General features: G+C 64.3%; 112 protein-coding genes and 2 pseudogenes (2 of these 114 cut by a window edge). 61 read left to right on the top strand and 53 right to left on the bottom strand.

All coding sequences use genetic code 11. The features are described from left to right. Positions 1–940, top strand: partial view of a glycosyltransferase family 39 protein gene (locus tag X268_RS20215; protein WP_164938164.1) — the 3' portion only. Its footprint begins 656 nt before the window's first position; the window shows 940 of its 1596 coding nt (coding positions 657–1596); its start codon lies beyond the left edge, outside the window; its stop codon occupies positions 938–940. 109 nt (positions 941–1049) lie between these two features. Here the strand turns inward: X268_RS20215 and X268_RS39565 are convergent, their stop codons facing one another. The 3 genes from X268_RS39565 to X268_RS20205 form a co-directional block, all read right to left on the bottom strand. Next, positions 1050–1190: a hypothetical protein gene (locus X268_RS39565; RefSeq protein WP_164937831.1), complete on the bottom strand. Its 141-nt coding sequence runs from the start codon at positions 1188–1190 to the stop codon at positions 1050–1052. Between the two features lie 54 nt (positions 1191–1244). Beyond that, the gene (locus X268_RS20210; RefSeq protein ID WP_128926535.1) at positions 1245–2495 is read right to left on the bottom strand and encodes a multidrug effflux MFS transporter; all 1251 of its coding nucleotides are present in this window, start codon (positions 2493–2495) and stop codon (positions 1245–1247) included. A 115-nt stretch (positions 2496–2610) separates the two neighbouring features. Further along, complete coding sequence (locus tag X268_RS20205) at positions 2611–3192, bottom strand: TetR/AcrR family transcriptional regulator (RefSeq protein ID WP_128926534.1); 582 nt, start codon at positions 3190–3192, stop codon at positions 2611–2613. 86 nt (positions 3193–3278) lie between these two features. On the opposite strand from X268_RS20205, the gene X268_RS20200 reads away from it, so the two are divergent. From X268_RS20200 to X268_RS20190, 3 genes are all read left to right on the top strand, one after another. Continuing rightward, positions 3279–4058: a crotonase/enoyl-CoA hydratase family protein gene (locus tag X268_RS20200; RefSeq protein WP_128926533.1), complete on the top strand. Its 780-nt coding sequence runs from the start codon at positions 3279–3281 to the stop codon at positions 4056–4058. A gap of 612 nt (positions 4059–4670) precedes the next feature. Continuing rightward, on the top strand, positions 4671–5720 hold the full coding sequence (locus X268_RS20195) for an acyltransferase family protein (RefSeq protein ID WP_164937830.1): 1050 nt from the start codon (positions 4671–4673) through the stop codon (positions 5718–5720). A 724-nt stretch (positions 5721–6444) separates the two neighbouring features. Further along, the gene (locus tag X268_RS20190) at positions 6445–6867 is read left to right on the top strand and encodes a twin-arginine translocation pathway signal (protein ID WP_128926531.1); all 423 of its coding nucleotides are present in this window, start codon (positions 6445–6447) and stop codon (positions 6865–6867) included. Between the two features lie 25 nt (positions 6868–6892). Here X268_RS20190 and X268_RS20185 read toward each other — a convergent pair whose 3' ends face one another. After that, on the bottom strand, positions 6893–8095 hold the full coding sequence (locus X268_RS20185; protein WP_128926530.1) for an FAD-dependent monooxygenase: 1203 nt from the start codon (positions 8093–8095) through the stop codon (positions 6893–6895). Positions 8096–8113: 18 nt separating this feature from the next. Beyond that, positions 8114–8359: a zinc-finger domain-containing protein gene (locus tag X268_RS20180; protein WP_007602543.1), complete on the bottom strand. Its 246-nt coding sequence runs from the start codon at positions 8357–8359 to the stop codon at positions 8114–8116. Between the two features lie 308 nt (positions 8360–8667). Between X268_RS20180 and X268_RS20175 the strand changes: the two genes are divergently transcribed. Together X268_RS20175 and X268_RS20170 are read left to right on the top strand one after the other, a co-directional pair. Continuing rightward, the gene (locus X268_RS20175) at positions 8668–9804 is read left to right on the top strand and encodes a hypothetical protein (RefSeq protein WP_128926529.1); all 1137 of its coding nucleotides are present in this window, start codon (positions 8668–8670) and stop codon (positions 9802–9804) included. 116 nt (positions 9805–9920) lie between these two features. Next, positions 9921–10676 (top strand): alpha/beta fold hydrolase, encoded by a 756-nt coding sequence (locus X268_RS20170; protein ID WP_128926528.1) that lies wholly within the window; start codon positions 9921–9923, stop codon positions 10674–10676. Positions 10677–10758: 82 nt separating this feature from the next. On the opposite strand, the gene X268_RS20165 is transcribed toward X268_RS20170, so the two are convergent. After that, positions 10759–11694 (bottom strand): LysR family transcriptional regulator, encoded by a 936-nt coding sequence (locus X268_RS20165; RefSeq protein WP_128926527.1) that lies wholly within the window; start codon positions 11692–11694, stop codon positions 10759–10761. 107 nt (positions 11695–11801) lie between these two features. On the opposite strand from X268_RS20165, the gene X268_RS20160 reads away from it, so the two are divergent. Further along, positions 11802–12215 carry a hypothetical protein gene (locus X268_RS20160; RefSeq protein ID WP_128926526.1) on the top strand — a complete coding sequence of 138 codons (414 nt, stop codon included), beginning with the start codon at positions 11802–11804 and terminating at the stop codon, positions 12213–12215. A 139-nt stretch (positions 12216–12354) separates the two neighbouring features. Here X268_RS20160 and X268_RS20155 read toward each other — a convergent pair whose 3' ends face one another. Continuing rightward, positions 12355–13710, bottom strand: coding sequence for a hypothetical protein (locus X268_RS20155; protein WP_164937829.1), 1356 nt, complete (start codon positions 13708–13710; stop codon positions 12355–12357). A 291-nt stretch (positions 13711–14001) separates the two neighbouring features. Between X268_RS20155 and cysE the strand changes: the two genes are divergently transcribed. Both cysE and X268_RS20145 read left to right on the top strand, forming a co-directional pair. Next, positions 14002–14826: a serine O-acetyltransferase gene (gene cysE, locus X268_RS20150; RefSeq protein WP_128926525.1), complete on the top strand. Its 825-nt coding sequence runs from the start codon at positions 14002–14004 to the stop codon at positions 14824–14826. A gap of 131 nt (positions 14827–14957) precedes the next feature. Then, positions 14958–15176 (top strand): DUF3126 family protein, encoded by a 219-nt coding sequence (locus tag X268_RS20145; RefSeq protein ID WP_007602550.1) that lies wholly within the window; start codon positions 14958–14960, stop codon positions 15174–15176. Between the two features lie 278 nt (positions 15177–15454). On the opposite strand, the gene X268_RS20140 is transcribed toward X268_RS20145, so the two are convergent. Then, positions 15455–16162 (bottom strand): hypothetical protein, encoded by a 708-nt coding sequence (locus tag X268_RS20140; protein ID WP_128926524.1) that lies wholly within the window; start codon positions 16160–16162, stop codon positions 15455–15457. Positions 16163–16383: 221 nt separating this feature from the next. Between X268_RS20140 and X268_RS20135 the strand changes: the two genes are divergently transcribed. The 3 genes from X268_RS20135 (at position 16384) to X268_RS39875 (ending at position 19144) form a co-directional block, all read left to right on the top strand. Further along, positions 16384–16713 carry a DUF6949 family protein gene (locus tag X268_RS20135; protein ID WP_128926523.1) on the top strand — a complete coding sequence of 110 codons (330 nt, stop codon included), beginning with the start codon at positions 16384–16386 and terminating at the stop codon, positions 16711–16713. An 87-nt stretch (positions 16714–16800) separates the two neighbouring features. Beyond that, positions 16801–17331 (top strand): gamma carbonic anhydrase family protein, encoded by a 531-nt coding sequence (locus X268_RS20130; RefSeq protein WP_128926522.1) that lies wholly within the window; start codon positions 16801–16803, stop codon positions 17329–17331. Positions 17332–17449: 118 nt separating this feature from the next. Next, positions 17450–19144 carry a PAS-domain containing protein gene (locus tag X268_RS39875; RefSeq protein ID WP_128926521.1) on the top strand — a complete coding sequence of 565 codons (1695 nt, stop codon included), beginning with the start codon at positions 17450–17452 and terminating at the stop codon, positions 19142–19144. Positions 19145–19173: 29 nt separating this feature from the next. Here X268_RS39875 and X268_RS39555 read toward each other — a convergent pair whose 3' ends face one another. After that, positions 19174–19338, bottom strand: a complete 165-nt coding sequence (locus X268_RS39555) for a hypothetical protein (RefSeq protein WP_164937828.1) — start codon at positions 19336–19338, stop codon at positions 19174–19176. A gap of 96 nt (positions 19339–19434) precedes the next feature. Between X268_RS39555 and X268_RS20120 the strand changes: the two genes are divergently transcribed. Continuing rightward, positions 19435–19752: a hypothetical protein gene (locus X268_RS20120; RefSeq protein WP_128926520.1), complete on the top strand. Its 318-nt coding sequence runs from the start codon at positions 19435–19437 to the stop codon at positions 19750–19752. Positions 19753–19856: 104 nt separating this feature from the next. Beyond that, positions 19857–20252, top strand: a complete 396-nt coding sequence (locus X268_RS20115) for a hypothetical protein (RefSeq protein ID WP_128926519.1) — start codon at positions 19857–19859, stop codon at positions 20250–20252. A gap of 190 nt (positions 20253–20442) precedes the next feature. On the opposite strand, the gene X268_RS20110 is transcribed toward X268_RS20115, so the two are convergent. Continuing rightward, positions 20443–20937, bottom strand: coding sequence for a hypothetical protein (locus tag X268_RS20110; RefSeq protein ID WP_128926518.1), 495 nt, complete (start codon positions 20935–20937; stop codon positions 20443–20445). Positions 20938–21346: 409 nt separating this feature from the next. Between X268_RS20110 and X268_RS20105 the strand changes: the two genes are divergently transcribed. Beyond that, positions 21347–22618, top strand: a complete 1272-nt coding sequence (locus X268_RS20105) for a DUF892 family protein (protein ID WP_128926517.1) — start codon at positions 21347–21349, stop codon at positions 22616–22618. A 90-nt stretch (positions 22619–22708) separates the two neighbouring features. Further along, a complete protein-coding gene (locus X268_RS20100; protein WP_245477578.1) occupies positions 22709–23665 on the top strand; it encodes an arginase family protein in 957 nt (318 codons plus the stop codon). Here X268_RS20100 and X268_RS20095 read toward each other — a convergent pair whose 3' ends face one another. Genes X268_RS20095 through X268_RS20075 form a run of 5 tightly spaced genes read right to left on the bottom strand, consistent with a single transcriptional unit; the run spans position 23666 to position 28602 of the window. Continuing rightward, positions 23666–24403, bottom strand: a complete 738-nt coding sequence (locus X268_RS20095; protein ID WP_128929326.1) for an aspartate/glutamate racemase family protein — start codon at positions 24401–24403, stop codon at positions 23666–23668. A 37-nt stretch (positions 24404–24440) separates the two neighbouring features. After that, positions 24441–25319, bottom strand: a complete 879-nt coding sequence (locus X268_RS20090; RefSeq protein WP_128926516.1) for an ABC transporter permease — start codon at positions 25317–25319, stop codon at positions 24441–24443. A 3-nt stretch (positions 25320–25322) separates the two neighbouring features. Beyond that, the gene (locus tag X268_RS20085) at positions 25323–26282 is read right to left on the bottom strand and encodes an ABC transporter permease (RefSeq protein WP_128926515.1); all 960 of its coding nucleotides are present in this window, start codon (positions 26280–26282) and stop codon (positions 25323–25325) included. After that, on the bottom strand, positions 26282–27571 hold the full coding sequence (locus X268_RS20080) for an ABC transporter substrate-binding protein (RefSeq protein WP_128926514.1): 1290 nt from the start codon (positions 27569–27571) through the stop codon (positions 26282–26284). The genes X268_RS20085 and X268_RS20080 overlap by 1 nt, the downstream gene beginning before the upstream one ends. 44 nt (positions 27572–27615) lie before the next feature. Continuing rightward, on the bottom strand, positions 27616–28602 hold the full coding sequence (locus X268_RS20075) for an ABC transporter ATP-binding protein (protein WP_128926513.1): 987 nt from the start codon (positions 28600–28602) through the stop codon (positions 27616–27618). 266 nt (positions 28603–28868) lie between these two features. Here X268_RS20075 and X268_RS20070 point away from each other — a divergent pair, with 266 nt between their 5' ends. Both X268_RS20070 and X268_RS20060 read left to right on the top strand, forming a co-directional pair. Further along, positions 28869–29576 (top strand): GntR family transcriptional regulator, encoded by a 708-nt coding sequence (locus X268_RS20070; protein WP_128926512.1) that lies wholly within the window; start codon positions 28869–28871, stop codon positions 29574–29576. A 405-nt stretch (positions 29577–29981) separates the two neighbouring features. After that, a complete protein-coding gene (locus tag X268_RS20060; protein ID WP_164937827.1) occupies positions 29982–31529 on the top strand; it encodes an FAD-dependent oxidoreductase in 1548 nt (515 codons plus the stop codon). 119 nt (positions 31530–31648) lie between these two features. Here the strand turns inward: X268_RS20060 and X268_RS20055 are convergent, their stop codons facing one another. From X268_RS20055 to X268_RS20040, 4 genes are all read right to left on the bottom strand, one after another. Next, positions 31649–32275 carry a transglutaminase-like cysteine peptidase gene (locus tag X268_RS20055; RefSeq protein WP_164937826.1) on the bottom strand — a complete coding sequence of 209 codons (627 nt, stop codon included), beginning with the start codon at positions 32273–32275 and terminating at the stop codon, positions 31649–31651. Between the two features lie 331 nt (positions 32276–32606). After that, on the bottom strand, positions 32607–33218 hold the full coding sequence (locus X268_RS20050) for a PilZ domain-containing protein (protein ID WP_128926509.1): 612 nt from the start codon (positions 33216–33218) through the stop codon (positions 32607–32609). Positions 33219–33364: 146 nt separating this feature from the next. Beyond that, positions 33365–34606 carry an MFS transporter gene (locus X268_RS20045; protein ID WP_283818271.1) on the bottom strand — a complete coding sequence of 414 codons (1242 nt, stop codon included), beginning with the start codon at positions 34604–34606 and terminating at the stop codon, positions 33365–33367. Positions 34607–34947: 341 nt separating this feature from the next. Then, positions 34948–35433 carry a GNAT family N-acetyltransferase gene (locus X268_RS20040; RefSeq protein WP_245477574.1) on the bottom strand — a complete coding sequence of 162 codons (486 nt, stop codon included), beginning with the start codon at positions 35431–35433 and terminating at the stop codon, positions 34948–34950. Positions 35434–35605: 172 nt separating this feature from the next. Here X268_RS20040 and X268_RS20035 point away from each other — a divergent pair, with 172 nt between their 5' ends. From X268_RS20035 to X268_RS20010, 6 genes and pseudogenes are all read left to right on the top strand, one after another. Further along, positions 35606–36757 carry a zinc-binding dehydrogenase gene (locus tag X268_RS20035; protein ID WP_128926507.1) on the top strand — a complete coding sequence of 384 codons (1152 nt, stop codon included), beginning with the start codon at positions 35606–35608 and terminating at the stop codon, positions 36755–36757. Between the two features lie 3 nt (positions 36758–36760). Continuing rightward, a complete protein-coding gene (locus tag X268_RS20030) occupies positions 36761–37243 on the top strand; it encodes a DUF5680 domain-containing protein (RefSeq protein WP_128926506.1) in 483 nt (160 codons plus the stop codon). Between the two features lie 114 nt (positions 37244–37357). Continuing rightward, positions 37358–39103, top strand: coding sequence for a serine hydrolase (locus X268_RS20025; RefSeq protein ID WP_208764384.1), 1746 nt, complete (start codon positions 37358–37360; stop codon positions 39101–39103). An 8-nt stretch (positions 39104–39111) separates the two neighbouring features. Next, positions 39112–39524: pseudogene (locus tag X268_RS20020) on the top strand (VOC family protein). 103 nt (positions 39525–39627) lie between these two features. Next, complete coding sequence (locus tag X268_RS20015) at positions 39628–40140, top strand: hypothetical protein (RefSeq protein ID WP_128926505.1); 513 nt, start codon at positions 39628–39630, stop codon at positions 40138–40140. A gap of 110 nt (positions 40141–40250) precedes the next feature. Then, positions 40251–40676 carry a GFA family protein gene (locus tag X268_RS20010; protein WP_128926504.1) on the top strand — a complete coding sequence of 142 codons (426 nt, stop codon included), beginning with the start codon at positions 40251–40253 and terminating at the stop codon, positions 40674–40676. Between the two features lie 24 nt (positions 40677–40700). Here X268_RS20010 and X268_RS20005 read toward each other — a convergent pair whose 3' ends face one another. The 4 genes from X268_RS20005 to X268_RS40060 all read right to left on the bottom strand — a co-directional run bounded on the left by X268_RS20005 (position 40701) and on the right by X268_RS40060 (position 42507). After that, the gene (locus X268_RS20005) at positions 40701–41054 is read right to left on the bottom strand and encodes a cupin domain-containing protein (RefSeq protein ID WP_128926503.1); all 354 of its coding nucleotides are present in this window, start codon (positions 41052–41054) and stop codon (positions 40701–40703) included. A 124-nt stretch (positions 41055–41178) separates the two neighbouring features. After that, complete coding sequence (locus X268_RS20000; RefSeq protein ID WP_128926502.1) at positions 41179–41919, bottom strand: metallophosphoesterase family protein; 741 nt, start codon at positions 41917–41919, stop codon at positions 41179–41181. A gap of 74 nt (positions 41920–41993) precedes the next feature. Further along, positions 41994–42158 (bottom strand): hypothetical protein, encoded by a 165-nt coding sequence (locus X268_RS40065; protein WP_245477571.1) that lies wholly within the window; start codon positions 42156–42158, stop codon positions 41994–41996. Positions 42159–42357: 199 nt separating this feature from the next. Continuing rightward, positions 42358–42507 carry a hypothetical protein gene (locus X268_RS40060; RefSeq protein WP_245477569.1) on the bottom strand — a complete coding sequence of 50 codons (150 nt, stop codon included), beginning with the start codon at positions 42505–42507 and terminating at the stop codon, positions 42358–42360. 247 nt (positions 42508–42754) lie between these two features. Between X268_RS40060 and X268_RS19990 the strand changes: the two genes are divergently transcribed. Then, entirely contained in the window at positions 42755–44692 is a 1938-nt protein-coding gene (locus X268_RS19990; RefSeq protein WP_128926501.1) for a DEAD/DEAH box helicase, read from the top strand. Between the two features lie 78 nt (positions 44693–44770). Here the strand turns inward: X268_RS19990 and X268_RS19985 are convergent, their stop codons facing one another. Further along, positions 44771–45082, bottom strand: a complete 312-nt coding sequence (locus X268_RS19985; RefSeq protein WP_128926500.1) for a hypothetical protein — start codon at positions 45080–45082, stop codon at positions 44771–44773. A 125-nt stretch (positions 45083–45207) separates the two neighbouring features. After that, positions 45208–45714 (bottom strand): GNAT family N-acetyltransferase, encoded by a 507-nt coding sequence (locus X268_RS19980; protein WP_128926499.1) that lies wholly within the window; start codon positions 45712–45714, stop codon positions 45208–45210. A gap of 146 nt (positions 45715–45860) precedes the next feature. Here X268_RS19980 and X268_RS19975 point away from each other — a divergent pair, with 146 nt between their 5' ends. Further along, positions 45861–46247 carry a COG4315 family predicted lipoprotein gene (locus tag X268_RS19975; RefSeq protein ID WP_208764383.1) on the top strand — a complete coding sequence of 129 codons (387 nt, stop codon included), beginning with the start codon at positions 45861–45863 and terminating at the stop codon, positions 46245–46247. A gap of 64 nt (positions 46248–46311) precedes the next feature. On the opposite strand, the gene X268_RS19970 is transcribed toward X268_RS19975, so the two are convergent. Both X268_RS19970 and X268_RS19965 read right to left on the bottom strand, forming a co-directional pair. Then, positions 46312–47445 carry a DJ-1/PfpI family protein gene (locus X268_RS19970; RefSeq protein ID WP_128926497.1) on the bottom strand — a complete coding sequence of 378 codons (1134 nt, stop codon included), beginning with the start codon at positions 47443–47445 and terminating at the stop codon, positions 46312–46314. A 128-nt stretch (positions 47446–47573) separates the two neighbouring features. Next, positions 47574–48128 (bottom strand): PAS domain-containing protein, encoded by a 555-nt coding sequence (locus X268_RS19965; protein ID WP_128926496.1) that lies wholly within the window; start codon positions 48126–48128, stop codon positions 47574–47576. Between the two features lie 617 nt (positions 48129–48745). Here X268_RS19965 and X268_RS19960 point away from each other — a divergent pair. Together X268_RS19960 and X268_RS19955 are read left to right on the top strand one after the other, a co-directional pair. After that, positions 48746–49522 (top strand): rhomboid family intramembrane serine protease, encoded by a 777-nt coding sequence (locus X268_RS19960; RefSeq protein WP_208764467.1) that lies wholly within the window; start codon positions 48746–48748, stop codon positions 49520–49522. Between the two features lie 190 nt (positions 49523–49712). After that, a complete protein-coding gene (locus X268_RS19955; RefSeq protein WP_128926494.1) occupies positions 49713–50141 on the top strand; it encodes a CBS domain-containing protein in 429 nt (142 codons plus the stop codon). Here the strand turns inward: X268_RS19955 and X268_RS19950 are convergent, their stop codons facing one another. Beyond that, the gene (locus X268_RS19950) at positions 50142–51176 is read right to left on the bottom strand and encodes a patatin-like phospholipase family protein (RefSeq protein ID WP_128926493.1); all 1035 of its coding nucleotides are present in this window, start codon (positions 51174–51176) and stop codon (positions 50142–50144) included. A gap of 248 nt (positions 51177–51424) precedes the next feature. On the opposite strand from X268_RS19950, the gene X268_RS19945 reads away from it, so the two are divergent. After that, on the top strand, positions 51425–52498 hold the full coding sequence (locus X268_RS19945) for a hypothetical protein (protein ID WP_128926492.1): 1074 nt from the start codon (positions 51425–51427) through the stop codon (positions 52496–52498). A 438-nt stretch (positions 52499–52936) separates the two neighbouring features. Beyond that, on the top strand, positions 52937–53179 hold the full coding sequence (locus X268_RS39550; protein WP_245477567.1) for a hypothetical protein: 243 nt from the start codon (positions 52937–52939) through the stop codon (positions 53177–53179). A gap of 28 nt (positions 53180–53207) precedes the next feature. Here the strand turns inward: X268_RS39550 and X268_RS19935 are convergent, their stop codons facing one another. Then, positions 53208–54200, bottom strand: a complete 993-nt coding sequence (locus X268_RS19935) for a zinc-dependent alcohol dehydrogenase family protein (RefSeq protein WP_430648232.1) — start codon at positions 54198–54200, stop codon at positions 53208–53210. A gap of 105 nt (positions 54201–54305) precedes the next feature. Between X268_RS19935 and X268_RS19930 the strand changes: the two genes are divergently transcribed. Both X268_RS19930 and X268_RS19920 read left to right on the top strand, forming a co-directional pair. Then, positions 54306–55157, top strand: coding sequence for a LysR family transcriptional regulator (locus tag X268_RS19930; protein ID WP_128926491.1), 852 nt, complete (start codon positions 54306–54308; stop codon positions 55155–55157). A 952-nt stretch (positions 55158–56109) separates the two neighbouring features. Then, the gene (locus tag X268_RS19920; protein WP_128926490.1) at positions 56110–58572 is read left to right on the top strand and encodes a putative bifunctional diguanylate cyclase/phosphodiesterase; all 2463 of its coding nucleotides are present in this window, start codon (positions 56110–56112) and stop codon (positions 58570–58572) included. Here X268_RS19920 and X268_RS19915 read toward each other — a convergent pair. The 3 genes from X268_RS19915 to thrS form a co-directional block, all read right to left on the bottom strand. Continuing rightward, entirely contained in the window at positions 58558–59826 is a 1269-nt protein-coding gene (locus X268_RS19915) for a serine hydrolase domain-containing protein (protein ID WP_128926489.1), read from the bottom strand. The two genes, X268_RS19920 and X268_RS19915, sit on opposite strands and share 15 nt — an antisense overlap. A gap of 63 nt (positions 59827–59889) precedes the next feature. Continuing rightward, the gene (locus X268_RS19910) at positions 59890–60453 is read right to left on the bottom strand and encodes a nitroreductase family protein (RefSeq protein ID WP_164937825.1); all 564 of its coding nucleotides are present in this window, start codon (positions 60451–60453) and stop codon (positions 59890–59892) included. Positions 60454–60546: 93 nt separating this feature from the next. Continuing rightward, complete coding sequence (gene thrS, locus X268_RS19905; protein WP_164937824.1) at positions 60547–62589, bottom strand: threonine--tRNA ligase; 2043 nt, start codon at positions 62587–62589, stop codon at positions 60547–60549. Between the two features lie 185 nt (positions 62590–62774). On the opposite strand from thrS, the gene X268_RS19900 reads away from it, so the two are divergent. Together X268_RS19900 and X268_RS19895 are read left to right on the top strand one after the other, a co-directional pair. Continuing rightward, positions 62775–63947: an MFS transporter gene (locus X268_RS19900; RefSeq protein WP_128926486.1), complete on the top strand. Its 1173-nt coding sequence runs from the start codon at positions 62775–62777 to the stop codon at positions 63945–63947. A gap of 92 nt (positions 63948–64039) precedes the next feature. Continuing rightward, positions 64040–64417: a hypothetical protein gene (locus tag X268_RS19895; protein ID WP_128926485.1), complete on the top strand. Its 378-nt coding sequence runs from the start codon at positions 64040–64042 to the stop codon at positions 64415–64417. 90 nt (positions 64418–64507) lie between these two features. On the opposite strand, the gene X268_RS19890 is transcribed toward X268_RS19895, so the two are convergent. Further along, on the bottom strand, positions 64508–65842 hold the full coding sequence (locus X268_RS19890) for an alpha/beta hydrolase (RefSeq protein WP_128926484.1): 1335 nt from the start codon (positions 65840–65842) through the stop codon (positions 64508–64510). 333 nt (positions 65843–66175) lie between these two features. On the opposite strand from X268_RS19890, the gene X268_RS19885 reads away from it, so the two are divergent. Next, positions 66176–67543 (top strand): APC family permease, encoded by a 1368-nt coding sequence (locus X268_RS19885; protein WP_128926483.1) that lies wholly within the window; start codon positions 66176–66178, stop codon positions 67541–67543. A gap of 2 nt (positions 67544–67545) precedes the next feature. Beyond that, positions 67546–68763, top strand: a complete 1218-nt coding sequence (locus X268_RS19880) for a hypothetical protein (protein ID WP_128926482.1) — start codon at positions 67546–67548, stop codon at positions 68761–68763. 20 nt (positions 68764–68783) lie between these two features. On the opposite strand, the gene X268_RS19875 is transcribed toward X268_RS19880, so the two are convergent. Next, positions 68784–69341 (bottom strand): helix-turn-helix domain-containing protein, encoded by a 558-nt coding sequence (locus X268_RS19875; protein ID WP_128926481.1) that lies wholly within the window; start codon positions 69339–69341, stop codon positions 68784–68786. A gap of 356 nt (positions 69342–69697) precedes the next feature. Between X268_RS19875 and X268_RS19870 the strand changes: the two genes are divergently transcribed. From X268_RS19870 to X268_RS19860, 3 genes are read left to right on the top strand one after another with little or no spacing between them, the layout of a single operon-like run. Next, positions 69698–71011: an MFS transporter gene (locus X268_RS19870; RefSeq protein WP_128926480.1), complete on the top strand. Its 1314-nt coding sequence runs from the start codon at positions 69698–69700 to the stop codon at positions 71009–71011. A 55-nt stretch (positions 71012–71066) separates the two neighbouring features. Then, a complete protein-coding gene (locus X268_RS19865; RefSeq protein ID WP_128926479.1) occupies positions 71067–71588 on the top strand; it encodes an MOSC domain-containing protein in 522 nt (173 codons plus the stop codon). Further along, on the top strand, positions 71585–72541 hold the full coding sequence (locus tag X268_RS19860) for a PDR/VanB family oxidoreductase (protein WP_128926478.1): 957 nt from the start codon (positions 71585–71587) through the stop codon (positions 72539–72541). The genes X268_RS19865 and X268_RS19860 overlap by 4 nt, the downstream gene beginning before the upstream one ends. A gap of 1 nt (position 72542) precedes the next feature. On the opposite strand, the gene X268_RS40720 is transcribed toward X268_RS19860, so the two are convergent. Together X268_RS40720 and yidD are read right to left on the bottom strand one after the other, a co-directional pair. Then, on the bottom strand, positions 72543–72749 hold the full coding sequence (locus X268_RS40720) for a hypothetical protein (protein ID WP_128926477.1): 207 nt from the start codon (positions 72747–72749) through the stop codon (positions 72543–72545). A 91-nt stretch (positions 72750–72840) separates the two neighbouring features. Next, positions 72841–73179 (bottom strand): membrane protein insertion efficiency factor YidD, encoded by a 339-nt coding sequence (yidD, locus tag X268_RS19850; RefSeq protein ID WP_128926476.1) that lies wholly within the window; start codon positions 73177–73179, stop codon positions 72841–72843. Positions 73180–73419: 240 nt separating this feature from the next. On the opposite strand from yidD, the gene X268_RS19845 reads away from it, so the two are divergent. Further along, positions 73420–74313 (top strand): COG3904 family protein, encoded by an 894-nt coding sequence (locus tag X268_RS19845; protein ID WP_164937823.1) that lies wholly within the window; start codon positions 73420–73422, stop codon positions 74311–74313. 157 nt (positions 74314–74470) lie between these two features. On the opposite strand, the gene X268_RS19840 is transcribed toward X268_RS19845, so the two are convergent. Beyond that, positions 74471–74926: an iron-sulfur cluster assembly scaffold protein gene (locus X268_RS19840; RefSeq protein WP_128926475.1), complete on the bottom strand. Its 456-nt coding sequence runs from the start codon at positions 74924–74926 to the stop codon at positions 74471–74473. A 243-nt stretch (positions 74927–75169) separates the two neighbouring features. Here X268_RS19840 and folE point away from each other — a divergent pair, with 243 nt between their 5' ends. The 4 genes and pseudogenes from folE (at position 75170) to X268_RS19820 (ending at position 78911) form a co-directional block, all read left to right on the top strand. Beyond that, complete coding sequence (gene folE / locus X268_RS19835; protein WP_128926474.1) at positions 75170–75847, top strand: GTP cyclohydrolase I FolE; 678 nt, start codon at positions 75170–75172, stop codon at positions 75845–75847. A gap of 83 nt (positions 75848–75930) precedes the next feature. After that, positions 75931–76353, top strand: a complete 423-nt coding sequence (hisI, locus tag X268_RS19830) for a phosphoribosyl-AMP cyclohydrolase (RefSeq protein WP_128926473.1) — start codon at positions 75931–75933, stop codon at positions 76351–76353. Between the two features lie 117 nt (positions 76354–76470). After that, positions 76471–77531: pseudogene (locus X268_RS19825) on the top strand (lytic transglycosylase domain-containing protein). A gap of 204 nt (positions 77532–77735) precedes the next feature. Next, the gene (locus tag X268_RS19820) at positions 77736–78911 is read left to right on the top strand and encodes a DUF2336 domain-containing protein (RefSeq protein WP_128926471.1); all 1176 of its coding nucleotides are present in this window, start codon (positions 77736–77738) and stop codon (positions 78909–78911) included. 133 nt (positions 78912–79044) lie between these two features. On the opposite strand, the gene X268_RS19815 is transcribed toward X268_RS19820, so the two are convergent. From X268_RS19815 to X268_RS19805, 3 genes are all read right to left on the bottom strand, one after another. Next, entirely contained in the window at positions 79045–79623 is a 579-nt protein-coding gene (locus X268_RS19815; RefSeq protein ID WP_128926470.1) for an Hpt domain-containing protein, read from the bottom strand. A gap of 28 nt (positions 79624–79651) precedes the next feature. Then, a complete protein-coding gene (locus X268_RS19810; protein ID WP_011088265.1) occupies positions 79652–80197 on the bottom strand; it encodes a response regulator in 546 nt (181 codons plus the stop codon). Between the two features lie 99 nt (positions 80198–80296). Then, positions 80297–81076, bottom strand: a complete 780-nt coding sequence (locus tag X268_RS19805; protein WP_128926469.1) for an NAD kinase — start codon at positions 81074–81076, stop codon at positions 80297–80299. Between the two features lie 246 nt (positions 81077–81322). Between X268_RS19805 and X268_RS19800 the strand changes: the two genes are divergently transcribed. After that, positions 81323–82891: a S10 family peptidase gene (locus X268_RS19800; protein WP_128926468.1), complete on the top strand. Its 1569-nt coding sequence runs from the start codon at positions 81323–81325 to the stop codon at positions 82889–82891. Here the strand turns inward: X268_RS19800 and X268_RS19795 are convergent. Beyond that, positions 82881–84266 (bottom strand): serine hydrolase domain-containing protein, encoded by a 1386-nt coding sequence (locus X268_RS19795; protein ID WP_128926467.1) that lies wholly within the window; start codon positions 84264–84266, stop codon positions 82881–82883. The two genes, X268_RS19800 and X268_RS19795, sit on opposite strands and share 11 nt — an antisense overlap. A 107-nt stretch (positions 84267–84373) precedes the next feature. Beyond that, positions 84374–84916 carry a tetratricopeptide repeat protein gene (locus X268_RS19790; RefSeq protein ID WP_128926466.1) on the bottom strand — a complete coding sequence of 181 codons (543 nt, stop codon included), beginning with the start codon at positions 84914–84916 and terminating at the stop codon, positions 84374–84376. 250 nt (positions 84917–85166) lie between these two features. On the opposite strand from X268_RS19790, the gene X268_RS19785 reads away from it, so the two are divergent. The 4 genes from X268_RS19785 to X268_RS40715 all read left to right on the top strand — a co-directional run bounded on the left by X268_RS19785 (position 85167) and on the right by X268_RS40715 (position 87687). Continuing rightward, a complete protein-coding gene (locus X268_RS19785; protein WP_128926465.1) occupies positions 85167–85550 on the top strand; it encodes a His-rich protein BRANT in 384 nt (127 codons plus the stop codon). A gap of 252 nt (positions 85551–85802) precedes the next feature. Continuing rightward, on the top strand, positions 85803–86195 hold the full coding sequence (locus tag X268_RS19780; protein WP_430648231.1) for a hypothetical protein: 393 nt from the start codon (positions 85803–85805) through the stop codon (positions 86193–86195). A 287-nt stretch (positions 86196–86482) separates the two neighbouring features. Next, a complete protein-coding gene (locus X268_RS19775; protein ID WP_164937822.1) occupies positions 86483–87190 on the top strand; it encodes an outer membrane protein in 708 nt (235 codons plus the stop codon). A gap of 254 nt (positions 87191–87444) precedes the next feature. Continuing rightward, a complete protein-coding gene (locus X268_RS40715; protein ID WP_128926463.1) occupies positions 87445–87687 on the top strand; it encodes a DUF6719 family protein in 243 nt (80 codons plus the stop codon). Positions 87688–87714: 27 nt separating this feature from the next. Here X268_RS40715 and X268_RS19765 read toward each other — a convergent pair whose 3' ends face one another. Further along, positions 87715–87969, bottom strand: coding sequence for a hypothetical protein (locus X268_RS19765; RefSeq protein WP_128926462.1), 255 nt, complete (start codon positions 87967–87969; stop codon positions 87715–87717). Positions 87970–88266: 297 nt separating this feature from the next. Further along, on the bottom strand, positions 88267–88641 hold the full coding sequence (locus tag X268_RS19760; RefSeq protein WP_128926461.1) for a hypothetical protein: 375 nt from the start codon (positions 88639–88641) through the stop codon (positions 88267–88269). Positions 88642–88740: 99 nt separating this feature from the next. On the opposite strand from X268_RS19760, the gene X268_RS39545 reads away from it, so the two are divergent. Further along, on the top strand, positions 88741–88905 hold the full coding sequence (locus X268_RS39545) for a hypothetical protein (RefSeq protein ID WP_164937821.1): 165 nt from the start codon (positions 88741–88743) through the stop codon (positions 88903–88905). A gap of 3 nt (positions 88906–88908) precedes the next feature. Here the strand turns inward: X268_RS39545 and X268_RS19755 are convergent, their stop codons facing one another. Further along, positions 88909–89109 (bottom strand): hypothetical protein, encoded by a 201-nt coding sequence (locus X268_RS19755; RefSeq protein ID WP_208764382.1) that lies wholly within the window; start codon positions 89107–89109, stop codon positions 88909–88911. Between the two features lie 248 nt (positions 89110–89357). On the opposite strand from X268_RS19755, the gene X268_RS19750 reads away from it, so the two are divergent. From X268_RS19750 to X268_RS19715, 7 genes are all read left to right on the top strand, one after another. Next, positions 89358–91055, top strand: coding sequence for a methyl-accepting chemotaxis protein (locus tag X268_RS19750; protein ID WP_128926459.1), 1698 nt, complete (start codon positions 89358–89360; stop codon positions 91053–91055). 247 nt (positions 91056–91302) lie between these two features. Continuing rightward, complete coding sequence (locus X268_RS19745) at positions 91303–92016, top strand: class I SAM-dependent methyltransferase (RefSeq protein ID WP_128926458.1); 714 nt, start codon at positions 91303–91305, stop codon at positions 92014–92016. 95 nt (positions 92017–92111) lie between these two features. Then, positions 92112–93947 carry an outer membrane protein assembly factor BamB family protein gene (locus X268_RS19740; protein WP_128926457.1) on the top strand — a complete coding sequence of 612 codons (1836 nt, stop codon included), beginning with the start codon at positions 92112–92114 and terminating at the stop codon, positions 93945–93947. A gap of 212 nt (positions 93948–94159) precedes the next feature. Then, the gene (locus tag X268_RS19735; RefSeq protein ID WP_128926456.1) at positions 94160–94573 is read left to right on the top strand and encodes a GFA family protein; all 414 of its coding nucleotides are present in this window, start codon (positions 94160–94162) and stop codon (positions 94571–94573) included. A 222-nt stretch (positions 94574–94795) separates the two neighbouring features. Beyond that, entirely contained in the window at positions 94796–96430 is a 1635-nt protein-coding gene (locus X268_RS19725) for a hypothetical protein (protein ID WP_128926455.1), read from the top strand. A gap of 554 nt (positions 96431–96984) precedes the next feature. Beyond that, the gene (locus X268_RS19720) at positions 96985–98676 is read left to right on the top strand and encodes an ATP-dependent nuclease (RefSeq protein WP_245477565.1); all 1692 of its coding nucleotides are present in this window, start codon (positions 96985–96987) and stop codon (positions 98674–98676) included. Beyond that, positions 98673–100166, top strand: coding sequence for an ATP-binding domain-containing protein (locus tag X268_RS19715; RefSeq protein ID WP_128926453.1), 1494 nt, complete (start codon positions 98673–98675; stop codon positions 100164–100166). Before X268_RS19720 ends, X268_RS19715 begins: the two co-directional genes overlap by 4 nt. A gap of 583 nt (positions 100167–100749) precedes the next feature. Here X268_RS19715 and X268_RS19710 read toward each other — a convergent pair. The 7 genes from X268_RS19710 to X268_RS19675 all read right to left on the bottom strand — a co-directional run bounded on the left by X268_RS19710 (position 100750) and on the right by X268_RS19675 (position 108268). Beyond that, a complete protein-coding gene (locus X268_RS19710) occupies positions 100750–102024 on the bottom strand; it encodes a DUF2130 domain-containing protein (protein WP_128929319.1) in 1275 nt (424 codons plus the stop codon). Positions 102025–102175: 151 nt separating this feature from the next. Next, on the bottom strand, positions 102176–103615 hold the full coding sequence (locus tag X268_RS19705) for an AAA family ATPase (RefSeq protein WP_128926452.1): 1440 nt from the start codon (positions 103613–103615) through the stop codon (positions 102176–102178). Between the two features lie 190 nt (positions 103616–103805). Then, positions 103806–104399: a hypothetical protein gene (locus X268_RS19700; RefSeq protein ID WP_128926451.1), complete on the bottom strand. Its 594-nt coding sequence runs from the start codon at positions 104397–104399 to the stop codon at positions 103806–103808. Between the two features lie 98 nt (positions 104400–104497). Then, the gene (locus X268_RS19695) at positions 104498–105340 is read right to left on the bottom strand and encodes a hypothetical protein (RefSeq protein ID WP_128926450.1); all 843 of its coding nucleotides are present in this window, start codon (positions 105338–105340) and stop codon (positions 104498–104500) included. A 123-nt stretch (positions 105341–105463) separates the two neighbouring features. Then, positions 105464–105712: a helix-turn-helix transcriptional regulator gene (locus X268_RS19690; protein ID WP_128926449.1), complete on the bottom strand. Its 249-nt coding sequence runs from the start codon at positions 105710–105712 to the stop codon at positions 105464–105466. 682 nt (positions 105713–106394) lie between these two features. Continuing rightward, complete coding sequence (locus X268_RS19685; protein ID WP_164937820.1) at positions 106395–106748, bottom strand: hypothetical protein; 354 nt, start codon at positions 106746–106748, stop codon at positions 106395–106397. 572 nt (positions 106749–107320) lie between these two features. Continuing rightward, complete coding sequence (locus X268_RS19675) at positions 107321–108268, bottom strand: MobA/MobL family protein (RefSeq protein ID WP_164937819.1); 948 nt, start codon at positions 108266–108268, stop codon at positions 107321–107323. A gap of 56 nt (positions 108269–108324) precedes the next feature. Between X268_RS19675 and X268_RS19670 the strand changes: the two genes are divergently transcribed. From X268_RS19670 to mdoH, 4 genes are all read left to right on the top strand, one after another. Further along, positions 108325–108573 (top strand): hypothetical protein, encoded by a 249-nt coding sequence (locus X268_RS19670; protein WP_128926446.1) that lies wholly within the window; start codon positions 108325–108327, stop codon positions 108571–108573. Next, on the top strand, positions 108573–108905 hold the full coding sequence (locus tag X268_RS19665) for a hypothetical protein (RefSeq protein ID WP_128926445.1): 333 nt from the start codon (positions 108573–108575) through the stop codon (positions 108903–108905). The genes X268_RS19670 and X268_RS19665 overlap by 1 nt, the downstream gene beginning before the upstream one ends. 434 nt (positions 108906–109339) lie before the next feature. Beyond that, positions 109340–110719, top strand: coding sequence for a glucan biosynthesis protein G (locus X268_RS19660; protein WP_430648422.1), 1380 nt, complete (start codon positions 109340–109342; stop codon positions 110717–110719). Further along, positions 110707–112821, top strand: coding sequence for a glucans biosynthesis glucosyltransferase MdoH (mdoH, locus tag X268_RS19655; protein WP_128929317.1), 2115 nt, complete (start codon positions 110707–110709; stop codon positions 112819–112821). The genes X268_RS19660 and mdoH overlap by 13 nt, the downstream gene beginning before the upstream one ends. A gap of 58 nt (positions 112822–112879) precedes the next feature. Here mdoH and X268_RS19650 read toward each other — a convergent pair whose 3' ends face one another. Further along, positions 112880–113007, bottom strand: the 3' portion of a protein-coding gene (locus tag X268_RS19650) for an ABC transporter substrate binding protein (RefSeq protein WP_164937817.1). It continues 355 nt past the right edge of the window; only the last 128 of its 483 coding nucleotides appear in the window; the start codon falls outside the window, past its right edge — the gene reads right to left on this strand; it ends in the stop codon at positions 112880–112882.

Below are 113007 nucleotides of genomic sequence, written 5' to 3'. Positions count from 1 at the left end.
GGTCGTCGTCGGGCTCGCGGCCCTGTCACCCCACATCCATTGGCTCGCGACGACGGGCGCGTCGACCTTCACCTACGCGCTGGCGCACACCGGCGGAAAGGCTGCGACTTCGCTCGGTGAGGCGAGAAGCTTCCTGCTGGGGCTGGCAGCGGCGATGGGCATATCGGCCGTGCTCTGGGTGCTCGTCGCAGGAACGCGCTTGAAGCAGTTTCCGGCCGACTTCGCGGCGATGGGCCCGGGCCTGCGGCTTCTGTTCTACGTGACGATTGGCACCATCGCGCTGCCGGTGGTGACATCGCTGGTGATGGGCACGGACCTGCCTTCGCTGTGGGCGTTGCAGGGGCTGTTCCTGTTCGCCGTTCTCGTGGTCTGCGGGACCAGCTACCCGATCGAGCGCTTCCACACGGTCAACCTCACCGTGATCGTAGCCGGCGTCGCCCTCGTGGCGGTTTTGATCGCCGCGCCGATCCATGCGGTCTATCGCAACGATCATGGCTATGAGGAGGGCCGCAATCTCTACGCCCAGGCGGCGAGCGAAGTGACGCGCGCCTGGCGGGAGCTGACCGGCGAGCCCCTGAGCGCCGTGAGCGGCGATGCTTCGCTGGCTTTCGCCACCGCGTTCTACGGCGCGGACCATCCGCCTGATGCGCGATCCTTCGAGTACGACCACATGTCGAGCCTGCCGGGCAAGTCGGTGCTCAGCCGTAGCTGGGCCGGGCTGTGTTTCCGCGACCAGGAGTCTTGCCTGCGATGGATGGGGTGGGCGTCCTCCCAGGCCGGACACGTCGTCAGGCGTGAGTTCACCGTGCAGGCCACGCTGTGGGGGCGGCCGGGTCTGACGCGGGAGATGGTCGTGCTGATGGCCCGTCCTCGGGGAATGCGGATGATTCCGAGGAGCGCGGCGGATGATTTCAGCGCCAGCCGGCGAGGAACCGACTAAAGCATCATCCGGAAAGTGCGAAGCGATTTTCCGGACAGATCATGCGCAAACAACAACCTAAAGCGCGATGACGATTCATCTAAATCTCATCGCGCTTTAGACGTCGCGCTCAGCAGTGGCTGTCACGCAACTGTTCGAGGCCCTCGCTGGCAAAAGGCGTCGTCAACGCGGCCGGTCCGGTGCCCGGCTCACAGCGCTCCGTCGTCTGCGGTTCGACCTCAGCGTGATCTTCGCGGTGTTCCAGTTCCATCGCAGCGGCCTTTCCAATTGCTGCAGGACAACATCGAGGCCGCCGGGAGGTTCCTCAATCGAGCGGGCGATGATGCGGCTTTAACAGCCGTCCCTTCTCCACCACCAGCACGATGGCGAGCGCAGCGAGCGTCGACAGGAAGAAGCCGGCCGAGAACGGCAGCAGCGTGCCGTCGAAGCTCTGGCCGATCGCCATGCCGACCACGATTCCGATCAACGTCGTGATCGAGCCGTAGAGCGAGGAGGCGGTGCCCGCGATGTGGCCCTGCGGCTCCATGGCGAGCGCGGTGAAGTTGGCGACCATCATGCCGAACGAGAACATCATCAGCGCGGACAGCACCATGAACAGGGCCAGCGGCAGCATGCCGAGGCTTTCCGTCAGCAGCATCACGGCGGCCACGGCCGTGTAGAGCGTCAGCGCCCCGTGCGAGATCACGCGCATGCCGAGCCGTCCGACCAGCCGCGCATTGAGGAAGCCGGCGATGGCCGTGCCTGCCGCAATCGCCGCGAAAGCGAGCGGGAAGTAGTGGCCGAGGTGATAGATGCCGGTGAAGACCTGCTGGGCGCAGAAGACATAGGCGAACAGCGCGCCGATGACGCTGCCGGCCGCCGTCGCATAGCCGATGGTCTGGCGATGGGTCACGGTCTGCCGGAACGCCGAGAGCACGTCGGCGGGCGCCAGCGACCGGCGCTCGGACTCGGGCCGCGTTTCAGGCAGCCGGAGCACGCACCATGCGAGCGCGAGCAGGCCATACAGCATCAACACCACGAAGATGCCGCGCCACGCCGTCACCAGCAACACCGCTTGGCCGAACGAGGGCGCGATCACGGGCACCGCGATGAACACCATCATGGCGAGCGACATCACGCTCGCCATGCGGCGGCCGACATAGCAGTCGCGCACGATCGAGGTCGCGATCACGCGCGTCGCCGAGGTGCCGAGCCCCTGCAGCGCGCGCGCCAGCAGCAGCGTCTCGAACGAGGGCGCAGCGACCGCCAGCACGCTCGCCACCGCGTAGACCGCCATGCCGCCGAGCAGCACCGGCCGGCGGCCGAAGCGGTCCGACAGCGGGCCCATCACGAACTGGCCGGCGCCGAAGCCGATCAGGAAGGTCGACAGCACCAGCTGGAGATGGTTGGCGACGGGGATCTTGAAGGCGGTGCCGATGTTGGGCAGCGCCGGCAGCATCATGTCCATCGCAAGCGGATTCAGCGCCATGATGGACGCGATCACGATGACGAATTCTGGAAAACCCATGGGACGGTGTCCGGAGGACACCCAGGAATCGGCATTGACGTCGGACAAGCAGCTCACCCCTGAAATCGAGCGGCTTTATCCAACGTCCATGCTGCGTTGCACAACCCATGTTTCGGGATGGCTGGCAGGCGACAAGAATTGGTGAAGTGGGCTGTGGCCGCAATCAGCCCCGCTTGCGAGCCGCCTCGACCAGGCTGAGTGCCAATCGTCCGGCGGTGTCGACATAATCGAGATCGCGATGGATCAGCATCACGGTCGTGGCGCCATCGAGCAGGATCACGAGCTGTCGTGCCAGGGTCTCTGGCCCGGCAACACCGTGATTGCGCAGCTCCGCTCCGAGCCAGGCTTCAAAGCGCTTCTTGTGCGCGGCGCCGGCCTTGACGGCCGGATGCGCCGGCGTGTTGGCGAGCTCGGCGATCGTGCGCAGGAAGCCACAGCCGCGCCAGCGCGGCGTATCCACGGAGCGCCCGAGCTTGACGAAGAGACCGCGGACCTTGTCGGCCACGGTGCCGTCAGTCTCGGCAAACCATCGCATATAGAGCTCGAGCGTCGGCTGGTCCCGGGCCGCGATGGTTTCTGCGACGAGCTCGTCCTTGCTGGTGAAGTGATAGTACAGCGTCTTCTTGGTGACGCCGGCTTTCTCGGCGACGGCGTCCATGCTGACCGCGCGGATGCCTTCGCCATAGAAGAGGCGCGTCGCCGCAATGACGATCTGCTCGCGCGTGGTGTCACCTCTCTCCGACATCGCCGCAATGTATACTACCTAGTGAGTATACACAACATGGCCGGTGTGGCTGACTTCCATCTGTTCGATCTGGAAGGAGCTGCGACTTGTCTGATCTAATACTTTGGGAGACACGGGGCACCACGGCGCTGTTGACGTTCAACCGCCCGAGCAAGCTCAACGCGCTGAGCTACGCGCTCATCGACCGTCTGATGGTGATCCTCGACCGCATCGAGGACGATGCGAAGGTTCGCACGGTGGTCCTGACCGGAGCGGGCGATCGCGCGTTCTCGGCGGGCGCGGACATCGCCGAATTCTCCGAAAGCGTGAAGCGTGGCCCGGACGTTGCCGTGAAGGACTTCGTGCGGCGCGGGCAGGCAATGACCGCGCGCATGGAGGCGTTTCCGAAGCCGATCATCGCCGCGGTCAACGGCATCGCCTTCGGCGGCGGCTGCGAGATCACGGAAGCCGTGCATCTCGCCGTCGCCAGCGAGCAGGCGAGCTTCGCCAAGCCCGAGATCGCGATCGGCATCACGCCGACCTTCGGCGGCACGCAGCGCCTGCCGCGGCTCGCCGGGCGGAAGCGGGCGCTGGAATATCTCCTGACCGGAGATTCCTTTTCATCAGAGCGAGCCCTGGAGATGGGACTGGTCAACCGCATCGTGCCGCATGCGCAGCTTCTCGACGCCGCCTTCGCACTGGCGGATCGCATCTCGCGGCATTCGCAGCTGGCGGTCGCCCGGGTCATCACGGCCGCCACGCGAGGCCTCAATGTCTCGATCGCGGAAGGCCTCGCGGTTGAGAGCGAGCAGTTCGCGCGCATGGCAGCGACAGAGGACACACGCGAAGCGCTCGATGCCTGGCTCGCCGCCCGCGCCCGTTCCTGATCCGACCAGGAAACAGTCCGCGGCTTCGATGGCGAGGCCGACGCAGACATGCCTCTGAGCAGACTTCATTCCAAGTGGAGCCGGCTTCGGCCTCGCCTCGTCCGGAAAACGCCCGCACGCTCCGCCGGCGGCGTTTTGCCGACAGGCGGATGGGGAAGCCGTCCTGCAGATTCCAGTAAGGCCTGATCAAATGCAAGCATGGGCCTGCATTGCCAGATTGTCCTGCCAAGATTTCCCGAGATAGATCGGAATGGATGTTTTCACAAAAAATAACACCTAGGAGTTGTGATTCTTTTAAGAGCTCTTCTGCCAGAAACATTCTCCTGGAATACGAGAATGCCCAATGACAAGAGAAAGCGATGAGGCGCTTTCGCCTCCTTCTCAGTCGCTCGAAGCGCCGCAGTTTGACGCGTCACTGTCGCCACTACGGTTGAACCGGGGGCCTATCACGCTGCTCGCCGCAATGTCCGGCGTCGGGCTTGTGCTGACCGATTTCAGTGTCAAATGGGGCGGTATCACCCAATGCAACGTCCCCAGTCCCTCGTAGCGGCAGAAGTCCTGCGACGAGGCGAGACCTGCTGCGGTGGTTCGGTCAGGTGCGAGGCTCCTCCGATGCCGCAAGTGTTCGCTGGCGTGCAGGCGATGCGCGGCATTGCCGCGCTGTCGGTGGTCTGCGGTCATGCAGTCAGTGTGCGACCCGACATGGTCGGCCCGGAGCTTGCCGAAGGCGCACTGACCATTCTTTCGAGCGGCGTTGACATCTTCTTCGTTATCTCGGGCTTCATCATCACAACGACGGCCGCGGCACAACACAACGCGTGGAACTTTGCTTTCAGACGCGCCATCCGAATTTATCCGGTCTATTGGCTCGCGTTGCTGGCGGCGTTCATCAGTTCCTCCTGGATTGCAATGGCGCCGGGGGAACGTCCGCAACTCGACGCCGGAACGATCTTCGCATGGACATACCCGAACTGGTATATCGGGCCGGCATGGTCACTGGCTTTCGAGCTGCACTTCTATGCCGTGGTCGCGATCATCTTCGCGATTAAGCCGAACCGGCTATTCGAGATCCTCTTCGCGTGGTTCGGCCTGGTCATCGTCGCTGCCTTCTTCCAAATTCAGCTCGGCATCTACTCCCACCCGCTGGTGCTGGAATTCGGCGCAGGCGTTGGCATCGCCTATCTCCTGACAAATCGCGGATTGCGCTTTTCGCCTCGCATCATAGCCTGTTCGGCAGGCCTGTTCTTTGCCGGCTGGTACTGGATCTTCGTGCACGGAGCGACCGATGCACTGTTCGCCCGCGTACCGACCTATGGCCTTGGCGCGGGATTGCTCATCCATGCGGTGGTGTCTGCCGAGATCGAAGGACGATCCTTCTCGCCGGTCTTGCAATGGCTCGGCAAGATTTCGTACTCGCTGTACATCGTTCACTGCCCGTTGTTGAAATGGATCGCCAATTTTGACGGGCCGTGGCTGCTGTCGACCGTCGGGACAATCATCGCTTGCATCCTGCTCTCCATCGGTCTTGCCACTGTCTTGCACATCGTCATCGAAGCGCCGATCCTCTCTTGGGGAAGAGGGCTGAGCCGGATGCGCCGGAGCCAATCAACTCCGGACGTACGCAGACGAGAAGCGACCGTGCTCCCCACAGGGATCGAGTGAACACCTGCTGAGCGCAAGCTTTAGGGAGTTTGGTGCGGGCGGCCGGACTCGAACCGGCACAGGCCTTGCGGCCCCACGGATTTTCGTACCACTTCGGCTTTCGCCGCCGCCCATCCGGCGTTCGTGGTCTGGACTATCCCTTCACCCTGGCGTTTTGCCCGCTGTAGGTGCTGCCCGTCTAGTCTCTACACCTTCCCCCGGGAGGGGGCTTGGCTCGGGATTGCCAGTGAAGGTTTCCCCGACTTTGAGCAGTTCTGCTCCTGGAGTTTCCCCCAGGGCACTCAATGGCTTAAGTCCGATGCGTCTACCAATTCCGCCACGCCCGCATCAGCCCATCTATACGGCGCAGATCGCCTGAGGCAAAGGGAATACAGTTGCGTCGCAACGGCTTGAGCAGCATCGCCTCGAAGCAGCTCGTCCCGTCGAAACGTCCAAGGCCCGCGAAGGCAATCGATCGAAGGCCATCGATTGACGGGCGCCGCTGCAATCCCAGAGCCAATGACGCCCATCAGGGAATTCGACTCCTTTGCGTCCACTCATTTCGCCATGCCGGCTTGATCCAACGAGATCAAGCACTTAAGTCCATCTACGGCCGTCTGGAATGGCGCGTTGCGTCGCCGGGGACGGTGGTGCCTTGAGCGAGCCGGGCGCACAGGCCAAGCCTCAATCCGGACATCTGGTGTTGCTTTAGGCATTCTCAATTCACGGGGACTATTCATCCGGCATGGCTGCTTCGATTTCCTCTTCCCTGCGCGCCGTTGGTGCGCTCCTCGGGCTGCTTGCGGCCGCCGCGCTGTCCGGCTGCGCCAGCATGAGCGAGACCGTGGCGCCGGCCTTTGCCGATCCCTCCAAATACGAATTGTACGACTGCAAGCAGCTCGAGGGTGAACGCAAGCAGCTCGCAAAGCGCACTGACGAGTTGCAGAAGCTGATGGACAAGGCCGAGACCGGGGCTGGCGGCGCCGTCGTGTCCGAGCTCGCTTATCGCAACGACTACATCGCGGTGCGCGGGCAGGCCCAATTGGCCGAGGACGCCTGGCGCCGCAACAGGTGCCGGGAGACGCCTGAGGTGATTCCGCCTGCGACCTCGTTGTCGCCCGCGGCCTCTGCCAAGCCCGCGTCCAAAGCCGGCAGAGCGACCCGCTGACGCGCCGCGTCGGCGGCGCTTCGCGTCAGGGCCGCCAGCCGTAGATCCAGTCCTGCCGCGCCAGCATCCGGTCCGGGCCGAGCGTGCGGATCGCAAGGTCGCGCGCGGTCGCCAGCAGCCCGCTGAAATGATAGATGCGGCCCTGCTGCCGCGCGGTCCGCTGCACCCGGCGCACCCGCGCCTGGCGCGCACGGCCGTACTGCGTCAGCGCCGCAGTGATGCCCGCGGTGCTCTCGGCGGCCTCGAGGCTCAGGTGACGGGCGAGCACCGCGGCATCCTCGATTGCCATGCCGGCGCCCTGGGCCGCGAACGGCAGCATCGCATGCACGGCATCGCCGAGCAGCCCGACCGGGCCCTTGCTCCAGGGGCAGCCGTCGGGCACGCCGAACAGCGCCCATTTGCGCCAGTGATCGACCGTGGCGAGCATCATCCGCGCCGTCGGCGGCCAGCGCGGGCCGGCAAAGGCGTCCATCACCTCGCGCGGATCGCCTGGCGTGCTCCAGCCCGGCCTGTTCCAGCTGCCCGGCAGCACCGCCACCACGTTGATCTGGCGTCCGCCGGCGATGGGGTAGGCGACCAGATGGGCGTTCGGGCCCATCCAGAGCTGCACCCGGCGCCCGGTGAAATCCTTCGGCAGCTGCGTGGCATCGAGCGTGCCGCGCCAGGCGATCAGCCCGGAGAAGCGCGGCTGAACCTCGGGAAACAGATGCTGGCGCACCGTCGACCAGATGCCGTCGGCACCGATCAGCGCGCTGGCGAGATCGCTGCGGCGGATCGTGCCGCTGTGATGGACCACCGTCAGGCCCTTGGCATGAGGCGCGACGTCTTCGAAGGTTGCCCCTAGCTTCAGGTCGATATCGGGATGATCGGCAACGGCGCCGGCCAGCGCTGATTGCAGGTCGGCGCGGTGCACCACCCAATAGGGAGCGCCGGCTCGCGCGGAAGCGGCTTCGCCGAGCGGCATGCGCAGCAGCTCGCCGCCGGCCCGCGCGCTCATGATCGAGACCGCTTCCGGGGTGACGGCGCGCAGCTTGAGGCGCTCGGTGAGGCCGAGTTCGACCAGCACGCGGCTCGCATTAGGGGAGAGCTGCAGGCCGGCGCCGACTTCCTCGAGGCGCTCGGCCTTTTCCAGCACGACGATGCGGAAGCCGCGGGCCGCGAGCGCCAGCGCGGCCGTCAGTCCGCCGATACCGGCACCGGCGATGACAATCGTTCGGGAGAGCGCCACCCTGACCGACGGATGCGGTCAGGCCACCTTGTCCTTCAGGACACATTCCGGCGGGCGGGCTTCGCCTGCCTTCAGGTCGGCCGCGAAGCGGTACAGCGTCGAGCAATAGGGGCAGATGATCTCGTTGTCGTTGCCGAGGTCGAGGAACACGTGCGGATGGTCGAACGGAGGATTGGCGCCCACGCACATGAACTCTTGCGAGCCGATCTCGATGACGGGAACACCGGCATCGTTGTGGAAGTGCGGGACGACATGGTCGGACATCGTAACTCATCCTGGAGTGGCAATGGCGGCAGACACAATCAAGAACTGACGCGGCATCTTTAAGGCGCCGCGGACCATACTGGCGGGGGCAGGCGATTGCTAGTCCAGCGGAACCGAAAGCTCCGCAATTGCCCCATGCTCATTTGCTCATGCAAATTCGACACAATCTTGCGGCCTGAGAGAAGCCCTTCTTTCGTCGGGGACGTTGTGTCGCAATTTTGGCATACTATGTCTCTCGGACGAGCAAATTGCGACGAAAGACGAATCAACAGGCGCAATCGATTTCAAGGACTGCCCAGGCTTACCACATGAAGTGGCTGCGAATCACCACAGCATTGACCGGTATCGCGGCGTGCAGCTTCATGCTCGCGCAGGTCGCGCCGCACGCAAGTGAGGCCGGCGCGATCCTCGCCGCCCAGGACGATCCGGCCGTGCTGTCCGAGCTCAAGCTCGATCAGCTGCTGCGCCAGAACGATCGCCTGGTTCAGGACAATATCGAGGCCGCGCTCGCCGCTGGCGATGCCGATCTCGCCAATAGCTTCGTCGTGCTCGCGCGCGACCGTAACATCGCGCTGCCCGACGACCTCCTGAACCGCGTCAGCGATGCGGTCAGGGCCGAGAGCTCCACCTCCCATTTCGCCAAGCGATTTGCCACCGGTCTCGTCACCGGCACTGCCGACGACGTCGCGAGCCTCTCCGGAACGGTGGCCGGCGATCTCTTCGTCATCGGCGACATCAGGGACGTCGTTCGCGAGGGCAAGCACCTTGCCATGGGCGAGGACACCGACCGCCTCGTGCTCGCGCTTGCGGCCGCCGGCCTTGCGGTGACGGCGGCAACCTACGTGTCCGTCGGTGGCGCGGCGCCGGTGCGCGCCGGACTGACGCTGGTCAAGGATGCGCGCAAAGTCGGACGGCTCGGCGAGGGGCTCGCGGTCTGGGCCGGCCGCTCCGCGCGCGAGGTCGTCGACACGCCGATGCTTCAGAATGCAGTCGCCAAGGGTTCGGTGCTCCGCCCCGGCGAGACGGTGAGTGCGATCAAGGCTGCGTTCCGGGCCGAGAAGGCCGGCGCGCTGGTCCGGCTCGGCAAGGACGTCACGCGCGTCGCCGAGAAGACCGGCACGCGCGGGGCGATGGATACGTTGCGCATCGCTGAAGGCCCCAAGGATGTCGCGCGCGCGGCGCGGCTTGCGGAAGCGCAAGGCGGCAAGACGCGTGCGATCATGAAGCTGCTCGGCCGCGGCGCGCTGCTGCTCGTCGGCGGCGCGTTCGATCTGGCGCTCTGGCTGCTCGGCGCGATGCTGACGCTGTTCGGTCTTCTCTCCTCCATCAAGGCGACCACCGAGCGCCTCACCCAGGCCTGGTGCGATCGCAAGAGGGCGCGCCGGCTCCGCCTGGCGCAGATCGCAGCCGAGGCCGCTCTCGGCAACGCGGCCACGGCGCCGTGAGCTACCACGCGCTTCAGGCTATTGTTTGAGCATGATGTTGCCGGAAAATCGCTGCACTCTCTTCCGGATCATGCTCTAAGATCGATCTATCCCCACAAGACCGCACGGAACTGATGATGCCGAGCTTTCACAACGGCGCCGTTGAAATTGCCTATCTCGACGAAGGCGAGGGCGATCCGATCATCCTGGTGCACGGCTTTGCCTCGAGCAAGAACGTGAACTGGGTTTATCCGACCTGGGTCTCGGAGCTGCGCAAGAGCGGCCGCCGCGTGATCGCGCTCGACAATCGCGGCCATGGCGAAAGCGCAAAGCTCTACGAGCCCGCGCAATATTCGATTCCGGTGATGGCCGGCGACGTGCTTGCGCTGATGGATCATCTCGCCATCCCGCAGGCCGACATCATGGGCTATTCCATGGGCGGGCGGATGACGGCCTGGCTGTCCCTCAACGAGCCGCAGCGCCTGCGCTCGGCGATCCTCGGCGGCATCGGCATCGGCGGCCTGATCGAGGGCACCGGGCCCGGTGAGAACGTGGCCAAGGCGCTGGAGGCGCCGTCGCTGGATGACGTCACCGATCCCGTGGGGCGTACCTTCCGTGCGTTCGCCGACCAGACCCGTTCCGATCACCGCGCGCTCGCCGCCTGCCTGCGCGGCACGCGCGAGCTCATGACTAGGGACGAAGCCGCGCGCATCGACGTGCCGGTGCTGATCGCGGTCGGCTCGACCGACGACGTCGCAGGAAGCGCCAGCGCGCTCGGCGAAATTATCCCCGGCTCCGAAGTGCTCGACATTCCGAACCGCGACCACATGCGCGCGGTCGGCGACAAGGTCTACAAGAACGGCGTGCTGGATTTTCTCGCGCGGCGCGGGTGAGGTGGCAAAGGAGCCGAGAAGATTTTTCGCCTACGAGTGGAGCTCAGAACTTTGCCGGCCAAATTCGCGGACGACCGATGCTTCACACCGCCTTGTCGCTGAATGCGGCGGGAAGCGTGTTGAGGAATGACATGACGCGCTGTGTGCGCAGGGGCGGGCGGCGGCCCGAGGTGCGCAGCATCCACAGGGGCTCCCCAGGCGCGCGCCAGGGCGCCAGCACTTCGACCAGCCGGCCGGCGCGAAGGTCTTCGTGGACCAGCCATGCTGGCCCCCAGCCAATCCCAAACCCACTGGCGATCAAAGCGAGGGACGCATGCGCGTCGTCGCAGATGTGTTTGGGCTTGGGCGTGACGCGAATGGGTCCCTTGCCGCGCGGATCGGTGAAACGCCAGGTCAGGATCTGACCGCTCGCGGGATTGCGGAAGCCAACATGGTCGTGCGCGGAAAGCTCGTATGGAGTCGCAGGCGCGCCGCGCGCGTCCAGATAGGCCGGCGAGGCGCAGGCGATCCAGGAGAACGTACAAAGCCGTCGCGCGTGATGGCCGGGCGCGCGGTCGAGGGGGCCTGAGCGGATCGCGATGTCGACGCCTTCCGCCGCGAGATCGAGAATCTCGTTGCGGAATTTGACCTCGATCTCGATTTCCGGCCGTTCCCGCAGGAAGGCCGGCAGTCGCGGCAGGATGGAGGCGCGCGCGAACGAGGCGGGGGCGGTCACGCGCACCCGTCCGCCATCGTCGCGCGCGACTTCGCCGAGCGCGGATTCGACACGGGCGAGACTTTCGACCAACGCGCGTCCCGCCGTCATCAGCCTGTCGCCCTCTTCGGTCAGCGCCAACGAGTGCGTTGAGCGATGCAAGAGCCGCAACCCGCGAGCCTGTTCCAAGCGGGTGACGGCCTTGGACATCGCCGAGGTGGTCGTCCCCGCCCGCCGCGCGGCTTCGGCGAAGGAGCCCGCCTCGACGACGCGGACGAAGGCGAGGAGACGCGAGAGATCGGGAGGCAAAGTCGTTGTGGACATGCAGTCCACATAGTCATGGCTCCGCGATCACTACAAGAGCGAAGTCCGAGCGGCTAGCTGGGAAGCGTCAGCGCGCATTCTGCAGCGCTAAAAACACGGGAAGTCCGATGAACCCCATCGAAATCACTCTGCAAGCCCTCGACGCCGCCGAGCGGGCAATTCCAACCGGCCGGCCGGTTTATATGCTCAATCTGCTGCGCTTCCGTGCGCAGGCCCGTTACGAGGAGGGGTTCGACGCGGCGCCCTGCTCGGGCCGCGAAGCCTTTGATGAACGCTACAGGCCGGCATTCCGGCGTCTGGCGGCCGGCAAGCCGCTGGTGCGGATGTTTTCCGGTCCGTTCCTGGCGAGCCTGGTCGGCTCGCCCGGCGAGCGCTGGGACGAAGCGGCGATCAATGAGTACGGCGATTTCGCCACCTTCCGCGCGATCGTCGAGACCGAGACCTACCGGCGCGAAGTCGCCCCGCATCGCCACGCGGCGCTCGAAGATTTCCGGCTGCTCGCGTTCGCCAAGGCGATGTGAATGCGTTGAGTACGCGTAGGATGGGTTGAGCCCTTGCGAAACCCATCATGCTTCGTCATCGGCGAACGGATTGATGGGTTTCGCTGGCACTCTACCCATCCTACGGCCGTCATCTCGGTTGTCCCGATCGAACCAGATCTCACCGCACCTTGCCGTCCCCAAACCTCCGCGCCACCGCGATCAGCACCACGAACGTCGCCACCCACACCATCCGCGCGCCGTAGCGGTCGTGCGGGCCGGAGATCACGCCGCAGATGAAGGCATTGCCGAGCAGGGCCAGCGTCACCGTCGCCGCCAGCAGCGTCAAATCGTCCAGCCGGCGGGTCGCGAGCGCATGGGCGAGCAGCGCGACCAGCCCCAGCATCGAGGCCAGCGCGACCGGGACATGCAGCCAGTTGACGTCGTCGAAATCGATGGCCCAGTGCTGCTGCCGTGCCGCGCGCATCGGCGCGACCTGCGAAGGCAGGTAGCGCTCGATGATGCCGTAGGTGTGCGGGATCCAGCCATTGGTGCCTTCGCCGGTCGCGACATGCAGCAATTGCTGGCCCATCGCCCGCAGCGCCGCGCCGGCCTGCCAGGCCGGATAATCCTTCAGCGACTGCACAACGATATAACCCATCTCCTCGTTCATGCCTTCGAAACGGCCGAGCGTGTTGAACATGCTCTGGCCCCACAGGAACTCGTCTGCCGCCGCCGGCAGCTCATTGCGATAGGGACACAACTTGTAGCGCTCGCGCGGGCAGTGATCGTTGAGGTAGCGCGCGACGATGCCGTCCTGCATCATGCGGCCGAAGGCGACGCCGTAACCGCCCGGCGTCCAGGCCAGCTTGCCGGACAGCGCATAATTCGCCGAGACCAGCATCAGGCTGCCCGCAACGATGGTGAGGCTCGCCTGGGTCAATCCGGCCAGCGAAAGGCGCTGCCCTAGAAACGGCCGTACCATCCAGCCCGCGGCGCAAAGACCGAGCAGCACGCCGAGCGTGGCGCTGTGGGTTGCCGCGGCAAAGGCGGTGAAGACGAACAGCGAGATCCGTTCGAGCGCCGAGATGCGGCTCGCGCCGACGGGCAGGAGAAACAGCGACAGCACCGAGAGCCCGGCGAAGATGTCGGTGAGCAGCATGCTGGCGAGCCAAGGCAGCGCGGTCGACACGATCAGGCAGAGGCTGATAGCGACGAAGCGGACGGTCTGCATCATCGAGAGCACGCGAAGGGTGAGCTGCAACAGCCACAGCGTCGCCAGCGACTGGACCGCGAGGTTGATCCAGAACCCGAAACTCTCGCCAGAGTGCAGATAGAGCCCGAACACCGTGGAGCGGCTGGGGACGAGATAGCCTTCATACCAGCGCGCCAGATAGCCGCCGGTATCCCATTGCAACAGCGGATAGCCGTTCCAGACCGCCGGTGCGAGCATCAGGAGGGGCAGAGCCATTGCCGCCAGACGCAGCCAGGACGTGGCAGCAGTGCGCGCGCGCAATTGATCGGTGGTGATGCTCAAGACTGCTCCCGTCCTCGCTTCGGACCATGCTCGCAATAGCGGTTCAAGGAGAATTCACCAATAGTTTGAGGCCGCCCGGCTTGAATTTGGCAAAACTCTGACCATTTTGAGCCGACCTTGCCGCTTGGGGGCGTCGGAAGAAACTGTTGTGTTTCAACGTTTTGCTATGCTTTTGCGGGGCAAGCCAAAGTTCACTCTCAGGCAAGCCGGTCAGGACTTTGCCGCCTAGACTATGTTATAGAACTGGCCAAACGAGCCCATTCAAAAGAGCAAATCCCAAAGAGCAAATCCATGGCAGTGCATCAGGTCAATCCGGGAGGAAAGCTCGCATCGCTCGATCCGATCTGGGACCGGATCCGGGGCGAAGCGGAGGACATCGTCCGTCGCGAGCCGGAGCTTGCGACCTTCATTTATTCATCTGTGCTGCATCACAGCCGCCTGGAAGATTCGGTGGTCCACCGGGTTGCCGAACGGCTCGACCACTCCGCATTGTCGGGCGACCTCGTGCGCCAAGCCTATATCGACGCGCTGCGCGACGATCCCGATATCGGCAACGCCTTCCGCGCCGATCTCGTCGCCGTCTATGACCGCGATCCCGCGACCTCGCGCTTCATCGATCCCTTGCTCTACTTCAAGGGCTTCCACGCGATCCAGACCCATCGCCTGGCGCACTGGCTCTATCTGAAGGGCCGCAAGGATTTTGCGTATTATCTCCAGAGCCGCGCCTCCGCGGTGTTCCAGACCGACATCAATCCTGCCGCACGCATCGGCCGCGGCATCTTCCTCGACCACGCCACCGGCTTCGTCTGTGGCGAGACGGCGGTGATCGAGGACGACGTCTCGATCCTGCACGGCGTCACGCTCGGCGGCACTGGCAAGGAGAACGAGGATCGTCATCCCAAGATTCGTCACGGTGTCCTGATCGGCGCCGGCGCAAAAATCCTCGGCAACATCGAGATCGGCCATTGCGCGCGCATCGCCGCCGGCTCGGTCGTGGTCAAGCCGGTGCCGCACAACGTCACGGTCGCAGGCGTGCCGGCCAAGATCGTCGGCGAGGCCGGCTGCGCCGAGCCATCGCGCACCATGGACCAGATGATCAACGCCATGGGGCTTTGAGACCTGGATCGATGCTCAAGAGGGCCGGGTTTTCCGGCCCTTTCCGTCCCCAAATTCTTTGGCAATTCATGCTGGCGGTTCGTCGCATCTCGTCCTAAAACCCGCCGACCATTTTCGATCGGAGACTTGCCGTGGACGTCAAAGAAGTCAGAAAGTTGGATGCGTATCTGAAGCGCGTATTCGGCAATCCCAAGATCCGCGTCGTGCCGCGGCCGAAGAAGGACGATTCCGCCGAAGTCTATATCGGCGAGGAATTCATCGGCGTGCTGTTCGTCGACGACGAGGACGACGATCGCTCGTTCCAGTTCCAGATGGCGATCCTCGAGGACGATCTCGTCGATCAGGAATAGTCTCTCCTGGGTCATTGCTGCGAGCCAACGGGCCGCGCTATGCGTGGACCGTTGGCTCAATGATGGACCGCAGCATCACGGCCCCCTCATTCGACTTCCTTGTAAGAATGCGCAGCGCGCTGCGGGCTACAGGAGACGCGTCTTGCGTCCGCGCCCCATGCTGACATCCTGCGCCCGAAATTGACTTCGAAAAATACGAAACATCACAGGCGCTTGGCTACTGTGCATGGGGTTGTTTTCGCAGTTTCTGCTTTGGACGCCAGGCCGAACGGCCACGCTCAGCCCTTCGGACCGCGCAATTGCGCCGTCAGCCTGTCCATCGCCCCCGCCACCTCGCTCCATTGCGAGAGCCAGCTGCGTGGAAAGCGGAAGGTGAGGTCGGCGCCGCCGACGCGGCGCTCAGACAGGCACATGCCCGGCGTCGCCGCATCGCGGGTGCAGCGCGCCGTCAGCGCCGGGCTTGCGGCGGAATAGAGGTCCTCGCTGCCGTAAGGGGTCTCAGTGCGAAACATCCGCATCATCAGGCCGTCCACGGGCGTCGCCGCAGCCTGGTCGAGATAGCGTGGATAGATCGTGGCCATTCGCTGCTCGGGCGAGAGCGCATCGTGATGCGCCGCGATCGACAGGAAGATGCGGTCGATCGTCTGCACCGCCGCTTCCACGGTGTCGGCGGTAACGTGCTTCGGCGCGCCGGGCGGATCGAGCGAGGGATAGAGGAAGTCGAGATCGATGCGCTCCTGCGGTCCGGAGTGGCGCTGGATCTTCATGCGGATTGCGTTGACGGGCAGGTTGAACAGCGTGCCGCCGACGCTCACCGGCAGCTTGTCCGGGGCGTTGGCGCCGCCGGTGCCCCAGGTCGGCCACAGCAAATAGGCGACGAGCGCGGCCGCGCACGCCGCAGCAATGCCGCCGAGCACGACCGGGACGACATGCGCCCGGGCGCGCATGCGGGAGGACCTGAAGGGAGCTGCCGAGAACACCGTCATGAGCTTGCGAAGTCGAACCGGACGTCGGCCGATGGCCGACGAATCAGCGGCGAATATGCCATGCGGCGGCGATTTCGCGCAGCGCTCGCGGCTGCGGCAGGCGGAGACGGCCCTGCGCGGGAGGGGCGGCGGCATTAACCTTCCCTTAAGGATAATGTAGCGTTAACCAGCACGATTTGTCACAGGAAGGCGGTGGCGTTGCGTAAGGGCGGACCGTTCCGATGACACCTGAAGCTCTCAATACCTTCTTCTCGATCTGCATCGGTTTCGCGCTCGCCGGCGCGCTCGTGAACGGATATCAGGCGGCCACGCAACGGCCCGCAGGCTTCGGCCTGCTGCAGGCCGGCGTGGCGCCGAAGACGTTCGCGGCGGTGCCGTTCCTGGTGTTCGCCGCGCCCTTCATCATCATGCGCAACACGCTGCGCGGCCTGCGGGTGGAAAGCCGCCGCGCCGAGTTCGTGATGATGGCGACGCTCATCGCCGGCTTCTGGAGCATGATGAGCGGCACCTTCTTCCTGATGACGCTGCGCGCGGCCGGTGTTCTGGGCTGACGCCCGGCCGATGGTCCTGGGTGGCCGGCCCTTTGCCTCTTCGCCGCCGTTTCGCTATGGCTGAGGTCGACGTGACAGGAGACCTCCATGGCGATCTACGAGCTCGACGGGCAGGCGCCCGATCTTCCCGCCGACGGCAATTATTTCATCGCGGAGACCGCGACCGTGATCGGCCGCGTGCGCCTGAAGCCGGGTGCGAGCGTCTGGTTCGGCGCCGTGCTGCGCGGCGACAATGAGTGGATCGAGATCGGCGAGGGCGCCAATGTGCAGGACGGCTCGCCCTGCCATACTGATCTCGGCTTTCCGCTTCACATCGGCAGGAACTGCACGGTAGGCCACAACGTCATCCTGCATGGCTGCACCATCGAGGAGGGCGCGCTCATTGGCATGGGCTCGATCGTGATGAACGGCGCCAAGATCGGCCGCAACAGCATCGTCGGTGCCGGTTCCGTCATCACCGAGGGCAAGGAGTTCCCCGAGCGTTCCCTGATCATCGGCTCCCCGGCGCGCGTGATCCGCACGCTCGACGACGCCCAGGTGCAGAAGATGGGGAGCGCGGCGAGGTTCTACGTGGCCAACGGTCCACGTTTCAAGAAGGGCCTGAAGCGGATCGGTTGAGAAGCCCGCGGCCCGCACGCCGCGGTTCCGCACCGTAAGAATACAGGCTGGGATTTTAATCCTCCGCTAGCGCGATCACGCTTATCCTTGAGCGTTTTCAACCGGGAGGAGCGGCGCCATGGATGCGACGGTGCTGGATTCCGGCTTTGCTGCCGGAACCAAATTATTGAAGAAGTTTGTCAGGTTCGCGCGCGGCACCGACACGCTCACCGTTGCCGAGAAGGTGTACAGCATTGCCGCCTTCCTTGGGATCGTCACCACCTTCCTCATGGTGATGTCGGTCCAGTCGGTGCGGCTGCAGACGACTTATCGTCACATGCATGCCTCGTCCGCGGAGGCGGCGATCGGCGTCGGACACATCAATGCGCTGATCTACGCCATCGTGATGGAATCACGCGGCATCTACATGTCGGCCGATCGCAGCGCGGCGAAGCAGTTTGCGGACGGGCTGCTACGGCGCAACCGCGAGCTGGCCGAGGCCGTGAACAGCATGGACAAAAACGTCGGCGACGACGACGCCGAACTGTTCGCGAGCTTCCGCCAGCGCATCATGCAGTTCATCGACTTCCGCCAGGAGCTGGTGCGGCGCGGAGTGGAGATCAGCCCGGCCGCGGCGCGCGAATGGGGCGCCAACGACGCCAACCGGACCGTGCGCAGTGAGCTCAACAGCGATATCGAGGCGCTCGAGCGGATCTATAGGCAACGCGCCAGCGAAGCGGACGAACTGGCTAACGAGAACCACTATGCGGCCGCCTATCTGTTCGCGCTCGGGCTTGCCGCCCTGATGCTGGCGGCGTTCAACGTCGTCGTCATGCGCAGCTCGGTCGTCGGCGCGCTGTCCGAAATCACGCTCGCGACCGACCGGATCGCGCAAGGCGACGTCAAGAGCGAGGTGCCGCATCTCGGCCGCCACGACGAGATCGGGCGTCTTGCCCGCGCCGTGCAGAACTTCCGCGACGCGGTGGCACGCATCTTCGAGCTCGAGGAGCTCGAACTCGGCACCGCGCAGGCGCGCGACGCGGCGATGACCGAGCGCGACCAGTTCAACGACAAGTACCAGGCCAAGAAGTGGCAACTTTCGGCGGCGATCAACAGCATGCCGCAGGGCCTGATCATGCTCGACAGCAAGGCCAACGTGGTGGCGATGAATGCCAACTACCGGAAGATCTACAATCTGCCCGACACGATTCAGGCTGGATCGACGCTCGAGGAAATCCTCCAACACCGGGTCAAGAGCGGGCTGTTCAATGGCGACGTCGCGAAATATGTCGCAGGGGTCCTCGGCCGCATCGCGAGGCGCGAGCCGACGGCCTACGAAATCGCCTTGAACGACGGCCGCACCATCAAGATCTACGAGCGTCCGATGGACGGCGGCGGCTGGGTTTCGGTGCAGGAGGACGTGACCGAACAGCGTCAGCGTGAGCGCATTCTCGAGCGGATGGAGCGCTTCCTTGCCACCATCATCGAGAACGTGGCCGAGGGCATCATCGCCAAAGATGCGCGCAATTTGCGCTACGTCTTCGTCAACAAGGCGGCCGAGAAGATGATCGGCATGACGCGCAGCGAGCTCATCGGCAAGACCGCGCGGGAATTGTTCTCCGCGGAAGCGGCCGAATTGATCGAGCGGCGCGACCAGCAGCTGCTTGCGCAGAAGCAGCAGCTCGAGCCGATCATCGACACCATCGACAATCCGGCGCGCGGGCGCCGCGTGATTTCTGCGCGGCGGGTTCAGATCGGCGGCGCCGGCGAAGAGTCCCACATGTTCGTGACCATGGTCGAGGACCGGACCGAGAAAATGGTGGCGGCCGCATAGCCGTCGGTGTGCACCCCACGAGCGGCGCGTCAGCGCCCTTCGGATTCGCTCGCTTCGATGGCGCCGGCGACCTTCTCGTGGCCGGCGGCCCACGGCGCATGCTCATCGCTGCCGTCGAGGTAAGGATTGGCCTCGCGCGGAATGCTGTCGCGCGCGGCGCGTTCGCCCTCCGCAAAGGGATCGCGATCGGTCATCGTGATGTGCCTCCTAAGGCCTTCAAGCCGATGTGACGGCATTCGTTCCGGAACTGGACTTCGCAGCGGCGGTTGACCGGTAAAGGAGAACTTCCGATGGCTGCATTGCGTGCAATCGGCTCACTCAGGACCATGATCCTGGTCTTCGCGCTCGCGGCGATGCCGACTGCCGCCGTCGCGCAGGCGACCGGCGGGTCCACAGGATCGACCGGCGGCGCTGCGGGATCGGCTGGAGGTGTCGCCAACTCGCCGGCCCCGCCGCCCGGGACCAACAGCCTGGGCACGGCTCAATCTTCCGGACCGGGCTCCGGAGTCACGACCGGCACAGGCGCCGGCGGCGCGGCTGATGCGACCGTCAATGCCGAGAATCGTATGCTCGACAAGAAGCTCAAGAGCATCTGTCGCGGCTGCTGAACGCTCGCGCGGAAGTGAGGCAGTGTGGCTGTCCGGAATGCCCAAGTGACGATAGCTTGATCCCACTTTGAAGCGTGGAGCGTGTCCGCGCAGAGGATCGAGTGATGTTACGCAGGATGATAATGGCGGCGCTGGCCGTCACCGTGGTCGGGCTGTCGGTGCCGCAGGCGGCCCAGGCGCGGGGCTTCGGACATGGCGGCTTCGGACATGGCGGCTGGGGTCATGGAGGTTGGGGTCATGGCGGGGGCGGCTGGGGCCATGGCGGCCATTGGCGTGGCGGCGGCTTCTGGCCCGGGGTCGCGATCGGGGCGGGCATCGCCGGCGCCGGCTTGTATGGCGGCTATTACGGCTACGGCTATGGGTACCCCTATTACGGGGATCCCTACTATTATGGTACCGGCTACGGCTACGATGATGGCTATGGCGGCTGCTACGTGGTGCGCAAGCGCGTCATGACGCCGGCAGGCTGGCGTATCCGCCGCGTCGACGTCTGCGAATAGCGTCCTTCACGCCGGCTGACCGGCCAAAAAAACAAGGCCGTTGACGCAGTATACCGTCAACGACCTTGCCAGCCCCGGACATTGAAATCGGCTCACGCCATCCGGTAGCCGCGAGCATCGCGCGGAATCACACGGGTGAATGTGATCCAGTTCACAAGTCGAAAAAATTAGTCGCGGTTTCGTGAGCTGCTCAGCCGCGCGAGCCCTTGCGCGCACTGGCATGGACGCGGTGCCGCGCCGGTTTCCTGCGGGTAACCGTGGGTGTCTCAACCTCGGTCGCCCGTGCGCTGGCAAATGACTGCCGCAGGCCGTCGATGGACTCGTTCAGCGCCGCGACCTGCTCGGACAGGCGCTTGGTATCGGCCTGCTGCGCCGCCATCAGCCGCTTCATGGTCTGGAGCTGATCCTGCACCACCTGGAGCTGGTCGATCGATTCCTGTTGGGTCGCCTCCAGCCCCTTGGTCTTCTCGACGAGCTGCTCGGAGGCCTGGGCGGTCCGTGCCTGGAGCTGCCGCGATGCCACCACCCGGTCGGTCTCAGGTGCGGCCCCGGTATAGGCACGCCAGATCGCGATCGAGGTGACCCCCGCGATCAGGAGCAGGAGCGCTGCGGCGGTCAGCGCGATGGGCTGGGCGCCGAGACGAAGAAGGGGGGTGGACGGTGTGTCCTGGGCGAGATCGATCATCGGTCACAAAACCCAAATTGAAACTTGGTGAGTGGCGAAGACTGGCAGCCAGAGGCGGCCGGGGCGTCCCGAAAGCGCTACGTTTCGGCAAGGAATGGGACCAAAAAGAGGCTGAGCGCCGAAAAAGGCAACCGATCCAGTCCTTTCGGCTGGATAGGCGTCCTCATCGAAAGGCGAGTCCCGCAAGAATACGGCAGCAACCTCCCGGCGAAGTCCTTCCGGACAACGGACCCGCCTTCGCGCATGCCTGCCGAAGCGTCCGTCGTCTGATCAGCCTGATGCACGTGCATGGCAGGGCAGGTCGGCATCCGCGTCGATGCGGGTGCGGCTTCTTCCATCGCGATAGGAACAACCGTAACGCGCGTCCGTTCGGGAGGTGGTCTTTTCCCAAGCCCGAGGTCTTTCCCCTATGTATCACCACGTCAAGAAACTGATGTTCACCGTTCGCGTCGACGAGCCGGACCCCCGTTTCGGGAACATGCTGCTTGAACAGTTCGGAGGTGCCAACGGCGAGCTGGCCGCCGCCATGCAATACTCAATTCAGGGTCTCAATTGCGAAGATCCGGATCGCAAGGATCTGCTGATGGACATCGGCACGGAAGAGCTGAGTCATCTCGAAGTCGTCGGCACATTGGCGCGCATGCATCTGAAGCCGTCGAAATTCGACCGGCAGGCGGCCGAGGCTGATCCGCTGATCGCGATCGCCGGAGGCGGTGGCGTCAATCTGTTCAATTCGCAAGGCAACGCCTGGACCGCCGATTATCTGAAGATCACCGGCGAGCTGGATGTCGATCTGCGCAGCAACATCGCGGCGGAAGCGCGTGCCAAGATCGTCTACGAGCGGCTGATCAATTTCTGCGACGACGCCGGCAGCAAGGATGCTCTGCAATTCCTGATGACCCGCGAAATCACCCATATGAAGGCGTTTGCCCTGGCGCTCGAGAGCATGAGCAAGCCCGCTTTCAGCATCGGCCGCATCGCGCCGACGCCGGGTCTCGTCAACCAGTTCTTCAATGACTCGACGGGGGCCGGCGATCACGGCGAGATCGACACCCGCGGCCCGTGGAATGAGGGCGGCGACTGGGTCTTCACGGAGTCGCCGGCGATCCAGGCCGGCGAGCCCGGGCCGGCAATCGCCATCGTGACCGAGAGCTCGCCGCCGGTGGACGAAGCCGGGCTCGGCGATCTCCTGCTCGACGAGCTTCGCGATATCCTCCACGCCGAGAAACAATTGACCAAGGCGCTGCCGAAAATGGCGGAAGCGGCGCGGTTCGATCAGTTGCGTGAGCTGTTTGAGCTGCATCTTGCCGAGACCGAGGCTCAGATCGAGCGCATCAACGAATGCTTCGAGCTGCTCGGCAAGACCGCACGGGCCAAGCCCTGCAGAGGAATGATGGGTCTCGTCGAGGAAGGACAGGAGATCATTGGTGAGGGTGAGGACAAGGAGGACGCAGCCGCCGATCTCGCCTTGATCGGCGCAGCGCAGCGCGTCGAGCATTACGAGATCGCCGGCTACACCACCGCGCGCAACCTCGCGCAGCAGCTTCGCCACAGCGCCATCGTCGCTTTGCTGTCGAAGTCGCTGGCGGAGGAGGAGAACGCGGATCAGCTGCTCAACCAGGTCGCGCGGTCCCTAATGTCGGTCGCGAAGATGCCGGCCGCGGTGGAGCAGACGGAGTAGGGGCAAACTGCATCGCCCAGGCTGTTCCGGTCGCGAGCCACATGCCGCTGCACTCGCCGCGGCATGTGTGCGTGACCGGGGGACGGATTCATGTCGATGGACACGCCGCAAGGCCGCACCTTCCTTGGTGTTCCTGATGCCGGACAGCAGGCGTTGTCCGGCGTCAGCATTGCGATCTTCGGTGCAGCGGAGGCGACCCCCCACTTGCCCGGTCGGGCGAGCCATGCGGCTCGGGCTCCGTCCGCCCTGCGTGACAGCACGCAGTCGATCGCGTCAGACTTGCTGCGGTGGGACTTCGACCAGGATGGACCTCTGCTCGCGCCCGGACTGCGGGTGGTCGACCTTGGTGATCTCGCAACGAGCCCGGCGACGCCGCTGGAGAACCGCGCATTGATCTCCGCGACGACGGCGTCGATCGTGAAGGCGGGCGCCGTGCCCGTGCTCCTCGGCGGCGACGATTCCGTTCCGATTCCCTTTTTCGCCGGCTTTGAATCGTGTGGTCCGCTCACCATCGTGCAGATCGATGCGCATCTCGACTGGCGCGACGAGCGTGGCGGTCTCAAGCACACCTTCTCGAGCACGATGCGCCGCGCCAGCGAGATGCCGTGGGTGGAGCGGATCATCCAGGTCGGCCAGCGCGGCGTTGGCGGCTCGCGCGGCGACGACCTCGCCGATGCGCGCGCCTGGGGCGTGAGCTTGTTCAGCGCTGCGTCGGTACGGCGACACGGCGTGGAGCCCATCCTGGCGCAGATCGCGCCGGACAGTCGTTGCATCATCACGCTCGACTGCGACGGGCTCGACCCCGCCGTGATCCCGGGGGTGCTCGTTCCCCAGCCCGGCGGCCTCTTCTATCTCGACATCGTCGAGCTGCTGCACGGCATTGCCGCCCGCGCGCGGATCGTGGGTTTTGACCTCGTGGAATTGGTGCCCGATGCCGACGTCCGGGGTCTTGGCGTCCTCGCCGCATCCCGCATCCTCTGCGTGGCCCTGGGATGCATCGGGCGCCAGCGCTCGGCGTTGAGGGAACGCCGCCCGAAAGCGAGGTGATCAGGTGTCCGGCTGAAACGGCGAGAACGGTCCGGAATAGGTCTTCGACCGCGGCGCCGCGTAGGGCCCGAGCCGCGATGTCTTCAGCCCCAGCCGCACCAGTGATTCCGCCAGCGTCACCGCGGCCGCGACGCCGTCGATCACGGGCAGGCCGTGCGCGGCGGCAAGCTCGCTTGCGAGATCGGCCATGCCGGCGCATCCGAGCACGATCGCCTCCGTGCGATCGTCGCGGATGGCGGCGGTGATCTCCGCGGCGATCTTCGCAAGCGCATCCGTGTTGCGCTCTTCCAGCGCCAGAACCGGCACCTCGGCAGCTCGGACGCGGGCGCAGCGATCGGCGAGGCCGTATTTCTTCAGATTATGCTCGATCGGGACGATCGAGACACCGAGTGTCGTCACCACGGCAAAGCGCGCCGCGATCAGGCTCGCCATGTGGAAGCCGGCTTCGCCAATGCCGATCACCGGCACTTTCGCCACGGCGCGGGCGGCATCCAAGCCGGTGTCGTCGAAGCAGGCGATGATGTGAGCCTCCGCACCGTCGCGATCGGCCTCGCGGATGCAGCCGAGCATGCCGGGCACGGCGAAGGCTTCGTCGTAAAATCCCTCGATCGAGACCGGGCCCATCGTCGGCTGCCGCGCATCGATCACCGTGCCGGGCAGGGCGACCGCGCGCGCCGCGGCGGCGATCTTCGCCGTCATGGATGCGGTGGTGTTGGGATTGACGACGTGCAGCCGCATCGGTCCAGACAAAGTCCTTTCTCAGACAAGCACGTTATTAGACGAGTCCTTGGCCGGCGTCCGAGCCCTTGGCCGCCTGCCGCTTGTTGAGCATGTGGATGGTGCCGAGCGCAAGGGTGATCACCGTGAACGAGACCGCAGAGATCACGGTGCCGAGCGCATAGATGTCGGGGTTCGTCACTGTCGTGGTCAGGCCCTGCAGATCGAGCGGCAACGTGTTCACCGCCCCGATCGCCTGGCTGGAACGGGCAAGCTCGTCCCAGGACAGCGTAAAGCCGAACAGGCCGATCCCGATCACGGAGGGCAGGATGATCGGCAGCACGACATGGCGGAACGTCTGCCACGGTGTGGCGCCGAGATCGCGCGCGGCTTCCTCCAGGCGCGGGTCGAAGCGATTGAAGATCGCGAACATGATGAGCAGGCCGAACGGCAGCGTCCAGGTCAGATGCGCCCCCAAGCCCGAGGTGAGCAGGCCCATCGACGTCTCGAAATTCTCGTTCCAATGCGCCTTGATCAGGTCGTCGATGATGCGGAACTCGAGCGAGATGCCGAGTGAGGTAATGATCGAGGGCACGATCAGGCTGGCGATCGCCGAGTAGAACAGGATGCTCTGCGCCTTGAATTTTCTGCGGAAGGCCATGCCGGCAGCGACCGACAGCACGACGGTGACGATCATCACGATGACGCCGAGCAGCAGCGAGCGGCGGAAGGCCGCGCCGAGATCGACGATGCCGGTGCCCTGGAACAGCTTCGCGATCCAGAAGGTCGACACGCCGTTCATAGGGAAGGTGAGGCCGCCCTGCGGCCCCTGGAACGACAGCACGTAGATCGCGATCATTGGCCCGTAGAGAAACAGCACGTAGGCCGCGAAGAAGATCGCGAGCACGTAGAAAGAGCGCGGCCGTCCTTCCTTCATGCTCTAGAGCTCCTTCTTGATGTCGACGATGCGCGACATCATGGTGATGATCAGGAAGGTGATGGCGAGCAGGATCACCGCGTTCGCTGCCGCGGCCGGGAATTGCAGCGCGTTCACGCGCGTCTCGATGATCTTGCCGGCGGCGGCGATCTGCTGGCCGCCCATCACGCCGATGGTGATGAAGTCGCCCATCACGATAGTGATGACGAAGATCGAGCCGATCACGATGCCCGGCTTGGCGAGCGGTATGATAACGTTGACCAGCGTCTGGAAGCCGGTGGCGCCGGCGTCATAGGCGGCCTCGATCAGCGATTTGTCGATGCGCACCATCGAATTGAAGATCGGCACCACCATGAAGAAGGTGAAGAGGTGCACCAGCGCCAGCACCACCGAGAATTCGGAGAACAGCAGCCACTCGATCGGGTGATTGATCAGCCCCGCTTTGGTGAGGCCGGAGTTCACCAGCCCGTTGCGGCCGAGCAGCGGAATCCAGGCGATCATGCGGATCACGTTGGAGGTCCAGAACGGAATCGTGCAGAGCAGCGACAATCCCATCTGCCAGGTCTTGGACTTGACGTGGAAGGCAAGGAAATAGGCGACCCAGAAGCCGATGAAGAGGGTGATCGCCCAGACCAGGAAGCACAGCTTCAGCGTCTTCAGGTAGGTCTTGGCGATGGTGCAGAGATCGGGGAGCTGCGCGATGCAGCCTTCGAACGTGTCGGTGTAGCCGCGGCCGGAGAGAGCCGGCAGCAGCTGATATTCGTTGTAGTCCCAGAACGAGACGATGACGACGAAGACGAGCGGAATGAGGAAGAAGGCGAGAAACACCAGCATCATCGGCCCGGCCTGGAGCCAGGAGATGAAGGACGGCGACAGGCGCGTCGGCTTTGCCGCGCGCGCCGTGCCCGACCCCGGGATCAGGCCCGGGGATGCCTGTTGCAGGACTTCTTCCGACATGTCCATTACGCCGCGATGAACTCATTCCATTTGCGGACCATGTAGTCGTTCTCGTCCATCACCGCGTTCCAGCACGCGACGCCGCCCATGCGGTCCTCGTAGGAGCCGCCGTCACGCACCGCGCCGGCCTTCTCCAGCAGCGAGCCGTCGGGCGCCTTGATGTCCTTCTCGGCCGGCTTGCCTTCCATCCAGTACGCCCATTCGTAAGGCTCCATGTGCGCCTTCGCGGTCGGGAGCACGGCGGAGTAATAGCCCTGGCGGTTCAGATAGGCGCCGGCATAGCCGGACAGGAACCAGTTCACGAACTCATAGGCCCATTCGAGCTTGGCACCCGACACGCCCTTGGAGACGCAGAAGCCCGAGGCCCACGAGCGATAGCCTTCCTTGAGCGGCTGGAACGTGCAGGGGATGCCCATCGAGCGCACCTTGGTCACCGCCGGCGACCACATCGACTGGATCACGGTCTCGCCCGACGCCATCAGGTTGACGCTCTCGTTGAAATCCTTCCAGAAGGCGCGGAACTGGCCGGCCTTCTTGGCTTCCGTCATCACCTTCATGGTGAGATCGATCTCTTCCTTGGTCATGTTGCCCTTGTCGGCGTATTTGTACTTGCCGGTGGCTTCCACGACCATCGCGGCGTCCATGATGCCGATCGAGGGGATGTTGAGGATCGAGGCCTTGCCCTTGAATTCGGGATTGAGCAGCTCGGCCCAGGTGCTGATCGGACGCTTGATCAGGTCGGGGCGGATGCCGAGCGTGTCGGCGTTGTAGACGGTCGGGATCAGCGTGACGAATTCGGTCGCCGACGTCGCGAACTTCTTGGAGTCCTTGCCCTCGAGATAGAGCACCTTCCAGGGCGCGGTGCCCTGGCCGCCGATCTTCTTGCCGCCGGGCGTCTCACCCTTGGTGAAGACGGGCGTGATGTTGTCGAATTCCTTGATCTTCTTGGCATCGAGCGCAAGGATGTTGCCCGACGGCACCAGCTTCTTCAGCGAGAAATATTCGGTGTCCAGCACGTCGAAGGAGTTCGGCTGGGTCATCACGCGCTTGGTGACGTCGTCGGTGGTCGCGGTGATGTATTCGATCTTGATGCCGGTGTCCTTCAGGCACTGCTTGGAGATGTCGTCGCCCTCGTTCACGGCGGTGCCGAGATAGCGCAGCACCTTCGCATCGGCCGACTTCACATAGGGAAAGCCGGTGATGGCGCCGGAGCCGGCGGCAAGGCCGGCGAGACCCGCGGTGCCCTTCAATAGCGTGCGGCGGCTGACGCCTTTTGTCCTGGTCGTCTCGGTCATTTCGCTCACTCCTCTGTGTTGCGCATTCTCTGTCGTGACGGACGCTATTGCAGGCGTTGCGCCTTGGCGGGATCCCAGGTGGCCAGCACGCGATCGCCCGGACGGAACGGGTGGACGTCGAACGTGGCTTCGGGAAGGTGGGAGAACAGGGCAGTGCCGTCGTCGAGCGTGAGCGAGACGGCGATGTAGGAGCCCTGGTACTCGGTCTGGGTCAGCAGCGCCGGCGCGCCGAACGCGCCGTCAGCGAACGGCACGATGCCGAGCTGATCGGCGCGTACGGCGATGAGTTTGCCGGCGTCGCTGAGGACGTTGTGGCCGCCGATGAAGCGGGCCACGAACTCGGTGCGGGGATGGTGGAAGATGTCGCGGGCCGTGCCCTGCTGCTCGATCTTGCCGTGGTTCATCACCACGATGTGGTCGGCGAGCGCCATCGCCTCTTCCTGGCCGTGAGTGACCTGGATGAAGCTGATGCCGAGCTCGCGCTGCAGCCGCTTCAGTTCGCCGCGCATCTTGACCCGCAGGAACGGATCGAGCGCCGACAACGGCTCGTCGAGCAAGAGGATCTGCGGCTCGGTGATCAGCGCACGGGCGAGCGCGACGCGCTGCTGCTGGCCGCCGGAGAGCTGCGCGGGCAGGCGGGCCGCATATTGGCTCATCGCCACCAGTTCGAGCAACTCGCCTGCGCGCTTGTGGCGCGTCGGCTTGTCGATGCCGCGCATCTTCAGGGCGAAGGCGACGTTGTCGAGCACGGAGAGGTGCGGGAACAGCGCGTAGGACTGGAACATCATCGCCGTGCCGCGCTCGGCGGGCGGCAGGTCGGTGACGTTCTGCGCGCCGAGGATGATGTCGCCTTCGCTGACCGCCTCGTGGCCCGCGATCATCCGCAAGGTCGAGGTCTTGCCGCAGCCGGAGGGGCCGAGCAGGCAGCAATAGGTGCCGGCCGGGATCTTCAGATTGACGGCGTCGACTGCCAGCGTCGTGTCATAGCGCTTGGTGACGGCGACCAGTTCGAGGGCAGCGGGAGTGGCCATGGCGTGTCCAAGGAGGGGCGGTGCTACCGCTCTCTCCGCAAGCTCCGTGCCAACCGCCTCCTGGCCGGCCGAACTCCGAAACTGTGCAGCGGAGTCAGATCGTTAGATCGAATCCGGCGCCTTCGTTGCGCGCCTCCCATGTTCAGTCGTCTGCACACAAAACGGGCGAAGATTGTATAAAGTTTCGCCTGTGATTGGATACAGCTCGTCGACTAACATTCGTGGCGAACGTCGTCGATCGAGTCCTCAAACCACGCCTCGACCTAATGGCTGCCAAGTCCCGCCCCAAATCCGACGCGCCAGATGCGAGTGATCGCGTCAGCCGCATCCGGGAGGGTGTGACCGCAGCGATCCTGGAGCATCGGTTGCTGCCGGGCACCAAGCTCGGCGAGGACGAGATCGGCGAGATCTACGGCGCGAGCCGAACGCTGGTGCGCACCGCGCTGCAGCAGCTCGCGCATGAGGGCATCGTCAACATCGAGAAGAACCGCGGCGCCTTCGTCGCACGGCCGACGCCGGCCGACGCCCGCGAAGTGTTCGAGGCGCGGCGCCTGATCGAGCCCACCATTGTCGATCACGCCATCGATGCGGTGTCGCCTGAATGGATCGATCGCCTGCAGCACCATCTCACTGAAGAACGCGAGGCCGAGCTGCGCGGTGACGCCCGTGCCTCGGTCCGTCTCTCCGGCGAGTTTCACAAGCTCGTCGCCGAGATGAGCGGCCACAGCATCTATCTCGGCTTCCTGAAGGAGCTGATCGCGCGTTCCTCGCTGATCATCCTGCTCTACCGCCGCCACGACACGCCGGCCTGCGGCACCGATCATCACGCCGGCATCGTTGCCGCGATCCGCAAGCGCGACAGAGAGGCCGCGCGCGCGCAGATGCTGTCGCATCTGAGCGAGATCGAGGCCGAGCTGTTCTTGAAAGATCCTGCAGCCGACGAGCTGCGGCTCGCCGATGTGCTGGGCGCCTGATCCGCACCGATCGCAGGCGGCGTGACATCGCCGCCGGAGCCAGGGTCCGCCTCAGTGACTGCGTTCTGCGGCGAGCTGCCCGTCCGGGGTGATCTCGTAGTCGCCGTCCCGCTTCGTCATCCATCCTGACCTGACCATCTCCCGTGCCAGCTGTACCGAGCAGATGGGATGGTTACCTCCTGGGTAATACAGCCTGTCATTTCGGACGAGCAGGTGGCCGTACAATTGGGCATGGCGCAATGCCCTGCGCATCCCGGGTGATGGATCTGTCATGCCGGTTCAACCGCGAGCGCGCTGAAGGTTCCTAATCGACGCCGTGCCTTAACGGCATTTCTGCTCGCCGACTGCCGGAGAGGAACCCTGATCTTGTCGCGTCGTTTTGTTCGTGCGTGAGGAGGCGGTGTCATGAACGTACGGGATGAGCACACCCGGTCGCTTTGGATGGATGTCTCGGTCGCGGACGTGCCGGCATTGTCCGGAACGATAGGCACGGATGTCGTCGTCATCGGCTCCGGAATTGCCGGCCTATCGGTCGCCTATGAGCTGGCCGGCCGTGGACGCTCGGTCGTCGTGCTGGACCGCGGCAGCATCGGCAGTGGAATGACGGCTCGCACCACCGCGCACCTGGCCACTGCACTCGACGATGGTTACGCCGCCTTGGTTAAGGTGCGCGGGCTCGACTGTGCGCGGCGCTATTATCAGAGCGTCGCCGCCGCGATCGATCGGGCTGAGGCCGTCCAGGGAGCCGAGCACATCGATTGCGACTTCCAGCGCGTCGATGGTTACTGGGTGCAGGCACCCGAAACGTCCACATCCGAGCTGGACGATGAACTGGACTGCTGTCGCAAGCTTGGGATTCCCGTCGAAAATTGCGTCGATCCAACCCCGTTCCATGCCAGGGGTCAGGTGCGTTCGCTGCGCTTTGCCAGCCAGGCGCGCCTGCACCCGACCAAATACCTCGCGGGTCTGGCAGGCGCACTGAAGCGCCGCGGGGCACAGCTCTACGCCGACACCTGTGTCGAGAGCATCCGCGAGCAGCATGGAGAGATGGTCGTGACGACCGCTTCAGGCCACGAGGTTCACGCGACCGACGTCGTGGTCGCAACCAACTCGCCCGTCAACGTGCAGGTGGCGATCCACACCAAGCAGGCACCCTACCGCACCTATGCGCTCGCCGCGAAGATCGCAGCCGGCGCGCTGGAGGATGCGCTCTATTGGGATACGCTCGATCCTTATCACTATGTCCGGCTGCAGCCGTTCTCCGACGACGAGGACATCGTGATCGTCGGCGGAGAAGATCACAAGTCGGGTGAAGCGAACGACGGCGCACAGCGCCTCGACGCGCTCGAGCGCTGGGCGCGCGAGCGGCTGCCGGATTTGCGCGAGGTCACGCATCGGTGGTCCGGCCAGGTGCTGGAGCCGGTTGATTTCGCCGGCTTCATCGGCCGCAGTCCCGGCGAGGAGCATACCTTCCTCGTCAGCGGCGATTCCGGGCAGGGGATCACGAACGGGCTCGTCGCCGGTCTGTTGCTGACGGATCTGATCACGACGGGCGCGAGCCCGTGGGAAGATCTCTACGCCCCGTCCCGGAAGATTCAGAGGAACATCGGTGAGTTCATCAGCGAGAACATCACGCCGCTGAAGAATTTTGCGGAATATCTTGCGGCGAGCGAGATCACGAGCGTCGAGCGGCTGCGGCCCGGCGAGGGGCGCATCGTTCGCAGCGGCCTGAAGAAGATTGCGGCGTGTCGGGACCGCCACGGACATTTGCATCTGCATTCGGCAAGCTGCACCCATCTCGGCTGCGTCGTGCACTGGAATGCGCTGGAGCAGTGCTGGGATTGTCCGTGTCACGGCTCGCAGTTCGCACCCGACGGCACCGCGCTCAATGGTCCCGCGGTGTCGCCGCTGGGCGAGGTCGAGAAGCCGGCCAATCTTGAAGCCGCAGAGTGAGATGGCTCGCCCCAAAAAAGTTGCGCCCAGCCATTGGGGGATGGCTGGGCGCGCGCGAACCGGTCTGGGACGGGGAGGGGTGGGGATGTGACCGGGCCGCGTAACCTGTTGTCTCGTTCCTACTGATCCTTCGCACTGGCGGTGGAGACCGCCGGCTTGGTATCGCCCAGCGACACCCAGACATTGGGATCGCTCTGCGACTGGCGCTTGACGAAGCGGTAGCCGGTCTCCGTCCAGGCGACGACATTCTCGTTCTGATTGTCGAGAACGAACTCGCCCTTGTCGGTCTTCACCGTCAGCACGGCGTGTCCTTCGCCCTTCTTGTCGCGCACGACGGTGATGAGCAGGGCCTCGCGCGGCCATCCGGCATCGATCAGCATCTTGCGCTTCAGCAGCACGTAGTCTTCACAGTCGCCGTAACCGTCGGTCGGCAGCGACCACTTCTCGATCACGCCCCAGTGCTCCTGGTCAGTCAAAGGCTTGACGGTCTCGTTGACCCAGCGATTGACCTTGACGAGGTCGCGCCATGCGGCTTGCGACATCACGATGTCGCGCGGCTGCGTCGGTGCGCCCTGGCACTGGGCGGCATTGTCCGCACAGAATTCGACCCAGCCGATCGGTGCACGCGTGGTGTCACCGAGGCTCGCGTAGAGCAGACGGCTTTCGCCGGCCTGCGCTGCCGCGCTGATCCCGAAGAGCATGGCGGCCAGCGCCAGCCCTTTCCCCTGTCCCCTGAAGTCAAACATTGCGGCCCCCGTTTCTTGTTGGGACCACATTGCGCACGGAGCTTTTGAGCTGCCGCTAAGTCATCCAAGTCAAGTCGAGACGAATACAAGTAAAAACCGCGGCGAATTCGATCTATGCTTGAATCGAATTCTCGTAAAATTTGAAACAACTGCAATTGATTCAAATTTTATCGATTAACGCGGAAACGCTGGCGGAACCGCCATTTCCACATGCAAACCGGCCGCGCGTTAACCTGCGCGCGGCGCATCTCGCGACATGAAAAAGGCGGCGTCCGCATCGCGGAGGCCGCCTTCACGGCTGGAAATACGAGTGTTTTCGCGCTCTGGCGCTTTACCGCGCGGTAACGCTCTCTTCGAGTGTCTCGATCGGCTGCTCGCGCAGGAACTCCAGCGCGAAGCCGTCTTCGAGGTTTCGGACCACGCGGCCCTGGACCCGGCCGAGCAGAACCGTCGATTTCAGCGGCGGCCGGTTCTCCGCGGCGATGGCCGCGCCGGACAGCGACAGGTCGATGATGCGGCAGGGCATCTTGGTGCCGTCCTCGAGCGTCAGCACCGCGATCGGGTTGCGCGGCACGATGCGGTCGTGACGGCGGTCCTCCGGCAGATTGAGGATGTCGCGGTTGGCGAGCCAGGTCAGCTGCGCGGCGAGCTTGTCGCGCTTCCTGGGCGTCGCACCGATCGTCATGGCGAAGCCGTTGTCGATGATGCGGGTGATCTTGCCCTCGACGCGGCCGATATGGTCGAGATAGGCGACCACGCGGTCGCCGACATTGCCGATACCGGGGGCGAGAAGCGCGAGCCCGCCTGGCGACATGTTGATCACCTGGCAGGGGAATTCGCGGCGGTCCGGCAGCATGTAGCGGCCGAGCAGGTGCACCTTCACCCGCTGGAAGCGCCGACGCTCCTCGGCGGCCGGAAGAAATTTTTTGTTCGCCAACGCCATTTTCAACACCCGACCCCCCGCCCGGGCGGAGTCCGGGACGACCCTAAGGTGCATAGGGTTAATGCCGCGTTAGGATCGGGGGCGGCGGTCACGGACTGACACAATGCGTTCGAAAAGCCACACCGAAAAGGCCCGGCGGGGGCCGCTCAAGCCGGCCTTGCTGCCCGCCGCTGCAGCAACAGCAGCAGCGCCAGCAGCAGCGCGGCCGACAGGCCGAGCGACCAGTGAATGCCGATCGCAGCCCCAAACAGCCCGACGGTGATGCCGCTGAAGGCCCGCATCCCGAGCCCCGCCATATTGTAAAGACCGACGACGCGGCCGCGGATGTCGTGCGGCGCGTTCAGCTGCACCAGCGCCTGCGCCATGGTGTTGAACGACAGCTCGAAGAAGCCGGCGCAGAACAGCAGCACGATCGCGACCGGGTAGATCCGCACCATTGCGAAGCCGAGCAGCGCCGCGCTCCAGAGCATCGCGAGCAGGATCGCGGTGCGCGGCGTGCCCTTGAGGCGCCCCCAGGATTCCAGCGCGATAGCGGCGAGCACCGCGCCGGCGGCGTCCGCCGCGAGCAGCACGCTGTAGGAGACGCCGGGATCGCCATGGCCGAGATCGCCGGCAAAGCCCGGCATCTGGGCATGGTAGGCATTGCCGATCATGAAGGAGGTGAGGCCGGCAAGCCACGTCATCGCCGTCAGCACCGGCTGGGTGCCGATGGCGCGGATGGTCAGCACGATGTCGGCGAGGCCGCGCACGGCAAAGCGCCGCGCCGCCACGCTTCTGTCGCGCGCGGGCGCCCAGAACAGCCAGAGCAGCATCGGCAGATAGAACAGCGTGTTGAAGATGATGCCGTGCGAGCTGCCCAGCGTCAGCATGATGATTCCGCCGACGGCGGGCCCGACCAGGATGCCGAGATAGCGCGCCATGGCATTCAGCCGCACCGCGCTCGGCAGATCCGCAGGGCCGACGAGGTCGTAGAGCAGGAGCTGGTTCGGCGTCTGCCAGAGCACGCCGGCGCAGCCATGGATCACCAGCAGCAGCATCGCGTGCCACATCTGGATCCTGTCGGTGATGAAGAAGAAGCCCCATCCGGCGGAGGCGACGATGAACAGCAGCATGCCGCACTGAATGATGCGGCGTGGGTCGAACCGGTCGGCGAGCCCGCCCACCGCGACCGAGAACAGGAGGAACGGCAGCCAGTGCGACAGCACCGCAAAACCCGCCAGCGCCGGCGAATGGAATTTCTGGAACACCACCCAATAGCTGATCACGTGCTCGATATTGTCGGCCATCATCGCCAGCACATAGGCGATGAACTGCAGCCGATAGGGCACGGACTTCATCGCCGCGAACGATCCGGACGCGGCCGTGGGATTTTGGGGGAGGGGGTTCAAGCAATCACCAGGAAGGATGTCATTGGGCCATACACGCTCGTTGGTGAGCGCTCAAGACCATAGGGGGTGTGGGTACCTGCCATGCACTGCAGCCACTTACTCCGCTGTCATCCTGAGGTGCGAGCGAAGCGAGCCTCGAAGGATGGGCCACAAGCACCCGTGGCCCATCCTTCGGGGCTCCCTGGCGATGCTGATGCATCGCCAGGGAGCACCTCAGGATGACGGCGGTGTGTGGCGGGCTCTGAAGCGGAGCTCGTGGCCGCAGTCGTAGCCCGCATGAGCGGAGCGACTTCCAGGGTCGCTTCTCCCGCATATCGCTTCGCTCATGCGGGCTACGACTGCTAGTCCAACCTCTTCACGTACACCGCGTACGGCAGTCCCAGAACAGCCGGCGCATCCTGCACCTTCACGAATCCCATGCGCAGATACATCGGCAGTGCGACCGTCATGATCGGCGTCGTATGCAGCGCGATGACGCCTGCCTGGTCGCGCTCGGCGCGGCGCAGGCATTCTTCGGTCAATTGCCGGCCGATGCCCTTGCCGCGCGCGCTGGGGTCGACCACCAGCATGCGGATGACCGGCCAGGCCGGACCGAAGAATGTCGGCTTCGGCGCTTGCGCACCGACATAGGCGACGGCGCCGACGATCTGGCCTCCGTCTTCGGCAACGATGATCTCGCCTGCCTTGGCAAGCAGCGGCATCTTTGCGACGTTGGCCGTGAACAGCGGCCAATCGGAATAGTGCTGCTCGAATTGCGCAAAGGCCGCCAGAGCGACGCGCACGACAGCTTCCGCATCGTCAGTCCGATAGTCGCGCAGCATCGGCATGGCCTCCGTCCGTAGCCCGGATGAGCGAAGCGATATCCGGGGCTTATCTTCCCGCATGCCGCTTCGCTCATGCGGGCTACGAGACTGCTGCTTGGCACGACCTCGTATCTCACATACGCTTGTCGTCAGCCCGCACCATCAATCATAACAGACGGGCACCGAGGAAACAGCCATGCAACAGATCCGCGTCTGCACCCACGCCGGGCCGGGCTCTGAGCCCGTCATTCGCACGGTGCCGTGGCCGAAGGTCGGCAAGAAGGCCGCGCTGATCAAGGTCGGCGCGTGCGGGGTCTGCGGCACCGATTTGCACATCCTCAAAGGGCATTGGCCCAAACCGCTGCCCTGGCCGTTCACGCTCGGTCACGAGCTCGGCGGCGTCATCGTCGAATGCGGCGACGAGTTCACCGAGGACTTCATGAGCAAGCCGCTCGAGGTCGGATCGAAAGTGATGATCCCGCCGCTGATGCCCTGCGGCCATTGCTATTACTGCATCCATTATCCGCAAACGGCCAACAAATGCCTGACGCCGGTCTATTACGGCCGCTATCTCGGCTTCGACAAGGCGCCGCACATGTGGGGCGGCTGGGCCGAATATGTCTATGTCGATCTCGACATGCTGCCGGGCACCAAGGTCTACAAGCTGCCCGACGACATGTCGCTGCGCCTGGGCGCGCTGTCGGAGCCGCTGACCTCCTGCATCCGTGCCTTCAACCGCGCCAGCCGCGCCGGCGGCTTTTCCTGGGGGGATACGGTGGTGATCCAGGGCTCGGGGCCGATCGGCATTCTGGCAGTGGCGGCCGCCAGGGAGATGGGGGCAGGGCGCGTGATCTGCGTCGGTGCGCCGGAGCAGCCGCGGCTCAAGCTCGCGCGCGAGTTCGGCGCCGAGGCGACCGTGAACATCGAGCAGCTCAAGTCGCCGCAGGATCGCATCGATCGCGTGCGGAAAATCGTGGGCGGCTTCGGCGCCGATCTCGTGATGGATTGCTCGGGCCACCCCTCAGCCGGCCCCGAGGGCATCGAGATGCTGCGTGACGGCGGCACCTATGTCGAAATGGGCCAGTTCACCGACGCCGGCTCGATCGACACCTCCTGGCACCGCATCTGCACCAAGGACCTCAACGTGCTGGGATCCTGGGGCTTCACCGGCAACGATCTGCCGCTCGGCGTCGACATGCTCTACCGCACGCGAGGCAAATATCCCTGGCTCGAGATGCAGACGATCTATCCGTTCACGGAAGAAGGCGTCGCGCAGGCCGTGAAGGACGCGATGGCGATGAAGACGGTGAAGTCGACGATCGTGCCGTGGCCGGAGCTGGTGGAATAGGCCATGCTGTCCATTCCACCCGATCTCGCGGCGTTCCTGGTCGAGGCCAAGCGGCGCACCTATGCCGGCCTCGACGACGATGCCACCGTGGCGACGCCGCTGCTGTCGGGCTCAAAGCAGCTCGAGCACCGCGCGCCGCCCTTTGCCTATCGCGATATCTATTTCGGGATGGGATTTTTCGTCGGGCAGGAGACCGTCTCGCGGGACGACCGCGTCGTCTGGTCGATGAGCTACAGCGGCGGCGTCCGTGCAGAGATCAGGGATCGGGACAGCATCCTCGCGACCTACAAATTCCTGCGCCAGGCGCTGCTGGGCGTAAGCATCGAGCAGCCCTATCGGGGGCCACGCCTGTTCGAACAGGATGGCATGATCTATCGCAACGACGTCGAAGGCGCGCTCGATCGATTTGGCGGGGTTGAGACGATCGCGGGGCAGGACGGCACTTTGCTGTACGAGCTGCGCTATGGGGGTGGCCTGCTGCGATAAGTGGCGCGGTTTCTCGCGATCCGCGGTTCAATTCTCCGCGAAAACGTTCATCGCTTGTTTCCATCTGAAGTTGATGTATCTATGCTGCGCATCCCCAAAGTGACCCCGAGCGCCATGAACACATCTGCCGACATGCCAAATTCCGCGCTTGCGGCTCTCATTCCCGACGTCGATCGGCTCGCGACGGAGGCGATGGCGGTCTGGAAGGTGCCGGGCGTTGCGCTTGCCATCGTGCAGGACGGTGACGTCGCGCTCACGCGCGCCTATGGCCAGCGCGATGTCGAGGCCGATCTGCCGGTTACGCCGCAGACGCATTTCGTGATCTGCTCGATCACCAAGTCGTTCACCGCTACCGCGGTCGCGCTGCTGCATAATGACGGCTTGCTCGACTGGAGCAAGCCGGTCCGCGATTATTTGCCGGAGTTTCGCCTCTCGGATGCCGTCGCCACCGAGCGCGTCACCATTCGCGATCTGCTCAGTCATCAGTCGGGGCTGCCAAGGCACGACTGGATTCATATGCCGGGCGACCTCTCGCCGGCCGAGATGCTACCCTTGATGCGGCATCTCGAGCTAAGTCGCGACATTCGCGCCGCCTGGCAATACAACAACCTTTGTTACAACGTTGCCGGTCTCCTGATCGAGCGGCTGAGCGGGCAGAGCTTTGAAGCTTTCCTGCGCAGGCGCCTCACGGATCGGCTCCGCATGAATGTGAGCTTTTCGGTGGACGAGCTCGAAGTCGGGCCTGAGCCGGCGCGGCCCTACATGATCGACGTCAATACGCGATTGCCGGCGTTGCGGCTGCCGATCCGCACCACCGCTGCCGGCGCCATCAACACGTCGGTGGCTGACCTCGCCAACTGGATGCGGCTGCATCTCGGCAAGGGCGAGTTCGCCGGCGAGCGCCTATTACCGGTGGAACTGATCGGGCAGCTGCACGCGCCGCTGGCGTTCGTCGCCAAGTCGGAGTTTTCCGAGTTCGGCCATGGGCATTACGCCCTCGGCTTCCAGACCAATACCTATCAAGGGGAGCGCATCGTCTCGCACAGCGGCGGCTGGATCGGCTGGGGCACGCTGATGACGCTGGGGCCGGACGCCGGCATCGGCGTGGCCGTGTTGACGAACCGCAGTCCAAGCGAGGTCACATCGATTCTGACGTATTATATCATCGACCGGCTGCGCGGACGTGAACCGGTCGATTGGCTCGCGCGCTTCCGCAAGATGCGAGACGACTTCATCGCACACATTCCGGCCGATAAAGAGGCGCGGGAGAAGACGCGCCACAAGGATACCAAGCCGGCCCACGAGCTGGCCGCCTATGCGGCCGACTACGCCCATCCAGCCTATGGCGTGATATCAATCCGCGAGCAGGAGGGCGCACTGCACTGGTCGTGGCGTGGCATGAGCGCGCCGCTGTCGCATCGGCATTTCGAGACATTCGTGACGCCGGAGATCGTCGGTGAGCTCCATCCGGACAATCTCCCCATCAGCTTCCAGACCGACCGCGACGGCAATATCGTGCACCTGTCGGCCCCCCTGGAGCCGATGGTGAAGGACATCGTGTTCGAGCGCCAGGCCGCCGGCGCTTGTACGGATCCTGCGTTTCGCCAGCGCTGTGCCGGGCATTTCAGGAGCGGAAGCGTGAACCACCACGTGATCCTCGACCCGGACGGCCGGCTGCTGCTGAAGCCCGACTTCCAGCCGACCTATCGTCTCGAGCCGCAGCAGGGGCGCAGGTTTAGCATCGTCGAGTTGGATGGTTTTGCCGTCGAGTTTCGCGGCGAACACGACCAAATCGATCAGATCGTGTTTCACCAGCCGAACGGTGTCTTCGTCGCCGACCGCATCGCGGATCAGGAGTGAAATCGCCGATGGAGCCGCAGTTGAGACGAACCCGCTCCCCCTTCAGCGCCATCCGCGCGATCGACTACACCGTCATCTTCGTGCGCGACATGGCCGCGATGCGCCGCTTCTATGAGGACGTGGTCGCACTACCCCTGCTGCGCGAGCTGTCGCCGAACTGGATCGAGTACGGCATCGGCAGCAATACGCTGGCGCTGGCACGGCGGAGCCGCACCGCCGGCGATGCACCGACGCCGGCGGGCAGCGCCTCGCTGCAGCTGGCCTTCAAAGTCTCCGCAGCCGAGGTCGATGCCTGCGCCGACGAACTCGTGCGGCAGGGCGTGGCGCTGGTGTCGCCCCCGACGACCAGTCCTTCGGCCACCGCACGTTGTTCTTCCGCGACCCCGACGGCAATCTGCTGGAGGTCTATGCAGAGATCTGAGCGCAGGCCGTGCCCCAAAAGTTCCCGGTGGCTGCCTCGAAGTATCCACGCGGAGGTGAAACTTAGGCCCCGGTTCCGGCTTTCACTTCGCGGGAGAGGTGACGTGAAGCAAATCCTGAAACCAGTCACATACGTCCTGGCCGCGATCTACTTCCTGGTGGATGCGGTCTTTATGGCCGTGGCGGCGCCGATCGCGCGCTGGATCGGGCGGCATTTCGACTTCAGGCGTTTGCGCGGCTGGATCAGGTCCCTGCCGCCTTATCCGTCACTCGCTTTGTTCTCCGTGCCCGTCATTATTCTGGAGCCGGTCAAGCCGGTGGCTGCCTACCTCGCTGCAACCGGTCAGGTCGTGAGCGGTGCGGTGACGTTCATGGTCGGCGAATTGCTCAAGCTGGTGCTGGTCGAGCGCCTCTTCCACCTCACGCGCGACAAGCTGATGCGGATCCCGGCCTTTGCCTGGGCTTACGGAAAATACGCCGCCGCAAAGGATTGGCTGCAGGCCACCGAAGCCTGGCGCGCGATCCGAACCGTGAGCCTTGCGGTGAGGGGCAGCGTTGCCCGGGCAAGAGCAAGGCTGGTCAACGGCTTCAGCAGGCTCGCGACCTCGCGCGACTAAAGGGTGCTCGCGCGAATTTTTCTTCCCTCGTGCACGATCCCCGCTAAGACAGTCCAGTGCGCCCCGGAGCGATCGGGCGTGGACATGAACCGATCAGGGATACAGGGACCATGGCGAGCGATGCGAACGTTCAAGCCGGCCAGTGCCATTGTGGCGCGGTGCGCTTCGAGGTGACACTCAGCGACGGCTTTAGGTCGATCCGCCGCTGCACCTGCTCCTATTGCCGCATGCGCGGCGCCGTGGTTGCCATGGCGGCCATGGGCGGGATCAAGTTCCTGCAGGGCGAGGAGGCGCTGACGACGTACCGCTTCCACACCGGCTCGGCACAGCACTTCTTCTGCTCGCGCTGCGGAATCTACACCCACCACCAGCGCCGGTCCGACCAGAGCCTCTATGCCGTCAACGTCGCCTGCCTCGATGGGGTGAGCCCGTTCGATTTTGCCGAGGTGCCCGTCATGGAGGGCGTCAATCACACCAATGACACCGGCAAGCCGACGCGACAGGCAGGCACGCTTCGCTTCATCCCGGCCGACTAAGGTTGCCAGCCTGCCATACGGGTCCTACGCGAGCTTGCGCGCTGCCGCGGTCGCCTTGTCGCCGGTGTTCGGCGTCCCTGTCGGCTCTATCAGGAGCAGGTGAACCTCTTCGCGTGCCACCGGGCGATGCTCGACGCCTTTGGCGACGACATAGAGTTCGCCCGGGCCGAGCGTCACGGTGCGGTCCCGCAACTCGATGTCGAGCTTGCCCTTCAGAACCAGAAAGAAATCGTCGGTGTCGTCGTGCTTGTGCCAGGTGAACTCGCCCTTCACCTTCACCACCATCACGTCGCAATCGTTGAAGGTCGTCACCGTGCGGGGCGACCAATGATCCTCGAAGCTCGCGAGCTTGTCGGCGAGAGATATGCTGTCAGCCATGTTTTACCCGTTGCTGTCTCGTGAGGCACGATTTGGGGGCGCGAGCTGGCGCGACAAGACCGTAGCCGTTCACCGGTGAATCTTGCGGGATCGCAGCGAATTCGGGAACTGTCACCGTAGCGGGCTATTTGACGTATCCGGACAACATGGCCTGCGCCCATTCGGGACGGTTGTTGGCGAGCGCACGCGCCGCTGCGGCTTCCCAATCATATTCGAGGGCCAGGAGTTCGACCCGCCAGCCCCTCTTTTTCTTTGTGAGTATCGCGTAGCGTGCGTGAGGCGAGCGGTACTCGAGCTTTGCGGCAAACGGAATGTCCGCGAAGACGGGGCAACCGACGCTTCCGGGATTGAGAACAAGGCAGTCGCGAGGTCCGTGGACCGCGGCCTGACGGTGGCTATGGCCACACAGCACGACGCGCGCCGTCGGCTCGCTCGCGAGGCGCGTCGCCAACACCTCGCGGCGTGCCGGCACGAAGCGGCCGTCGTCGAGTGATTCCTCCAGCAGACACGCCGTATCGTCTTCGGGCGTGCCGTGGCAGGCCAGAATTCCCTCGTCCAGCTGCAGGCGGGAAGGCAGGCCGTGGAGCGCCCGACGTTGCTCCGCGGTCAATGCGCGACGCGCAAACAGGCCGGCCGGCGAAAGCTTGTCGTCCGGAAACTCTTCGATCCAGCGGTCATGGTTTCCGCGCACGGTCGGCAACGAGAGCGATTGCAGAGCTTCGAAAGTCTCTTTCGGCCACAACGGGCTGGTGACGCAGTCGCCGAGGTTCACCGTACGATCGACGCCCTGCGCCTTGATGTCGGCCAGCACGGCCTCCAACGCAGCAAGGTTGCCGTGGATATCGGAAATGACTGCCAATCGCATCGTGTGCTCCTACTACGTCGCCTGAACTCGGCTGGCCGGACAGATCTAACATCGGTCGGCAGGACGAGCACCAGCTAGGTGCGATCGGCCCCGCTTTCCTTTACAACCGTCGCGCCCACCACTCTCGTCCCATCGAGCTCCCTTACGATCCGTTCGTCCGGCTCGACAATGCCGAGGTCGAACTCGCGATCCGGCGCGATCAGGATCATCCGCCGGCCGACGATCACGACCACTGTCATGTCGTTGCGCTCGCCCTCCGCCGCCCATGCGCGGATGTCACCGGCGTAGGGCTCCCGTCGCCAGGCGTTGGGGGAGCCCGCGTCGTACCGGACCTCTATGCCGTCTTCGGACGTGGTCAGGACGAGTTTTGACCGGCTCGGCTTCCAGCGCTCGTCGAGGAGGTCGTTGACCAGCCAAAGGCAGGCGAAGTCCTCACATTCACGTGGTCGCGTGGTGTAGATCGCGCAGCCGCGGCCGGGCCTGCAATGGCTGGCACCAGGCGCTCGCCGGCTTCGCCGTCGCCTCGATGGCCATCACCTTGCAGCAGAGCGTGCAGTCGCCGCAGCTGCGTTTGGCGGAGGACGTCACGCGGTCATTCCCATGCGATCCGGTTGGTCTTAAGTTAGTGGAGGTGGCGGCAAAAGTCCCCTGCAACCTCTAAGGCGCGGCTCTCTTGGCGAAGCCATGCATGATAGGCATGGTGATTTCCGGGCTCTTGGCGTAAAGAGCGCCCAGATCAAATCCAGCGTGCGGCCGGGCCGTTCGCCGCGCACGTCAGCTTTAGGCCCGCCGGTCCGCCGTTTGCGCGCCTGAATTAACCAAGGTTTCCCATCCCGTGTCTCTTCCGGCCCTGACCCCGCCGCTCGCCCGCGCTTTGGCCGAGCGGAACTATGATTCACTGACCCCCGTCCAGCACGCCGTGCTCGCCCACGAAGCGACCAGCCGCGACCTTCTGGTCTCGGCCCAGACCGGCTCCGGCAAGACCGTCGCTTATGGACTGGCGATCGCGAAAGATCTCCTCGATGACGCCGAGCGGTTCGGGGCGGCAGCCGCACCGCTCGCCCTGATCGTGGCGCCGACCCGCGAGCTCGCGATGCAGGTTCAGCGCGAGCTCGCCTGGCTCTACGGGCATGCGGGTGGGCGCGTGGTCTCCTGCGTCGGCGGCATGGACCCGCGCCGCGAGCAGCGCGAACTGGCGGCCGGCGCCCATATCGTCGTCGGTACGCCCGGCCGGCTCTGCGACCACTTGCGTCGCGGCCGCCTCGACATCTCGGAATTGAAGGCGGTCGTGCTCGACGAGGCCGACGAGATGCTCAATCTCGGCTTTCGCGAGGACATGGAATTCATCCTCGAGACCACGCCGGAGACGCGCCGTACCCTGCTGTTCTCGGCGACGTTCCCACGCGGCATCGTCGCGCTGGCGCGGCAATATCAGCGCGACGCATTCCGGATCGAGGTCGCCGGTGACGAGGGGGGTCATGCCGACATCGAGTCCCGCGCGATCCGCATCGCGCCCGCCGACGTCGAGCATGCCGTCGTCAACGTGCTGCGCTTCTACGAGGCGCCGAGCGCGCTGGTATTCTGCAGCACGCGCGATGCGGTCAGGCATTTGCAGGCGGCGCTGCTGGAGCGCGGCTTTTCGGTCGTCGCGCTCTCGGGCGAATTGACGCAGAACGAGCGCACCCTGGCGCTGCAGTCGCTGCGGGACGGGCGCGCGCGCGTTTGCGTCGCGACCGACGTCGCCGCCCGCGGCATCGATCTGCCGAGCCTCGACCTCGTCATTCATGCGGACCTGCCCAACGACGCCGAGGTGATGCAGCACCGCTCGGGCCGCACCGGGCGCGCGGGTCGAAAGGGGACAAGCGTCCTGCTGGTGCCGCCCGCCCGCCGGCGGCGTGCGGAGCTGCTGCTCAATCTCTCAGGCATCGAGGCGGCCTGGGGCACGGCGCCGCAGGCGGATGAAATCCGCAAACTCGATCATGAGCGCATGAAGGACGTGTTGTTCACCGAGGAAACGACGGCTGACGATCTCGCATTGGCGCAGGCGCTCCTGGCCGAGCGGTCGGCCGAGGACATCGCGGCGGCGCTGGCGCGGCTTTATCGCGCACGGCTGCCGGCGCCGGAAGACATCATCGATCCCGGCGAGCGACCCAGCCGGCCGCGCGACGAGCGCGGGCGCGACAGATTTGAAGGCGGCGACGATCGTCCCGGCAAGCCGCGATCGAAATCCGGGAAGCCGTCGAAGCACGGCATGGCGGAGGGCAGCGTCTGGTTCCGCGCCGCGATCGGTCGACGCAAGAATGCGGAGGCGCGCTGGCTGCTGCCGATGATCTGCCGTCGTGGCGGCATCGACAAGCGTGATATCGGCGCCATCAAGATCATGGACACCACCACCGAGTTCGAGATTTCCGAGCGGGTCGCAGAGTCCTTTGCCGCAAAGATCAAGCGTCCCGACAAGGAAGACAGCATCCGCATCGACCCGATGGCGGACGCACCACGGCAGGAGCCTTTGGAAGAGCGGTCACACGCGCCTCGGCGCGAGGGCCGCGACAGCGATCACCGTGAACGTCGCGACGATCGTCCGCGCGACAAAAGTGAATTCAGGCCACGCAGCAAGCCTCACGGCGAGCGCGCGCCGAAATTCGACGATGCTCCGTCTTTCGGTCAGAAGAAGCACAAGAACAAGCCGGGTCGCGCCGAGCCGTCGGTTACACCGTGGCCCGCGAAGGGCGCGCCCGGAAAGAAGCTGAAGAAGAAAAAGCATCGCGGCTGAACTGGCACCGTTCAGCACGGACGGAAATGATGCCGCCGGATCGTGCCGGCGGCATCACCCGAAGGGTCAGGTGTGAGTTCAGCGGCCGCCGCCGCCACCGCCACCACCTCCGCCGCCACCACCACCTCCGCCGCCGCCGGCGTCGCGCATCGACGAGCTGTAGCGCGGGTCGGTCTGCTTCATGTAGGTGGGCGAGGTATCGTTGGCGATGCGACCGACCAGGCGGCGTGCGCGGCCAGGGGTCGACGACTCCGCGACGATGCCGCAGCTTTCGAAGAAGGCGAACTGGCAGCCATCGGTTCGATGTGGCGCCGCGTTGGCGCCGGTCGTTGCGAACGCGCTCGTCGCAACGCATGCAGCAAAGACAACTTTCGACAATGTGAGCTTCATGGATTTTCTCCAGCCTCGATTCGGCGAGACCGGAACGGCTCGCACACCCCTTCGACGGGGCCCGCCCGGACCCGGTTCGAGGGGGCGACTTCACGCCCGCGTGAGCCGGCCCGGCGGAGAGGGGGCTATGCCGCGGCGAGGTCGCGCAGCATATAGGTCGCGCCTGGCCCGTAGGAGGCGAGCTTTGCGTGTAGCTCCGCATCTGCGGTGACAGGACGAAAGCCGAGATGTTTCCACAGCGGCCGCGTGGTGTAGACCGACACCAGAGCAAGGGTCGCGATGCCGGCTGCGCGCGCGAGCTCCTCGACCTCAGCGATATAAGCGCGCAGAACGCCGCCGCGCTGGTCTGGCAGCACGGCGACATCGTGCACATAGAGGCAGTCTGCAGTCTCCGGCAGCCGCCCGAGGAAACCGTCGAGCGGCGGGATCTGGTGCTGCGTCCAGGGATGCGCGAGGCCGTAACCGGCGACCGCATCGCCCGCAACGAGCACGCGGCAGCCGGGAGGATAGAGCTGCATCTTCTCCATGAACACTTCGGGGCTCTCAGGGAGATCGGGATGGATCCGCGCTGCGATCGCTGCGATCGCGCGGAAGTCGGCTACGCGCGCGGGGCGCCAATGCGGCTTGCTCATCTCGATCCGTCGTTCCGTCTCACATCATCCAGTTTATTCCACCACGCCACCGCGCGCAGCGAAAAATTTCTTGGCCGCCGTTTCAGGAATACGACGCCTCGCCCGGCGTCCTATCCATGCAAGCCAATTGCATGACAGGAGACATCATGACGTTCTCGATCCGCCTCGCGCTGACGCTCGCACTTTCGCTCGCGATCGTTCCCACAGCCTTCGCCGCGCCGCCGGCCAAGACCGGCAAGACCGACAAGGGCAACGTGCTGACCGATGCCAAGGGCATGACGCTCTACACCTTCGACAAGGATGCGGACGGCAAATCGGCCTGCAACGGTCCGTGCGCGACGAACTGGCCGGTGCTGAAGGCCGAAGCGAGCGACACCGCCGGCGACGGCTACACCATCATCACGCGCGACGATGGCTCCAAGCAATGGGCCTACAAGGGCAAGCCGCTCTACACCTTTGCCAAGGACCAGAAGCCCGGCGATGTCACCGGCGACGGCTTCCTGAACGGTGCCTGGCATCTGGCGATGCCGTAACGCCCCTCGACGCAGACACGGCGCGCCGGCTGTCGCAGGCGAGGATCGGCGCGCTGCCGTGTCCTTATCTCGGATATTCGAGCTGCATCGCGACGAAGTCGGCCGTGCGTGAACCGTAACGCGCATCGATGGCGTGCAACGTCTGGTCCAATGCGCGAGCCGGCGGCAGGTCGACTGCGGCCGGCGGCGTCTGTTTCGCCGGCCAGTCGGTTGCGACCTTGTCGGGCAGGATGCGAAGACCGCCGCGACTCGTCTGCGCCTCCGCATTGGCCGCGAAGGTGAGGGCACGCGAGCGATAGGTGCGCGACCACGCATCGGCGATCAGCGCGAGCGACACTTCGTCGATCCCTGGCGTCAGCGCGATTCCGAGCTGCTCGCGGTTCCAGAAGGCGAGCGTGTTGGCGATCGCCGTCAGCGCGAAGGGGCGTGTGAACTGGAACGCCTCGCTGCGGTGGCGCGCATCCCACTGCGCAAGACCGATCTCGCGAGCGACCGCCTCCGCCTTGGCCCGGCCGGCGATGGCCTCGACCAGGGTCAGCGCCATCGGCATGGACGCAGTGATGCCGGTCGTCGTCGCGACGCCGCGGTCGACCACCAGCCTGCGGTCCGCGACATAGCGGATCGCGGAATGCTTTTGCAGGTCGCGCACGGAGTACCAGTGCGTGGTGGCCTGCCGGCCGTCAAGCAGCCCGGTGTTGGCGACGACCTTGGCGCCGACGCAGACGCCGATGACGATCGCGCCCTTGCCGGCCTGGCTTCTGATCCACTGCAAGGCCACGGCATCGTCTTCACGGCTCATCGCCGGCACGATGACGTAATCGGCGCCATCAGGATGCGCCGCATCGAACTCGGCGATGGTCGCGTGCGGCTGCACCCTCAGCGCGGGATAGAGGGCAACGGGTCCGGGCTGCGTCGCCAATGTGAGGACTTCGGCGATGTCGGCGCGCGCGAGGATGCCGTAGGGCATCAGATAGTCGGTCGTCTCGCTCATGTCGTTGATGCCGACGATGGCGATCAGCGGACGCTTGCGCTTCGGCGGCTTCAGCGCCGCAAGCGTCGCCTCGCTCTCGTCCTTGGATATCGCAGGCGCGGCTCCGCGGGCCGGCGAGCCAGGCAGCAGGGACAGCCAGGTTCCGCCGATCGCCACCAGCAGCGCCACGCAGCCGAGCGCGCTCCATGCCAGAATTCGCCAGCTCATGCGGTGTCACCCAATCGTCGTTACTTCACGCGAGGCGGAAACTATCCGCTCGCGGCACGATCAGGAATGACGCAGATCCCGCAAAAACGGTCGCGGGCACCAGCGCGATCAATTGTCACGGAGAGGGACTACCTCAGCCCTTCATACACCATCAGCCCGCGTGCGATCTGCAATTTCCGGATCGCGCGCGGCAGCAGTTTCTCCGGCTGGTGCAGATAGCGCCAGGAGGTGAGGGTGAAGGCTGAAAGCGCGCCGCATTCGTCGTCGAACGGCGCGAGCACGCCTGTCACGCTCACCGGCGTGTGCGGGCGGGCGTTGAAGGGCAGCAGCAACAGCTCGAGATAGGCCTTGCTGCCGTCTTCGCGCGCGGCCGTGACGCCGGCGATCGCACCTAGCGCTTCGTCGGCGACGATGGTCGCGATCTCCTCGATCTCGCTACGGCTCGCATCATCGAACAGGGCCGCAAAGCTCTGGTCCTTGAGGTCACACCCGGCCAGCGCGCAGACGCGCGTGCCGGCGACGCGGAACGGGAAGCCGAGCTTCGGCTCGCAGGAGAGCACGAAGATGTCGCCGAGCAGGCCACGCACCGCGGCCGGGTCGATGTCGGCCCGATCAGGGGCCCGTGCAGCGCCGCGCTTGCTGTCCCAATACGAGAAGAACGCGCGGCTTGACGGATGTTTCATGTCTGACGCTTACCCGGGCGCAACCTGATGAGACAAACCTGTCCCGCTTCAGTGCAGCCACGATCCCTTGTGTTGTTGTGCAGGAGGGGATTTGCAGCGTCCATGCCGAGCGGGCGTTTTCGCCCCCGTTCAGGCGGTCTTTGCGTTGTTAACGTTAAATTAACTATGCGCTTTGCGGCGCGCGCGGCGCTGCTATGGTGACCGCGGTCGCAAGCCTCGCCGCTTTTTCTCCAGGTTCTCGGCGAGGTCTGTACACGAGGCGTCAAACAGTTTGGCCACGGGCCGGGGAGGGGTGGGGATACACCTTCATTCCTCCGGCATCGGAAGGCCGACACGGACAGGCAGGGCTTCCCAGGGCCCTGCCTTTTCCTTTTTTCAGGCACAGGCGCTCGTACCCCGGACGCAGCGCAGCACTTCGCGGGCGACGAAGCATCGTCCAGTCGTGATTCCGCGCCTCGCCGCTCAAAACGAGCCCCCTGGTCGAGGATTTCCTTTTGTGCACTTGCGCAGGGGCGGGAAAGGCGACTATCTGCAAGTAGATCGCTCCGATCGCGCCTGAAAGCGAAGCTGCCTTGGATTCCCCGCCGCAAGATTCGTCGCAACATCCTCAGCCGGGCCTGCCGGCCGTCCATGAGGAGGTTCCGCGGGAGCCGGTCCTGACGCTGCCCGGGGCGCTGACGGCCTATATCGCCCTCCTGGCGGTGATCCATCTGCGGGTGCTGCTGCCGCCGGAGCTCGAGAACTGGACCATCGACGTCTTCGGCTTCATTCCGAAGCGCTACGATTCCTCTCTGCTCAATCTGCAGATCCCAGGCGGCGCCGGGGCGAAGGTCTGGACCTTCGTCACCTATTCGCTGCTGCACGCCAACCTGACCCATCTCGGCTTCAACGTGCTGTGGCTGCTGCCATTCGGCAGCGCGCTGGCGCGGCGCTTTGGTGCCGTCAGATTCTTCCTGTTCCTCGCGGTGACGGCGGTGGCCGGCGCGCTCGCCCATCTCGTCACCCATGAGCATGCGGTGGCGCCGATGATCGGCGCCTCGGCCTCGGTGTCGGGCGCGATGGCAGCCGCCATCCGCTTCGCGTTCGTCCGCGGCAGCTTCCTGTCGTTCAACCGTTCGGACGCCGATACCGCAGCAAGGGTTCCGGCGCTGCCGCTGTCGCGCGCGCTGCGCGACGGACGGGTGGTCGGCTTCCTCGCCGTGTGGTTCGGCGTCAATATCATCTTCGGCGTCGGCGCGATCGGGGTCGATGCCGAAACCACGAGCGTCGCCTGGCAGGCGCATATCGGCGGCTTCTTCGCCGGCCTGTTGCTGTTCACCCTGTTCGATCCCGTGCCGCGCGTGCGAAGCGATGCTGCGGATGCGTCATCACAGGACGTTTCAGACCGTATCTGAAGCGACGCTTGCGGCGCGGCCCGAATTCATCCATCATTTGCCGGAAGAATGTTCCGAAGCAACAGGCCCATGGAGGCCGCGCTTCGCAAAGCGCCCGAGCGTGAAACCGGCGCCAAAACTGTTAGTTGAAGACTCGAAGAACAAGTCCTGACCGCCAACAGGCGGACGGCTCGGATTCAGGGAGGCGACAATGACGGTACGTTCCATTCTCAACACCAAGGGGCACCAGATCATGAGCGTCGAGCCGGACGCCAAGCTGGCTGCCGCGGTCAAGCTGCTCGGTGAGAAGAAGATCGGTGCGGTGCTGGTGATGAACCAGAGCCGGCTCGAAGGCATCCTGTCGGAGCGCGACATCGTCCGCGTGCTCGGCGAGCGCGGCGCCGGCGTGCTGGAAGAGCCGGTGGCTCAGGTCATGACCCGCAAGGTCGTCACTTGCAAGGAGACCGACACCGTCGCCGAGCTCATGGAGATGATGACATCGGGCAAGTTCCGCCATCTGCCCGTGGTCGACAACGGCAAGGTGGTCGGCCTCATTTCGATCGGCGACATCGTCAAGCGTCGCGTTCAGGAATACGAGTCCGAGCAGGAAGCCCTGCGCGACTACATCAAGACGGCCTGATCAGGCCTCTTCGCCCGCTTTCGGCGCGGTGCCTTCGGGCGCCGGGGCCAGCACATGGATCGCCTCCTGGATCGAGTCCAGCGCGCGCTCGGCGGCGCGCGTGCCATGTGCGATCAGGTCTTCGGAGCGGTGAAAGTCGAACCAGCCGAATTGGCCGACCCGTGGCGTGATCAACAGATCAGGCGGATCGCCCGCGAGGCGGGCACGGGTAATGCGGTCCTGCATGATGTTGAAGGCATCCACCATCACCGAGGAGATGCCGGGCCGGCCGTTGCCGCCGAAAAACTCGCGCTTCACGGTCTTCTCGGGCGAGAACAGGCGCGAGAACCGCCGTTTGGTGCGGGGCTCCTCGGCCGCCGGCGAGGCCGGCTCGGGCTTTGCGCCGTGCGAATAGATCGTCGTGGAATGGGTGAAGATGTCGCTGGAAAGATTTGCGGCGATGACGATTTCGGCGCCGAGCGCGCGGGCGGCGGAGACCGGCACCGGGTTCACCAGCGCGCCGTCGACCAGCCAGCGGTCGCCGATCAGCACGGGCGCGAAGATCCCGGGCAGGGCGTAGGACGCCCGCATCGCATCGACCACGCGACCGCGTGTCAGCCAGATCTCGTGGCCGGTGCGGACCTCGGTCGCGACGCTCGCGAACTTGATGGGCAGGTCCTCGATCAGGATCTGCCCGATCGCCTCCTCGAGCCGGGTCGCCAGCTTTTCGCCGCCGAGCAGGCCGGAGCCATTGAGGCGGATGTCGAGATAGCCGAGGATGTTGCGCATGCCCTGCAGGCTGCGCCCCCAATCTTCGAACGTATCGAGCCGGCCGGCCGCATGGAGGCCGCCGACCACGGCGCCAATGGAGGTGCCGACCACCACATCGGGCACGATGCCGTTAGCAATCAGGGTCCTCAGGATTCCGATATGGGCAAAGCCGCGCGCCGCGCCGCCGCCAAGGGCAAGGCCGATCACCGGCCGGCGGATGCTGCCGAGACCCACCTTCTCGCCATTCGAGCCGTTCGCGCTCCGGCCTTTCAATCTGTCCAGCACCGAAACTCTCCTACGCCGGGCCAGCCCTCATCGTCAGACTAGGCACCGCACTTGCCTTCCGCCATATCAGGCGCGAAGCATGGTTTATGCCGCTTTGGAAAGGGCACGGGGCAAGAGTATGGCGAGGGGCGGTTGCCTCCGGACTAATCACGCAGCCGTCAACCCGGTTCCACAGAGGGGGACCGAGGCCGTATTTCCTGGGGTTTCAGAGGCTTGAATTTGCCGCGTTTTCAGTGAAAAGCAGGGGCATGACACGCGGGGGTGACGGCATCATCGGATGGCGGCGCAGCGGCAGGCTGCTGCCGGCGCTGATGTTCGTCGCGGGCCTGGTTACCTCAGGCCAAAACACTGCGCAGGCGCAGCTTTTCTCCGATCGTCCGCCGCCGGTGCCGCCGGCTTCGGTGCCCGACCCCGGCGGCGCCGTCAGCCTGGCGCCGCCCTCCGGGCCAGGCGCCGGCCCTCCGAGCCTGCCGCCAACCCTGATGCAGCCGGCCACGCCCAGCATGCCGCCGCCCGCGGTCACGACCGTGCCGCCGGCCGCGCCGCTCAATGCGGCGGCGCCCGGACAGGGCGTGCTGTCGCTGACCGCGAAATACGGCAAGGACACACCGACGATCACCAGCGGGCTGGTCTGGCGTGTGTTTGCCGACCGTCCCGACGAGAACGGCACCTTCAAGCTGATCCGCGAGGACCGCAATGCCTCGCCCAATATCGTCCTGCCACCCGGCAATTACGTCGTGCACGTCGCCTTCGGCCTGGTCAGCGCGGTGCGGACCGTCAGCCTGAAGGCCGAGACCGACCGCGAATCCTTCGTGCTGCCGGCCGGCGGCCTGCGCATCGAAGGCCGGGTCGGTACCAGCCGCATTCCGCAGAACCAGATCTCGTTCGCGATCTACAAGGGCAGCCAGTTCGAATCCGGCGAGCGCGCCTCGCTGGTGCCGAACGTCGCCGCCGGCGACGTCGTGCTGATACCGGAAGGCACCTATTACATCGTCTCCAACTACGGCGACGCCAACTCGGTGGTGCGCTCGGACATCCGTGTCCAGGCCGGCAAGCTCACCGACGTCACCATCACCCACCGCGCCGCCGTGATCACGCTCAAGCTGGTCAGCGACAAGGGCGGCGAGGCGCTCGCCAACACCGCCTGGTCGGTGCTGACCCCGGGCGGCGACGTCATCAAGGAATCGATCGGCGCCTTTCCGCGCGTGGTGCTCTCGGAGGGTGAATACCGCGCCATCGCCAAGAACGAGGGCAAGGTCTACGAGCGCGGCTTCAACGTCGTGAATGGCGTCGATGGCGAAGTCGAGGTCGTCGCGCGCTAAAGCGCGATGAGATTTAGATAATCGTCATCGCGCTTAAGGTTGTTGTTTGCGCGTGATCATTCCGGAAAACCGCTTCGCATTCTTCCAGATCATGCTTTAGGGCCTGGATGCCGCCTCTGCGAGAAGCTGGACGGGCGCCGCTCGCACGACATTTCTTATTCCGCGCACGATTGATCCATCTCCTATTACCGTCGCCGTCCAGGGCACGGATACGCGGAAGCTCTTTGGCATCAATACCAGTATTCTGTTGTGAATACTTGCTTCCGGGCTGCTTCTCAGAAGCGGAATAAACACCGGCCTCGTCGGCTTATTCCGGGCGCGTCGCTTGTTCATCACAGCCGGTGGAAGATACGTATTTCCGATAATCAATTTTATTCGCTTTCCGTCGCGCTGCGATATATGTCGGGCATCCGTCTAACGGAGGAGGCCGGAGCAGGCTTGTGCGTCTGCGAGACCGGCAGGGAGCAGGGGACCAAGCTCGGCGACATGTTCGAAGTGATCCTCACCAGGCGCAAACGGTTCGGCTGGCGATGGCAGGTGTGCGACCAGTCCGGCAAGATATTTGCTGACGGCTTCGAGCGCACCCGGCCGTCCGCCAAATACCATGGCGAGCGCGCGTTGTTCTTCCTGTTGTCGCAGGCCTATCTGCGCAACCGCTCCGCCGCGTCCAGCGAGGACTGATCGCGCGCCAGCCTTCGTTCGCTTCACCTCACACATCGACGACCAGCTTGCCCTTGGCGGCGTGATCCCTGATCAGCGCATAGGCCTCGCCGACGTTCTCCATCGTGAAGCGCCTGGGATCGAGCAGCGGCACGAGCTTGCCGGCTTCGACGAGGCGCGTGGCCTCCGTCATGATCTCGCCATGGTGCGCGCGGCCTTCGCCCGACAGCAGCGGCAGCAGCGTGAAGACGCCGGAATAGGTGGCGGCGCGGAACGATAGCGGGGCAAGCGCGTGCGTCCCCCAGCCCAGTGCACTCACCACATGGCCGAAGCGGCGCACCGCTTCAAAGGAGGCGTCGAGCACCTTGCCGCCGACGGTGTCGTAGACGACGTCAAAGCCGCGGCCACCGGTATGCTGCGCGACATAGGCTTCCACCGGGCTGTCGCGGTCGATGAACACCGCGCCGAAATCTTCGATGGTGACGCGCTGCGCCGCCGAGCCCGTGGCGAACACAGCCGCCCCGAAGGCGCGTGCGATCTGGATCGCGACATGACCGACGCCGCCGGCGCCGCCATGGATCAACACCTTCTGGCCCGCCTTCAGGCCCGCGCGGTCGATCAGGCCCTCCCAGGCCGTGATGACGATCAGGGGCAGCGCGGCAGCTTCCCGCATGCTGAGATTGGTGGGCTTCAATGCAAGGAGATCGGCATCGACCGCGGCGAACTCGGCCAGCGATCCCTGGACGCCGCCGACGCCTCCGGTCATGCCGTAGACTTCGCCGCCTGGCTTGAACTGCGTTACCTCGCGCCCGCTGCGTTCGACGATTCCGGCGAGATCGATCCCGGGAATCGCCGGCGGCGGATGGCGCGCATGCGCAGCCGTGCCGGCGTGAATCTTGGTGTCGAGCGGGTTGACGCCGCTCGCCTGCACCCGCACCAGCACCTCGCGCGGGCCGATCTCGGGTCTGGAGATGGTCGAGAGACGCAAGGGCGCGTTGTGGGTCTCCAGGACGCCAGCGCGCATCGTCGGTTGTGGTGTCATTGACCATCTTGCTCCGTTGTCGGCTCCGAATATGGCCATGAAATTTTGCATGGAAAGAAACAAGCATGTACGGTCGTCATACATTTATGTATGGGTGGATTTCTGATGGACTGGAGCGATCTGCGCATCTTCCTGGCGATCGCCCGTGAAGGCACGCTCGGCGCCGCCGCGTGCAAGCTCGGCCAGACCCAGCCGACGATGGGGCGGCGGCTTCGCGCGCTCGAAACATCGTTGGGGCAGACGCTGTTCCAGCGCACGGCGGACGGCTTCGTGCTGACCGACGAGGGCACGGCCGTGCTGCGCCACGCCGAGCGGATCGAGGACGAGACACTCGCTCTGCAGCGCCACGTGTCGGGTGCGGAGACGCAGCTCGATGGGTTGTTGCGCCTGTCCTCGTCTGACTGGTTCGGGACGGTGATGCTGTCGCCGGTGATCGCCGCGTTCGGCAAGCGTTACCCCAAGGTGGCGGTCGAGCTTCTAACCGATGCGCGGCTCTACAGCTTGCCGCGGCGTGAAGCCGATCTCGTCTTCCGCATCAAGCCGTTCAGCGAGCCCGAGGTGATCTCCAGAAAGCTGCTGCACATTCCCTACGCGCTCTATGGCAGGAAGGGCAGCAAGCCGCCGCGCGCCGGCGACGGCAGCGGTGTTCGCGTTGTGACCATGAATGCCGAGTTCGCCGACATGCCGGACGCGGTCTGGCTGAAGCGCATGCTGCCGCATGCGGATGTCGCCTCGCGCAGCAACAACAGGCAGGTGCAGGCCGAGCTTTGCGCGGGTGGCGGCGGCATCGCCGTGTTGCCGCGTCCGCTCGGCGACCGCGACCGCCGTCTGGTCGCGCTTGACATCGGCGCGACGCCGCCCGGCCGCGACACCTATGTCGGCTATCATCGCGATATGAAGCGCCTTGCCCGCCTGCGTGCGATGCTCGATCTCGTGATCGAACGGCTGGCTGGCTAGCTCCATCCGGCCGACGACACGACCCCTTGCGTTGCCTGACGGGCAAAACACCCAAGCCCTCGGTCAATCGGCGCGCCAAAAATATTCCACTTTACCGAAATTCGGAAAGGGCGTATGTGTCGCGGCAACCCGGCCCAAGGAAGAGGGGCGTATCGCGATCGTCACGAACGCGGGTCGGGCGGCGGTGGACGCAGGTGACATCGGCGCGAAGAGCTTCGCAGGGCGGAGAGCCGTGAGCGAGAGTGTCGCGCATACGACCGGTGTGATCGGCGTACGGCAAAATCGTGTGGTCCTGGCGCCCGCAGGCTGGCGTCAAGTCTCGCGGTGATGTGGCGGCCCGACCGGGCACGCGCATCAGTCATCCGAGAAGGCGACGGGGGCAATAGTGCAACGCTCCCCGGGGAGAGCACGACATAAGCCGTCAACCCACTGCGCAGGGAAGGCCGGGATGTCCTGGCTACACCTGTATGCCGCTGTGCAGCTTCTTGTTACGCAGGATTCCGCACAGTGGACCTCGGGTGCCAGCGGGCTCCCGGTCTTCCCTGCGCCCTCTTTCAATTACGAGGGTGAAGAGATGAAGCAAAGCTCGGGCGGAAGATGCCGCGAGGATGCGAAGCCATGTCTAGGGTTTTGAGCTGCGTGCCACAATCTCGATCTCGTAGGGTAGCAAAGCGTAGCGTGCCCACGCCCTGTGGCTCATGGAAGGAGTTCGTTGGCACGGCGCTACGCGCCTCTGCCCACCCTACGGCACCACGGCTGGATCTGCACTGGACCGATGTGGAGAGAGACGGGAGCATCGCCTTCGCACCACCGTCATAGTCTCTAACACGCACTAACCAACACCTGACTTAAAACTGTCATAATCGCCGAACGGAACCCGCATCTGCGTGTCTTTTACACGTCGTTAAGTGCGCCTGCATTGGATGCGCGGGAAAGTGCGTTGGGGACTGCCATGAATGCTGCGAAGAAAGTGTCGGGAAAACCGGCCGCCGAAATGTTCGACGACATCCCGGTGCTTCAGCGCAAATGGCGAGCCGCGTTGAAGCCGGGCGAACGGCTGCCGCGCTACGAGGACGTCATGCTCGGCAGTCTCGGACGGCTTGCCGATCACATCGCGCTGCTGAAGAACGACGGTGTGCTCGAGCTGTCGCGCAGCGGCCGCTACGTGCAGAAATGGCTCGGCGAGGAGCGCTGGGACATTCCTGTCGCCGAACTGTCGCCGGATTGCGCCACCGCGCTGTCGGAGGCGGCGACCAGCGCGCTTGCCAACGGGCGGCCGCATCGGGCCAGCGCACATTGCGTGCGCGACGGCATGGTACGGACCTACGACGTGCTGGCGCTGCCGACGGCCTCACGCTGGGGCGCCACGCTGGTCGGGGCTTATATCAACGAGCGCGGCGCGCAGTACAATCTCCTGGACGCCATCTTCGCCTCGACCGATGACGCGGTGATCTCGTTGGCGACGCTGCGCGATGCCGGCGGCAAGCCGTTCGATCTCCAGATCGTGCATCACAATAACAGCGCGGGCGAGCTGCTGAAGGTCGCGAGCGGAAGCCTGTTGTGGCGGCGAATTGGCGAGGGGACCACGCTGCTGGCCTTGCCCGAGATCATGGACTTTCTGCTCAAGGCCGTCGCGGGCGGCCGCGGCGAACAGCTCGAGATCGAAAGCGAGGGCCGGCACCTCCGCCTCAGCGCCACCGCCTTCGCCGACGTGGTCTCGCTGACAATCTCCGATGTCACCGCGCTGAAGCGGCGCGACGCCTCGTTCCGTCTTCTGTTCGACAACAACCCGATGCCGATGTGGGTGTTCGACGCGCAGACCAAGCAATTCCTCGGCGTCAACGACGCCGCGGTACAGCATTACGGCTACAGCCGCGCGACCTTCCTGCGCATGAAGCTGCACGAAATCTGGCCCGAGGACGAGTGGGAAAGCCACGCCGAGGCGCTCGAACGGGTCGGCGATGCCTATCACTCCTCGCGCAACTGGCGGCACTTGCGCGCCGACGGCAGCGAGATCGAGGTGCTCACCTTCGGCCGCCGCGTCGCCTTCGACGCTCGCGACGGCTATCTGGTCGCGGTGGTCGACATCACCGAGCGGCGCAAGGCCGAGGCGCGCATTGCGCACATGGCTCACCATGACGGACTTACCGACCTGCCGAACCGCGAATATTTCCAGGAGCGCCTGAAGCAGGCCCTGGACCAAGCCGGAGACAAGCGCGTCGGCGTGCTCTACATCGATCTCGACCTGTTCAAGAACGTCAACGATTCCTTCGGTCATCCCGTGGGCGACCGCCTGCTCAAGGAAGTCGCCGAACGCCTGACGACGGCGGTTCGCGGCGCCAATCTGGCAGCCCGGCTCGGCGGCGACGAATTCGCGGTGATCCTCGCGGCCGACGTCTCGCCGAACGAGGCTAGCGCCTGTGCTGGCCTGCTGATCGACACGCTGAAGGTGCCCTATGATCTCGACGGTCAGGAGATGGTGATCGGCGCCAGCATCGGCATTGCGCTGTCGCCCGGCGACGGCACGACGCCGGAAGAGCTGATGCGAAATGCCGACATGGCGCTTTACCGGGCGAAGTCCGACGGCGGCGGCGTGCACCATTTCTTCGAGCGCGACATGGACCTCCAGGCGCAGAAGCGCCGCGACATGGAGCTCGATCTGCGGCGTGCGTTCGCTAATGGCGAATTCGAGCTGCACTATCAGCCGCTGGTGTCGATCGCTTCCGACCGCATCTCCGGTTTCGAGTCGCTGCTGCGCTGGCGTCATCCGGACAAAGGCATGATCTCGCCGGCGGAGTTCATTCCCGTCGCCGAGGACATTGGCCTCATCACCCAGTTGGGGGAGTGGGTGCTGCGGGAAGCCTGCGCCGAGGCCGTCAAATGGCCTGCCGATGTCAAGGTGGCGGTCAACCTGTCGCCGGCGCAATTCCGCAGCCGCAACCTGGTTCAGGTCGTGATCTCGGCCCTGGCGCAGTCCGGCCTGTCGCCGCGCCGGCTCGAGCTCGAAATCACCGAGTCGATCTTCCTGGCCGAGACCGATGCCAATCTCGCCACCCTGCACCAGCTGCGCGAGCTCGGTGTCGGCATTTCCATGGACGATTTCGGCACCGGCTATTCCAGCCTGAGCTATCTCAGAAGCTTTCCCTTCGACAAGATCAAGATCGACCGTTCGTTCGTGAAGGATCTGGCGCAGCGGCCCGACTGCGGCGCGATCGTGCGCGCGATCTCCGGACTTGGCCGCAGCCTCAACATCACCACGACTGCGGAGGGCGTCGAGACCGAGGACCAGCTCGACTGGCTCCGCGCGGAGGGTTGCAACGAGGTGCAGGGCTTCCTGTTCAGCGCGGCGCGGCCTGCGGCAGAGATCGCAAAGCTGCTCGCCGATTTCGGCCAGCGCGCCTCACGGGCGGCGTAGCCCCTCCGGGTAGCAATCGTAGACCAGCGCCTTGAACGCTGGCGTGATGCGGCCGCGTTCGGTCTGGGTCTGCTGCATCATGAGGTAGACCATGTCGAGCTTGGGATCGACGCCGAAATAGGTGCCGCTGCCACTGTCCCATTTCAGTTCGCCGAGCGAGCCCGGCGGCGGCGGTTTCGCGTTGCCGGGATCGGTCCGTACCGCAAGGCCGTAGCCATAGCCGAAGCCATCGCCCGGGAAATAGAAATAGTCGCGTCCGACGCCGGAGCCGGGCCCGATATGATCCGTCGTCATCGCCTTGAACGCGGCGGGGCTCAGATAGCGCCGGCCCGCAAACGAGCCGCCATTGAGCAGCATCTGCGAGAAGCGCTGATAGTCGGTTATGGTCGAGAGCAGGCCGCCGCCGCCGGATTGCCATTCCGGATGGTCCAGACGTTCGCGCTCTCCAGCGAGCAGGATGAAATCGTTCTGCAGCGGCCGCGCCATCCGCGCCAGCTCCTCCTCGGTCGCCAACACGAATTTGGTGCTGCTCATGCCGAGCGGATCGAAGATCCGAGCTTTGAGGAACTGGTACAGCGTCTGGCCCGAGATGATCTCGATGACGCTGCCGAGCACGTCGGTGGAATGGCCGTAGCGCCACAGCGTTCCCGGCTGCCGCGCCAGCGGCAGCTCGGCGATGCGGTCGGCGAATTCCCTGTTGTTGAAGGGGCCTGCGAAGATGTTGGCGGCCCTGTAGGCGTGCTCGACCCATTCGCTGCCGATATAATCGTAGCTGATGCCCGAAGTATGCCGCAGCAGATCCTCGATGTTGACGGGGCGGTTCGGTGGGTCGAGGTCCAGCTCGACCGTGCCGCCGGGCAGGGTCACCTCGCGGCCGACCTTGGTTTCGGCAAACAGCGGGACGTATTTCGACACGGGGTCGGTGAGGGCGAGCTTGCCCTCGTCGATCAGCATCATCGCGCCAAGGCACGTGATCGGCTTGGTCATCGAGTGGATGGGGAAGATCGTGTCGGGCGTCATGGCGAGGCCGGTCCTGGTGTCGCGCACGCCGAAGCACTTCATATAGACCGGCTTTCCGCGCTGCTGCACCAGGATGACGGCGCCCGGCAGGCGGCCGCTTGCCACCTCGTTATCGAAGAACGCCGTGATGCGGTCGAGCCCGTCGGGCGAGGGGGCGGGGATGTCCGCGGCTCGGCTTCGCGCCATCGTGCCGGCGAGCATTGCGGCCCCGACCAGAAATTCACGGCGTCTCATCCGGGCTTCCTCCCTCGCCGGGATCAAAGCCGCAAGACGTCGGAGGCGTCAACACAACGTCGATTAAAAACGCGTCACGATTTCCGAAAGGAACGGTCGCGGACGGTCTTCGCTCGGCTTGGTCGGCTTGCCCACGTGAATGAAGCCGGCGAGCTTCTCATCCGGCTTGAGGCCGAGGCCGTCGAGGACGTCGCGGTCGAACGAGAACCAGCCGGTCAGCCAGCAGGCACCGTAGCCGAGCGCGGTCGCGGCCGTGACGATGTTCATGGCGCTGGCGCCCGCCGACAATTCCTGCTCGAACGCCGGCACCTTCGGATGCGGCCTGGTGAAGCTGACGATGCCGATCACCAGCGGCGCGTCCATCAGGCGCTTGCGCTCGGTCTCGACGTCGGCCGCCGGCGCGCCGGGATTCTTCCGCGCAAACACCTTGGCGATCACCTCGCCGGCGCGTGCGCGGGCATCGCCCTCGAAGATGATGAAGCGCCACGGCGCCAGCTTGCCGTGATCGGGCACGCGCGCCCCGATGGTGAGGATCGTCTCGAGCTCGGCCGCCGAAGGGCCGGGCCCGGTCATCTCGCGCGGCTTGACCGAGCGGCGGGTCTTCAGAAGTTCGATGGCATCGGGCACTGCGGTATCCTCTTCAAATGGTCGGCGGGCGTGCCATGCCGAGATAAGCATGCACGCCCGCAACCGGAAGCGAATTTAGATCGATTTCAGGGATCAGAGCGCGCCCCGCGCCCGCTTGACGTCGGGCGGCGTCGCCTCATCGACCAGCGCGGCGATCGCCTCCTCGGTCGTCATCACCTTCTGGCCGTCGCTGCCGAGCCGGCGCACCGAGACCGAATGCGTCTCGGCCTCCTTCTTGCCGACCACGAGCAGCGCCGGGATCTTGGCCAGCGAGTGCTCGCGGACCTTGTAGTTGATCTTTTCGTTGCGCAAGTCGATCTCGACCCGGAGCCCGGCGCGCCGCGCCTGTTCCAGCACCACCTTGGCGTATTCGTCGCCTTCCGAGGTGATGGTGGTGATCACCGCCTGCACCGGCGAAAGCCAGAGCGGGAAGTTACCGGCATAGTGCTCGATCAGGATGCCGATATAGCGCTCCATCGAGCCGCAAATCGCACGGTGCACCATGACAGGCGGTTTCTTGCCGCCGTCATGGTCGATGTAGAACGCGCCGAACCGCTCCGGCAGGTTGAAGTCGACCTGCGTGGTGCCGCACTGCCAGTCGCGGCCGATGGCGTCGCGCAGCACGTATTCGAACTTCGGCCCGTAGAAGGCGCCTTCGCCCGGGTTGATCTCGGTCTTGATGTGATTGCTCTGCGACTGGATCTCGCGCAGCACCGTCGCCATCACGCGCTCGGCGTGATCCCACATTTCGTCCGTGCCGACGCGTTTGTCCGGCCGGGTCGACAGCTTCACGGTGAGATCGCCGGTGAAGCCGAAGTCCGCATAGGTCGACAGGATCAGATCGTTGATCTTCAGGCACTCTTCGGCGAGCTGGTCCTCGGTGCAGAAGATGTGCGCATCGTCCTGGGTGAAGCCGCGCACGCGCATCAACCCGTGCATGGCACCCGACGGCTCGTAGCGATGCACCACGCCGAACTCGGCGAGGCGCAAGGGCAGGTCGCGGTAGCTCTTCAGGCCGTGCTTGAAGATCTGCACGTGGCCGGGGCAGTTCATCGGCTTTAGCGCAAACCAGCGCTTGTCCTCGGCCTCGTCGCCGGCCGACTGCGCCGCGAACATGTTCTCGCGGTACCAGCCCCAATGGCCCGAGGTCTCCCACAGCACTTTGTCGAGGATCTGCGGCGCGTTGACCTCGCTGTAGTCGCCGGTCAGGCGTCGGCGCATATAGGCGATCAGTTGCTGGAAGATGGTCCAGCCCTTCGGGTGCCAGAACACGACGCCCGGGCCTTCCTCCTGGAAATGGAAGAGGTCGAGCTCGCGCCCGAGCTTGCGATGGTCGCGCTTCTCGGCTTCCTCGATCTGCTTGAGATAGGCGTCGAGATCCTCCTGCTTGGCGAAGGCCGTGCCGTAGATGCGGGTCAGCATCGGGTTGTTGCTGTCGCCGCGCCAATAGGCGCCGGCCACCTTCATCAGCTTGAAGGCGCCTCCGACCTTGCCGGTCGAGGTCATGTGCGGGCCGCGGCAGAGGTCGAACCAGTCGCCCTGGTAGTAGATCTTGATCGGCTCCGTGCCGGGAATGGCGTCGACCAGCTCGACCTTGAAGGCCTCGCCCTTGTCGCGGAACACCTGCTTGGTTTTCTCGCGATCCCAGACTTCCTTGGTGAAGGGTTTGTCGCGCGCGATGATCTCGCGCATCTTCTTCTCGATCGCGGCAAAGTCTTCCGGCGTGAACGGCTCGTTGCGGAAGAAGTCGTAATAGAAGCCGTTCTCGATCACGGGGCCGATGGTGACCTGCGTGCCCGGCCACAGCGTCTGCACAGCCTCGGCGAGCACGTGGGCGCAGTCGTGGCGGATCAGCTCCAGCGCGCGCGGGTCGTCGCGATTGACCAGCTCGATCTTGGCGTCGGCCTCGATCGGATCGTTGAGATCGGCGAGCGCGCCGTCGAGCGCCATCGCAACCGTGCGCTTGGCCAGCGAGGGCGAGATGCCCTTGGCGATATCGAGGCCGGTGATGCCCTTGTCGAACTGGCGTTGGGCGCCGTCGGGGAAGGTGAGGGTGACTTTGGGGGCGGGGGTCACGGGCTTCAGATTGCTGAGGGAATATTGGAAGCCGGACTCGGATTTGGGCTGGTCGGTCATTGCTTTTCTCCTGAGGCTCACTCCTGCGAACGAGCGCAGGTAAGCGGGAACGAGCGATATATCAGGCGATTCGGCCTGCGCAATCCGGCAATTCCAAGAAAGTGGCGCGCAAAAGCCGGGGCAGAGCTTCAACTATTTGGCCTTGCGCCCTTTAACTCGCCGCGGACTGCTCTACATGCAGTTGCATGAAAAATCCGTCCGCCGCCGGCCGTTTCGCACCGACCGCCCTGATGCTTGGCAATCTCGTCACCGGCTGCTCGGTGTTGGCCCCGGCGGGCATGCTGCCGGAATTGGCGAGGGGGCTCGACGTTAGCATTCATGCGGCCGGGCTCCTGATCACCTTCGGCGCCGTGACGTTGTGCATCGGCTCGCTGTTGACGGCCTGGCTAACCAGCCGCATCGAACGGCGGACGCTGCTCACGACGACGCTGGCGGTGCTTGCGCTCGGCAATCTCGCCTCGGCCTTCGCGCCGGATTACACCAGCCTCCTCGTCATCCGTCTCGTCATGCTCGCGGTCGGGGCGCTCTACACGCCGCAGGCCGCGGGCACGGCTGCATTGATCGTGCCGGCCGAGCGGCGCGGCAGCACCATCGCCTACATCTTCCTCGGCTGGTCGCTGGCTGCCGCCGTCGGGCTGCCGCTGATCACCTTCATTGCCAGCCGCTATGGCTGGCGCGCGGCCTATGGCGAGATCGGTGTGCTTGGCTGCGTCAGCTTCCTGCTGTTGTTGCTGCGCCTGCCAGCGGGCTTGAAAGGCGCACCGGTGGATCTGAAGACATGGGCTGCCGTCGGCCGAAGCAGGGTGATCCTGCTGTTGCTTGCGATCACCATGCTGCAGATGTCGGGGCAGTTCGTGGTGTTCACCTTCATGGGGCCGCTGCTCAACAAGCTCGCGGGCGCCGGCCCCGATGAGATCGGGATGGTGTTCGCGCTTTACGGCCTCTGCGGCTTCCTCGGCGTCGTCATCGCCACCCGCATCGTCGACACCTGGGGGCCTTATCGGACCTCGCTGCTGTTCACCTGCCTGCTGCTCGTGGGGATCACCGGCTGGGCGCTCGGCGCCGGCACGCTTGCTTTCATGATGTGTGGGGTCGCGATCTGGGGCCTCGGCTTTGCCTCGACCAATTCGATGCAGCAGGTGCGGCTGGTCGCCGCCGCGCCGTCGCTGGCATCGGCGACCGTCGCGCTCAACACGTCAGTCCTCTATATCGGCCAGGCGGTCGGCTCGGCCGTCGGCGGGCTGCTGTTCGCCCGCGAGCTCCTGCATTCGCTCGGCTTCGTCGCGGTCGGTTTCGTCGTGGCCGCGCTGATCCTGGTGGTCCTGACCCAGCCCCGCCGGGCTGGTGTCACGGCCTGACGGGGCGCGTTTTCGTGTGCTCAAGGTGCTTGGCAAACCGCGCGCGGGAGCGCTAGAAGGCCGGTCATGGGGACCAAAGAGGGTTGACTGAAATGAGGATGATTCTGGCGGTTGCCGCGGTGCTCTATTCAGCCTCCGCGTTCGCGCAAGCCGACAAGCCACCGATGGTCGGGGACAAGCCCTTGGTGCAGGTCAAACCTAAGGGCACCAAGGAAGCAGCCGCGAAGCCGGCCGCGGCGCCGAAGGGCAAGCCGCAGTCGATCGCCGTGCGGCTCCAGGCCTGCCTCGAGATCGACGACGGCACCAAGGACCGCCTCAACTGCTACGACGCCGTCATCCCGCCGGCCCCGAAGCCGAAGCCGGCGAAGGCCAAGGGCTATGCCGATTGCCGCTTCTTCAAGGAAGAGGACGAGCGGCTGACCTGCTTCAACGGCTTCGCCGAAAGCATTCCGAAGCTGCCCAAGAACTGATGTTGGGTGGGTTCGGGCTCAGTCCCTGATCCGGCTGAGCACGGACGCGTCGTCTTCACGAGAACCGCCACCGCCTCGCGCGGAAACGCCCTAGCGGCTTGAGGCGGGTGAATTGGTGGAGGCCACCCGCGTCAGCGCCAGCGCCGGCGTCGCCAACATCTTCACCAGCACGTCCTTGAGCGGATCCCGCGTCCAGGCGCGGGTGACATAGTCGCGATGGGTGATGCCGTCACCGGTCTCGACGAACACCACGCTGCCGGGACGGAGCGGCCCATCCATATCCTCGGCGACGCTGATGCCCTTCTGACGGAGCGTGCTCATCAGCTCACGGTCGCGCCGGGCGGTGTAGCGGGTGTAGGCGCTGACGAAGAAGCCGGAGCGGTGGCTTTCGATCCAGGACGCGAACTTGTCCATTTCGCCGTAGACCGCGTCGAGCAGCACGACGCCGCGGACGCGGTCGCTGATGCCGCCGACCTCCAGGCTCCAGGCCGTTGGCAGGAAGCCGCCGCTATAGCCGACGATCACGATCGGCATGTTGGCAAAGGCGCGCGCGCTGTTGGGATCGCCGGTGACGCGGGCAAGGTGGTCGGCCGATTCCGCCATGAAGCGCTTGAAGCCGCCCGGTTGCCAGAATTTGCCGGCGCTGGAATCGGCGGCGTCGACTGCCATCTGCGGCGCAAGCAGGATGGCATTGGCGCCGGAATCGGTGATCTGCTTGGGCACCAGCTGGCGATCGCGCACGTCGCGTTCGAGCGTTGCGCCATTGCCGTGGAAGAACACCACGATCACGCCCGGCTTGCGCACGTCGAAATGCTCAGGCACGTGCACCAGCACGCGGCTGTCGCTGTAGGTCTCGTCCTGCCAGTAGACGCGCCCGGAATAGCTGCGGTGGCCGCGGCGGTCGCCTTTGGAGATGTTGAGGAAGGGGGCGTCGGAGGCGGGGTTGTTGCCGAAATAGGGAAAGGCCGACGACTTCATGCTGACGAGCGTCGTCAGATCCTCCCGGGCGGGGCGCTTGTAGGGGAGCTGCGGCTCGAGCGACGCCACCCTGTAGGGCGCCTGCTCCGGCGGTTGTTGCTGCACAGCGCGCTTGGGCGAGAAGTCCGACATCTGCCGTTGCAGGAAGCTTTCGCTCGGCGAGGGAAAGCGCTCCCTGAACGGCGGGGCCGGAAAGCGATCCTCGAACGTGTCGCCGCTTGCCACCTGCTGATGGGTCTTGGCAACGACCTGACTGCCCCCTTGGACATTGGCCTGCGAGTTCGCCGCGAGCGCTGCCGGGGTCGGCGCCTTGCTGCATTGAACCAGTGTCAGCGACAGCGGCACCCAGGCTGAGATCAGGCCGATTCGGAGCGCGCGACCGTGCCGACCGGACAGCGTCCGATCGGCACGATTATCAGCTCTCAGTCTCGGAGCGGCCCCGACCATCCACCCATGACCCCAAAGTCACGACCCAAGTCACACGTCCATCGGCGATCTTGAAACAATTGAGCGACGGGCGTTTAGGCGACGTTAAGCGTCCGGAGAAACTTCCCCACATCCGGAACGCTCAAAAGGACCATGCAATCGTGTCCTGATTGTGGGGGAGGGAAACGGGACTTCCCGGGGCATCTGATGCTTTTTCGGCCGGTGGTGGGAATAAGCGGTGTTTAGGTACCCGTTTCCGCTGCCTCATTTAACCCTTGTTAACCCTGCTTGAATTGACTGGGCCGAACTGCACGATGCGGCCGCGAGACAAGACGCCTGAGGTTAAGGACCCCGATGACGGCATCAGATGCGGGCACCGCACCCTGGATTGTCCGGCTGACCGGAAGCGGGACAGGGGTCTCGGCTCTGGTCGCAACCGCCATCGTCGTGGCCGACATGATCGGGGTCGGCGTCTTCACCAGCCTCGGCTTCCAGGTCAAGGACATCCCGTCCGGCTTCTCGATCCTGCTGCTGTGGACCGTCGGCGGCATCGTCGCGCTGTGCGGGGTGTTCGCCTATAGCGAGCTCGGTGCGATGTTTCCGCGCTCGAGCGGCGAGTACAATTTCCTCGGCCGTGCCTATCATCCGGCTTTCGGCTTTCTCGCCGGCTGGGTGTCGGCGACGGTGGGCTTCGCGGCGCCGGTCGCGCTCGCTGCGATGGCGTTCGGCGAATACGCCAAATCGGTCGTGCCCGATCTGCCGCCGATCCCGCTCGCCATCGCCGTGGTGTGGCTGGGCTCGCTCGTGCAACTGACCGGTGTCAGGCACTCCTCGACCTTCCAGCTGATCTCGACGATCATCAAGGTCGCGCTGATCGTCGCCTTCCTGGTCGCCGGCTTCGTCGTCGGCGTGCCGCAGCCGATTTCCTTCACGCCGCAGCCGGGCGACCTCGCCCACATCGTCAGCGCGCCCTTCGCGATCGGGCTCGTCTTCGTGATGTACTCGTTTTCGGGCTGGAATGCCGCAACCTACATCATCGGCGAGATGAACACGCCGCAGCAGAGCCTGCCGCGCGCGCTGCTGGCGGGCACGCTGATCGTGCTCGTGCTGTATGTCGCGCTGAACGCGGTGTTCCTCTACTCCACGCCCGTCGGTGCGTTGGCCGGCCAGCTCGATGTTGCCAGCGTTGCAGGCAGCGCGATCTTCGGCAGTCTCGGCGGGCGGATCGTGGGCGCGATGATCTGCGTCGGCCTGATCTCCTCGATCAGCGCAATGATGTGGATCGGCCCGCGGGTGATGATGACGATGGGGGAGGACATTCCGGCCCTGCGCGTGTTTTCGAAGCGATCGGTGAGCGGCGCGCCGGCCTATGCCATCCTGTTTCAGCTCGCCGTCGCGACCCTGCTGCTGTTCACGCGCAGCTTCGAGGCGGTGCTCGACTTCATCCAGTTCGCGCTGCTGTTCTGCTCGTTCTTCACGGTCGCCGGCGTCATCAAGCTGCGCATCACCGATCCCGATTTGCCGAGGCCCTATCGCGCCTGGGGATACCCGTTCACGCCGCTCGTTTTCCTGCTCGTGACCGCGTTCATGATGTACCACCTGTTGACCGAGCGGCCACTGCAGTCGCTGTCGGGGATGCTCGTCATGCTCTCGGGCCTGTTGATTTATGCTGTTTTCCGCAGGCGGCCGGTCGCCGCTGGCACGTCACACGATCGCGGATAGATATGTTTCGACCCCTCAGAATTGTGGCCGTCGCTCTTGCCCTGCTTGCTGCGGCCGTCGCGTCCGCACGCGCGGCCGATATTACCTTCGACGACACCGCGCGCTTCCTCGCGGGCATGCAGGCTTCGGCGGACTCGCCGCTGGTGCCCCTCACGAGGGATCCGGGCTGGCAGCGCCATGCAAAATTTTTCGACGGCGCCTTCGCCCAGCTCGAACAGCGCCAGCTCTTGAAGATCCGCGATTGGGCCGACGTCAATCTCGCCGCGCCCCGGCCGACCATGTTCTACATGTTCAGCGGCCCCGATTTCCTCTACGCCAATACCTTCTATTCCAAGGCCAGCACCTACGTGCTCGGCGCGCTGGAGCCGGTCGGCGCCGTGCCCGATCTGACGCGGCTGCCGCGCGGTTCGGTCGGCGCCGCGCTCTACAACGTCGAGCGTTCGCTCGGCTCGATCCTGAGCTTTTCCTTCTTCATCACCAAGCAGATGAAGATCGACCTGCACGCCAACCAGGTCAACGGCACCTTGCCGATCCTCTATGTCTTCCTGGCCCGCTCGGGCAAGACCATCCGCAACGTCGAGCTCGTCGCGCTCGACGCCAAGGGCGGGATGCATGCCGCTGGCGACAATCCGGGACCGAACGCGACCCAAGGTGTCCGCATCACCTTTGCAGGCTCCGATGGTGAGGCGCGCACGCTGTATTATTTCTCGACCGACCTTTCCAATGCCGGTGCGCGCAACACCGGATTCCTGAAATTCTGCGAGACGCTGGGGCCCGGCAACAGCCTGCTCAAGAGCGCCTCCTATCTGTTGCACAAGAGCGACTTCGCGGTGGTCCGCGACTGGCTGCTCGCCAACAGTGCCACCATCATCCAGGACGATTCCGGCATTCCGCTTGCCAATTACAGCGCGCGGCAATGGCGGTTCTTCCCGTTCGGTCGCTATCTCGGACCGATCGACGAATTCCCCGGCCGCTACCAGGAGCGCTACGCCGACTTGTTCACGCGCGCCCAGCCGATCGATTTCGGCGTCGGCTACCGCTGGCGGATGCACGAGTCGAATTTGCTGTTGGCGGTGAGGGTGCCGGGCACGGAAACGCCGCCGGGCGGAGAGGCCACCTCGTCGTCGGCCGAGCCGGCGCCAAGGCCGCCGCGCCCGAAGCAGCCTCGGCCGCCGGAGTCGGTCCCGCCGTCACAGGGACGCTTTTTCTGGTTTCGCTAGGCTTTCTGCGCGGACGGGCCTTACGAGGTCTGGGCCACGACGACCAGCACTTCGGCTTTCTGCCGGCCGAGGCTCCTGACCTCGTGCGGCGTCTCTCCTGAAAAATACAGGCAGTCCCCCTTGCAGAGGACGAGCTCTTCGCCATCGAGCTTGATCGCGATCTTGCCGTTGACGACGAACAGCAGCTCTTCACCCGCATGCGAGGCCCGCGTCGCCGCCTTGTGCGGCGGGCTGAGCAGAAATGGCTCCATCATCTTGCGCGTGCGACCGGTCGCCAATGGGACCACGCCAAACGTGTCCTGGAACAGCGGCACGTTGCCGTCCTGGCGGCGGAACAGCGTGTAGCGCGGCGCCGGCTCGGCGTTCGGGTCGAAGAAGTTCGCGACATTGACCTCGAGCGCGGCGGCCATTCGCAGCAGTGCCGCGAGCGAGGGGATCTTGAGGTTGCGCTCGACCAGCGAGATATAGCCGCGCGTGAGGTCGCTCTGCTTCGCAAGCTGGTCCAGCGTCAGGCCCTTGGCGATCCGCGCCTGGCGGATGTTGGCCCCGACCGCCGTGGCTTTGCTGACGTCAAGCACGCATGAATCTCCCGAACTGCTCAGGCCTGTTTTGCAACAGATGGCGCCGGACTGCCAGCCCGGCGGCCGGCAAGGCACGGCGCCGGTCGCCGCCGAGTGTATTCCAAAAGAAAACTTATGAGCAGAAATTTCAGGCAGGGGCGCGGATATTGTGAGCAGGTGAATTGGTATGGCGCGAAAATTGGCTTAAAATAAGTGCATTTTGTCAAATTTGCCGTGATCGTTGGCATTTGCCGCGTTCCGATGCGTTGATTTCTGATAGTAAACATGATCGATTTTTACCGCCGTGGCTGCCGATGGGCGCACGGACCGAACCAACTGCTTTTCCCTGGCGCCGGTACCTTTTGGAGAGATCGATGACCGTAGCAGACGACGTAACCCTGAACGTAGCGCCGGACGAGGCGGCGAGCTTGCGACGGATCGTGTGGTCGAGCGTGATCGGCACCGCGGTCGAATGGTACGATTTCCTCATCTATGGCACGGCGACCGCGCTGGTGTTCAACAAGGTCTTCTTCGCCGCCGGCAACCCCACGCTCGCCACCATCGCGGCCTTCGGCACTTATGCCGTCGGATTTCTGGCACGGCCACTCGGGGCTGCGATCTTTGGCCATTACGGCGACCGGGTCGGCCGCAAGGCGATGCTCGCGATCACGATCATGGTGATGGGCATCGGCACCTTCCTGATCGGCCTGCTTCCAACCTATCAGCAGATCGGCATCGCCGCGCCGGTGCTGCTGATCGGATTGCGCTTTCTCCAGGGTATCGGCCTCGGCGGCGAATGGGGCGGGGCCGTGCTGATGGTTGTGGAGAATTGCCCGACGCACCGCCGCGGCCTGCTCGGCAGCATGGTGCAAGTCGGCAATCCCATCGGCAATCTCGCCGCGATCGGCATGTTCGCGCTCGTGGCGAGCCTGCCGGAGAGCGACTTCATGGCCTATGGCTGGCGCGTCCCCTTCCTGATCTCGATCCTGCTGGTCGGCGTCGGTCTCTACATCCGCCTCAACATGGAAGAGACCGCCGCCTTCCGTCAGGTTCAGGCCAAGAAGGACGTTGCGAAGCTGCCGCTGGTCGAGATCTTCACGCATCACCGCAGGCCCTTCTTCACAGCGGTCGGTCTCAAGATTTCCGAGATCGCCTATGCCAGCATCGGCGGTGTGTTCGTAATGTCCTACGCCACCGCCAATCTGGGACTGCCGCGGGCGGTGGTGCTGAACGGCGCCTTTGCCGCGTCGCTGGTCGCGCTGCTTGCCATCCCGCTGTTCGGCTGGCTGTCCGATCTCGTCGGCCGCAAGACCATGTTCTACGCGAGCTGCGTATTCTCGGCGCTGTTTGCCTTCCCGCTGTTCTGGCTGCTCGACACCCGCGATCCCGCCATCGTCATCTGCACCATCGTGGTCGCTATCACCTTCGGTCAGATGGTGATGTTCGGCATCGGCGCGCCCTGGTACTCCGAGCTGTTCACCGCGCGCCTGCGTTACAGCGGCGCTTCGCTCGGGTTCCAGGTCGGCGCGGCGCTGAGCGGCGGATTGACGCCGCTGATTGCAGCCTCTCTGATGGCCTGGAGCGGCGGCGCAACCTGGCCGGTCTCGCTGCTGCTGATCGCCTGTGCCGCCATCACCGCGACCGCGACAAGGTTCGCGCCGGAGATGGCGAACAAGGAACTGGCCTGATCTCGCGGCGCGCCGCTACCGGCGGCGCGCCATCACCTCCTCATAAGGATTTGTCATGCTTGATACGATCAGCGCCGGTCCGGCGCGGAGCGCAGCACAGCCCGGCTGGACCGGCGTGGTGCGCTTCCTCCATCTCGCCCCGCGCGCGTTCCTGCCGATGCGCGCAGCTGAGACGCTCATCCTCGTCGCCGGCAAGGGGATCGAGGGCGACCGCTACATGATCGGCAACGAAGAAGGGTTCTACTCGCACAAGCCCGAGGAGGGCCGGCAGGTCACCCTGTTCGAACTCGAGACGCTGGTTGCGCTGAAGCGCGACGCCGGGATCGAGCTCGGCCCGGAAGAGCATCGGCGCAACGTCACGGTGGAGGGCGTGCCGCTCAATCATCTCGTCGGCCGCCGCTTCTGGTTGGGCGAGACCCTGCTCGAAGCGACGCGGCTGTCGGTGCCGTGCCGGCATATCGAGGAGATTACCGGCAAGGCGATCTTCGACCCCTTGATCAACCGGTCCGGCCTCAACTGCAAGATTGTGCAAGGCGGCATCGTCAGGGTTGGCGACACCGTGCGGAATGCGGCATGAGCGCGCGCCCGATCACGACGGTCAAGACGGTCGTTGCCGGCATCGAGGAGGCGGGGGCAGACATAAAACTGTTCATGCTGGCCGATCCCGACCGGTGGGAGTTGCCGTCGTTCAAGCCCGGCGCGCATATCGATCTGCATCTGCCGAATGGGCAGATCCGCACCTATTCGCTGTGCAACGAGCCCGCGGACAACACGCGCTATGTCATCGCGGTCAAGCGCGAAGCGGATGGACGCGGCGGCTCGCGGGCGCTGCACGACGAAGTTGGCATCGGCGACGTCATCGGCGTGTCGTTGCCACGGGGCGGACTTGAGCCGCAACCTCGCATCGCGCGCTACGTGTTCCTGGCTGGCGGCATCGGCGTGACGCCGTTCCTGTCCGTGGCGCGGCATCTCGAACGCACGCAGCAAGCCGACTTCACGCTACATCTGATCGTGCGCGAGGAGGTGCCGCTCGCCGCGCATCTCGGCTCGCTGGTCGAGAAGGGACGCATCATCGTGCATCGGACGTCCCGGGCCGGGCGTCCCGATCTCGCAGCTCTTGTCGGAGAGGGTGGATCGGAGACCATGGTCGCCTGCTGCGGCCCGGAAAGCATGATCGAGGATTTCGAGCGGGTGACCGCGGCGTGGCCCGCGGCGAGTGTCCATATCGAGCGGTTCGTCGCACCACCACCGGTCATCGATCCCGACGCCAAGCCGTTCACACTGTCACTGGCGCGCTCGGGCGCCGAGATTCACGTGCGGGCGGGCCAGACCATGCTGGCCGCGTTGCAGGAGCGAGGCATCAACATCGCGACCTCCTGCTGCGGCGGCATCTGTGGCGCCTGCAAGGTCGGATGGATCGAGGGCAAGCCGGTGCACCGCGACCGCATCCTGTCGCCCTACGAGCGCGAGCGCTATCTCATGGTTTGCGTGGCCGGCTCGGACGCCGAGCGGCTGGGGCTGGACCTCTAAGCTACCAGTGCACGCTCTGGCTCGGCACGATGAACGCCGTCGAACTCGGCGGCGTCGCAAGACTCGTTGCCAGATACCAGCCGGAGCCGAGCACGAGCGCCAGCAGGGCGACGATCGCGAGTAGGTCCATGGTTCTGGGATCGTGGTGCCGCCTCGAGACGGGGGTACCAAACCTGAAATGAAGATGTGGGCTGATTTTCCAGCGCATTGTTGTTTCCTCCCGGGGGAGCATCAAACAACGCGGGAAGAAAGTTTAAGGTTCCGTCCAGGCTCCCGGCGCTCGAAGCATCGCAGCAATCTCAGGGTGCATTGACGCCGCGCCAGCGGCCATAGCGCCAGGGCAGATACCAGCGCGCGCCTTGCGGCGCGGTGAGCGGCACGTTGTCGATGCCTGACGTGCCGAAGGGATTGCAGCGAAGCAGCCGCGCCAGCGTCATCCAGCCGCCGGCCCAGAGCCCGAACCGTTCGATGGCCTCGTCGCCATAGATGGAGCAGGTCGGCAGATGCCGGCAATTGTAACCGACCAGCGGCGAGAGCGTGTGCCGGTAGAGCCAGATCAGCGCACGGCCGAATCTGCGTGGGAGCCGAAACGCTCCTTCGACCGAACTGGAACAATGACCGCAGGCTGAATGCTTCATGTGCGCTATGCTGCAACGTTGGGCGAGTGTTGCACGGTTCCGGCGCAGGGAACTGTAAGCTGTTGTTTGCGCGCCATATTTTTCATGCTTTTTGGGAGCAGTGCAGCAAGTACCTATGGACGATCTGTATTCCCCCCGATACCATTTTTGTGACGTCCATGTGTAGACTCATCGGACGCGAAACGGGGCTTGCCTGAATCGGCTTTGGCTTAGTGCTCGGGGCTTGGGGAAGGGACCAGTTTGAAAATTCTGACGTCGCTCAATCTTCGCGGCTGGTTGCTGGTGGGAACCGCCGTGTGCGGAGTTGCGCTGGCCGCTGCCGTCGCGACACTCGGGTCGTCGGCCCGCGCCGGTGCTGCTCTCGAAGAGCGCAAGCTGCCGATGAAGTTCAGCTGGGTCGCCTGCGAGCCGAACTGCCGCGGCTGGGTTAGCGCGGTCGGCATCATCACCGCCGACACGCCGAAGGATTTCGAAGAGTTTTCGCGCGGCCGCCAGCTCGGCGGTGCCACCGTGGTGCTTGATTCCAGCGGCGGTTCCGTCAATGACGCGATCACGCTCGGCCGGCGCTTTCGCAATCTCGGACTCCTGACCACGGTCGGCGTGAGCCTCCGCGGCGGGCAGTCGGCCCGCCCTGCGGTCTCGCCCGAGGCCTATTGCGAATCCATGTGCGTATTCCTGCTGCTGGCCGGCAAGAAGCGCTACGTGCCGGACGCGGCCCATGTCCGCGTCCACCAGATCTGGATGGGCGACCGCGCCGACGATGCCAAGGCGGCGAGCTACAGCGCGCAGGATCTGATGATCGTGGAGCGCGACATCGGCCGGCTCGCCAAATACACGTTCGACATGGGCGGTGCAGGCGATCTGCTGTCGCTAGCGCTCAGCGTTCCGCCCTGGGAAGACCTGCACGAGCTGGATGCCGGCGAGCTCAAGCTCACCAATCTCGTGACGACGGATCTCGTTGCCGATGTGCTGCCGCATGTCGAGATCTCCGCGCCAGCGATGGCGGAGCTTGCCCCGAAGACGCAGGCGAGGTTCGGTGTGGAACCGGAGCAGGCTGCCAAGTCGACCAAGACGGCGGAAGCCCTGGTGCCGACGGGCGGTGTGGCCGCGCCAGCTGCGGCGACGCAGAAGTAAGCTTAGATCTTGGCTGTCATTCCGGGGCGCGCGTCAGCGCGAACCTTGGTGCGCAAGTGCGCACCTGGGGTGCGCAATTACGCACCCGAGAATCTCGACGGGCACTCTCTGGATTCCGGGTTCGATGCGGCCCATCGCCCCGGAATGACGGGGAGAGTCAGCCTTGGGCTGCGGCCGGCTGCTTGGCCTTGGCCTCGATCTGGCCGATAGCGTCGACCACGGCATCGAAGGTCAGCAGCGTCGAGGCATGGCGCGCCTTGTAGTCGCGAACCGGCTCGAGGAACTTGATCTCCTCCCATTTGCCTTCAGGAGGGGCACCGTTCTCCTTCAGCATCTTGCGAACAGTTTCGCGTAACTCGCGGAGTTCGCTCGCAGTCGAGCCGACAACTCGACTTGCCATGATGGATGAAGAGGCTTGTCCGAGCGCGCACGCCTTCACGTCGTGGGCGAAGTCGGTGACGGGGTCGCCGGTCATCTTGAGGTCGACCTTGACGGTCGAGCCGCACAGTTTGGAGTGGGCGGTGGCGGAGGCATCGGGGTCCGGCAGCCGTCCGAGGCGCGGAATATTCCCGGCCAGTTCGATGATCCGCTTGTTGTAGATGTCGTTCAGCATGTGATGGAGTCCAGCACTTCCGCGCCCGATCGGCCTTGGCGGGCAGCGTCCAGGGTCCTATATAGGGGCGGAACTGGCGGAAAAACAGTCCAGCAGCACACCGGCGGCAATTGCCAACTGCGCGGCCGGCAGCACAGACTGCGGACCTTTTGCGCCAAAATTGTTCTGTTCAGGCGTCCGGCGGCTTGGCCGCCCCGTCTGCCGGTGACACTCCGGCCGTTAAGGCCGTCGAACGGAGTCGATATGGACGCGACAATCAAGCCGATCCGCCCCAATAAGCAGCTCGAGAGCCGCCCGGCAGAGCTCGATCCCGCCGAGTTCCTGGCGGCCGCCGTCCGCGCCGACCAGCCGCGCCCGGCACGCGCCGAGGCCGAGGCGGCGGTGAAGACGCTGCTCGCCTATATCGGCGAGAACACCGAGCGCGAGGGCTTGCTCGACACGCCGCGCCGCGTCGTCGAGGCGTTCGACGAGCTCTATCAGGGCTACCACCAGTGCCCGGCCGAAGTGCTCGACCGCACTTTCGGCGAGACCGCCGGCTACGACGATTTCGTGCTGGTGCGCGACATCGAGTTCACCTCGCAGTGCGAGCATCACATGATGCCGTTCTACGGCAAGGCGCACATCGCCTATACGCCGGTGGAACGCGTCGTCGGCCTCTCCAAGCTTGCCCGCCTCACCGATATCTCCGCCCGCCGGCTCCAGACCCAGGAGCATCTGACGGCGCAGATCGCGGCGGCCATCGACGAGGTCCTGAAGCCCCGCGGCGTTGCCGTGCTGATCGAGGCCGAGCATACCTGCATGTCGGTGCGCGGCGTCGCCAAGCATGGCGCCTCCACCTTCCCCAGCCGCTTCACCGGCATGTTCCGCGACAATCCGGCGGAGCAGGCCCGTTTCCTGTCCCTGGTGCGAGGCACGCGCTGACCTCGCGACGGTTCATTGTTTGAGCATGACCTCGTCGGAAAACCGCTGCGCACTTTTCCGGGTCATGCTTTGGCGAGGTCATCGTGTCCGCTCACTCCCATGAGATCGAGGAAGGCCTCTCCTTCCAACCGCGGTTCGACGCGAGCGGCCTCGTGACCTGCGTCGCGACCGACGTCGCCACCGGCGACGTGCTCATGGTCGCGCACATGAACGACGAGGCGCTGCGCAAGACGATCGCGACCGGCGAGGCCTGGTACTTCAGCCGCTCGCGCAATGCCTTGTGGCGAAAAGGTGAGACCTCGGGTCAAACCCAGCGCGTGATCGAGATGCGCACCGATTGCGACCAGGACGCGGTCTGGATCCGTGTCGAGCAGATTGGCGCCGCTTGCCACACCGGGCGGCGGTCGTGCTTCTATCGCAAGGTCGAAGGTGAGGGCGGCGGCGCCACGCTGGTCTTCGCCGATGCCGAGCGGCTGTTTGATCCCAGCGTCGTCTACAAGAAGTAGCCTCCGTCATTTCGGGACGGGCCCAGCCCGAGCCCGGAATCTCCCGGAGAAGGGCTGCTCCCTCAATTAACCCCGCATTAACCATACCTGTCCCACGGTGAGACGACGGGCGCCGAATTGCCGGCGCCGATCAAGGCCGCGCGGGGCGGGCACTCATCATGTCGGTCGACAATTCCAGCGCCACGCAGACGGCCGGTCTCGATCCGACGCGCGCGCGTGTGGCCGGTGCGATCAAGCAGGCCTCGAACGTCAGCGGCGTCAGCTTCCAGTACATGCTGACCACCGCCAAGATGGAATCGGATTTCGATCCGGCGGCCGGCGCCACCACGTCCTCCGCGCACGGGCTCTACCAGTTCATCGACCAGACCTGGCTCGGCACGGTGAAGGAGGCGGGCACGCAGCTCGGCTATGGCAACTATTCCGAGGCCATCACCAGGACGTCGTCGGGGAGCTACACCGTCGATGATCCCGAGATGAAGCGGTCGATCATGAAGCTGCGCGACGATCCGCAGGCCGCCTCCAACATGGCGGCAGCGCTGACCCAGTCGAACAGCTTCAAGCTCACCGGCCTGCTCGGGCGCAGACCGAGCGACAGCGAGCTCTACATGGCGCATTTCATGGGCGTCGGTGGCGCCGCGAAACTGATCGCCAATGCCGAGGACAATCCGCAAGCGGTCGGGGCGCGGCTGTTCCCCAACGCGGCGGCCGCCAATCGCCCGATCTTCTACGCCAAGGACGGCCGCGCCCGCAGCGTCTCCGAAGTCTATTCGGTGCTGGACGCGCGCTATGCCAGCGCGGCCAATTCGAAACTGACCCGCAGCGCGATGGCGATGTATGGCGGCACGCCGTCCACGACGCAAGTCGCAAGCGCCAATGCCGTGCAGCCGACGGCGCCGCTGGTCGACAACGCGGCTTATCTTCAGACTTTTCCCAATACCAATGCCGTGACGCCGGTCGGCGCGACATCATCGACCACGGTCGCAGACAATACGCCGGTCGCGCCGGCATTCCGTTCGATCTATCAACCCGGCGACACCACGCAGCCGGTCTCGACCACGGTGCAGAAATTGTGGGGCAACAACGCCTCGCTCACCTCGGTCGCCTCGGTGACGCCGGACGTGCGGCCGCCGCAGCCACTCGATCTCTTCAGCGATCGCAGCGGCTCGTTCTCGAGCTAGAGACTCGTGTCCGGGCTCAGCAGCGCATCGCCGAAGAGGTGCTGCGCGGCGTCCGGGTACGGCTTCAAGGGGCTTTGTTCCCTTAACAAATCATCAATAAAACCAGCCAGTTATGGTGAACGCTTTGTTAAGCGTCGTGGTTTATTTTGTGTTGCGGGTGACGAGCCGTCGCCATTTTCGTTTGTTGTGTAAGCCGGAAGCAGCATGATCGTTCGGCAGTTCATTAATTGGATCAGGACCGCCCCCGCCGGCGAGCGGGCCGAGGCGACACGGGCGTTGGCCCGGGCCTGGCTGATCTCGGATCTTTCGACTGACGACCGCATCGCCGCCGAGGGCGCGCTTCTGATGTTGCTCGACGATCCCTCGCCGCTGGTGCGGCAGGGGATGGCCGAGGCGTTCGCGCGCAGCACGGATGCGCCGGCGTCGATCGTGCGGGCGCTGTCGGCGGACCAGCCGACCGTCGCGCTGCCCGTGCTCGAACATTCCCCGCTCTTGATCGACGCCGATCTCGTCGACATCGTTGCAACCGGCAACGACGACGTGCAATGCGCGGTCGCTCGCCGCATCGCGCTGCCGGTGTCGGTCGGCGCCGCCATCGCCGAAGTCGGCTGTGCGGCCGCCGCGCTGGAGCTGATCGAAAATCCCCATGCCGAGCTGGCGCCGTTCTCCTGGAATCGCATCGTCGAGCGTCACGGCCATCTCGCCGCGATCCGCGAGGCGATGCTGGTGCTGGATGATCTGCCGTCAGCGACCCGTGCCGCGCTGGTGGCAAAACTCTCCGAGACGCTGGCGCAATTCGTCGTGGCGCGGAACTGGCTCAGCGCCGATCGTGCCGATCGCATCGCGATCGAGGCTCGCGATCGCTCCACCATCAACATCGCGGCGCGCTCGCGCGGCGAGGACATGCAGGGCCTGGTACATCATTTGCGCGTCACGGGCCAGCTGACCGCCGGCCTGATCCTGCGCGCGCTGCTGTCGGGCAATCTCGACCTGTTCGACGCCGCGCTGGCCGAGCTTGCCGATCTGCCGCTGGCGCGCGTCACTGCGCTGCTGCATGACCGCGGCGGCAACAGCCTGCACGCGCTGCTCCGCCGCGCCGGGCTGCCCGAGGCGACGTTTGCGGCCTTCCAGGTCGCGCTCGAGGCTTGCCACGAGCAGGGCTTCGTCGGCAGCGACGACGGTGCGGTCCGGCTGCGCCGGCGCATGGTCGAGCGCGTGCTCACCCATTGCGAGACCGACCGTGGCGTCACCGAGCCGCTGATGGTCCTGCTGCGCCGCTTCGCCACCGAGTCCGCGCGCGAGGAGGCGCGGCTGTTCTGCGACGAGCTGGTCGCGGACGATGCGATCGAACCGGTGTATGACGACCTGATCGCGGCATAACGAGATGCCGTAGGGCGGGCAAAGGCGCAAGAGCGCCGTGTGCGCAATCCATCAATGATAGCGACAGATGGTGGGCACGCTTCGCTGCCCACCCTGTGATATCTGCGCTCGCAATGACGAGAAGAGAGGCGCCTTACTCCGACGGCGCGATGCTCGGCGCCAGGATCACCTCGAGATGCTCGGGGCGGTCGCGGTTGACGTCGGTGAGATAGTCGTCCGCGATCTTGCGCAGGCGGCGGCTGAGCTCCGCGGAGACGCTGATGCTGTCGAGCTTGGTGTTCTCGTGGACGATGGCGAGGATGGCGTTGATGTGATGCGTGAACAGCTCGGCCGGCACCTTCGCAAGATCCGGCGCGTGCTCGATCACCCGGCACAGGCTCTCGGCGATTCCGGCCGCAGACGGAAAGCCGAACGTCGCCGCGTCGCCCTTGATGTCGTGGGCGGCGTGGAACAGCTCGTCGCGCCGCTGCTTGGTGAAGCCGTCCTTCTGCACGGCGGTCCAGGCCGCGGAGAGCCTGTCGACCTCGATCGCCATCCAGTGCTTGAACTCGCCGGAAAGGCTCGCGAGCGCCTGCTCGGCGCGACCTACCGGATCGTCCAGGTCCTTCTCCTCGACCCGGCGCAGCACCTTGCGCAGCGGATTGGGCTGCGTGATGATTTGATGCGTGGCGAAGGCCTTGACCTCGATGTCCCTTGCGCTTTTCTTCGCCATGATGCCTGCCTCGTCTGAAGACGTTGCGCTAGATGGTGGAGCGGGCCTTGTCGAGCAGCGAGGGCTGCTGCAACACCTCGTGCTTTTCGCCGACGCGGCGCTCGGGGCCCATATAGGCGGAATTGGTGTTGCGACGCCGATCCGGCCCGAAATAGGTCTTGGTCTTGATGAAGGGACGGGGATTGGCGACCACGTTGAGGATGCGCTGATAGAGCCCCTTGGCCGAGATCGGCTTGGCCAAAAATTCGGTGACGCCGGCATCGCGCGCGACCGTGACGCGGCGCTTCTCGGAATGCCCGGTCAGCATGATGATCGGCGCGTAGGGGTTGCCCTTGGATTCCGGCTGCCGGATCATCTGCGCAAGCTCGAGCCCGTCGAAGATCGGCATGGCCCAATCGGTGATGACGATGTCGGGCACGTAATGGCTGTACATCTCGAGCGCCGTTGCGCCGTCCTCGGCCTCATAGACCTCGCGCGCCCCAAAGGAATGCAGCAGCGTCCGCAGGATGCGGCGCATGTGCGGATTGTCGTCGCAGACGAGAAAGCGCAGCTTGTTGAAGTCGATACGGAACATGACGCCCGGGCCATAGCGGTCAACCTTCGTTAACCATATCGTGGCGGGAGTTAATGAAGGGTTGCGAGCGAGGCGCCGGCGGCGGGCGGGGCGGTGGCTTTAGTAGCCGAACTGCTCGCGCAGGATGCGCTCTTCCAGGCTGTGGCCGGGATCGAACAGCATGCGCATCGAGATGGTCTTGTCGGACAAGACCTCGACCCGGCGGACGTCGCGCACCTCGTCGTGGTCGGCCACCGCCGCCACGGGGCGCTTGTCGCCCTCCAGCACCTCGATCACGACATAGGCTGTGTTCGGCAGCAGCGCGCCGCGCCAGCGGCGCGGGCGGAAGGCGCTGATCGGGGTCAGCGCCAGCAGCGCGGCGTTGATCGGCAGGATCGGCCCCCGGGCCGAGAGGGTGTAGGCGGTCGAGCCGGCCGGCGTTGCCACCATGATGCCGTCGGCAATCAGCTCGGCCATGCGCTCGCGCTCGTCGATCATGATCCGCAGGCGCGCCGCCTGGTAGGTCTGCCGGAACAGGGCGACCTCGTTGATGGCGTGATGCAGATGGACGCGGTCGTTCACGTCGGTGGCGCGCATCAGAAGCGGATTGATCTCGGATTCATGCGCCGCCTCGAGACGCGCGCGCAGATCGTGCGTCGAGTATTCGTTCATCAGGAAGCCGACGGTGCCGCGATGCATGCCGTAGATCGGCTTACCCGTGTGCATGTTCTGGTGCAGCGTCTGCAACATCAAGCCGTCGCCGCCGAGCGCAACCACGATGTCGGCGTCCTTCGGGTCGCAATTGCCGTAGTCCCTGGTGAGCTGGCCGAAGGCGGCCTGCGCCTCGCTGCTCGGGCTGGCGACGAAGGCGATCCGGTCGTATCGCGAGGGCTTGGTCATGGCTTTTCGGGCAGGCCCGCTGGCTCGAGTGAGTTTTCCGCCGGGCTCGTCTATCCGACCTGGGGGTCCATTGTCGAGGATGACCGCCTCTCAAGGGAAACGGGCCATTGTCGATCCAGAGAACAAAACGGGTCGGTTTGGGCCAGCTCGGGCTCCTTCGCGCGCCATCGTGATCCCCCAAACCGTCGCAATTCCTCGCTAGCTTGGGTGCGCATCGGCTAATAGAGCCGGGCAGGGAGAACGACCATGCTCGCGATCTTGCCGACGCTGCGACGAACCGGGCTCGTGCTGGCCGTGTCTGCGCTCGCGCTCGCGAGCGTTGCGCGCGCGGAGGATCAGCCGCAGCCGCGCTCCGAGGCGGCGTCGCCAGCGGGACAGAAAGGTGGGCATGCCGGCAACGCGCAAGGTGCGGCGCAGGCGTCGCCGTCGGCCGCCGAGCCGCACCGCCTCCCGCCGGATTCAACCACCCAGCAGACGCTCGATCTGCCCGGCCGGACGCTCAACTTCACGGCCACCGCCGGCTCGATCCGCGTGTTCGACGGCAAGGGCGAGCCGCTGGCCGACATCGCTTACACCTCTTACCAGCTCGACGGCGCTGATCGCGCCACGCGCCCGGTCACCTTCCTGTTCAATGGCGGGCCCGGCGCGTCCTCGGCCTGGCTCCAGTTCGGCGCCGCCGGTCCGTGGCGGCTGCCGCTCGATGGCGAGGCATTGTCGCCGTCGGCCTCGCCCGAGGTGAAGCCGAACGCGGAGACCTGGCTCGATTTCACCGACCTCGTCTTCATCGATCCCGTCAGCACAGGCTACAGCCGCTTCGTCGCGAGCGGCGAGGACGCACGCAAATCGTTCTACTCCGTCGATGGCGACGTCAATGCGATCGCGCTCGTGATCCGCCGGTGGCTCGAGAAACACGACCGGCTGACCTCGCCGAAATACGTCGCGGGCGAGAGCTATGGCGGCATTCGCGGACCGAAGGTGGTGCGCCAGTTGCAACTCCAGCACGGCGTCGGCGTCAGGGGCTTGATCCTGGTCTCGCCGCTGCTCGATTTCCGCGAGTTCACCGGCACCAGCCTCCTGCAATATGTCGCGACCTTGCCGAGCTATGTCGCGGTGGCGCGCGAAGCCAAGGGGGCGGTCAAGCGCGCCGATCTCGCCGATGTTGAAGCTTACGCGCGGGGCGAATTCCTGGCCGACCTCATCAAGGGCGAGGCGGACAAGGAGGCAACCAATCGTCTAGCCGACAAGGTCGCCGAGCTTACCGGCATCGACCAGGCGGCGAGCCGCCGCCTTGCCGGACGCTTCGACGTCGGTGAATTCCGCCGCGAATTCGACCGCAAGAATGGTAAGGTGACAGGACGTTACGACGGCTCTGTGCGCGGCTTCGATCCCTATCCGGATTCGAGCAGCTCGCGGTTCGGCGATCCCTCAGGCGATGCGCTCCAGGCGCCGCTGACGAGCGCCGCGGTCGACCTGCTCGCGCGCAAGCTCAACTGGCGGCCCGACGGCTCCTACGAAGTGCTGAACGGCGCCGTGGAAGGTCACTGGGATTTCGGCCGCGGCATCAATCCGCCGCAATCGGTGTCCGATCTGCGCCAGATCCTCGCCACGGATGCCAAGCTGAACGTGCTGGTCGCGCATGGCCTGTTCGACCTTGCCACGCCCTATTTCGGAACGAAGCGGGTGCTCGATCAGCTGCCGGCGTTCGTGACGCAGCGGGTGAAGTTCGTGGTCTATCCCGGCGGCCACATGTTCTATTCGCGCGACGGCTCACGGCAGGCGCTTCGCAGCGAGGGCGAGGCGCTGGTTAGGGAGTAGGGCGCCGTTTGCGCGGTGGATAGCGTCGCGCAATTTCCTTCGCCACGACGCGCTCCGGCTTCACATTGGCGCCTGCGATCCAGATGTCGCTGACCTTGCCGCGCTTGTCGCGGATGCGGCGCACCGGCTCGCCGTGGCTGGAATAGCCTGCAGCCCAGGCCAGCCTGCCGGTGTCGCGGCCGGTGACCTCGATCTCGGCGGCATCCATGAACGGATTGATGAATTGCGGATTGGCGACGAGCACGCGGTTGCCCGCGGGGACGAGGTCAGTCGCGCCCCAGATCGTCCACCAGCGGCCAGTCCAGTCGCGTAGGCGACGGTCGGCCGCGCCGCGGGACTTGAACACGCGCAGGATCTGCAGCGCGCCGTCCATCCAGAACGGTGCCCCACCGTCGATGGAGTTGCTGATGATGCTGATCGCGAGCTCGCAGTCCGGGATGACGCAGGTCCTCGAGATATAGCCCTGGAAGTGGCCGCCATGACCGAACCAGTCCCAACCGTCCAGCTTGCCGGCGCCGATACCCAAGCCGTAATAGCCCTCGAAGCTCTGCGGGATGCGCCAATGGTGGCGCGTCATCTCGCGACGACTTGCGGCCGACAGCAGGCTCTGCTTCGCATTGGGTGCGAGCTGCGCGAAGAAGCGGGCGGTGTCGGCCGCACTGGCGGCGAAGCCCGTGGCTGCTGCCATTGCGTTGGTGGGATTGTCGCCGGGGATCACGCAACGCTCGCCCAGCGGCACTTTGCGCGTATGGCCGCGCGCGAACGGCGCGCCTTTGCGAAGTGGCGCGTCCGGCTCGGTTTCGCGAAGCCCTGCGGGCTCGATGATTTCGCGCTTGATCCAGACCGAGTAGGGCTCCTTCGCAACCGCCTCGATCACGAGGCCGAGCAGGCCAAAGCCGTGATTGGAATATTTGAAGCGGGTGCCGGGCTCGATCGCGGTCGGCAGCTTCAATTCTGCCAGCAGCTCCTTCGCGTTGAGATAGGGACGGCGGTCGATGAACTGGCCGGAATCGGCGCCGTCGCGGGTCAGGCCAGCGCTGTGCGACAGTGCCTGTGCGATCGTGGTCTCGGCGACGCGCGGATGCAGGCCGCCGACATATTGGCCGACCGTGTCGTCGAGCCGGATCTTGTGCTGCTCGCGCAGCTTCATGATGCCGGCCGAGGTGAAGCTCTTGGAATGGGAGGCGATCCGGCAGCGGTGGCGCGGGGTGAGCTTCTCGCCGGTGTCGAGATTGGCGAGGCCGAACGCATGCTCGGCGACGATCTCGCCGCGATGGGCGAACGCAACGATGACGCCTGGCTGCTGGATTGTCGTCAGTTGGAATTCGATCCAGGGGCCGATGTAGTCGATCGCGGATCGCAGCCATTCATCCATTGCACACCGATTTGCCGGAGGGATTGGTGCGAGAGGCTAGCCGAGAAAGCGGAACGGGCACAACTCGAAGGTTGTGCCCGTTGAGTTCGTTCGAACTTGCGATGTCGTCAGTAGACGAGCGTCGCGCCGGTCGGCTTGTCGAGCGCTGCGGCGAGCGAGCGATACTCGGAGCTGTCGGTGCCGGCGAGCGCGGCGATCTTGCCCAGATGATACTGTGCCTGTTCGCGGTTGCCCTGCTCGAGCTGCCAGAGGCCGTAATACTGCCAGGTGCGGACGTGGTTCGGATCGTCCTTCAGCGCGAGCTCGTAATAGGCCTTCGACGACTGGTAGTCGCCGAGCTTGCGATAGGAGTAGCCGATCAGATTGGCGACGTCGGCGACATCGTCGCGCTTCAGCGACTTCAACTGATCGATCGCACCGGTGTAGTCCTGCTTGTCGTAGATCGCAGTGTAGGCGGTGCGATAGGCGGCGAGGAATTTGGGGTCGCTGACGGAAGAGCTCTTCTTCTTGCCCTTCTTGGACGAAGAGTCCGACTTCGGCGGCGACGAGGGCTCGTCACTGCCGGCAGCATAGGCGCTGGACAGCACCGGTGCGGCCGCCAGCGACATGGCGACCAGTCCCGGCAAGACAAGCATTGAGAGTTTGCGCATCTAAATTCTCCCGTATGGAACGTGGCGATCCTACACGATTGCCCGAAGACCGGAACACCCGACCGGCAAAAACATTCCCGCATCGCACGATCCCTTCGCCCGCTTCCAGATGACAAACTTGTCATCGAGATGAACGGAAGCCTGCAATCGGCTTCAGACTGGGTTCAGCGCGCTCCCCCTAGGCTCCCACCCACGATCGAAGAGTTGGCGAGAGGGCGCCGCCTCAAGATCCTTTCAAGAGGAGACCACCATGCTGAAGACCATTTCCGCAGCCTTGCTCGCAGCTTCCGTCATCGCAGCTCCGGCTTTCGCTGCCGAGACCGGCAAGACCACCACGACCGCGCCGGTGATCAAGGCGGACCAGAGCCAGACCAAGTCCTCGACCACCGCCGTGAAACCGGACGCCGGCGTCAAGGCCGACGCCAAGACTCCCGAAGCCAAGCCTGCTGACGTCAAGGCGGATGCCAAGGTGGATGGCAAGTCGAAAGCGATGAATGCCAACGCGGCCGTGACGCCGGACGAGCACAAGACGGTACGCACGCATCGCCATCACAACAAGCATCTTTCGGCCAAGAAGTCGCAGAAGGCGCAGCCGGACCTGACCAAGCCGGCAACCACCGAGAAGCGCAGCTAACGACTGATCCTGCGCGGCGGCATTCCAAGCATTGCCCCGCCGCCGCGTCAGGACCTCAGGCCCGGCCCGCTGTCTCGGCGCCTTGCGCGAAAGCGCAGACGCCGGCGGCGGGACGGTGCGTTGGTCGAAAGGCCGCGCGGATGCGAATTCCCTTTGCGCAACCTAGCGGCTAGAACGTCTCCGAGTCTGATCGAGCGGAGAGCGAGACCTGTGGGACGATTGGCGAAACGTACGGCACGCTTGGCATTGATCATGGCCTTGCCGCTGGCGCTAACGGCATGTTTCGGCAGCGATGGCGACCGTCCAACGTTCGTCGGCGGGTCCCAGGCCGGAGGGCCGCAGCCGTTTCCCGATAATTTCCGCAGCGATACGCTGGCCCTGATGCGCACCTATCTAAACAATCCGGTCGGCGTGCGCGAGGCCAGCATGGCCGAGCCGGTTCAGCGCGAGGTCGGCGGCCGGCAGTTCTACGTGAGCTGTCTGCACTTCACCCCGCGCGAGACCGACGGCAGCTACAAGGCCATGCGCGAGCGCGCCGTGATCTTCGTCAACGGGCGAGGCGACCGCGTCGTCGACCGGACCAGCGAGCTCTGCGCAGGTGCGGTTTACGCACCCTTTCCGGAACTGGAAAAGATGACGCGGTGAGGCAAAGCCCGCCTTCATCGCCGCCTGTTAGATTGAAGGCTGCCGGAGCGGCCGGATCACATTTCGGCGAGCTTTGAACGGGGCGGTTTCGTGTTGCGACAAATTGTTACGGCAGGCCTTGCGCAGGTGACAAAAACGGTCGGGCCAGAGCGACTTGACGGAACAAAATCGCGATGTTGCCAACCCGTCACAGTAACGAACGATCAACGTTCCGGCACCGCCGCGAAGCAACCCAATTCACGCCACGTTGTTTCCTGAGTGTTGTAAATGAAAGAACGGGGATGATGATGAAATCGATTTTGCTGGGTGCGGCCGCTCTGCTCGCGCTGGCCGCGCCGGCTGCAGCGGCGGACATGCAGCCGCGCACCTACACCAAGGCTCCGGCCTATACGCCGCCGCAGGTGATCTACAATTGGACCGGTTTCTACATCGGCGGCCATGTCGGCGGCGCGTTTGCCGGCGACAGCAGCTTCCAGTCCAGCGACGCCCGCTTCCTGGGCGGCGTGCAGGGCGGCTTCGACTACCAGTTCGCACCGAATTGGGTGGTGGGTATCGAAGCCCAGTATTCCTGGCTGCCCACCAACAACAACGGTGTCACGTTCCCGCTGGGCACGCAGGTGACCTCCAACACCGACCAGCTCGGGTCGGTGACCGGTCGCATCGGCTACACCTGGGGTCCGACGCTGCTCTACGCCAAGGGCGGTTACGCCTGGCGTAATGGCGGCCTGGGCGTCAATGTCGCCGGCGTGCCGCAGACCTTCACCGCCACCGGCAACAACAAGGATGGCTACACCGTCGGCGCCGGCCTTGAATACATGTTCGCGCCGAACTGGTCGGCCAAGGCCGAGTACCAGTACTACAATTTCGGCAGCACCACCTTCACCTCCGGTCCGGCCGACATCGTCGGCGTCCGCGGCCGGGAGGACGAGCATACCGTCAAGGTCGGTGTGAACTACCGCTTCGGCTGGGGCGGGCCAGCAGCCTCGCGCTACTGACCCTTCCACCGCAACCACGCTCAGACAAAGAAAGGCAGGCACCGCCGGCCTTTCTTTTGTCGGCCGGTCCCATCGGCCCCGGGGTTTGCAATGCGTGAACCATCTGGCGCGTCATTTGCAAGCAAACATTCCGGAGCGCGCCTTCTCACGCGCGTCATGGGAGTTGGGTAAAGCAAAAATAATTTTTGCCGCTTACGGAACTCGCGCTCCGGAACGCGTTATATGAGAATTACCGGGCTGGTGGGACGACGGACATGCGTATCTTGGTGTCGGCAGGGGTGCTTTCGTGCTTCCTCTGCCTGCCGTGCTCTGCACAAACAATCCTCAAATCCGAGCCTCTGATGTTGGCACCCTACGAGGTGGCTTTCGTCAAGGACGCTTCCTGTCCGTCGGGCAAGGTGCTGAAGGTGACCGGCGCCATCCGCGGGCTGCACCGCCGCAAGGCCTGTGTGCCCATGCCGGGCGAGCAGGCATCGCTTGCGGCCGCCACGCCCTAACCACTTTGCGGCTTTCGCCTGCAATCCTCAGGAATTCAGCTCAAGCTCCATCCTGGACTGGCGGTCGGCCTCGGCCTTGTTCTTGGCGGGGGCCTCGCCTTGGGCTGCTTGGCAAGGCGCGATCTCGTAGTCATTGTCGAGCACCCGGCGTGGTCCGGGCCGCTCATCGTCCGCCATGACATCGACGACGAGACCACTCCGCTGGGCCAGCTTCCAGACGTCGGCCTCGCTCGGATAGGCCTTGCTGATCTGGGCGTCGTTGCAGAACAGGGCGTAGGGCATTCTTACCGCTCCAAGATTGGCAATTAACGAGCTTGCGGGGTAAGGGGTTCCGGTCGACCGTCGATCACGGAGCCGTGATCGAGGGGCCGAGCCCTGAGTCCTTAACGAGTCCTGAATCCGGGAAAAAAGAATCCCTGGGACTCCTTGGCCGGAATCAGCGGATGTTTTCCGCTATGACGAGCGACCTCAAGACCTCCTGCGGGCACATGCTCCTACCGCTGACGCTGGCGCTATTCGGCGCCTGCGCGGCCAATCTTTGGCTGGTCTGGTCCTGGCTTTAGGCCCTCTGGGGGCGGCTTACCTTTCGGCCGATGGGCCGGGGGCGTCGCGGATGGCGGCGCGCAATTTGGTCAGGGTTGCGGCACAATATTCCTCGCGCTCGCGCTCGAACCGCTCCTGATGCTTGCGGAAATTGGCGATGCGGGCCTGCATCTCGGAGCGGAAATCTCCGCCGGCCCGTGGCGGCGGAAGAGGCGTGGGCAGAGGCGGCGCGGAAGCTTGCGTCAGCTCGGCCTCGACCGTGACGGTCTCGACCGCGACAAACTCGGTCGCGCTGATCGACGCAACCGTGGTCCTCTCCGGCTGAAGGACGTCATCCTTTCTGCCGGTTACCGATTGGACGAAGGCCAGTGTCTGCGCGATCAGTGCGTCGCGCTCCCTGATCCATTTCATGATCGACCTCAGCCACCTCATTCCAGCAAAGCGGCTGCGACGAATCAAGGAGGTTTGCAAGGGATTGCATATTTTTCCCGATCGCCCGACATTAGCCAGATGGATGCCGGAAAAGAACGGTCGGAAGAGGTGGAGGGGCTGAGGCTCATCCGCGCCTTCCTGTCGCTGCCGCCCGACAAGCGGGCGGAGGTGATCGCGTTCGTGGAGGAATTGGCCCGTGCCCATGGCTGGCCCGAAGAGGGCACGAAGGTATCGCCGAGGTGAGTGCTATCGCTCGCGCGGATTGACGTTGGGCTCGAACGGCGCGCCGACCACCCGGACCGGTGTCTGAACCGGCGTCCGGGGAGCATCGATGGCAGATCGCTCTGCGCCCAGCCTTGCCGGAGCCGGCTCGAGCATTGGCTGAAGCAGCGTCAATGTGCCGGCCAAGGCGCTGCAGCACAGCGTCACCGTCGCCAGCAGAAACATGTTTCGGTTCTCTTCTCTGATCCGCATGCGCTGACAACGGCTGCCATCGGGCCGCGGTTCCCGGAGCGGTGATCAGGGTCGCTCCTGAGTGAAAACAGGCCGAAGCTTACGCGAGGCTTACGCCGGAGCGCAGAAGGGTTAGTTTTCCGTAAGACTACTCGGGTCATTGAGATTAAATTTTAACGTCCGCCGGTTCCAATGCCGGTGCTGGGAATATGCGTCAGCAGAACCATCATCGGGCGGCGGAAATGAGCTTTTTGAACAATCTGAAGATCGTGTGGAAGGTCGCGCTGATCGTGACCGTGATGGGGTGTGCGATGATCGGCGTCGCGACCTTCGGTGTGCGTGAGCTGTCCGCGACCGTCGATGGCTTCGGCGAACTCGCCGCCGCGCAATCCTCCGCCCTCAGCCTTGCGCGCGCCCAGCGCCGCACGGAGACTTATCATGCCGCGCTCTATGCCATCTTCACCGAGGCGACCGAGGCCGGCAATGCCGCTCGCCTGAAGACTGCGAACCAGAATCGCGACGAGATCCGTCAATATCTGGACGCGGCGGAGCAGGATGATCCGTCACGCGCGAGCCAGATCAAGAGCATCGGTGACCAGCTGACGGCGGCCTTCGCAGGGTGCGACCCGGTGCTGAAGGCCGGATCGCAGGCCAGCAGCACCGAAGAGAATGCCAAGGCCGCTGATCGGGCTCACAAGGAGTGCGATCCGTTGCTCGACGCGGCCCTGGCGCGCATCGCCAAGTTCACCACCGAGACCGCGCAGGTGGTTGCCAAGCGCAAGGACGCCATCAACCGCGACGCTCACGCTGCGACCTGGACCGTGATCGGCGTCAGCGCCGGCGGCCTCGTCCTGGGCATCCTGATCGCGCTGTTCATCGGTCTCAAGGCAATGTCGCAGCCGATCGCCCGGCTCAAGCTCGCCATGGAGGGACTTGCCCGCAACGATCTCAGCACCGAGGTGCCCGAGAAGGACCGGCGCGACGAGATCGGCGACATGGCCAAGACCGTCGAAGTGTTCAAGACCAACGGCCTCGAGGTCGAGCGCCTCAAGGCTGCGCAGCTCGAAGCAGAGAAGCAGGCTGCCGAGCAGCGTCGCCGGGACATGATCGATCTCGCCGACGGTTTCGAACGTGCGGTCGCCGAGATCATCGAGACCGTCGGATCCGCTTCCACCGAGCTCGAAGCGTCGTCCTCGACGCTGGCCACCACCGCGCAGCGCGCGCAGGAGCTGACCTCGGTCGTTGCGGTTGCCTCCGGCGAAGCCACCGGCAACGTGCAATCGGTCGCGACTGCCACGGAGGAGCTGTCCTCGTCGGTCAACGAGATCAGCCGACAGGTGCAGGAATCCGCGCGGATGGCGGGTGAAGCCGTCGCCCAGGCCCGCACCACGACGGAACGGGTCAGCGAGCTCTCGGTCGCAGCGACGCGGATCGGCGACGTCGTCGAACTGATCAACACCATTGCCGGCCAGACCAACCTCTTGGCGCTCAACGCCACGATCGAGGCGGCGCGCGCCGGCGAGGCCGGCCGCGGCTTCGCCGTCGTTGCCTCCGAGGTGAAGACGCTCGCCGAGCAGACCGCGAAAGCGACCGGCGAGATCAGCCAGCAGATCACCGGGATCCAGACCGCGACGCAAGAATCGGTCAACGCGATCCGCGACATCTCCGTGACCATCGAGCGGCTGTCGGAGGTGTCCTCGACCATTGCCGCGGCGGTCGAGGAGCAGGGCGCCGCGACCCAGGAGATCTCGCGCAACGTGCAGCAGGCCGCTCACGGCACCCAGCAGGTCTCCTCGAACATCACCGACGTGCAGCGCGGCGCTGCCGAGACCGGCTCGGCCTCCTCGGAGGGGCTCTCGACCGCCAAGATGCTGGCGACCGACAGCAACCGGCTGAAGGACGAGGTCGGAAAATTCCTGCGGACGGTGCGCACGGCGTAAGCCCGGGCGCCGGCGTTCGTCTGCCGCGGCCTCGGTCACGCCAGCCAGGAAACCGAGCACGACCACCAAGAGCATGGCCGTCATGATGACGGCCGTCACCGCGCCGGCGACGATCTGGCCTTCTCTTTTGCGGTGGTCGGGCGCATGTGACTGGACGAGACCAATAACGCGATTGGGTTCGCTGCCAGGCAATTTCGAACAGTTCGCCTGGCGTGTATAGTACCTGCGCCGCAACAGGTCTTGCCCGATGATCTCCAATCGTCCCTCCGTGCTTGCCCACGACCGCTTCGTCGCCGACCGCGACAATTTCTCAGGGCTGGATCTCGCTGCGCGGTTCGAGCGGATCGAGCGGACGAACCTCTGGGGCGCTGTCAGCTCGGTGTCGGGCCTCGGCTCGGAGGACACCGCCACCGCCGCGATCCGGGACGCACTTCCGCCGTTGCTGCAACGGCTCGGCGTGCGCTCGCTGCTCGATGCGCCCTGTGGCGATGCGGGCTGGATCGGCCTCCTCAAGCTCGATCTCGACTACATCGGCATCGACATCGTGCCGGCGCTGATCGAGGCCAACAACCGGCGCGTGGCGGACGGCGAACTCGCCGGCCGTTTCCTGGTTGCCGATATCACCCGCGATGCACTGCCGCACGCCGATCTGATCCTGTGCCGCGACTGCCTGGTGCATCTGAGTTTCCAGAACATCGCCCGCGTCACCGCCCGCTTTCGCGAGAGTGGCGCGCAATTCTTGCTCGCCACGACGTTTCCGGAAGTCGAGGACAATCACGATTGCGAGGACGGCGACTGGCGCGCGCTCAACATGACGAGGGCGCCGTTCGACTGGCCGGCGCCGCGCGAGTTGATCGACGAGCGGTGCGAGGAGGGCGATGGCGGTTGGCGCGACAAGAGCCTCGGGCTCTGGCAGCTGGACGCGTTGCCGGATCGCATCCGCATCGCCACGGATGTGTGACGGCCGGAGGGCGCAACTCCATTGCGTCCGCGATCGTGATGGCGATAGACTTAAGGTTGTGTGAAGCGTTCTCATCTCGCATGCCGGAGCCTACCATGAGCGTACGTGCCGTGCTGGTCGCGTTGTTGATCTGGTGCAGCGCGCCGGCGCTGGCGCAGCAGGACGGTGCGGCGCTCTATGCAACGCATTGCGCGCAATGCCACGACGGCGATGCGCAGAGCCGCGTGCCGGGCCGCGGCGCCATGCAGGCGATGTCGTTCGACCATGTGATGGGGACGTTGACCTCGGGCACCATGGCCGCCATGGCGAAGGACCGCAGCGACGCCGAACGCCGTGCGATAGCTGCCTTCGTCACCGGCAAGATGCCGACGGCTGGTGGCCTCGCGGCCGACGCGGACGGCCGCTGCGCGCAGCAGGTGAGCGGCTTTCCGCAAGCGCTCGACGGTCCGCGCTGGAACGGGTGGGGCGTCGATGCCGGCAACAGCCGCTTCCAGCCGGCCGACATGGCGGGGCTGACCGCGGCGCAGGTGCCGCAGTTGCGGTTGAAATGGGCCTATGCCTTTCCCGGCGCCTCGGTGTCCTTTGCGCCGCCGACCATCGTCGGCGGCCTGCTGTTCATCGGCGGCACCGATCGCAAGGTGCACGCGCTCGACGCACGAAGCGGCTGCACGCTGTGGACGCTGGCGATCGATGCGGCGGGGCGCGCCGCGATCAGCTTTGCGAAGCTTCCAGGCTCCGACCAGGTCGCGATCTTCTTCGGCGATCTGCGTGCCAACGCCTATGCGGTGAACGCGCTGACCGGCGCGCTGATCTGGAAGACCAAGGTCGAGGAGCATGCCGCCGCGCGCATCACCGGCGCGCCGACGCTGCATTCGGGCGTGCTCTACGTGCCGGTGTCCTCGCTCGAGGAAGCGGCCGGCTCCCAGGCCTCGTACGAATGCTGCACCTTCCGCGGCAGCGTGGTGGCGCTGGATGCGGCGACCGGCAAGATGATCTGGCAGGCCTACACGATCCCGGAGATACCGCATCCGACCGGCAAGAATGCCCGGGGCACGCAGCTGTTCGGCCCATCGGGCGCTGCGATCTGGTCGGCGCCGACGATCGATGCGCAGCGGGGCGCGGTCTATGTCGCGACCAGCAATTCCTATTCGAATCCGCCGGCCGCGACCGCCGATGCGATCCTGGCGTTCGATCTCGCGACCGGGAAGCTGTTGTGGAAGCAGCAGGCGACGCCGAAGGACGCCTTTGTCGTCGCCTGCTTCACTGCGGACAAGACCAATTGTCCCGAGGACCCCGGGCCTGATCACGATTTCGGGCAATCGCCGATCCTCACAACCTTGCGCGCTGGCAGACGTGTTCTTGCCATCGCGCAGAAGTCGGGCGTCGTGCACGCGCTCGATCCCGACGATGGCGGCAAGATCCTGTGGCAGACCCGGGTCGGGAAGGGCGGTTCACTCGGCGGCAGCGAATGGGGCTCGGCCGCGGATGGGGAGCGCATCTATGTCGCCAACTCCGACGTGCGCTTCAAGCGCGACGGCACGCGGCAGCTCGATTCCACCCAAGGCGGCGGCCTGTTCGGCCTCGATCTTGCCAGCGGGAAGGTCGTGATGGACGTGCCGCCGGTTGCTTGCGGCGAACGTCCCCAATGCAGCCCGGCGCTCTCGGCGGCGGTGAGCCTGATCCCGGGCGTCGTGTTCTCCGGCAGCGTCAGCGGCTTCCTGCGCGCCTATGCCACCGACGGCAAGCTGCTCTGGGAGTTCGACACCGCGCGGGATTTCAAGGCGGTGAACGGCGTCCCCGCCCATGGCGGCGCGATCGACGGCCCCGGGCCGGTCATCGCCGGCGGCATGCTCTACACCAATTCCGGCTACGGCCAATGGAGCGGCGTCCCCGGCAACGTGCTGCTGGCGTTCGAGGCCGGGACGGAGTGAGCATCACGCGTTCGCTCCGATGTCCCGGACGCGCTACAACGCTTCTGCAGACGGGTTGAGGCTATCTCCTCGAACGCGTCATTGCGAACGCAGCGAAGCAATCCAGAGTCATTCTGCGGTGGCAGTCTGTATTGCTTCGCTACGCAATGACGGAGGGTGAGCAATGGCGTGCCTTTTCAACTCGCATCCGGCCAACGAGGGAGAGCAATTCGATGATCGATGCCAGATGCAGCTGCGGTGCCGTTGCGTTGTCGCTCCCGGGACCATCGCAGCTCGTCGTCGTCTGTCATTGCCTCGACTGCCAGCGGCGAACCGGCGCGCCGTTCGGTGTCGGTGCCTTCTATGCCGCAGAGACCGTCACGATCTCGGGGATGCCAAAGCCATACGTCCGGACAGCCGCAAGCGGCGGCAAGGTCCGCAGCTATTTCTGCGCTGACTGCGGCTCAACGCTCTATTGGCAGGCCGACAATCTGCCTGCCATGATCGGCGTCGCCGTCGGCGCGATCGCGCAACCGGACTTCCCAGCGCCGATCAGATCGGTGTTCGAGCAGTCGAAACACCATTGGGTGGAGATCGAAGGTGCCGAGCACCTCCAGCGAGGCAGCGCGCCGAAGCAGTCGCGCTGAGAGCTGTACGCCAGACGATGGTGCCGGCTGAGGGGATTGAACCCCCGACCTTCGGTTTACAAAACCTATTGTCTGTAAACAGGATATCGCCCGAAGGGGCCTGAAACGCAAAATTTGTTGACAGTATAATAGGTTATGAGGGTGCCCAAAATCGACCGCTTGTGGAGGGGACCTTTGGTCTCCATATCGGTGTATCCCCTTGTATCCCCAAAAGGCAGGGAAATGGCAAACAAGCGATACGCTCTGACGAAAGATTTGCTGAGCGAGGCCGGCGCGAAGCGCAACGCGGACGCCGAATGTCAGTTCGCGATCGATAATCCCAGAGGCCTGAGCATCCGCGTCAGGGGCGGAGAAGTTGCTTACTATGTGCAGGCTCGCACGCGTGTCCGAGGCCAAAAGTCCACGGTCGTAAAACGGCGGCTTGGTGCGGTGGGGGACTTCACGTTCGCCCAGGTGAAGAAGATCGCCACGGAGGCAATATTCGCGATCAAGAACGGCCGCGACCCGGACGCCGTCATCGAAACAAGGTTGATGGGGGGCGACGAAAAGTCCGTCGCTGTCGCAGTTGACCGCGCTGAAGCCTTGAAGGGCGAACTGTGGACGTTCGAGACACTGATCACTCAGTATGCGCAGCGAACGAAAAGCTCGAAAGACGGTGGCCGCAACGAAGGAACCAAGCTGCGCCTTGCGCCTTCGTCCGTCACCGAGCTTGAGACGCGATTGCGGGATCGGCCGGAAAACGCCGAGCTCAAGAAGCGCTTCGTAAAGGAGCTCCGCCTCGAAGATCTTGAAGAGGTTCGCGACCGCATCGATGCCAGCGGTTCAGGTCCCTCAGCTGGAGCAAAATACGTCGATCTCGCCAAGCGGGTCCTGCGCTGGGGACTCAAGCAAAAGCGGCGCTTCACCGGCCTTGAGCCGACCGCGACCTGGTGGGAAGCATTGTCCCACGAGTACGAGATGGAGGATCGCTCGGGGCGCTATCTGACCCCGGCCCAGATCGGGATGCTGATCGCGCTTTTGGAGGCCGTCAGGCCTTTGGGGGGCAATAACAACGACGCGGTCCTCGGTGCCCTGCAGGTTTCATGGATGATTCCCCAACGGAGCTCCGCGCTGGTGAACATGCTCGCCTTGGGCTCCGATCGCTGGGTGCCTGATCCCGCGCCGGAGCGTGCTGGCTGGCGCGTCTATACCTGGAAACCGGATGAGGTCAAAAACAAGCGCGAAATCAAGCTGAGCGTACCGCCTATTGCGATCGAGATCCTCGAAAGAGTGGCGCGGTACTCGAAGCAGCAGTTGGGAGCGGTCTCGATGTGGGCGTTTCCGCAGGATCGTAACAAGTATCTTATGCGCGCTCTTGCCGCTAAGCAACGTAACGATAATCGCGTACCGGCCCATCTGGACAAAGCGATTACCCCTTCCTCCCTCAATCACGCGCTCGATGCCCTGGCCGGACGCAAGCCGGGATGGCCCGATTTGCTCACCGTGGTCGGGCTGCCCAACCGAATTGGCCCTCACGACGAGCGTCGGTCCGTCACGAGCTTCTTCGAGAATTTTGGCGAAGGCGCATATGCATCGGCGCTCCTGGATCATCGCGTGAGCGGCGCAGACAAGATGTCACGTGAGGTCGCTGCGATTACCCAGAGCGTTTACAGCGCTGCCGACCGGGTGGTGTTCAAGGCCGAAGGCATGCTGATCTGGATGGAAGCGGTCTTGCCTGCCTACGAAGCTGCAAAGAAGGACCCGCGCCTGGCGAAGGCGGTTGAAATGCGAAAGGCCGCTTTGGCGAATGGGTTGTCGGATGAGAAGACGAACGGGCGATCCAAGGCACGTGCCGCCGGCGCGCTTGCGTCGCTTTAGTGGAGGGGCGAGGCCCTCCCGCGCGCCACTAGATCCAGCGTAACCCCCTGATTTTCAGACTTGGCCGATCGAAGTTTCGACGCGAGGGATGTCTCATTGATACATCAGGAAGCGTGGTCCATCAATCGCACTTGGAACTGCGGTAAGTCCTTCGCATACGCTCATGGGCGCCGACAGCTCGTCAGCCTCATAACCTTGAGGTCAGGGGTTCAAATCCCTTCCCGCAACCAAATTTCATCTGCAGCTTTGGGACGGAATAGCGGAGATCGTTGATCGGAGCCGTCCCGACGGGCCGTAGGGCCCGCTCTTACGAGCCCGTAGGGGCTCGCCTTATTGCGCGAAGGCGCTCTTACCTTGCCGATCAGGTGGATACCGTCATCGCCAGTTTGTTGATCGATATACATCCCAAGCGTTTGTCGCTTATAATCACAACTGCGATGCCGTTTTGAGTCGCGCCGATCAATTGCAACAAAGCCATTCTTATGTCTGCAGGTACTGTCTCCGCTCCCACGATCCGAAGGCTTTCAATCCAAAGATACCGTTCGATTAAATCGATGGAGTGGTACCCGGCCGCTGGGCTCAATCTCATTCTCGGAGGCGGTGATGTCGGCAAGACGAGTATCCTTGATGCGATCGCGCTTCTCTTCAGTCCTTCCAATCCCAGTTTCGTGCCTGACACGGATTATTATGGTCGGCAGGAGGAAGGCGGGTTCGTCATCGATGCGGTAATTTCGCTACCCGACGATAGCAAAATCAACAGCCTTCTGAAGGCTGCATGGCCATGGGACTGGGATGGAAAAAAACCCGTTGTGCCAAGCATCGACGAGGATGGTCCCGCCGCTCACAACGAACCTGTTTACTGGGTGCAGGTAACAGGCACGCCCGAGCTGGACCTGGTCTATGAAGTCAAACAGCCTGATGGCACATCGGAAAACATGCCATTGGGGTTGCGGCGGCAACTTGGTCCGGTCCGGTTGAGCAGCGACGATCGCAATGACCGGGATCTGCGGTTTGTTCAAGGCTCCGCGCTTGATCGTTTGCTGGCCGACAAGACACTGAGATCCAGGCTCAGCTCCAAGCTCGCAGAAACCAACGTTGTCGATGCTCTCAGCACCGATAGCAAGGATGCACTCTCGGCGCTGAGCGATGCCTTTGCCGTCAAATCTCTGCCAACGGGTTTGGATATCTCGATCACGGGTGCTCCTGGTATCTCCGTAATGGCTCTGATTGGGCTGACAGCTCAGGGAAGCGGGGTGCAATTGCCACTCAGTAGTTGGGGAGCGGGCACTCGTCGCTTGGCCGCTTTGGCTATCGCCGAACAAACCCAAGGCGCTACCCCCATCACCTTAGTCGATGAAATTGAGCGTGGCTTGGAGCCATATCGGCAGCGGGCCCTCATCGGAAAGTTGGGATCAAGCAAAGCGCAGGCGTTCGTCACCACGCATAGTGCTGCCGCGATATCAGCAGCATCGAACTCGACGCTCTGGTACGTCGATCATAATGGAAAAATCGGCAAGCTTGAGGGCGCAAAGGTTGCGCAGCAACGCGTGAAAGACCCGGAAGCCTTTCTATCGAGGCTTGCAGTTGTATGTGAAGGCGTCACCGAGGTTGGATTCGCGAGCACATTATTGCTTGGTGCGCTCGGCACCCCGCTTGAGCAAGCCGGCATCCGTATCGTGGACGGAGGTGGGCATGAAACAACTTTGGGTTTGCTCGAAGCGCTCGCAGAAGGCGGTTTGAGTTTCGGTGGGTTTGCTGACGACGAAGATGGCAAGCATCCGACGCGATGGAAAAAATTGGAAGAACGGCTTGGAACGCTGCTGTTTCGCTGGCCATCCGGTTGCCTGGAAGAAAATATCATCATGCTTGTCCCAGAAACCAGCCTTGAAGCCCTCGTCCAAGACCCCGCTGGCGAAAAGACCGGACGGCGGCTCCGAAGCTTACAAGAGCGTTTAGGGTCGGACAGCAAGGAATTTGCGGTTCTCGAGGAGAAGGCCGGGGCGAACCTGAGGCAACTCATCATTGACGCCGCGACAGGAACTGTCCCGGTTGGCAAGGAGAGCGAAAAAAAGCACTACGAGTCGCATTCGCAAGATTGGTTCAAGAGCCTTAGTGGCGGCCAAGAACTGGCAAAAAAGCTTTTCGATATGAACCTTTGGCCTTCGCTTAAGGATCAGCTGCTTCCATTCGCGAATGCTGTCCGGAAGGGCGTCGTATTGCCAGAAATTATGGACATAACCTTGTGAGCGACGATACCGTTCGGATTGCTCTCCGATCGGATGCCCGGCTTGTTGTCGTGGAAGCGCCCGCAGGCTGCGGGAAGACGCACCAAGGCGCAGACTACGTCGGAGAGGTCGCCGGCAATAATCGCGACCGCGTGCTCATCCTGACCCATACACATGCTGCCTGTTCGGTCTTTGCCAAGCGAACCCGGGGGATCGGCTCGCATGTGGAAATTAGGACGATCGACAGTCTCGTCGCCCAGGTCGCTACAGCCTATCATATCGGACTCGGTATCCCGGCCGATCCCATGATTTGGGTACGCCAACGGCCGGATGGTTATGCACAGTTAGCGGCGCGGGTCGCTCAGCTGTTTCAGAAATATCCCATGATCGGCAGAGCCGCCGCAAAGCGTTACCCGACCGTCATTTGCGACGAGCATCAGGATTCGAGTGCAGACCAGCATGCGATTGCAATGGCATTGCACAGCAATGGCTCGCGCGTGCGTGTCTTCGCCGATCCCATGCAAAAAATCTTTAAGGAAGCGAACCCTTATTCCTGGGTTGACCTGGTTGGAGCCGCTGACCGCATTGAAGAGCTTGATCATCCGCACCGCTGGGCTAATGGCTGTCCAGAACTTGGAAAGTGGACATTGGCAGCGAGAAACGCTCTGAAGGCAGGTGGCAAGGTTGACCTACGTACCGCGCCGCCCAGCATGAAAATTGTAGATGCGACCAACATTGCCCAGAAAAATCTCGATTATCGTCTTGGTTCAAATGATCGCCGTGCTGTCGATGCTTTTGAAAAACGCCAATCTTCGCTGCTTGTTTTGACGCGCTATAACGAGACCGCACGCGCGCTAAGGAGCTTCTTTGATCGGCGCATCTTGCTATGGGAAGGTTACACGCGTTCGGCGTTGGAAGTCTTTGTTCAGCAACTAGATCGAGTCAATGGACCCGAAGAGGTAGCTGTAGCCATTATGAAATTCATGGAGTCGGTTGCCGTGGGCTTCAGTCCCTCAGAATTCGGGAAACGGCTTGACGACGAAATAGCCGACCGCTGTTCGAAGAACACGCGAGGCAAGCCGGCGTTGATCCAGGAGCTTGCGAGACTCGTGCTTGAATCCCCTGATCACAAGGGCGCCGCCAGAATGCTTACACGCCTGCATGAATTCACCCAATCAGAGCCTCATTTCAAGAACGTCAAGTTGGATTGCCATCGCGAGTTCTGGGACGCCGTCCGCATAGGTCAGTTTGATAATCCGGCCGATGGTTTGGCTGATCTGGCTCGTCGGCGCGCTTACGCCCGCCCGCAGCCGCCCGAACGGGCAATCAGCACCATTCACAAGGCGAAAGGTCTAGAATGCGAGAGCGTGATCGTAATGCCGTGCGACGCAAAGTCGTTTCCGGACACGGCAGAAGCGCGTTGCCTGCTGTATGTTGCGCTCAGTCGCGCAAAGGGCGAACTCATGCTTGTCCTGTCGCCTGACAAACCCAGTCCGCTTTTCGTTCGCTGAGGTGCAGATCGATGACCGAAGTGCCTACCCCAGATAGAGACTTGATGAGTACGCCAGAGGCGATCCTGGAGGCACCTGCGACCTTCGCGGCATGCCGGAATGCACATGGGCTTTACAACACGCTGCAATTTGTCCTTCGGCTAAGCCCCCGGATCCATCAGATCCTCGATGCCGTTCCGTCGGGGGTCTACTCTACCGACGAATTGGACGGTGATCCCAACTGATCACCGGCCTTATCCTGTTCGTGAACGCTCTTTTGCTCTGCCTGGTCTGGACGGTCTATTTCGAGCTCAAGCACGCTTAATCGGTGAATGATCCGAACCTTTGCCATATTTTGCAAAGGACGGTTGCCGCTGAACCGCATGAGAGCGCACACGATCGAACTGGCGCGCCAGGTGAGTAAAAAATACGGCTTTCAGTACACTGACGCTCAATTCAGATGCGCCCCGAGGGAGGATTTTGGCGTCAAGTGCGGGGTCGATGACTTTATCCGTCTTGTGCTGACCGACACTGATCCATCAGGGGGGCTATTCGGTTTCGTTACAAAGCTAAGTGGATAGCCGCTTCCTCGTCGGCGTGACATCTACTCCGCCGCTCCCCCCTTCGTCTCGATCATGAGCACGTCCAGGCTCTCGATCTCCTGCATCGCCCGGCCGGCGATACCCTGCAGGTCGCCGTAGAGTCCCGCCGTCGAGTCCAGCACGCCGCGGAGCTGCTCCTCGCGCTTGGCCCAGAGGCGGGGCATCATCTTGCGCTCGCGGTCAAGGTCCTGGTGCATGTCGGTGAAGCGCTCGACGATGGCGTCGATGCGCTGGCGGAAGCGGGGGCCCGTCAGGTAGGCGTAGACCAGCTCCATCTTGGTCTGCTGACCTTCCTGAGCGGCGCGGCTGGCCGCGACGTCGATCAGCCATTGGCGCAGGACGGTGGCGAGAGGGATCGAGAAGCGGGGGGCCGCGACCCAGACGTTGTCGATGACGTTGAAGGTTTCGAGTCCCTTCGGCAGGGCGCTGGAGACGATCAACGAGATTTCCGCCCGCGCGGCACGCTGGTCATTCCTGACCTTGGCGAGCCAGTCGTGGCTCCAGTTCTTGGTGCGCTTGGATTCCCAGAGGATGGTGCCGCACACCTGGCCGCCGGGGCCAAGCACGCGATGCAGCAGATCACCACCGTTCTGGCCGGTGAGGACAGGTTCGATGAGATCGCCGGAGAAGTTCGTGCGCAGCAGGGCCTCGAGTTCGAGCTCCGAAGTCTCGCCCTGCAATTGCTGGGATCCTTGCTCGGCCTTACGCTTCAGATCCTCGATCTGCCGCTGCATGCCTGCGATCTGCGCCTCCTTCTCGGCAACCCTGGCCCTGAGAGCGTCTTCCGCCTCCAACCTGGCCTTGTCGCGCACGCCGGCGAGGCCGTCCTGGATCCTCTTTTCGACGGTGAGATCGAGCTCCCGCTTGGCGTCGTCCAGCTCGCGCTCCTTGCGCAACACATCCGCCTGGGCCTTCTGCGCCACGGCCAGCTTCTCCGCGTTAGTCGCCAGCAGCTGCTGCATGTCCGTCAGCTGCTGGTCGCGCGCGGTGATTTCGTCGGCCAGGGCAAGTCGTGCCCTCTTGGCCTCGGCTGCCGCGATGGCGGAGCGCTCCGCCTTCAGTTTCGCCGCCACCTGCTCGTCGATGGTCTCGCGCGCCCTGCTGAGCTCGCTCTGCGCCTCGCGCAGCTGAGCCTCACGGCGGCCGAAGGCCGCCTCCTTGTCCGCCAGCTGCTGCTCGAAACGTCGGCGTGCGTCAGCGACGAGAGGTTCGGCGAGCGCGTCCGTCACTGGGATCTGCGTCCGGCACTTGGGGCAGACGATCTGTGGGGCGGTCATGGTATCGGTCCTGATGTCGTTGCCGGGGATTGTATCGGCGTCCCGGACCGCCCTTGCGACGGTCGGCGGCGTTATCCCCGGCAATCGCATCGGACCCGGCAAGCCCTTGGACGGCGTCTGCTTGGAGTTCGTGTCAGTGTTGTCGGGCATCTCAGTTCCTCGTGGCATGGAGATCGCGCTCGCGCAGCATCGCCTCGACAATGCGGCGCAACCGTCGGACCGAGCCGCCGCGCCAGTTGCGTGTGACGGCGGCGTGTTCGGCACCGTCGAGCGGCGGAACCCAGCTCGCATCGAGGCCGCGCTCCCTGGCGAGATCGGCGATCACGGCCGGCAACAGCGTATCGAGATCGCCGGCGGTCGGTTTCGGAAAGCTCACCACGCGAAACCGGTCGCGGATGGGCGAGGGCAGGGGATCGAGGCTGTTGGCGGTGGCAATGTATGAGACCTGGGAGAGGTCCAAGTTGGTCTGCAGCGCCGGATCCGGATAGCGGGCATTTGTCTCGGGCTCGAGAAATCCCAACAAGCAATCCCAGAGCCGACCATAATCTGATCGCGTGCCCGCCTTCTCAATTTCATCCAGCAGGATCAGAGGGCTCGCGGTCTTGCCCTGTGCGATGGCGAGAAACGGATGACAGGGCTCGGCCGAATACCAGCGCCGGTCGGTACCTCCGAACACGGCGCCGTCGTTCCGGCTGGCGTCAGTGCGCCAAACCGTCAGGCCGAGTACTTCGCCGAGCCGCCGCGCGAATCGGCTCTTGCCGCCGCCAACGTCGCCAACCAGCAGCAGCGGACGCAGGCGGACCGTGACCCGGCCAACCAAGTCGGCCAGCGCAAAATCGATGACTTCGCGTGCATAGGGGAATTCGAACAGGAGCGTGGATCGGACCTCGTCCAGCGGCGGCACCTCGGCCAGCGGCAGCGGCGTGTTGATGACGCTCTTCAACGGGCCGAGGATGTCCTTCAGCTTGATGTTCTTCATCGCGTCGTTGCTCAAGCGAGCGACCACCAGCTGACGTTCGGGCACAGCTTTTGCGACAACTGATGCAGCTTGCTCCTCGCCTTCGACGGCCTCTTCCTCGGCCTCCTCCTGCCTCCTGCGCTCCTCCTGCTCCTTGGCCTTGCGCCAGGCCGTCCTTTCCGCCGCTGCAACGCGGTGCGCTGCCATTCGGCTGCCCAAGAAAGCGGCGTTCCGCGCCGCGGAAGCTGTCTTCGACAGCATGTCGGTGCAAGACGGCAGCGCCGCCCAGCCAAAGACAAAATGCTCAAGGCCGCAGCAGAGTTCGTCGTCGACGTGCCGCGAGGCAGCCTGAAAAGCCTGGATCAGCGCCTTGCCGACCCTGCGGTGGTCCGCGAAATAGGTTCGATCGCTAGGCGTCGGCAGGCACACCAATCTCACGCAATCGGCCAGGCTGCGCAGGTTCGGCTCGTTCTGGACGACGGCGCGGTGGTCGAGTTCGGCGGCGAGCGCAAGTCCGGGATCGACGCCGGACGCGTTGGCCCAAGCCCCATTCTGAGGGAGCTGCGGGCACAATTCGTCGATCTCGGCGATCAGCCGCTGCTTAATATGGTCAGCACTGTCGGTGATGAGCATGGAATAGCGGAGCAGCCGGGGAAGATCCTTCAGACTATCGTTCGCGTCGACCGAATCCGCCGCTGCGCCGGTCGAGACCGCGTCGTCGGCATCTGCCCGAAGGCCGAGATCATCGGAGTCCTCGCTCGTGCTCATACTTCGTTGTCCGAGCCGTCGTTATCGTCGACATGCAGGTCCGAGAACACAAGCTTCATGCGCCATGGTCCCGGTTCTGATGCTGCTGGAACGCGATCAGAAGGACGTCTTCCGCCAGGTCGAACTTGCGTGGATCGTCCGAATGTCGTCGGCCGTATTTGAACCAGGATCCGGCGAGCTCGATCGCGAACTTGTGGCCGAGATCGGTGAGACCAACGATCTGCGACATGACCAGCGCGGCCGTCGCATCCTGCTTGAGCGCGGTGTACAGGAGCCACGACATGGTGACGTCGACCGGCAACGTGACTTCCCCGATCGGCATCAGGCCCAACGCGGCGCCAACGGCGGCTGCTGCATCGCCACGAAGAGCGGCGGGGAGGTCATCCCCGCCGCGGAGGACGCGGACATCTCCGAGCGTCGCGCGCAACAGCGACCGCTCGGCATCGTGAAACGAGTCCGGCGGCAACCGGCGCCACCACGCCAGGGGTGACGTCTCGTTGGGTTCATACGGCCAGGGAGACAACCGCGTCAGCCCCCACGCCGGATAGAGCGGTAACGTCGGGCCAGCTTGCCCTGCGACGACCAAACGCGGGCCTTCCAGGTGGCGACCATTCCGCTCCTGCGAGTTGTCCGCCTTCGCCTCATCCATTGTTGAACTCCTACGCACGAATAGCGATGGGCAAGGCGGCGCGGCCCTCAAGGCGGCATCCTCGTCGACACGCGGTCAGATTGCGATTTACGTGCCGCCTAGCGCGCGAAACCAGCCTGCCACTGATCGGGGCCGCGGGGCCGGGCCTGCAGAATATCGGCGACCCGGATGGCTCCCTCGGGCGCCGCGCGCGCGGCCTGTTCGGTGGTGACCTTCGTCTTCACCGCGGTCAGCTTGAGAATGGTCGGCTCCAAAATCTGGAGCAGACCCGCGTGCACCTCGTCGCGGAGGGCCATCGTCATGTTGTCGATCCTGTCAGCGATGGGGACGCCAAAATGACGATCGAGCTCGCCGCCGCTGATCTTGATATTGCGGGGAAAACCGGAGGAGCCGTAATAGTCGATGACCGCGGAATCGACGTGGTCGATGTCGTATCCGAGCTTCTTGAGATGGGACTGAAGGACCAGGCGCGCCGCACGCAGGTCATTCTCGATCGGCTTTCGCGTCTTCCAGGTCGTTTCGCCGTTCCCGCGCTTCACGTCGTAGACGCCGGCCCAACGCTTGGCCTCGTCGATGACGATGATGTCCACCATCACGGACCGCTCCACACGGGAATCCGACTTGAGCTTGATGGTGGAGAGATCCTTTTCGGAGTTTTCCGACGCCAGCAGATCAAGAGCGGCGGCCGTGATCGGGATGGGGCTTTCCGTCAGCACCTCGAACCGGCCGCTGGAGGCCAGGATATCGGCCAACACCCGCTGGATGAGGAGGCCGTGGCGCTGCACGACCAATCCAAAGAAGGAGAACGCGCGGGAGAATTCGGCGCCGATGATCGGATCGATCGAAGAGGTCGCGTCGAGTGCGCTGGCCACGACCTGCTTCGCTGCGCGGGATATGGCTTCGTCGGTGGTCAACAGGCCAAGGGTGGGATCAATCGGCATGTCACTCTCTTTCGGTACGCGGCACTTCATTCTATACGTTATAGCGTATAAAAACAAAAATGTCAACAGGCCACCAGGCGCGTTCGCCGCGTTGGGATGACGATCGCGTCGGCGGTCAGTCCACTATTGATCGTAGTTGAACAGCTCGGTCAGGCGCACTTTCAGCGCATCGGCAATCTTTGTCAGCGACTCTAGCCTAGGATTCGATTCGCCTCGTTCGATTTCGCTTATCAAAGCCTGGCGAAGATCCGCAGCTTCAGCAAGCCCTACTTGTGACAGCTCCGCCAGTTGTCGCAGCCGCCGCACGTTTTCGCCCAGCGTCCGCGCATTCCGGGCGAAGTTGGAAGGAGCCTTTTTGCTGGGTCGACCCATCGGGGACCAATTGTCTGATTGCGAGACCTCGGCCCTTGTCGGTGATTCTCGTATCGTCGTCCAACTGAGACCTGGGAAAACGAGGCAAAACCAGGGGAGAACAGATCGGACCGGCCGGGCAGCCAAGGCGGTATGACCTCGCCGGGCCTTCTAGAACAAGGATTGGTGTTGTCGTCGATCTTCTATGGTGGGCGGCGATGGCTTATAATTTGCGCGCGACTGTGCACGAATTCACGGTAGTCGGCGTCTTGTGATCGGCGCGGTGTCGACCATAAGCTTGAGTGGCGACTGATGCGCGCCATTAGTGCGGATCCGTTGGCGCGAAAGGGCGTCAAGATCCAGGCCGCGGCGTCGAGGCTGATCATGGCGCAGTTGACTGATAGAAGCTGCGGTCAAAGCATAGTCCTGCCCCGCACATCAAGCTATTCGCGTTCCCGCTCGTTGCGCTCGTCCAGAGAAGCGAACGGCTATGCTCAGATTGTGGGATTTGGTATGGGCCTCAACGTGCCCGGTGGCGGACGTGATCGCAGTGAGAAGAGTGACCGGCTCCAAAACGCCGGGCGAGACGCCATTATCTGCAAGCCAGGGCTTGTCGGGGGAGCTCGCCGTCGAACCTATGCGCTTCTGCCTAATGCGCCGTCCTTGTGCTTAGTTCCTGGGTACGTTCTCAAACGCGCAAATGCTATTCCTCGATCAAGGCCTCGCGCTTGTCCAAGGCCATGATAATCCCCTCGATGATGATCGGGTGCATCTTGATTTCCTTCTTGTGGGCGTATTCTCGAAGTCGTTTATGCAAAGACGGTTCGAGATAGACACTCATCTGCTTCCCTTTGGGCTTTTTGGTTCTCGAGACCGCGGAGGTGGGTGCGAGTTGACCGTTGGTACCTCTGCCGGCATCCTCCTCCGGGGGCACTACGAAATACAACTCATTATTGATGTTTGAGTTCTTGCTCAGCAGCTTCACAGGCTCTGCCGCATTGGTACTACTCGCTGCACCAGATAGGTCGCGCAGAGTGGTCGACTTTTTCTTCGCCATCGCCATTCCTTCCTTGACGTACTGCCTTTCGATCACATGATCCTGTGATCCTGTGATCCTGTGATCCTGTGATCCTGTGATCCTGTGATCCTGTGATCCCATTTTTCCGTTGAGATCGTGTTCACTACGCCAGCGCATTTCGATTAAACTTTGAGTGTCAACGATGTCGGTCCGCTGACGGGTAGCGCTTATTCGCGAGAGTTAGTGGGATTTGAGCGTCCCGTCGTGCTCGACAGGACGTTCGCCATGTTCTTCACCAGTCTGGCGATGTCGGCAGCCATCGCCTGGAGCGGCTGACGCCGTGCGAAGACGAGAAGGCGCTGAACGAGGACCTTCGCAACGCTCGGCTGAGTGAGCCGCGCCAGCGATGAGCCGCTGCTCGCGTTCTTCTCCGATCCCTTTCGCTGGAGCATGTCCGGCGCGCCCACGTTCTCTCAGAATGTCTGCCGGGAAGACAAGGAGCAGTTCGGCCGCATACGTCATCACAGGGCCAACAGTGCCGAGGGGAAGCAGCGCCGAGGATTATTGGGATTTCCAGCTTGCGGCCCAGGCGACGGCAGAGCTTCCCGTGGCTACGGCCCGTACCGGGGAGCGGACGGCTCCTCCATAGAAACTGAGGATGCGAGAAGCGCGCCGAAAGTCTTAGTCGGACGATCGGACGTAGCGCGCGCGGTGATGCTTGTAACGGAGAAGCGGACCGGGCGGGTCACCAGGGCACGTGAGTTCGCAGCAGCGATAGGCGCCGCCTCCTCAGCGCGGGCGAATTCCCGCTGGACTTCATGGTATTCGGCCTCCAGGCGGGCGATCTCCGCCCTGGCTGCGCGTTCCTGGTCGCGTCGCTCGAGGGCAGGGGTCTTTTTCCCGGTCCGCTTGTAATGCAGCACGTTCCAACGCGGCAGACGGATCTCGGCCGGAGGCAGCCCCCGTTCCGCATTCGACCGGTGGTCAGCGTGGTAATCGACGCCTCGCTTTTGGCAGTACCGGTTCAACACATCCGCCATGTCGCGGCGGATGACGGAAGCCTTGTCGTAGAACTCCTTATTCCAGTGACGAGCTTTTTTCTGCGCAAACTTCCCGTCCTTGATTTCACGCATCGTGATCAGGAAATGCGCATGGGGATTGAGGCCTCCGTCAGACGCGATCGGACAGTGGATGTCCACTTGCACCACCATGCCGCGCTTCGCGAGAGCTTTGGCCACCCGACGGGCGATTTCGATCCAATCCTCTCGCGCCAGCTCTCGCGGGAGCGACAATTCCATGACGCGTGCCTCCTGCGCATCTGCCCGCGTCTCTGCGGCGGCGGCTCGGGTCCACAACTCCTTGCAGTCCGTGACCCAAGCGGGCGCATCGTCGGGTGCGACGATGAAATGCGCGACGTGATCAGTTCGATCGGAATAATCGACGACAGAACCATCGGGCAATCGCGCCGAACCGCGCAGCTGGTACAGAGAGCGCCCAATGGCGGTCTGCCCACGGCTGCGCTGTACCACGCCCAGATCTAAACCAAAGTGATCGCTCACGTTTGACCCAATGTATAGATGAAGCTGACGGGTAGCCTAAGCGCCGGGCCTGCAAGATGGAAGGCAGCAAAGAATATCCGCCCGTCGGCTTCTTCGATCCAATTTGCGCTTGGTCGGGGCTTCGTGATGAGGGGAAGTGCTTGCCCGGGTTGGCGGCCTCGGCGAAAGCTCTGATGGCCGTGTTGGGACGGCAGAACGGCAGGCTGCTGCGCGCCCAAAAAAAGTTCAACGACGCCTCTGGATCGTTGCAGGATCCTGACAATAATGGGGGGCTCCTGCAATCCAAGCCCAATGGAGCACCCTAATGACTTTCCTTTCTGATGGCGCCGTCCCCGACGAGGCCCCCGGTGGCGGTGATGGGGACGAGACCCAGCGAGTTCAACGCCGCAGCGCCGTCGTACGGTCGGAGCGGCGGCTCGCGGCCCTCCGCCTCGCCCTCGTTCAGGAGAAGCGCAAGCTGCACGAGGCGTCGGCGCGGGAACAGGGTATTCGCGAAGGTGTCGTGGGCCGCGCGGTGTGGGACTTGCTCGCGCAAGGCAGGCTGGAGCCCTCCGTGGTGGCTCTCATTCGCGATGAGGTGCGCGCTCGGCTCACTCCCACCCAGGCGGCGGCGTTCCGCAACAAGGCCTTCGAGTAGCGGCGACGGCACCGACTGCCCCCGAAGGCGACCCCACGAATAGCATCACCTGCCGGCCGCGCCGACGAGACGCCCTCTGGTCGCCGGAAAAGGGGCAAGGGGGGGCCCGTCAGCTAACGCTAAGGTCTATGCACTTCCGCAAGAGGAAGGGCTGTTTAGCGCCTTTACGCCGACGTTGGAGGCCAAGACTTGATCCGAATTCCTCCCGCCCGTGGCCCACTCCCTCACGTCAATGATGGATCGCGATGGAACTCGCGGGCGTGGCGGTCGTTGCATGGCCGCGGCAGCAGTAGCGAGTGGGAGAGCACGTGAACCGACGCCAGCTTGTTCAAGGGTCGGCGGTGCTGCCGGCATTGCTGCTCGCCTCGCGAAGCGGCTTCGCCGCGGCGTCGGATGATGGGTTTGGGCCGTCAACGGTGAGGGACCTGGCCCGTATGCTGGCGGCCAAGCCGCACGAGGCTCCGGACGAGAAGCTCCCGAGCGGATTGAAGGACTTGGACTACGATCAGTATCGTTCGATCCGCTTCTTGCCGGAGCGGGCGCTTTGGCGCGGCAAAAATCTTCCGTTCGAAGCGCAGTTCTTCCATCGCGGCTTCTTTTACAAGAACAGAGTGACCATCTTCGAGGTCGCGGACGGAAAGGCAACCGAGCTCAAGTACCGCAAGGCTGACTTCTCCTTCGGTGAGAAGGTCCCGCCGTTCGAGGACATCGATCTCGGGTTCGCTGGTTTCCGCATACATGCACCGATGAATCGTTCCGACTATTACGATGAGGTGTGCGTATTCCTCGGCGCGAGTTACTTCCGGGCCGTAGCCAAGGGACAGACGTACGGGCTCTCCGCCCGGGGACTTTCGATCGATACCGGCGAAGCCAAGGGCGAGGAATTTCCGCTGTTCAAGGCGTTCTGGCTCGAGCGGCCGGTGCCGGGTGCGACCTCGATGGTCATCCATGCCTTGCTCGACAGCAAAAGCTGCGCAGCGAGCTACCGCTTCACCGTGCGGCCCGGGGAAACGACGGTCTTCGATGTCGAAATGTCGGTCTATCCGCGCGTCGAAATGCCGCGGGCCGGTCTCGCGCCTATGACCAGCATGTTCTTCTACGGTCCGAACGATCGCAACGACATCGACGATTTCCGTCCGTCAGTCCACGATTCCGACGCCCTTGCGATCTTCAATGGGAAGGGTGAAAGCCTGTGGCGGCCGCTCAGCAATCCGCGAGACCTCCAGATCAGCACCTTCCAGGATCTCAATCCGCGCGGCTTCGGGCTGATGCAGCGGGAGAGAAACTTCTTCGCTTACCAGGACCTCGAATCCAGCTTCGAAAAGCGCCCAAGTCTCTGGATGGAGCCGATCGGCGATTGGGGCGATGGCGGGGTCACCTTGTTCGAGATCCCAACCAAGGAGGAGGTCCACGACAACATCGCCGCGTTCTGGCGGCCGAAAAACCCGCTGCAGGCGAAGGGCGAATACAATTACACCTATCGGCTCCACTGGGGTCCAGACGGTCCCAAACCGCATTCGCTGGCCAGATTCACGCGAAGCGGGATCGGGGCGAGGGGTGAGGACGCGCGCCTGTTCGTGCTCGATCTGCTCGGCGACAACCTCAAGGGCATCGATCCTGCGGGTGTCAAAGGCGTGGTGACGGCGGAAAAGTCCGACGTGAAGAACATCGTCACGCAGCCCAATCCCTACACCGGCGGTTGGCGGCTGAGCTTCCAGTGCCAGGTGAAGGGAGAGCCGATCGAGCTGCGGGCGTTTCTGACCGAGGGCGACAAGCCCTTGTCGGAAGTGTGGGTCTACCGATGGGCACCGTGAGCCCGGCGCCCCGCCCGGTCGCCGGCGATATCGCGACCCAGCGCCTGCTGCCGCGCGAGTCGCCCCTTCCGATGGCTCCTGGCGACCTCGGAAAAAGCCGTGTACCCGACCGTGTTCCTGCGCCGGCCGGCGCGGCGATGGCCTCGCGGCGCGGCCTCATCCTGCTCTCGACCGCGGCGCTTACGGGTGCGGGCGGCTACGAGATGTATCGGGTGCTGCAGGTCGGCGGCGTCACCGTCCTCGAAGCCATGGTGCTGGCGCTCTTCCTGATCTTGCTCGCGTGGGTCGCCTTTTCGTTCGCGTCCGCGCTGGCCGGCTTCTTCGTGCTGCTGGCGCATCGTCCGGACGCGGCGACCGGCGCGGAATTGCCTGCCATATCGAGCCGCACCGCCATGCTGCTTCCGACCTACAACGAAGACCCGCACCGATTGACGGCGCGGCTTCGTGCGATCATCGAGTCCTTGGAGGCGACCTCTCACGGAAAGCTGTTCGACTGGTACGTTCTGAGCGACAGCACCGATCCGGACATCTGGGTCGCCGAAGAAAAGGCCCTCCTCGCGCTGCGACAGGCGGTAGGAACGCGGCTGTACTATCGCCACCGGGCCGACAATACGGCGCGCAAAGCCGGCAACATCTCCGAGTGGATCACGCGGTTCGGCGCGGTCTATGACTTCATGATCGTGCTCGATGCCGACAGTCTGATGAGCGGGCAGACCATCGTCCGGTTGGTCCATGCCATCGAGAGCAACCCGAGCGCCGGGCTCGTCCAAACGCTGCCCATGATCGTCAACGCGCGAAGCCTGTTTAGTCGCGTCCAGCAATTCGCGGGCCGCCTGTACGGACCGATGATCGCCGCCGGCGTCGCCTGGTGGCACGGCTCAGAAGGCAACTATTGGGGACACAACGCGGTCATCCGGGTGAAAGCCTTTGCCGAAGCGGCGGCGCTGCCGCCGCTCCGGGGACGCAAGCCATTCGGCGGGCACATCCTGAGCCACGATTTCGTCGAGGCCGCGCTGATGCGGCGGGCCGGGGGGGGCATCTACATGCTGCCGACGCTCGGAGGCAGCTTTGAGGAGGTGCCGCCGTCGCTGCTCGACTTCGCGGCGCGCGACCGACGCTGGTGTCAGGGCAATCTTCAGCATCTGGCCGTGGCCCCTGCGCGAGGTCTCCATTGGGTGTCACGCCTCCACTTCATGGTGGGCATCGGGGCATATCTGACGGCGCCGCTGTGGCTGCTGTTCCTGCTGCTGGGAATGATGATCTCGCTGCAGGCCCGCTTCGTGCGTCCGGAGTATTTTCCGAAGGGCTTCTCCCTGTTTCCGACCTGGCCCGCTCAGGATCCCGTGCTCGCCATCTGGGTGTTCGTCGCCACCATGGGTCTGCTGCTGCTGCCGAAGCTTTTCAGCCTCATCCTGCTTTGGACGCAGCGACCGGTGAGACGGCAATTTGGCGGCGCATTGCGTGCCACCACCGGTGTTCTCGCAGAGATCGCCGTGTCCGCGCTGATGGCGCCCGTGATGATGATCTTCCAGTCGATCGCGGTCGTGGAGATACTGTCCGGCCGCGATGCGGGCTGGCAGACGCAAAGACGCGACGATGGCACGGTGGAGCGCCGCGAGCTCTATCGGAAATACGGCGTTCCTACCCTGTGCGGCGTCGCGATGGCGGCAAGCGCCTACGCCGTTTCGCTGCCCCTGCTGCTCTGGATGTCGCCGGTGATCGTCGGGCTGCTGTTCGCCATTCCTATCGGCGCGCTGACCGCCAGGCCCGCAACCGGCAGATTGTTCGTCACGCCCGAAGAACGAGAGCCGCCCCCGGTCCTGCGCAGGGCGAACGAATTGAGCGCTTCGGCGGATCTCGAAGCCAGGCCCGCGCTGATGGAGCTGCGGGAAGATTCCGCGTTGCTTGCCTTTCACCTGGCGCAGCTGCCGCCTCCTCGCGCCGCCCGGCCCGACACGGTCGACGCCAACCTGGCGGTCGGCCGCGCCAAAGTCGATGCAAGCGATACCTTCCAGGAAGCCGCGGCGCATCTGTCTTCGCGGGAAGTCCTCTCGATCTTGAACGACGGTTCGACGCTCTCGACCGTGCTGCAGAAGCGATGAGGGGTTGGCCTAGCGGGCACTTCGAAGGAGTAGCGAGAGGATCGGCTCTTATAAGCGATTATTCGATCAGTTCGTCCGCTTCGATCAAAATGGATGGAGGCACGGCGAGGCCGAGTGTCTTGGCCGTATTGGTGTTGATGACCAGTTCGAACTTCGTCGGTCGCGACACCGGAAGCTCGTCGGGCT

The organism is Bradyrhizobium guangxiense, assembly GCF_004114915.1.
GTDB classification, from domain to species: Bacteria; Pseudomonadota; Alphaproteobacteria; order Rhizobiales; family Xanthobacteraceae; genus Bradyrhizobium; species Bradyrhizobium guangxiense.
Note: the sequence above shows the minus strand (reverse complement) of the source record. Positions and strands in the feature narration are given on the sequence as shown.

What these genes read in the sequence shown, in the direction of transcription:
- X268_RS39565 (WP_164937831.1), bottom strand. Translation starts at nt 1,190, where the DNA reads ATGGAACTGGAACACCGCGAAGATCACGCTGAGGTCGAACCGCAGACG.
- X268_RS20205 (WP_128926534.1), bottom strand. Translation starts at nt 3,192, where the DNA reads ATGTCGGAGAGAGGTGACACCACGCGCGAGCAGATCGTCATTGCGGCG.
- X268_RS20195 (WP_164937830.1), top strand. Translation starts at nt 4,671, where the DNA reads ATGCCGCAAGTGTTCGCTGGCGTGCAGGCGATGCGCGGCATTGCCGCG.
- X268_RS20190 (WP_128926531.1), top strand. Translation starts at nt 6,445, where the DNA reads ATGGCTGCTTCGATTTCCTCTTCCCTGCGCGCCGTTGGTGCGCTCCTC.
- X268_RS20180 (WP_007602543.1), bottom strand. Translation starts at nt 8,359, where the DNA reads ATGTCCGACCATGTCGTCCCGCACTTCCACAACGATGCCGGTGTTCCC.
- X268_RS20175 (WP_128926529.1), top strand. Translation starts at nt 8,668, where the DNA reads ATGAAGTGGCTGCGAATCACCACAGCATTGACCGGTATCGCGGCGTGC.
- X268_RS20170 (WP_128926528.1), top strand. Translation starts at nt 9,921, where the DNA reads ATGCCGAGCTTTCACAACGGCGCCGTTGAAATTGCCTATCTCGACGAA.
- X268_RS20165 (WP_128926527.1), bottom strand. Translation starts at nt 11,694, where the DNA reads ATGTCCACAACGACTTTGCCTCCCGATCTCTCGCGTCTCCTCGCCTTC.
- X268_RS20160 (WP_128926526.1), top strand. Translation starts at nt 11,802, where the DNA reads ATGAACCCCATCGAAATCACTCTGCAAGCCCTCGACGCCGCCGAGCGG.
- cysE (WP_128926525.1), top strand. Translation starts at nt 14,002, where the DNA reads ATGGCAGTGCATCAGGTCAATCCGGGAGGAAAGCTCGCATCGCTCGAT.
- X268_RS20140 (WP_128926524.1), bottom strand. Translation starts at nt 16,162, where the DNA reads ATGACGGTGTTCTCGGCAGCTCCCTTCAGGTCCTCCCGCATGCGCGCC.
- X268_RS20135 (WP_128926523.1), top strand. Translation starts at nt 16,384, where the DNA reads ATGACACCTGAAGCTCTCAATACCTTCTTCTCGATCTGCATCGGTTTC.
- X268_RS20130 (WP_128926522.1), top strand. Translation starts at nt 16,801, where the DNA reads ATGGCGATCTACGAGCTCGACGGGCAGGCGCCCGATCTTCCCGCCGAC.
- X268_RS39875 (WP_128926521.1), top strand. Translation starts at nt 17,450, where the DNA reads ATGGATGCGACGGTGCTGGATTCCGGCTTTGCTGCCGGAACCAAATTA.
- X268_RS39555 (WP_164937828.1), bottom strand. Translation starts at nt 19,338, where the DNA reads ATGACCGATCGCGATCCCTTTGCGGAGGGCGAACGCGCCGCGCGCGAC.
- X268_RS20120 (WP_128926520.1), top strand. Translation starts at nt 19,435, where the DNA reads ATGGCTGCATTGCGTGCAATCGGCTCACTCAGGACCATGATCCTGGTC.
- X268_RS20115 (WP_128926519.1), top strand. Translation starts at nt 19,857, where the DNA reads ATGTTACGCAGGATGATAATGGCGGCGCTGGCCGTCACCGTGGTCGGG.
- X268_RS20110 (WP_128926518.1), bottom strand. Translation starts at nt 20,937, where the DNA reads ATGATCGATCTCGCCCAGGACACACCGTCCACCCCCCTTCTTCGTCTC.
- X268_RS20105 (WP_128926517.1), top strand. Translation starts at nt 21,347, where the DNA reads ATGTATCACCACGTCAAGAAACTGATGTTCACCGTTCGCGTCGACGAG.
- X268_RS20100 (WP_245477578.1), top strand. Translation starts at nt 22,709, where the DNA reads ATGTCGATGGACACGCCGCAAGGCCGCACCTTCCTTGGTGTTCCTGAT.
- X268_RS20095 (WP_128929326.1), bottom strand. Translation starts at nt 24,403, where the DNA reads ATGCGGCTGCACGTCGTCAATCCCAACACCACCGCATCCATGACGGCG.
- X268_RS20090 (WP_128926516.1), bottom strand. Translation starts at nt 25,319, where the DNA reads ATGAAGGAAGGACGGCCGCGCTCTTTCTACGTGCTCGCGATCTTCTTC.
- X268_RS20085 (WP_128926515.1), bottom strand. Translation starts at nt 26,282, where the DNA reads ATGGACATGTCGGAAGAAGTCCTGCAACAGGCATCCCCGGGCCTGATC.
- X268_RS20080 (WP_128926514.1), bottom strand. Translation starts at nt 27,571, where the DNA reads ATGACCGAGACGACCAGGACAAAAGGCGTCAGCCGCCGCACGCTATTG.
- X268_RS20075 (WP_128926513.1), bottom strand. Translation starts at nt 28,602, where the DNA reads ATGGCCACTCCCGCTGCCCTCGAACTGGTCGCCGTCACCAAGCGCTAT.
- X268_RS20070 (WP_128926512.1), top strand. Translation starts at nt 28,869, where the DNA reads ATGGCTGCCAAGTCCCGCCCCAAATCCGACGCGCCAGATGCGAGTGAT.
- X268_RS20060 (WP_164937827.1), top strand. Translation starts at nt 29,982, where the DNA reads ATGAACGTACGGGATGAGCACACCCGGTCGCTTTGGATGGATGTCTCG.
- X268_RS20055 (WP_164937826.1), bottom strand. Translation starts at nt 32,275, where the DNA reads ATGTTTGACTTCAGGGGACAGGGGAAAGGGCTGGCGCTGGCCGCCATG.
- X268_RS20050 (WP_128926509.1), bottom strand. Translation starts at nt 33,218, where the DNA reads ATGGCGTTGGCGAACAAAAAATTTCTTCCGGCCGCCGAGGAGCGTCGG.
- X268_RS20040 (WP_245477574.1), bottom strand. Translation starts at nt 35,433, where the DNA reads ATGCCGATGCTGCGCGACTATCGGACTGACGATGCGGAAGCTGTCGTG.
- X268_RS20035 (WP_128926507.1), top strand. Translation starts at nt 35,606, where the DNA reads ATGCAACAGATCCGCGTCTGCACCCACGCCGGGCCGGGCTCTGAGCCC.
- X268_RS20030 (WP_128926506.1), top strand. Translation starts at nt 36,761, where the DNA reads ATGCTGTCCATTCCACCCGATCTCGCGGCGTTCCTGGTCGAGGCCAAG.
- X268_RS20025 (WP_208764384.1), top strand. Translation starts at nt 37,358, where the DNA reads ATGAACACATCTGCCGACATGCCAAATTCCGCGCTTGCGGCTCTCATT.
- X268_RS20010 (WP_128926504.1), top strand. Translation starts at nt 40,251, where the DNA reads ATGGCGAGCGATGCGAACGTTCAAGCCGGCCAGTGCCATTGTGGCGCG.
- X268_RS20005 (WP_128926503.1), bottom strand. Translation starts at nt 41,054, where the DNA reads ATGGCTGACAGCATATCTCTCGCCGACAAGCTCGCGAGCTTCGAGGAT.
- X268_RS20000 (WP_128926502.1), bottom strand. Translation starts at nt 41,919, where the DNA reads ATGCGATTGGCAGTCATTTCCGATATCCACGGCAACCTTGCTGCGTTG.
- X268_RS40065 (WP_245477571.1), bottom strand. Translation starts at nt 42,158, where the DNA reads ATGACAGTGGTCGTGATCGTCGGCCGGCGGATGATCCTGATCGCGCCG.
- X268_RS19985 (WP_128926500.1), bottom strand. Translation starts at nt 45,082, where the DNA reads ATGAAGCTCACATTGTCGAAAGTTGTCTTTGCTGCATGCGTTGCGACG.
- X268_RS19980 (WP_128926499.1), bottom strand. Translation starts at nt 45,714, where the DNA reads ATGAGCAAGCCGCATTGGCGCCCCGCGCGCGTAGCCGACTTCCGCGCG.
- X268_RS19975 (WP_208764383.1), top strand. Translation starts at nt 45,861, where the DNA reads ATGACGTTCTCGATCCGCCTCGCGCTGACGCTCGCACTTTCGCTCGCG.
- X268_RS19970 (WP_128926497.1), bottom strand. Translation starts at nt 47,445, where the DNA reads ATGAGCTGGCGAATTCTGGCATGGAGCGCGCTCGGCTGCGTGGCGCTG.
- X268_RS19965 (WP_128926496.1), bottom strand. Translation starts at nt 48,128, where the DNA reads ATGAAACATCCGTCAAGCCGCGCGTTCTTCTCGTATTGGGACAGCAAG.
- X268_RS19955 (WP_128926494.1), top strand. Translation starts at nt 49,713, where the DNA reads ATGACGGTACGTTCCATTCTCAACACCAAGGGGCACCAGATCATGAGC.
- X268_RS19945 (WP_128926492.1), top strand. Translation starts at nt 51,425, where the DNA reads ATGACACGCGGGGGTGACGGCATCATCGGATGGCGGCGCAGCGGCAGG.
- X268_RS19935 (WP_430648232.1), bottom strand. Translation starts at nt 54,200, where the DNA reads ATGACACCACAACCGACGATGCGCGCTGGCGTCCTGGAGACCCACAAC.
- X268_RS19930 (WP_128926491.1), top strand. Translation starts at nt 54,306, where the DNA reads ATGGACTGGAGCGATCTGCGCATCTTCCTGGCGATCGCCCGTGAAGGC.
- X268_RS19920 (WP_128926490.1), top strand. Translation starts at nt 56,110, where the DNA reads ATGAATGCTGCGAAGAAAGTGTCGGGAAAACCGGCCGCCGAAATGTTC.
- X268_RS19915 (WP_128926489.1), bottom strand. Translation starts at nt 59,826, where the DNA reads ATGAGACGCCGTGAATTTCTGGTCGGGGCCGCAATGCTCGCCGGCACG.
- thrS (WP_164937824.1), bottom strand. Translation starts at nt 62,589, where the DNA reads ATGACCGACCAGCCCAAATCCGAGTCCGGCTTCCAATATTCCCTCAGC.
- X268_RS19900 (WP_128926486.1), top strand. Translation starts at nt 62,775, where the DNA reads ATGAAAAATCCGTCCGCCGCCGGCCGTTTCGCACCGACCGCCCTGATG.
- X268_RS19895 (WP_128926485.1), top strand. Translation starts at nt 64,040, where the DNA reads ATGAGGATGATTCTGGCGGTTGCCGCGGTGCTCTATTCAGCCTCCGCG.
- X268_RS19890 (WP_128926484.1), bottom strand. Translation starts at nt 65,842, where the DNA reads ATGGTCGGGGCCGCTCCGAGACTGAGAGCTGATAATCGTGCCGATCGG.
- X268_RS19885 (WP_128926483.1), top strand. Translation starts at nt 66,176, where the DNA reads ATGACGGCATCAGATGCGGGCACCGCACCCTGGATTGTCCGGCTGACC.
- X268_RS19880 (WP_128926482.1), top strand. Translation starts at nt 67,546, where the DNA reads ATGTTTCGACCCCTCAGAATTGTGGCCGTCGCTCTTGCCCTGCTTGCT.
- X268_RS19870 (WP_128926480.1), top strand. Translation starts at nt 69,698, where the DNA reads ATGACCGTAGCAGACGACGTAACCCTGAACGTAGCGCCGGACGAGGCG.
- X268_RS19865 (WP_128926479.1), top strand. Translation starts at nt 71,067, where the DNA reads ATGCTTGATACGATCAGCGCCGGTCCGGCGCGGAGCGCAGCACAGCCC.
- X268_RS19860 (WP_128926478.1), top strand. Translation starts at nt 71,585, where the DNA reads ATGAGCGCGCGCCCGATCACGACGGTCAAGACGGTCGTTGCCGGCATC.
- X268_RS40720 (WP_128926477.1), bottom strand. Translation starts at nt 72,749, where the DNA reads ATGCGCTGGAAAATCAGCCCACATCTTCATTTCAGGTTTGGTACCCCC.
- yidD (WP_128926476.1), bottom strand. Translation starts at nt 73,179, where the DNA reads ATGAAGCATTCAGCCTGCGGTCATTGTTCCAGTTCGGTCGAAGGAGCG.
- X268_RS19840 (WP_128926475.1), bottom strand. Translation starts at nt 74,926, where the DNA reads ATGCTGAACGACATCTACAACAAGCGGATCATCGAACTGGCCGGGAAT.
- folE (WP_128926474.1), top strand. Translation starts at nt 75,170, where the DNA reads ATGGACGCGACAATCAAGCCGATCCGCCCCAATAAGCAGCTCGAGAGC.
- X268_RS19820 (WP_128926471.1), top strand. Translation starts at nt 77,736, where the DNA reads ATGATCGTTCGGCAGTTCATTAATTGGATCAGGACCGCCCCCGCCGGC.
- X268_RS19815 (WP_128926470.1), bottom strand. Translation starts at nt 79,623, where the DNA reads ATGGCGAAGAAAAGCGCAAGGGACATCGAGGTCAAGGCCTTCGCCACG.
- X268_RS19810 (WP_011088265.1), bottom strand. Translation starts at nt 80,197, where the DNA reads ATGTTCCGTATCGACTTCAACAAGCTGCGCTTTCTCGTCTGCGACGAC.
- X268_RS19805 (WP_128926469.1), bottom strand. Translation starts at nt 81,076, where the DNA reads ATGACCAAGCCCTCGCGATACGACCGGATCGCCTTCGTCGCCAGCCCG.
- X268_RS19800 (WP_128926468.1), top strand. Translation starts at nt 81,323, where the DNA reads ATGCTCGCGATCTTGCCGACGCTGCGACGAACCGGGCTCGTGCTGGCC.
- X268_RS19795 (WP_128926467.1), bottom strand. Translation starts at nt 84,266, where the DNA reads ATGGATGAATGGCTGCGATCCGCGATCGACTACATCGGCCCCTGGATC.
- X268_RS19790 (WP_128926466.1), bottom strand. Translation starts at nt 84,916, where the DNA reads ATGCGCAAACTCTCAATGCTTGTCTTGCCGGGACTGGTCGCCATGTCG.
- X268_RS19785 (WP_128926465.1), top strand. Translation starts at nt 85,167, where the DNA reads ATGCTGAAGACCATTTCCGCAGCCTTGCTCGCAGCTTCCGTCATCGCA.
- X268_RS19780 (WP_430648231.1), top strand. Translation starts at nt 85,803, where the DNA reads ATGGCCTTGCCGCTGGCGCTAACGGCATGTTTCGGCAGCGATGGCGAC.
- X268_RS19775 (WP_164937822.1), top strand. Translation starts at nt 86,483, where the DNA reads ATGAAATCGATTTTGCTGGGTGCGGCCGCTCTGCTCGCGCTGGCCGCG.
- X268_RS40715 (WP_128926463.1), top strand. Translation starts at nt 87,445, where the DNA reads ATGCGTATCTTGGTGTCGGCAGGGGTGCTTTCGTGCTTCCTCTGCCTG.
- X268_RS19765 (WP_128926462.1), bottom strand. Translation starts at nt 87,969, where the DNA reads ATGCCCTACGCCCTGTTCTGCAACGACGCCCAGATCAGCAAGGCCTAT.
- X268_RS19760 (WP_128926461.1), bottom strand. Translation starts at nt 88,641, where the DNA reads ATGAAATGGATCAGGGAGCGCGACGCACTGATCGCGCAGACACTGGCC.
- X268_RS39545 (WP_164937821.1), top strand. Translation starts at nt 88,741, where the DNA reads ATGGATGCCGGAAAAGAACGGTCGGAAGAGGTGGAGGGGCTGAGGCTC.
- X268_RS19755 (WP_208764382.1), bottom strand. Translation starts at nt 89,109, where the DNA reads ATGTTTCTGCTGGCGACGGTGACGCTGTGCTGCAGCGCCTTGGCCGGC.
- X268_RS19750 (WP_128926459.1), top strand. Translation starts at nt 89,358, where the DNA reads ATGAGCTTTTTGAACAATCTGAAGATCGTGTGGAAGGTCGCGCTGATC.
- X268_RS19745 (WP_128926458.1), top strand. Translation starts at nt 91,303, where the DNA reads ATGATCTCCAATCGTCCCTCCGTGCTTGCCCACGACCGCTTCGTCGCC.
- X268_RS19740 (WP_128926457.1), top strand. Translation starts at nt 92,112, where the DNA reads ATGAGCGTACGTGCCGTGCTGGTCGCGTTGTTGATCTGGTGCAGCGCG.
- X268_RS19735 (WP_128926456.1), top strand. Translation starts at nt 94,160, where the DNA reads ATGATCGATGCCAGATGCAGCTGCGGTGCCGTTGCGTTGTCGCTCCCG.
- X268_RS19725 (WP_128926455.1), top strand. Translation starts at nt 94,796, where the DNA reads ATGGCAAACAAGCGATACGCTCTGACGAAAGATTTGCTGAGCGAGGCC.
- X268_RS19720 (WP_245477565.1), top strand. Translation starts at nt 96,985, where the DNA reads ATGGAGTGGTACCCGGCCGCTGGGCTCAATCTCATTCTCGGAGGCGGT.
- X268_RS19710 (WP_128929319.1), bottom strand. Translation starts at nt 102,024, where the DNA reads ATGACCGCCCCACAGATCGTCTGCCCCAAGTGCCGGACGCAGATCCCA.
- X268_RS19705 (WP_128926452.1), bottom strand. Translation starts at nt 103,615, where the DNA reads ATGCTCATCACCGACAGTGCTGACCATATTAAGCAGCGGCTGATCGCC.
- X268_RS19700 (WP_128926451.1), bottom strand. Translation starts at nt 104,399, where the DNA reads ATGGATGAGGCGAAGGCGGACAACTCGCAGGAGCGGAATGGTCGCCAC.
- X268_RS19695 (WP_128926450.1), bottom strand. Translation starts at nt 105,340, where the DNA reads ATGCCGATTGATCCCACCCTTGGCCTGTTGACCACCGACGAAGCCATA.
- X268_RS19690 (WP_128926449.1), bottom strand. Translation starts at nt 105,712, where the DNA reads ATGGGTCGACCCAGCAAAAAGGCTCCTTCCAACTTCGCCCGGAATGCG.
- X268_RS19685 (WP_164937820.1), bottom strand. Translation starts at nt 106,748, where the DNA reads ATGGCGAAGAAAAAGTCGACCACTCTGCGCGACCTATCTGGTGCAGCG.
- X268_RS19670 (WP_128926446.1), top strand. Translation starts at nt 108,325, where the DNA reads ATGGAAGGCAGCAAAGAATATCCGCCCGTCGGCTTCTTCGATCCAATT.
- X268_RS19665 (WP_128926445.1), top strand. Translation starts at nt 108,573, where the DNA reads ATGACTTTCCTTTCTGATGGCGCCGTCCCCGACGAGGCCCCCGGTGGC.
- X268_RS19660 (WP_430648422.1), top strand. Translation starts at nt 109,340, where the DNA reads ATGCTGGCGGCCAAGCCGCACGAGGCTCCGGACGAGAAGCTCCCGAGC.
- mdoH (WP_128929317.1), top strand. Translation starts at nt 110,707, where the DNA reads ATGGGCACCGTGAGCCCGGCGCCCCGCCCGGTCGCCGGCGATATCGCG.